This window comes from Vibrio sp. R10-SF1-ISO8, from assembly GCF_059833805.1.
Genome location: NZ_JCBDHL010000010.1, coordinates 634,017 through 749,359 on the forward strand (window position 1 = coordinate 634,017; position 115,343 = coordinate 749,359).

Consider the following 115,343-nt stretch of genomic DNA (forward strand, 5'->3'; position numbering starts at 1 on the left):
TCAGATCTTTTTGATAGCCTTCAACTAATCCACGCATAGCTTGACTCTGTTTGGGTAGATAATTGTTGCTTGTCGGCTTCTCTGTAGTCTCAATACCACCGTCAAAGTGATGAGTTGTAATGATCTGTTGCTGATCTTGGATGGCGCGCAGGGCGGCTCTAGTAAGGGTGTGTTCAAGCTCTCGGACATTCCCCGGCCACGCTTGACGCTCAAGTAGGTTGAGGCTTTTAGGGTGCAAATGCAGGTTAGGGATGTTGAACTGGCTGCGGACTTTTTCTAGCAAGTATCCCGCGAGTACCGGGAGATCACCTTCGCGCTTTCTTAGCGGCGGCACTGAAATAGGGAAGACATTTAAACGGTGGTATAAATCGGCTCTGAACTGTCCATTTTCAACTTCTTGAGCCAGAGAGCGATTTGTTGCGGCGATAATGCGCACATTAACCAATAAGTGTTGGTCACTGCCGACTCTTTGCAGCTCTCCTTGTTGAATCACACGCAGCAATTTTGCTTGCAGCACTAGCGGTAATTCACCCAACTCGTCTAGGAAAATAGTGCCGCCATCGGCAAGTTCAAATTTACCTGCTCTGGAACTATTTGCTCCTGTAAATGCTCCTTTAACATGACCAAATAACTCACTTTCAGCCAGTCCTTCAGGCAGTGCGGCGCAGTTTACGTAGATCATCGGCTTGTTGGCGCGATGACTTTGAGCGTGCACACTGTGCGCAACGAGCTCTTTTCCCACCCCAGTTTCCCCTGTGATCAATACGGCGTAGTCAGACTGCGCGACCGTTGCTATATTGGTGCGTAGCTTTTCTATCTGCGGACTAACGCCAACCATTTCTCCTTGCTTGGAACGAGCTTGCTGAATCAAGGTTTCCGTGACGTGTTTTTGCTTTTTGTTTTGCGCTTTAAGGGCTTTCACTTGAGCAATATTGCGTAAGGTTGCGGCAGCAAGCGCAGCGAAGGTTTCGATTGTCACGGGGTCGATGCTATCAAATGCTCCCTCTGTTAGAGAATCTAGCGTCAGCACTCCAACTAACTGCCCACCGACATACAAGCTACAGCCCATACAGTCATGGACATCAAGCTCCGCTTCTTCACTTAGCAGGATGCCACTAAATGGGTCGGGCAGTTCACAGTCGGCACCAAAACGTACGGGTTGTTTGCTCTCCATGATGGCTTGTAGACGAGGGTGAGTTTTAGGGAAGAATCGCCGTGCTAGGATGCTACTCGATATGCCTTTAACCGCGACAGGAGTAAGAAAGCCATCTTGATCGAGGATAAATAACGCGCTCGCATCGCAAGGAAACACCTGATCAATACCATCAATAAGATGCTGATATTGGGTTTCACTATTTTGGTTGGAACTTAAATTGAGCGCGATATCCAACAGGACTTTATTCAAGTTAGCTTTCATGATTTGGCGATCCCTTTTTGAAGAGTCGCCATGCTAACAAGGTGATGTGTTTTTCACATCGCCATTATGGGTATAAACGCCGTACGGTTGATGTGAGTCAAAAACGACAGCAGAGCTAGGCTAAATCCCCAAATTGCTTACGATATTGCTGCGGGGAGACGCCGACCAAACGCCGGAAGTGATGGCGTAAAGTCGTGGCACTCTCGAAGCCTGCCATACTGGCTAAGCGCTCTATCGAGTGAGACTCGATTTCGAGTAGACCTTTTGCGCGCTCAATACGTTGCTGAATTAGCCATTCTTTAGGAGACAAGTTGAAACTGGCGCGAAATTTTCGGTCAAATGTTCGACGTGACATACTGGCTTTTTCGGCAAGAAGATCAACGCTAATACTCCTGTCTAAATGGCTGTTGGCCCAGTCGAGTGCCGATGCAAAATTGTTGGGAACCTCTAGCATCGGAGTCTCAACAAACTGTGCTTGACCGCCAAGTCGATGGGCGGAAATCACCAATCTTTTCGCCACTTGATTGGCAAAGCTATAACCAAAATCATGACGAATAACGGCTAAGCCAAGGTCGAGTGCAGCGGCACTACCAGCAGAGCAACCGATATTGCCATCGAAAACGTAAAGGACATCAGATTGATAATTCACGTTTGGAAACTGAGAGCGAAAGCTTTGCTCGTACATCCAATGAGTAGTAGCCGTTTTGCCATCGAGTAGCCCTAGCTTAGCCAATAAAAATGCACCTGAACACAAAGTGAGCACTTGCTTACCTTGTTTGGAAAATTGACTAACTTCCGCTTCTATTTTCTCAGGAATCGCATAGTCCCAAGTCGGCCATCCGGGAATAATCAGAGTGTCGTAATCTTCAAGGCTGTCGACCTTTTGCGCGCTAAGGGTGATGTTTCCTGTGGTGTGGAATTCAGCGCTCTCTAACGTCACCACGTCGGTCTCATACCAAGACTCAAACTCTGGTCTAGGCAGGGCGAATAGTTCAATAGCACAAGACATTTCAAACAGCGCGGCATGGCTGTGGGCGAGTATCGCGACGCGTTTCATTTCTCTTCCTTGAAGATTAATTTCAGTTTCTGAACTTGGCTTATTATTAACGATGATTGGCTTTTAAGCCAGTTTAATACATCGAGAATTGGTTGCACTATGGACACGAGCAATAACAAAACAAGGACAAGTTATGACCAGTGCAGTATCTCGTGTTAAAGCCGCAGCAAGTGAACAAGCTCTAGCGCACTTTGAACAACTACTCAGATTCGAAACCGATTGCTGGGATGTGCATCATGCTCTTAGCAATGGTCTGCAAGATTTCATTTTGGTTGACGTCAGAGGTGAAAGCTTGTTTGAACAAGGGCATATTGACGGTGCCATTAACATTCCCCACCCTAGACTCAATGAAAAGCGCTTAGCTGAGTTTCCGCTCGATACCTTGTTTGTGGTGTATTGCGCTGGGCCACATTGTAATGGCACAGAGAAAGCGGCGATTCGTTTAGCAAAGCTCGGCCGACCAATGAAAAAGATGATTGGTGGTATCACAGGTTGGTTAGATGAAGGATTTGAACTGATAACAGAGGAGGAAGCACAATGCAGCTAATCGTTGGAACGGGCTCAACATGGTCACTGCGTGTTTGGTTATGCGCAACAATGGCGAACTTAGAGTTGGATGCTCAAGTCATTGAACTCTCAAATCCAGCGTCAAAACAGCAACTGGCTCAATTGTCGCCTTCTGCTTTGGTGCCTGTGTTAAGAGATGGCAACTTAGCGGTACATGATTCGTTGGCCATCGTTGAATACCTCAATGAGCAATCAGGAGGGGCGCTGTACCCGCAAGATCAAAGTCAAAGGGCGATAGCGCGTTCGCTTTGTAATGAAATGCACTCAGGCTTTTTTACCCTGCGTTCTCAGTGCAGTTTCACCTTAGATTCTGTGCCGCCAGCGGATATGTCAAACCAAGCACTACGACTTGAGATTGAACGAGTTACCGCTATTTTCTCCCAGGCCGAACTTCCCTTTATGTTTGCTCGACCAGGTGCCGTTGATGCGTTCTATGCCGTGCTTGCTTACCGCCTCAACAGTTATGGTATTCGATTAGAAGGTAAGGCTGGGCAATATCAGGCTAGTCTATTGGATTGGGCGTTAATGCAATCCGGGATAGAGCAAATGAGACAGTGGGAGAGGAATGCTGAGTGAAGGTCGAGGCATAGCCACTAAGACTATGCATACTATGCATAATATCTTTGTCTAAATGTCATTTGAGTCATTGCGCGAGGAGCTCTAAACTTCGCGCTCTTTTTTAACCCATGCTGAGATAATGAATCATGTTTTCTCAATCACTTTTTGCTCAGCTAGTGCGAATGATCCTGCTGTTAGCCCTGTCTTTGGTGGCGGTCCACAACTCACCAAAGTTGTTGGAGCTACTGGCGCAGCAGGCGATCAATAGCGGTTGTCATCAGACAACAGGCGACGGTCACGACCATTCCCACCACCATCATCATTAAGGCTTTGCGATGAGCATTTTCCGATTTCCACCAATAGTTTGGCTTGGGATAGCCATTCTGATTATCTGTCTAGGGATTAGGCAATCTTTCGGTATCTTTATGATGCCTATCTCGGAGCATTTTCAGACAGGACGAGAGTTTTTTAGTTTTTCTATCGCACTGCAAAACTTGTTGTTTGGCGTTTTCCAGCCATTTGTCGGTATGGCAGCGGATCGTTTTGGCGCGAAAAGAATCATCATCATGGGCGCGATTGCTTATGGCGCGGGTTTGTACTTAACTTCGATCGCTGTGGAGCCGAGCTTACTTTACCTCTCTTTAGGTGTGTTGGTTGGCTTAGGTCTGAGTGCGACTAGTTATGTAATTGTACTTGGCGCAGTGGCTAAAGTTGTTCCCGCGCAGCACGCAGCGAAAGCTTTTGGCTTAACAACGGCGGCCGGTTCGTTTGGTATGTTTGCAATGATCCCTGGCGCTCAAACTTTACTCAGTGACTTTGGTTGGCAAGGTGCGCTTCAAGGCTTCGCAATCTTGTCCAGCCTAATGATTGCGTTTGCTCTGTTTATGAAAAATGGCCGTGCAACAACAAGTCAATCGTCAGCCAATCAGGAAGATGACAACCAAACGCTTAAGCAGGCGTTAAAGGAAGCTTTCGCACACAAAGGGTATTGGTTAATTCACCTTGGGTTCTTTGTGTGTGGCTTTCACGTGATGTTTATTGCGACGCACTTGCCAAGTTATCTGGCTGATAAGCATTTACCGGCTTCAACTGCCGCGATGGCTCTGGCTTATGTGGGTATCTTTAACATCTTTGGTTCCTATTTCTGGGGCGTAATGGGTGACAGATTCAACAAGCGTCATGTGATGTCCGCACTGTATCTAGTGAGAACCGTTGTGATTGGTGCCTTTGTGACTCTGCCTGTTACAGAGCACACTGCAGCAATCTTTGGTGGGGCGATCGGCTTTTGCTGGCTTGGCACCGTACCGCTGACATCTGGACTGGTTCGCCAAATATTCGGAGCCAAGTATCTGTCGACGCTATATGGTCTGGTGTTCTTTACCCACCAAGTCGGTAGTTTTCTAGGGGCTTGGGCTGGTGGACGAATCTACGATTACTACGGATCTTATGACCCAATTTGGTGGTCAACAGTGGTTCTCGCGTTTGCAGCTGCATTGATTCATCTGCCAATCAATGATCAACCAGTTAGACGTTTGGCGACCGCGTAATTCTGTAATGGATTGATTCTTCAGCTCTTCTTTTTCGTATATGGGTTTGACGATTTAATTGCGTTCGAAACTGCATAAAGTAAAAGAGGAGCTGATGTTGTCTAAAACCGCTGGACTATACTGGTATACCAATGATTTAAGAGTGGCAGACAACTGTCTGCTTGCTAGAGCTGTTGACCAAGTCGATACTTTGCATTATGTATTCTGTAATCCTTCCCTTACTTCCTTTTTGAAACACTATTCGCGAGAAGAGCACTTCGGTTGTGCAAAACAAGTCTTTCTCAAACAGTCTATAGATGCGCTTTCCAGTGCTCTCACGCAGCATAATCTGACCCTTCAAATCGAATCAAAACCTGCGCTAGTTTTTCTCACTGACCTTATTGAAAAGTTGGAAATCACTCACCTTTTTTGTAATCAGAGTGCGGGAAGTGACGAGCAGAAGACACTCGTTCAATTGAGGCAGAAGTTTCCAGCTATCCAGGTTGTGCAGCAGCCCGTCAATACTTTGTTCAATCTACAACAACTGCCTTTCGATGTATCAGAGATTCCAGTTACTTTTACCAAGTTTAGAAAGCAGGTTGAATCTTTATCTATAGAACCTGTCGTTGGTATTAACAGCGAACACGATAATTGCCCATTTCAGAAAGTGGCTGGCGAATATGAACTGGTTTTTTGTGGAGGAGAAAGCTGTGGGCAAGAACATATTGAGGATTACTTCGCAACTTCATTGGCTAGCGAATACAAGAAGACACGTAATGGTTTGGATGGAATGCTGTTCTCAACCAAATTCTCACCTTGGCTTGCATTGGGGTGCATTTCGCCTCGACTGATAGTGAGCAAGCTACGTAATTACGAGCGAAGGCATGGCGCAAACGACTCGACGTATTGGATTTATTTTGAACTGCTGTGGAGAGAATACTTCTATTGGCATGGAAGAAAGCAGGGCAAGCAGTTGTTTTTCGATGGCAAGAAAGCGGGTGATACTCGAATGTCGAGTGGAGATATAGAAGCTTTTGAGTCATGGAAGCAGGGGACGACAGGTTACCCGATTGTGGATGCTTGTATGAATCAACTTAGACTGTCGGGGTACATGTCAAACCGAGGGAGGCAGCTAGCTGCAAGTTGTCTGATTTACGAGCTAGGTTTGGATTGGCGTATGGGGGCGGCCTATTTTGAAACCCAACTGATTGACTATGATGTGAACTCTAACTGGGGTAACTGGCAATATATTGCGGGTATAGGTGCGGCTCCAAATACCACCAGACAATTTGACCTTGAATATCAAACACAGTTGTACGATCCGAACGGTGACTTTATCGCCAAGTGGATTGGACTTAGTTGCAAAGGAGGCAACAGTGAAGTTTGATACCGTGAGACTTATCTTAGGCGATCAGTTAAACAGTCAACACTCTTGGTTCCAACATGTTGATGATTCAGTGCTCTATATCGTAGCTGAGTTGTACCAAGAAGCAGAGTACACGCGACACCACATTCAAAAGGTATGTGCTTTCTTCGCTGCGATGGAGACGTTTGCCCATGAGTTGAAAGAAGAAGGGCATCATGTATTGCACTTAACTTTGGATGATACAGCTCATTTTGATGACCTCTGCCATTTACTCAACAGTTATGTAGAGGATACTCAAGCTAAGTGTTTTCAATACCAACGTCCTGATGAGTATCGGTTGACTCAGATGCTGGAGAGCCTAGTGATCAAAGAATGTGAAGTCGAAATGGTTGAAAGTGAACATTTCTTGCTGCCTTTCGATGAGTTTAGCCATTACTTTGCCGTTGGGAAGCACGTAATGATGGAACACTTTTATCGTAAAATGAGGAAGCGATTTAACATTCTAATGGAAGATGGGAAACCGTTCGGAGGAAAGTGGAATTACGATGCGAATAACCGCAATAAGCTCAAACCGATAGATATCGAGCAATTGCCATTGCCTTTGATGTTCGAAAACCAGATTAATCCTATTTTGGATCGGTTGAAGCGACATCGTATCAAAACGATAGGACATACTGTTGAACGCTTGTTGTGGCCAATTAACCGCAATCAAAGTTTGTCCCTGTTAGCCTATTTCTGCCAAGTCTGTTTACCTAACTTTGGTCGATTTCAAGATGCGATGACTTCTCAGCACAGCTCGAAATGGAGCTTGTACCACAGTCGCCTGTCATTCTCTATAAACGCTAAAATGCTCCAACCTATGGAGGTTATCAATGCCGCTTTGTCTGCATATTCTGCAAATCCAGCGATCGATATCTCACAGGTTGAAGGCTTTATCCGTCAAATTTTAGGGTGGCGCGAATACATTCGTGCGGTCTATTGGGTCAATATGCCGACCTATTCACAACTGAATCATCTCAATGCAGAGAATGCGTTGCCGGAATTCTTTTGGACAGGTAAAACGAAAATGATGTGCATGAAAAATGCGATTGAACAGTCTCTAGATTACGCTTATGCACATCACATCCAACGGTTAATGGTGACAGGTAACTTTTGCTTGATTAGTGAAGTACATCCAAACCAGGTTGATGATTGGTACCTAGGTATTTATGTTGACGCGATCGAGTGGGTTGAGATGCCGAATACCAGAGGTATGGCGCTGTTTGCTGATGGTGGAATTGTGGGTACTAAGCCTTACGCCGCTAGTGGTGCTTACATCAATAGGATGAGCGATTACTGTAAAGAGTGTCATTATAACGTGAAATTAAAAAGCGGAGAGAAGGCTTGTCCCATAAATAGCTTGTATTGGCACTTTATGGTTAAAAATCGTGAATTGTTGACCAAGAATCCTAGAGTTGGAGTCATTTACCGTTCTTGGGATAACCTTGAACCAAATCAGCAACAAGAGGTACTTGAAAGCGCTGAGCAATATCTTGGTCAATTAGATCGACTTTAACCGTTTTTTCAGGGCCTTAGAAGGCATAAAATTCAATGGTAAATCATTGGATTAAGAGTAGTATGGGAGGTACTTCTTTAGTCAATTGTCTGGATAATATGTTCGCTGAATGGATGACGCCTGAGGCATTAATTGCCGCGTTTTTAATATTTCTTGGTTCGTTTGTTCAAACAGCGATCGGCTTTGGTTTGGCGATTGTCGCCGCGCCTTTATTGTTTCTTGTTTCTCCCGATTATGTGCCTGCGCCAATCTGTTTAGTCGCTCTGTTTATTTCAATCCTCAATGCGCTAAAGCATCGAGACAGTGTCGAAATTGGTGGCCTTAAAATGGCACTGATTGGGCGTGTCCCAGGTTCGATAGCAGGTGGCGTGTTATTGGTTATGGTTTCGACCGACCTGCTGGCATTGTGGTTAGGTGCTTTAGTGCTGTTCGCCGTTGTGGTGAGCTTACTCCCTTTTCGCATTGAGCCAACACCAATGCGAATGGGCGTCGCGGGTTTCTTTTCTGGCTTTTTTGGTACCAGCTCTGCAATCGGCGGGCCTCCAATGGCACTGCTCCTTCAGCACCAAGAAGCTAATCAACTGCGTGGCAATTTGTCTGCCTTTTTTGTCTTTAGCTCTATCATCTCGCTTGTGATTCAAATGCCAGCAGGCTTTTTAACCTTACACCACCTTTGGATAAGTATTCCGCTTATTCCAGCCGCGTGGGTGGGCTATAAGCTCGCCATGATGACCACTCAATCATTGCCGAAAGAGAAAATTCGCACTGGCGCTCTTTTACTTTGCTCGATCAGCGGCGCAACGGCCGTTTGGCAAGGTTTGAGCTAGCAGCCCTTTTGTTCATCTTACGTTAAGGAAAAACCATGATACTGGAAGTCGCAATCTTAGATGTTAAGCCAAGCTTAGAGAAAGAGTTTGAACAAAACTTTGGTAAAGCACAGGCTATAATTTCGTCTATGAAGGGTTACGTTTCGCATCAGTTGCAGCGTTGTATAGAAAAACCAAATCGCTATATCTTGTTAGTGAATTGGCAAACATTAGAAGACCATGAACAGGGCTTTAGACAGTCTGCTGAATATCAGGAATGGAAGGCTCTTTTACACCATTTTTATGACCCGTTCCCAACCGTAGAACATTACGAATCAGTATACGGATAGGTTTTCTATAAGGAGAGACAAAGTGCTTAGAATTCTTGGTAATATCATCTGGTTCCTGTGTGGTGGCGTTATCATGGGACTGCTATGGTGGTTCTTCGGACTGCTTGCGTTTATTAGTATTGTGGGGATTCCATGGGGACGAGCTTGTTTCGTCATGGGTAACTTTTCTTTCTTCCCGTTTGGTCACGAAGCTATCGCTCGCGATGAGCTGACCAACGAAATGGATATAGGTACTAGCCCACTAGGTATGGTCGGCAATATCATTTGGTTTTTACTAGCGGGTATCTGGCTAGCGATTGGTCATATTATGTCGGCAGTGGCCTGCTTTGTGACCATCATAGGTATTCCATTTGCGCTTCAGCACCTTAAGTTGGCCTATATATCACTCGCCCCTATAGGTAAGACTGTTGTGCCTAAAGAACAGGCCGCAATGGCAAGGTATTCGAAGTAAAGAAAATCACTAAGCCCCGAAAGGGGCTTTTTACTATCAAGGACTTAGTTATAAAGTGATTGTGCAACAGGTTAGACCAATCGCCAATTGATCCTGTCAATAAGTGGTTTATAGTAGGCAGCCAATTGCTGCCTATTTTTATAAACATAAAGAACAATAATATGACTCGTCAGATTGGTAAGTTGGGCAATCTAGCGATTGGGTGGATAGCGCTCCTTTGGGGGACTTCTAGCCTCGCTGAGCCGATACAATTGGATCTGTATACCCAAGAGTTTCCACCGCTACAGGTCCAAGTTGATCAACAAGCGGAAGGGTATGTGGTGAAGTTCGTTGAAGCGGTCGTTGAACACGCTTCGCAATCGCTCCCTATGGAAGTGGCGAAGGTGCATTTTGCACCATGGAAACGCGCGATTCGAAACACTCAAGAAAATGAAAACACGTTGTTCTTCTCACTTTCTCGTACGCCTAGCCGTGAGCTTAAATATCAGTGGATAGGGCCTGTATCGCCCTACGAGGTTGCGATCTATCGTCATTTTGATGGCCCTAATGTTTCCCCCAACTCTTTTCTAGATCTAAAAAATTTCAGTTTCGCGGCTCAAACTGCGAGCAACTTTGAAGAGGTAGCGAGAGAAGAGGGCTTTGCCAATATTATTCCCGTTAACTATGGCAAAGTGGCGATTAAGTTGCTGCGCGCTCACCGAGTAGATTTTGCCCCTTTGGTCACGTCGAGTTTCCACTATCGCATGGAGCAGTATGGGTATGATCCTAAAGAGTTTGTCGAGGTGGTGAAAGTCGATAAGCTATGCAAAGAGCTCTGGTTAGTGACTGGGAATAAGACATCAGAGCAAGTGGTTGAAGCGTTGCGCAATAGTTTTGATGAGCTTAAAAATCAGGGCAAGCTTGCCGATCTAATACAACAGTATCAACCGGATAGCGAGATTATGGTTCGGTATCGTAATGCGATGAAATAGAAAGTAAAAGAGGCTCGTTTGAGCCTCTTTTAAATTGCGTTAAAGCTCTTCTCCGTAGATATCGAAGGAGAAGTATTTGGCTGCAATTTTGTCATAAGTTCCATTGTCGCGAATCGTTTTAATCGCCTGGTTAAACTTCTCGGCTAATGCTTTGTCATTTTTACGTAACGCCAAAGCGGTGCCCTCACCTATATAGGCTTTGTCTGTTACTGGCTTACCTACGAACTGGAAACCTTGACCAATTTCTTTGTCCAAGAACGCCAGAGCTAATTGGTCTGAGTTGCCAAATGTCAGGTCTAAGCGACCATTTTTCATATCAATGTAGACTTCATCTTGACCAGAGTAGCGTTTGATTTCTGCAACATCACCAAACTTGTCGGTGACATATCGGTCATGGATAGTGCCACTCTGGACACCGATGACCGCACCTTTTAAGCCTTGAGGAGTGAGCTCAATTTTGCTCTTTTCGTTTGCTACAAATCGCGCTGGGGTTTGGTAGTACTTATTCGTGAAGAGGATACGCTTTTTACGCTCTTCAGTGATACGCATTGAAGCCATAATAACATCTGATTTTCTTGCCAGTAGGCTTGGAATTAGCGAATCCCACCCTTGCGATACCCAAGTGCATTTGAGTTTGGCTTCAGTACACAAGGCATCGGCAATCTCGATGTCAAAGCCGACCGGCTTTCCACTTGCATCCATGTAATTGAATGGTGGATAGGTAAAGTCAGAGGCTAGACGGACTTCTTTAGCCATGAGAGGGGCAGATAGTAGAGCTGCGGCGCAAGCAAAGGCACTAAGCATTTTGTTCATGAGTAATATCCCTATTTTTATTGGATGGTGTCAGGGCGCCAGAAAAGTTGCAAATGATTTTACTGACTTCCTGCATACTGGTTTCTGAGCCGATGGTGATTCGTACGCAGTGCTTAAGACTAGGCTCATGACTTTGATTGCGAGTAACGACGCCTTGCTTAAGCAGGTATTCAAACAGCTCAATACCAGGTTGAGTTCGAATCAAGACAAAATTGGTTGAAGATGGGTAGATGGTCTCTATCCAACTAAGGTTCTGTATTTGCTGAACAAAGTTATCGCGTATACGAATCAATGCTTGTGTATTGTCATGCACATGAGTAAGTCCTTTAGGGCTCAGCGCTTTGAGCACAATCTCAGCGGAGCTGTCTGGCATTGGATAAGGAGGAACCAGTTTAGAAATAAACGCCATAACGCTTGAAGAAGCGATGATGAATCCACATCGTACTGCTGCAAGTCCGAAGGCTTTGGATAAAGTACGAATGATGATCAGATTCGGGTATTGTTCGATCAGGTCGACAACACTCTCATTGAGTTCAAATTCAATATAGGCCTCATCTACGACGACAAGCGATTTATCTTGAGTGCTTTCAAGTATTGCGACAATGTCATTTCTTTTAAGCAGCTGGCCAGTTGGGTTGTTTGGTGAACACAGAAACACTAGGTTAGCGCTATCTGCTGCCTTAATTACGTTTTCAACATCCAGTGAGAAGTCAGGGGCTAACAAAGGGCAGTCGATAACATTGACTGAAAATGACTCTGCACAAAATTCGTACATCGCGTAGGTAGGGGTACAAATCGCAATGCTATCTTGCATAGGCTGGCAGAACGTTCTTACTAACAGATCGACCGCCTCATCGGCCCCGCGCACTGCTATGGTTGGTTGCGTGGTTTTGCAATACGCTTGGTATGCTGCAGCGATATCGTGTGGCAAAAAGTCAGGATAACGATGAAGTGCTGGTTGGTGCTCAGTAAAGAGAAGAGGTTGTTCTAGCTCATTGGCATTCAACCACAGCCTACCAGAGCCGCCGATTCGTCTTGCTGATTGATATGGTATTAATTTTTTTATGTTCTCTGGCGCAAGTTTTTCCGCGAGTGACGTCATCTCATATACCTTCACTGAATATTTAGTCAATCAAAAGGGTTTTTATTAGGTACTTTCTCCTAGTGAGTAGTAATTTAGTCAATATGCTCTTTGTGTAGAATCGAAATAAAGGCATACTAGCTATGCAAAAAAGTCATGGATGATAATGATGAATACAAGATTGCCTTCGACGAAAAACTTCCAAGCTTTTCTTTCTACGGCGTATTACCTTAACTTTACCCATGCTGCTGAAGCCTTGAATATGACCCAAGGTGCCATCAGTCGGCAGATTCAAACCCTTGAAGAGATCATGGGAGTTCAGCTTTTTTACCGTCAGGCGAGGGGGCTGTCTTTAACACCGGAAGGCGATAAGTTTGTTCCGTTGGCGGAAGATATTATTAAGCGGCTACAGATGTCGATTCGCGAGGTTGCTGACAGCGCGAATCGAATCAAACTCAACGCCCCGAGTTGTATTACCTCATGGCTGTTGTCTCGTATCGCCAATTTTCAGCAGGCATACCCTGACGTGAACGTTGAGCTAACTTCGACAACCAAACACGAAGCTGTACCGAATTTTGATAGCTTCGATCTGATCATTACCTACGGTAAGCCGACTCGAAGCAAAGTGGTCAATCAGACACTACTGTTTGAAGAGTTTTTAGCGCCAGTTTGTGCCCCAGAACTATGGCAGCAAATCGTGGAAAATGGTGATAAGGACGTGCTCAATCAGTTCACTTGGCTGCATGCCAATCAAGAGCAATCAGACTGGAAGCTATGGCTGGAAAGTCATGGCAATACGCGATTAAAAGGCAAGGGAAACCAAACCTTTGCAACCTTAGATCAAGCGATGAATGCTGCTCAGCAGGGTTTCGGGGTGGCGATTGGTGATCTGACTTTGGCTGCGCAAGATTTAAAACTTAAAAGGTTAATACAACCCTTTGACCTTAGTGTGACCACTGGGAATGGCTATCACCTGTTACACCTTCGAGAGCAAGGCAATGAGATGGTCAGCAAATTGATTGAGTGGCTGACAGAGCGCAATCAATAGCCATCTATCTTTGGCAGCTTATTAGTAAGCCTTGATTCCGAAGGCTTTGAGCTTAGCTGGTAAAACGTCATCGAGTTTGTCGATGTCTGCTGGGAATACCTCTATCAGAGCAAAGTTATGCTGCTGATACAATTCGCGGATAGATTGCTGTTCTTTGTCTGAGGTGTTGCCAGCGTCGCTTCCCCAATACTGCAAATAGACCTTTCCAGTCGGTAAATAGAAGTCACTCAAGACGTCTTGTTCTATCGGTAATTGACGATCGTAGGCGTGAACCACTCCATTCATATAGAGCCAGTTGTCGATAATGAGTTCACCTTTAGAACGCACATAGTGACCGTCTAGAGTGCGATGTTTCGCTTCAAATTTTTGTCTAAAGCTAGAAAGGGACTTGTCTGTGGCATGTGCCACGGCATCTTGCCCAGAAAACTCAATCACAGATTGCTTTAAGCGCTTGTTACGAACGATAGAGTCGTGCCAAACAACAAAACCATAGCCGCTTTCCCTATCTTCCCGTTGATAACCGCCAACTGTTAGTCCAGATTCCGTTACCGTCCAGCCTTTCTCTGTCCTTTCAATCCAACCTAGCTCTTGCAAAAGTTGATTCACTTTTTTGGCATTGAGAGATAAGCGTTCTCCAATTTGAGTTGCACTCATCGTTTTACCACTGGTCGCTACACTGTCTATGAGTAGGTTTTCTGGCCAGACAATGAACTTACCAAACTTCGCATGTTCGACGTATTCGCCACCGAACTTGGCGCCGATCTCGGTCAAAACCCAGCTTTCCTCAGCACGATTAATGTAACCCGCAGATTTCAGTTCGTTGAACAATTGCTTAGGTTCCAGTTCACGTAATTTGGCTAATGCAGTTGTAGAGATTTTGTCGGACATTGGCTTTCCCTCATTGATACGTCATTGTTAGAGTAATCTGCCAATGAATCAAGTTGTTGTGCGCATATATTGGAGCGGCGTAGTCCCTGTTTGTTGCTTAAAGAAGGTGATGAAAGCGCTATCACTTGAAAAGTCTAATTGGTAAGCGACATCGTTGACCTGTTTTCCTTGGGAGAGAAGCTCTATTGATTTCAATAGTCTCCATTGCTGTCGCCATGACTGGTATGGCATCCCTGCTTGGTTGGAAAATATGCGACTTATTGTTTTGCTGCTAGCGCCAATCTGTTTGGCTAAGTTGTTCAAATTTGGCACGTTAGAGTCCGGTTGTTGAAGTGATTCAAGCCAATGATTGAGTCTAGGATCGTTAGGAAAAGGTAGCGTCAGTTGATATTCGGATGCAGATTGGAGCTCTTCCAGAAACAGTTGGAGCGTCGCGTGCATTTCTCGCTTAGGCTTGTCCCATTGCCAAAAAGACATTCTCTCGATCAGAGCCTTAAACAGTGAGTTTACAGAGATGACTTTCACTTCGTTGAACGACGCAACCAGAGTTTCTTCGAAGTAGAGTGAACGATATTCAACGACGTTGTTCATGGTCGCACAGTGGCGCACCCCTGCAGGTATCCAAGCAGCACGGGTGGGGGGCAAGACACTTTTTTTATCGTCTAACTGTATACTGATACACCCTTCAGGAGCATAGAGAAGTTGAGCTTTACTGTGAATATGCATCCCTGAATCATGCTTGCCGATTCGAGCCGCGATTCCGATGACTGAGTTATCTAGTGTATCGACGTCAAATTCAGACTTGTCATTAATTAGCGCCATTTGTTCTTATATTGAAGTTTATTGTTCCAATGTCGTTATTAGGACTTTAACACTCTTGTCTAAACTACGCCCACTTTTTATAGTTGGGATATTGTAATGAATAAGACTCCTTCCGTTGGGGTAATGCTAGCTCTGATGATGTTTCCGCAAATTGTCGAGACTATCTACAGCCCTGCCTTACCCCACATCGCACTCGCTTTTAATGTTGCGAGTAATACTGCTGCACAAACGCTATCGATTTACTTTAGTGCCTTCGCACTAGGTGTCGTGTTTTGGGGAGTGGCTGCTGATTGCTTAGGGCGAAGATGTTCAATGTTATTAGGGCTAGTGGTTTACGGCGTAGCAGCTGTTGGTGCTATGCAGTGCTCGCAGTATGAAACACTTCTATTCATGCGTGCTCTTAGCGCATTTGGGGCAGCGGTTGGTTCAGTGGTTACCCAGACTATGCTACGAGATAGTTATGATGGTGCACGGTTAGCCAAAGTATTTGGTTTGATGGGGATCGGTATATCACTGAGTCCGGTTATTGGGCTAATGTTTGGCGGAGTACTCGCTGATACTGGAGGTCACAAAGCCGTGTTTCTCTCTTTATCAATTATGGCGATAGCTTTGTTCCTACTTTGCTTAGTAAGTTTACCGGAAACCAAGCTTTCTATGAAAGGCAACATCCACATAGTTCCACTTGCCAAGCAAATGCTAGCAAACAGAAACATCTGGATAGATGGGATAATGGTGGCTTGTTTTAATGTTTTATTGTTCAGCTACTATTTGCTTGGTCCATTTATCTTTGATGCTATGGGATATACCAGCAAACAATTTGGATATAGCGGGATTATTTTAGCAGTAGGAACTTTCTCAGGTAGTTGGCTAAACAAGGGGCTTCTTGCCCGAGGTTATGAGTCAAAACTCTTGGTTCAACTGTCGGCATGGGGCGCTATATTCGGGGCGATTATGGTGTGGTTGTTTCAAGACGGAGTTGCCCTGCTAGCCCCAATGCTATTGGTAGTTGCTTCATTTGGTGTAGGGATTCCAAATATATTGAGCCGAGCCCTAATAGAGTATAAATCACAGACTGGTAGCGCTGGTGCACTGTTTGGCTTGCTCTATTATTTGCTGATCGGTTTTGGTTTATCCGCTGTTGGTTTAATGCAAAACTTAGGGGCAGCCCTTCTTATGAGCGGTTTGCTGCTAGTGATAGCAAGTTTGCTTCGTAAGAATTAGGAGGTGAGTACCTCCTAATTCTTAATATAGCTGACCATCGACGAGTACCGCTTGGCTGCGGTAGTTGTCATCTAAAACGGTGGCCGCTGCGCGGAAATTAGGTTTGAGTTTTCCTAGATTATCGCATGATAAGGCGTTGGCAGGATAGGTAGACGCCATTTTCAGCGCTTCTTCCTCTGTAATTCCCCACTGAATCACATTGGCAACGGATTCATCCATGCCGATGTGCGCACCAGCTAAACTTCCTCGACTGTTGACCAGTTTGTTGTCGATAACTCGAATTGTTTCGCCATCGAGCTCAAACTGATTGGTTTTACTTCCGAGAGTCGCCATGGCGTCGGTAACAATCAGTAGCTTGCCTTGAGGTTTTGCCTTGTGCGCAAGAAGGAAGCTTTGTGGGTGGACATGAATACCGTCAGTGATGATCGAGCACCACGCGTGATCATTGTTTAAAGCTGTTCCCACCACGCCTGGCTCGCGACCTTCAAAAGGCGACATCGCATTAAACAGGTGAGTAAAGCCATCCACTAACGAAAGTTTATCTTCAGTTAATTGCTCCGCTTTGGCATTACTATGACCACAGGATAGGGTGATCCTCTTATCTTTCATCCACTGTAGAGCAGATGGCTCGATGTTTTCTACCGCAGCGGTAACCAGTACGCTACCCTGCGTTGGCCACTCAAACTGCTCTAATTGGCTGACTGTTGGCGCGTAAAAAAGATTGGCATCGTGCGCGCCCCTCTTCTCTTTGTTAAGCCAAGGTCCTTCCAAATGTACCCCAAGCAATCCGGAGATCTTGGCGTTGAGGCCTTTCTCGGTGGCAGATAATGCTTGTTGGATATTGTTTGGTGTTGCGCTGATCAAGGTCGGCAATAAATAGGCTGTGCCATGAGTTCTATGGGCGTGGCAAATGGTCTCGATGCCTTGTGGAGTAATGTCGTTGTTGAACATTACATCGCCACCACCATTGACCTGAATATCGATAAATCCAGGTGCAATCAGCGCCCCTTCGAAATGCTGGTGGTCGATACCTTGCGGTAGATTGTCGATAGCCACAATGGATTCGATCTGTTCATCCTTCCAGACTAACGCGGCATGATTGTGGTATTGCTCACCGTCGAAAATACGTGGTGCAGAAATGGCTTTGAGTGCCATGGATTACTCCTTAAACTGAAACGCAGCGCCTAACAGGCAGGCGTCGTAATTTCCTTTTATCATAGCTATCTACTTGCTCTGAAAATCCATTATTGCTCAATTTTAAATGGTTGTCTTTAATCAAAGGTATTTAACACAACTTGGTTTCTCCCGAGCCCTTTGGCTTGATAGAGTGCCTTATCAGCGCGACCTATGGTCATGTTTTGGTTTCCTTTCATTGACGTGATCCCGATACTGATTGAGTACTTAACAGGGACATCATCAAACACGACTTTAGATTGTTCTACCATGTAACGTAAAAGCTCACATTGTTCATAGGCATCGTTCTCATCGTTGGCTCTAAATAGAAGGGAGAACTCTTCTCCGCTGTATCGGGCAAGGCTGAGAGCATTAGGTTTGGGGAAACATTTTTTCATCAGCTCTGCGGTTTGTATGATTACTTGGTCTCCACACAAATGTCCGTGCTGGTCATTGATACGTTTGAAATGGTCGATATCTAGCATGGCCATATAAATATGCTCACCGTTGATATGTGATTCCATTTGTTCGCGAAGAGTGAGCTTATTGTCAAGGTGTGTCATGACATCTTTACTGTGCAGTCTTCTATGAATCAAGAGGTTAGATAACGCGACTTCAGAGTAGTCTCGGATCATCCTTAACACACTATGAACGCCAGGAAAGGTCGCTTTGATATAGATGACACTAATTAAGTTTTCTCGATCAAATAGCGGCAGAGTGTAGTGGCGTGAGTTGATTTGTAAACGTTTGGCTAAAGGATCAACGTAGCGGCGACCTTTGTAGCTCATCGAGCTCGGAGTGAAACGCTTGGCGAGTTCACTATCGTGCAAAACAATATGGCTATTTCCATGATAATCAATCGTCGTAAAGTGCTCATAGTCAGCATCATAGAAACAAATCTGAATGCCTTTGTTGTGGCAAAATCGATTCAAAATATCGCGTAAGCAGTGTTTGAAATCTGCCAACTCAATCTTAGTATTGAGCTCAGCAAGGTGGCTATTAAGCTGATAAATCAGATAATTAACGATAACGGCGAGGAGCAGAAGTGAAATGATAACGACGGCAGTTAACGTGAACTGGTGCGTCGCGGCGAGGACATCGGAGCGATTTGTTCCCGAAATGAACACCCAGTTGTAAGGGTTGTTGCCGTCGAACACAGATAGCTTTAAATGCCCTTTGTAAAAGTATTCGTGCTTGCCAAAGAGGTGTCCGCTATTAATCTTCTCATCAATCCCAGCTCGATAGCTGATCGATTTTGTGCCGATGCGGTGAGGTGAGGGGTGAAACACTAATCGTCCGTTGGTGTTGTCAACCACAAACAGATAGCCGCAGTCTAACGTGCGAAGACCTAACAAACTTTGCGTTGTAGATTTGAGGTCAAATTCTATCCAGATCTCATTGCTATTTTGCTGGATGAACTTAACCGCAAAGACCCACTTTCTCGGTTGCTTCTCGTAGATAGAGGAGACATAAACATGCGGGGATACTTGGTCTAGTGGGTGCCAAACGAGGTGTGCCGTTCGTTCTGAAGGTGTGGCTGCGAGTATACTAGATCGATACTGACCAGTTTCACTGTTGACGGAAATGATGTCTATGTATGAGAGAGTATGCTCCAGAATGCGTCTTGCTGTGGTATCGAATTCACTGACGGAGGTGGCATCATCCAATATATAGAGTTTACTGACGGCAGCCTCAACTTGAGAAGAAATCAGACTCGAAGCCGTTTTGACGTTTGCAAATGATTGAGAATACGCATTTTTGTCAGATTTCTGAAATTGATGATAAGCCGCGTAGATGATCCCTACAACTAAGAGAATTACGTACGGTCTGAGCGTTCGAAGGAGAAATTTTGGTAACGCCATGATGTGCCAACTGATAATAATGGGGAAGGTACAATTATTTTGCGGCGTATATTAAATGGATTTCACAGGCACATCAATGAATATAAGTCTAGGTTATATCTAAATGATGAGTTAAAAATGAGCAGCATGTCACTATACTGCTCATTATTGTGAAGTTAGCTGTGGGCAAAAAAGATCGCAATTGATCGGGGCGCGACTAAGACTTGTTTGTGATCAATGGTTTGATGTAATTCGTGGGAGTCTGTATTACAGATCATAGTCCACTCAGCTTTGTCATTTTCAGGCATGGTAAAGCGAGCAGGAGCGTTGGTTTGGTTAATGCAATAGAACAGTTCATCTCCGCTTTCACCTATTCCTAAATGCAAAGCAACGGAGCTAAGGCGATTCCAATCGTCGTGCTCCATAAAGCTTCCATCAAGTCGTCGCCAGTATATACGGTTGTCATTGCGCTTTTCACCACTGAATGCGCGAATAAATGGCACCATATATTTTTGTCTTGCCGCGACCATATCTGCTAGCCAAGACTTAAATTTTGTTTTGCTTTCCGAAGGCTGCCAGTTTAGCCAGCTTGTTTCATTGTCTTGGCAATACGCATTGTTGTTGCCTTTTTGGGTGTGAGAGAGCACATCTGCGGTAAGAATATGAGGAATACCGAACGCAAACAATAAACTCGCCATAAAGTTACGTTTTTGCTTTTCTCGTAGCTCAATGATGGCTGGATTTTCTGTTTCGCCTTCTATGCCGTAGTTGTCTGAACGGTTGTCACCGTGCCCATCTCGGTTCTGCTCGCCGTTGGCTTCATTATGCTTATGCTTGTATGACACAAGATCCTGCATACAAAAACCATCGTGATAGGTAATGTAGTTAACGGTGAGCTTGTAAGGCCAATTGGCTGCACTATAGAGGTCACGTGAGCCCATAATGCGTGTGGCAAACTCTTTTAAGAAACCTTGGTCACCACGCCAGAAGCTGCGGGTAATATCACGCAGTCGATCATTACATTCATTCCACCCAAACGGGAAGTTTCCAACTTGGTAGCCATTTGGGCCGATGTCCCATGGCTCTGCGATCAGTTTGACTTCACGAAGGATTGGATCTTGGGCTACCGCTTTGAAAAATGCTGAATCTGGGCTGAAGTGCTCGCCATGACGACCAAGCGTGGCGGCTAAGTCAAAGCGGAATCCATCGACTTGGAACTCATTTGCCCAGTACCTCAGCGTGTCCATGACGAGGTTCATAGCAGGTTGATAGGAGAGGTCAACCGTGTTGCCGCAACCGGTAAAGTTGGCGTATTGATCGCCATGCTTGAAATAATAACGCTCGTCGAGAGCCTTCAGGTTAAAGACAGGACCTTCAGCTCCCCCTTCAGCCGTATGGTTGTATACCACATCAAGAATGACTTCGATTCCATTGCGATGCAATTCTCGTATTGCCGTCTTTAACTCTGTTACAGCGTCTTCGGTTGCATAACGCGGATCAGGAACCATAAATAGATATGGGTTGTAGCCCCAGTAGTTTACCTTATCCATCTTCAACAGATGAGGCTCGTGCATACATGCGGCGACAGGCAGTAGTTGGAGCGTATTGATATTCTGCTGCTTGTAGAAACTGAGCATGGCTTCACTCACCAAACCAAGATAGCCACCACGTTGTTCAACAGGGACTGCAGAATTCAGCTTACTTACGCCTTTCACATGGGTTTCAAATAGCACCATCTCTTCACGAGGACGGTTAGGTTTAGCGATGCCTTGCCAGTCAAATGTATCTTCAACCACAACGCACTTAGCCAGTTGAAAACTCTTTTCAGAATTAAAAGGTGTGCAATAGTGGAGCGGCTTTTCTATCGCTTTGGCGTATGGATCTGAAATCAAATGCGGTTTATCACCTTGCTTAACTATGTATCCGTATTTTTGCCCAACTGAGATATTTTCAATATAGGTAAACTTAATTCCAGCGTATTCGTTGGTTAATGGGTAGGTTTTAAACTCACCGTTGTCATTAAATAACGCCAACTGGATATCGTCTGCATAAGGAGAATATATAGAAAAGTTACACCCTTTATTACCTGGTGTTGCGCCTAAAGGGTATGGACGGGAGCACGTCATGATCACTACTTTACTGTATTTATTTATTGTTGAATCTTAAGTAAATAGTTTTGAAGGAGATTGGTCAAGCGCCTTACGACAAAATTATAAATGTAATTTTATTTCAGAATTATGATGATTAAGCGTTAAATAGTGAGCTAGGTTACGTTTTGATCTAGCTAATTTTCTAACAACATTATTTCTCAGCCCAATTTTTGTGACTCAATACATAAAAATATTGTGCGGTATGATTTCTCATCCTTTCTCATCCCCCCTAACTATTTCTCATCTGGATGAGTCGATTTTTCTCCTCCCTAGGTAACCTTGCTGCAGTTGAAGCAAATGGGGTTAAGTCTCGGGGGGCTTGCCCATCTTACCTCTCTTTTTAATGACTTCTGTTTCTGCCTTTACGGAAAAACTTAATCAGAGCGGAACAAGAATAATAAACCCTAAATGGAGTTAAAAATGAAAAAAGTAAGTGTATTGGCTGCCGCAGTCGCAACTACTCTAGCAGCTGGTTCTGCTTTCGCAGTGGACTTTAATGGTTATATGCGTGCTGGTACTGGTATCAGCGGTAACTCAGGTAGTGATGTATCAGTAAATAAAAACGGTATCGGTCGTCTAGGTAACGAAAACGACAACTACTCTGAGTTTGGATTCGCAGAGGATTTAAAGACGGGTGAGCAAACTTGGCGTATTGAGTCAATGATCGCAGCTGGTCGTGATGGCAAACAAGGTTGGGAAGATGGCGACGTAAACATTGCTCAATTTGCTGTAAAAGCAAAAGGTCTGATTGCTTCAGACAAAGAAGCGACTATGTGGGCGGGTAAAACGTACTACCAACGTAAAGATATTCACATCACGGACTTCTACTTCCTAAACACTTCTGGTACGGGTGGTGGTATTGAGAATATTTCTGTAGGTAATCAGAAACTATCTGTTGCATTACTTCAAGATACTGAAAATGATGATGCTGCAAACTTTACTGCTGACGTTCGTTTAGCGAATATTGGTCTTTGGGAAGACGCATCTTTAGAACTTGCTTTGGCTTACAACTTTGCCAATGAGAAAAAAGATAAGACAGAAGAAGCGGATGACGGTGTATTAGTTTCTGCTATTCTTCACCAAGGCATGAGCAACGGCTTTAACCAAACTGTTTTCCAGCTGGGTACAAACAGCTACGGTGACCAAATGTCTGGTTTCGGTTCAGGTGGCTACTATGACCGTTCTGGCGCACACAACGATGCTACTGGTTTCCGTTTAATCAACTGGGGTGTGATGAACCTAGGTGAAAACTGGGAAATGGGTCATCAGCTAGCGTATATGAATGGTTCTGATATCGGTGGTAAAGACAGTAAAGGCAACGTTACTGGTAAAAAATTCGATACTGATCAGTATTCATTAGTAGTTCGTCCAATGTACAAGTGGAACGAAACAATGCGTACAATCTTTGAAGCGGGTTATAATGCAGGTGAGAAGATCAACTCAGATGGTCTTGCTGTAGAAGATTTTGGTAACACTAAGCTAACTATCGCTCAAGGCTGGGCTATGGGTGACAGTTTCTGGGCTCGCCCTGAACTACGCGTTTACGGTTCTTACATTACCGATAAAGAAAATGATGATGCATTTGGTACTGGTGAAGATTCTGAATACGTTGTAGGTGTTCAAGTTGAAGCTTGGTGGTAATAGGCTAACTACTGTCCGTATAGTTTAGTCCCAATATAGCCGACTTAAGTCGGCTATTTTTCTAAGCGCTTTTAAGTATGGGTTCGCTATTGTATAAGTACGAGTAGTAAGCTCTTAGAAAAATAACAAAAGGATACACTATGTATTTACGTGCCCTCATCTTAAGCGGCTGTGTCGCTCTTGCAGGCTGCCAGACGGCCCCGACTCCAGAATATGTTCAATCTGCGCAAGCTGACAAAGTAAGCTCGTTGGCAGACTTACAGTCTGCTGCAATGAAGCTTCCTAGTTCAGCTGTAATCGATATCAATGCGAGTTCCCAATACTTAGATTTCAAGGAAATTGATAGTCATGTTGCGGTGTTCGAGCTTCCTGCTAATCGTGGTGAGTTTTCCATTGAGATTACTAGCTTTATCTCAGATACGGCGTTTGTACCACGCGCGATGGTTGTCGATAAAACAGGTAAAGTGCTAGAAAGTTATGAACGAGATGAGTTTGTTTACACTAAGCCTAGATTGAATTTAGGCAACCGTTTAGTTGCTGACAAAGACTTTTTCCCGCCAGTAGGATTGGATTCAGTTTATCTTATCGTGTACACGGATAAGTCTGAGTTAAACGGTTATACCAATGTTATTCACCCCGCTCGCCTTGATGCTGAAGGTAGAGGTAACTACTTACCTGAAGTGAAAGACATCAAAGTCCCAAACTCTGATACAGGTAGAATAGAAGTATCGATTGACCGAGTGAGCTTATTCTCGATTGGACGTCCGACAACAGATGATATGCCGCTAAAACCATCACAAGCTGCGGTGGTTGAGGTCGTACAGCCTGAAACACAAGCATACTACCACAACGCGATTCAAAGCGCGGTGAAGTCAAACAATTTAGACAAAGCACTAAGCCTACTTGATGAAGCCAAAGCGCTAAATGTTGAAGGGGCGCAAGAGGTCTTTATTAAGGCGGTAAACGCTAAATAACCTCTCTGCTTTTGTTATAAAGCCCTAGATATTGAAATGCCCCCATTAATTGGTTAAACCATTACTGGGGGCATTTTATATTTGGAGTTAATCTTCTTCGACTATACTCACGTCATCTGAATAATCTTCAACGCTACTCGCATCAGGCTTAGTACGTCCGTTCAGTGTGTGGAAGCGCTTACGACCACGAGCCAACTGCACATACTTTAACCACACTCGCTCTAGCTTAGACTTTGCTTTGCCTGGATGTACCAATACTTTAACGAAGTGTTTCTCTTCGGGGTTTTCTGGTTGCAGATCTCCAGACTCAAGACCAAGCATGGTATCGCCATAAAGCGTTAGGATTTCTTCTTCTGCGAGCGTAAAATCCCCAGACTTAGCGAAACCGCGCGGAAACTTAGTGTTGTCGTAAAAACGTTTTTTGCCATGACGAAATTGAGTGTCTGACATTTTGGTAGCCTCTATAAAAACCTACATGGGTGAACTAGAGCGAAAAGTAGGCGTAAAATTCATAAAAGAAAAACAAAACATTTTTATCTTAACTATCGAATAGTTTTATTAAATTTAGATAACACTTTAGTGACTTGAAGATTATAAAAAATTACCGTTCTTGCTAGGGTCTGTTGACCTTTCACGGTTAAATTTTGTTCGAGATAAAAGCGTTTTAATCGCGGCGAGAGGTTTGTCGCCTAGTCATTCTAAGCAAAACACCTCTCAACAAAGAGTAGAACGCTTTTAACCGAACCCTTCGGGCAGCGTTTGTGGCTCCTTTCTGCTGTGTTATCGGCTTATCAGGTAGAGCAACTACAATTCAAAGCCTCTGCCTTGCAGAAAGAACCCACAAACTGCTGCAAAAATCAGCTCAAAAGGTCAACAGACCCTAACTTTCAAGATTGTCGGTAGAGGAAATCCCATGGACGTAAAAGTCTTTAGAACGTTTTTAGAACTGGCGCAAGTAAGGCATTTTGGTAAAGCGGCAGAAAACCTGTACATCACCCAAGCTGCAGTGAGCGCGCGAATCAAGCAGCTAGAAAGCTATTTTGATACCCAGCTGTTTATTCGTGATCGTAACAACATCAAACTTACCTCGGCGGGTGAAAGACTGATTGGTTACGCTGAGGTTATGGTCAGCACCTTACAGCAAGCGAAACTAGAGTTGTCGTTGGAAAGTGGCAAGGCGCTACAATTAACTTTAGGTGGTACACCTAGCGTTTGGGATGCGTATCTTCAAAACTGTTTGAGCTTGGTTACCGACGAGTTCGAGGGCTATGGATTTATGGCTGAAATCATGGGGCGCGAAGTGCTTTCTCGTTGTTTGCAAGAGCGTACCCTAGATATGGCGTTTGCTTTTGACCAAATCAAAGCGGACGAACTCAACTGCAAAAAAGTCGCTGATGTAGTCCTAATTTTAGTATCCACACAACAAGACTCGCTTGAGTCGGTATTCGAAGACAAATATGTCTACGTGGATTGGGGAACGAAATTCGCCTCAGAGCACGCTGAGCGCCACCCGAAGATCCCGGCTCCGTACTTACGCACATCGACTGCTCGTATTGCATTGGACTTTATTCTTGAAAAGGGTGGCAGTGCCTACTTACCTGCGTCGTTAGTTGAACCTTTCCTTGCTTCTGGTCAGCTACATAAGGTTGAAGAGGTAGAAGATTGGTATCGCCCAATTTATTTGAGCTATCGTAAAGCGAGCACTTCTATTGAAGCGATTAAGCAAGTGGAAGAGCTAGTCCAAACTATCGATCCAGTAACAGCATACAGCCTCCAACAAATGGCAGATTTGCCTTTTGACGACGAATAGCATTCAGCCTACTCGAGATGTAAAAACGCCTCGCTTTTAGCGAGGCGTTAGATCAAAAGTCTCTTAAACCAAGCTGACAAGTTGCTTTAGTGCATCTTCACGTGCTACTTGAGCGGTCTCTTCACCCATGTTGAGCGCCTCAGCATAGACAAACTCAACGTCTGTAATACCAATAAAACCAAGCATAGTGGTGACGTAGCTTTCAATTGAGTTACGCGGAGAGTCTTTATGCAAACCACCACGCGTGGTGACAACAATTGCTTTCTTATTTTCGATTAAACCCACAGGGCCATTTTCGGCATAAGTGAAAGTCACTCCTGCACGGGCGATAATATCGAACCAGTTTTTTAGCTGAGTCGGGACCATAAAGTTGTACATCGGCGCTGCGATAACCAGTTGGTCTGCTGCTTTTAACTCTTCAATCAACTGATCTGAAAGAGTAAGTGCCGCTTGTTGCTCGTCCGAAAGATCGTCGCCGCCGCGCAATGCAGTAGCCACACTCATATCCAGCACTGGGACTGGGTTTGCAGCCAAATCACGCTCAACAATGCCAGTTTTTCCTTCAAGTGCGTGATCAATCAGTTGGTTTGATTGAGAGTGAGGGCCCAAAATGCTGGATTTCAGTACAAGTGTCTTGGTCATAATAGTGTCTCTTATCTATAGAGGTTCGAATTGTTCAAACCTTGTTGTCTCTTTATGAAAAGAGTATAGAGAGGCGCTGACTTTCGAGGAACCACTTATATTTGAGCGTAATATTCAAAATTTTTGAACGAGTCGAAGTAGAGGAAAGCTGAGTACATCTACAGTCGCTTTCCCGCATAACTTTTTTTGGACTAGGTGGCGAACCAACCGCTAAACCACCTAGTCAATATGGGTCTACATACTCATTAAACTTTCAATCGATTCTTCGATACTAAGTTCGTGATAGCTCTGAATGGATTGACCATCATGAGCATCAATGAGGATGCGGTGGATATTGGTAGGGCCGTGTTGATCGATGATGCCGAGAGTTTGTTCGACATTGTCACACGTCATGGTGAGCTCGTCATTGAGCACAATAGTGCAAGAGTGCAGGTTCATAGCCAACTTCCTTATTATTTTCTAGTCTGCATTAATAACTTTAGAAGAAGAAAAACAGTTGGCAAATTCGATACAGTTCCGAAAATGGCTAGTATTTATTGTGTGAAGATTTAGACTTTGGATAACAGTTTGAACAATATCGGAAAAGCACATGGACAGTGGCCTTGTCACCCTGACACAAAAAGATTGTCACAACGCTAGAATCGCCCGTGATAGCCGCTTTGATGGGCGATTTTACGTGGCCGTTAAAACGACGGGTATCTTCTGCCGACCTATTTGCCCAGCGAACTTGCCTAAGGAAGAAAACGTTGAGTATTACTTTGATAAGGCGCAAGCACTGCAGGCCGGTTATCGTCCCTGTTTGCGTTGCAGGCCAGACAGCGCACCAAGCTCTTGGGCGTGGAAAGGGGTGGAAGTCACCTTTCAGCGAGCGGTGAAACTGATAGAGCATGGTGCACTCAATCATGCCTCATTGGTTGAACTGTCGGAGCGATTAGGAATTAGTGATCGTTATCTGCGCAAGCTTTTCAATCAATACCTTGGTATGTCACCGAAGCAGTATGCACTCTACTATCAACTCATGTTTGCTAAGCAATTGCTTCATACTAGTCATTTGTCGATCACTGATGTTGCTCTAGCGAGTGGTTTTAATAGTGTGCGGCGCTTTAATGATGCGTTTAAACAAGTCATGAAGTTACCACCATCTCAATTGAGAAAGCGAAGCTCGATCCAAACAGAGTCAAATCATGTCGACCTGGCTTTCCGTGGCCCACTGGATTGGCAACATATGTTGAACTTCTACCGATTGAGAGCGATTTCAGGGTTAGAAACAGTGACTGATACTAGCTATCAAAGGCACGTTGAGTTAGAGGGGCAAACAGGCTGGTTCTCAATCTCCAACCCTAAGACCGGTATTATGCGCGTCGAGTTTAAACTCGATGATATGTCGCTGTTAAGAAACTTGGTTAATCAATTGAGGCGTATGTTTGATCTCGACAGTGACATATTACAGATCGAGCAGCACCTATCCGATATAGAACCTCAATTAGTTAAATGCTCTGGTATTCGTATTCCTGGAGTATGGAGTACATGGGAGGCGGGCGTTCGAGCCATTCTTGGTCAGCAAGTTTCGATTAAAGCGGCGATTGGTCAGTTGAACTTATTAGTGAACACACTGCAAGCTGGCTGTGTGACGCATTTTCCTACGCCTTTGGAAGTTGCTGCGGCTGACCTAAGCTTCCTACGTATGCCGCAAAGCCGTAAAGATTCGCTGTCACGCTTTGCACACTATATGATTGATGAGTTTGATGCTCCATTAGAGCATTGGCTAAAGCTGAAGGGAGTAGGACCTTGGACGGTCAGCTACGCACGTTTGCGAGGGGCGTCTGAACCAAACTGTTTTCTGGAGGGGGATTTAGTGGTGAGAAAAGCCCTTAATCTTTTCCCTAAGTTATCTGCTGCGACGGCTTCTCCATGGGGGAGTTACGCAACATTCCATTGCTGGAGTCATGCATGAACAACCGCTACACCACCTATATTTCACCATTGGGCACAATAACGCTACAAGCCAACGAGAACGGCTTGCGTGGCGTTTGGTTTGAGATCCAGACAACACAACCTGAAGAGTTAGGTCAATTGTCGGAAAATGATCCTATACTTGTTAAAGCAATCAAGCAGTTAGAAGAGTATTTTTCAGGCGATAGAACTGAGTTTGATTTGCCAATTGCAGCCGTTGGGACAGAGTTTCAACAGCGAGTTTGGCAAGCGCTGACTACAATTCCTTATGGAGAAACTTGGAGCTATCAAGATTTGGCCAATGCTATCGGTAACCCCAAAGCAGTAAGGGCTGTCGGGCTAGCAAACGGAAAGAATCCTGTTTCGGTGATTGTGCCCTGCCATAGAGTCATCGGCAAAAATGGCAAGCTCACTGGGTACGCAGGTGGCGTAGAAAGAAAATCTAAGCTTTTGAAACTAGAACGAATGGAGTAACGCCATGGTTAAGCAGCAATCAGTTATAGCGATATTACTTTCTAGCGTAATGTCATTAACTCTGTTTGGTTGCTCGGAAGAAAAAGCAGAGCGCATGCTTAATAAAGAAACCTACTCTTTTACAGGGGTGTTTGAGAATCAATTTAATGGTGATTTGCTTGAATTTAAAGATGCGAAAGTGACATATATTAACTCTAAAGGGCTTGATTTTACTAAGCCCTTTGAGGTTGATGATGACCATTTAACGATTCAAATGCGCAACAGTTCGAAGGAAAAACGTGAAGATATTGTGATGCGTATCCATGGTCAGAGTGAGCTTCTGACTTGCAATGTCTGTGCGAAGTATGACATTGCAAGTATCTGGTTAAAGAAAGATTTTGTGCCCTCTACGGCGCCGTTAAGTGAATAAGCTTCCATTGAGCATCATATGAACAGCAATACTTGCAGCGTAACCAATTGCAATCACGGGCATCCATTTTAGGTGACCAAAGAAGGTGTACTTACCGTGTGCCGCTCCCATCAAAGCCACACCTGCCGCAGAACCAATAGAAAGTAAACTACCACCCACGCCAGCGGTTAAAGTTACCAGTAGCCAGTTGCCCATATCCATCGCAGGTTCCATGGTGAGTACAGCAAACATAACTGGAATGTTGTCGACGATGGCTGAAAGAATCCCGACCATGACATTGGCCCAAATAGGGTCCCATTGGGTGTACATTACTTCTGAGATCATTCCTAGATAACCAAGTAAGCTCAAGCCGCCGACACACATAACGACGCCGTAGAAGAAGAGTAGAGTGTCCCACTCGGCATGGGAGACACGTCGAAATACATCAAACGGCACCACAGATCCTAAGCGCTTTAACGCATTATCATCCCGGTTTTCTATCGCAATCAAAGATTTCTTATGTAGAGAGGCTTTGAGCGTTCTGCGCAGGAAGAAGCCAAAGAATTGTAAGTATGCTAAGCCCATCATCATGCCAATTACGGGCGGAAAGTGCAGCGCAGCATGGAATGCCACCGCGGTTGCGATAGTGAGGATAAACAGGGCAACGATTCGTCTTGCACCACGTTTGAGTTCGACATGCTGGTGGACAACATTTGGGCTCGCGTCCGGCACAAACATCGACATGATAATCGCGGGCAAAACATAGTTAACGACTGACGGAACAAACAGCGGCATAAACTCAGCAAACGAGACGTGGCCTGCTTGCCAAACCATTAAGGTCGTAATATCACCGAACGGGCTAAATGCACCGCCGGCATTTGCTGCAATGACAATGTTGATACACGCAAGGTTAATGAACTTAGTGTTATCACCTGCCACTTTCATCACCACAGCGCACATGAGTAGCGCGGTGGTTAGGTTATCGGCAATCGGTGAAATGAAAAATGCCAATATACCGGTTAGCCAGAATAGGGTTTTAAAGTTAAATCCTTTACCCACCATCCAAGCTTGTAAGGCATCAAACAGCCTGCGTTCTTCCATCGCACTGATGTAGGTCATGGCGACGAGCAAGAACAGTAGCAGTTCGGCATACTCGAGCAAGTTGTGTTCAAGCGCTGCTTTAGCAACTTCGATTTGATCGTGTTGAGAATACACATAACCGATCATCGCCCAAATAATACCGGCTGCAAGTAGAACAGGTTTTGATTTTCTAAGTTGCAGGTATTCTTCCAGCATGACAAGTGTATAGGCTATGCCGAAAATGATCAGCGCAGCGTAGCCTATGGTTGATTGGGTAAGAGGTAATATTTGATCAGAAGATGATGCGGCGAATGTTGAAAAGGGCAGAAAAAAAAGGGTGACAAAAATGGACCACTGCAATTTCATACTTTCACTCCTTTGAAAGCGGATTGTTGTTTTATGTTTTGTGACACCATTTTAAAGATGAATGCGTTTTACGTATGTGAAGTAGGTTTGATCTGCTTGAATTGTCAGCGATTAATTAACAAGTTATGAATCATTATGATGTGCAATGTTGATTTATTGGTGTGGTTTGATGTGCTAATTATGCGAGTAATCACAAAATATGATCGTGATTGAAAGCGAAAACATAAGTCGTAGCACTACTTGATACGGATCATCATACTGCCCGGTGCTTTACTTCATGATTCTATGTGTTCTGTTCCACATATGAATACATAGGTGAATTATGTCTAATCCAACTCAAAAAGAGCGAAAGGTAACATGGGGCTGCTACGCTGCCTTGGCCTTCGCAGTGGTGTTTTTCTCTGGCTTGATGAAGTCGAACGAATGGTATGGGGTGCTTGACTTTACGACCTTGAATGGCTCGTTTGGTTCTGTCGCTTATGATGTAAAAGAGACTGCCGAAGGCGTTGAAGCCGCGACTACTTCTTTACGTGGTAAAGGGGGCAGTGGTGCGCGCGATGGATTTATCTTTGCTCTAACCCTAATCCCAACGGTTATGTTTGCACTTGGTGTGATCAACGTACTTGAGCACTACGGTGCGCTTGACGCTGCTCGTAAACTTCTATCTCCTCTACTACGTCCTTTGATGGGTATTCCGGGTAGCTCAGGTCTTGCCTTGATTGCGTCCCTGCAAAGTACCGATGCTGGCGCAGCCATGACTCGTCAACTTAAGGACGAAGGGCGACTCACCAAGCGTGAAACGGATGTTTTCACCATGTTCCAGTTCACTGCGGGTGCGACCATTGTTAACTTCTTCTCATCGGGCGCAGTGCTCTTCACTTTAACCATGGTTGATGGTTCTCTAGCGGTGACTTCGTCTATTGGTCTTGCCGTAGCGATTATGTTCATCTTCAAGTTTATCGGCGCGAATCTATTCCGCATTTATCTCAACATCACAGAAGGTAAAGAAGGAAAGCAAGACAAAGATAATGCACAAAATCTAAAAGAGGAGACAGCACAATGAGTGAAGTACAAGCGAAAAAGCCAATGGTAACCGACATCTTCGTTGAGGGTGCTAAGAAAGGCTGGGTGATTGCGACAACCTCGACTGTTCCTAACGTATTGATGGCGTTTGTGATCATCAAAGCGCTGCAAATTACCGGTGCACTGGATTTAATGGGTACAATCTTCTCTCCAATTATGGCGGTATTTGGCCTGCCGGGAGAGGCAGCCGCAGTACTGATTGGTGCTTGGATGTCGATGGGTGGCGCGGTAGGTGTGGTTATCACGCTGTTTGACCAAGGCATTCTTAATGGTGCACATATCGCGATTCTTGCCCCTGCCATTTATCTGATGGGCTCTCAGGTTCAATACATGGGGCGCATCATGGGCCCTATCGGCACTGAAGGTCGCTACATTCCTGTGATGATCGCTATCTCAGTACTTAACGCATTCGGTGCAATGCTTGTCATGAACTTGTTTGTGTAGGGGTTAACGATGAATTTCTCTTTAAATGAGTATTTAGAAGAACTGCGTCCTTTAATCGATGTGGACTGCGGCACTTACACACTTGATGGCATCGAATTTATCGCTTCTGAGTTTGAAGCTAAGTTCCAAGCGCTATCGGGATGGAGTACTCAGCGTGTAGATTGCGGTAAAGCAGGTGTTGGCCTAGAGATTCGCAATAAGCCTCAAGCTGAGCAGATTGATGTAATGCTGGTGGGTCACATGGATACTGTATTCCCGGTAGGGACAGCGGAAATCAGACCCATGTCCCTTGACCAAGATAAAGCCAATGGTCCGGGTGTGTCAGATATGAAGTCTGGCTTACTCAATATCGTTTATGCAATGCGTAACCTTGACCAATCAGTGCTAGATAAGCTTTCTATCTGTGTTTGTATGAACCCAGATGAAGAAACTGGATCATTAGATTCTGTCGAGTGGATTCAATCCGTCGCTAAGCAAGCAAAAAACGTTTTGGTTGCTGAAGCGGCACGTGCTGATGGTGGTTTGGTTAAAGCTCGCAAGGGGATGGCACGTTATAAGCTGAACTTTAATGGCGTTGCCGCGCATGCTGGGAATGAGCCTGAAAAGGGTCGTAGCGCTATCACTGAAATGGCAAACTGGATCTTAGCCATTAATGGTATGACTAACTTTGAATCGGGCACGACACTTAATGTTGGGATTGTTTCAGGTGGTGCTGGCGCCAACATTGTACCTGAGCAAGCAGAGGCGATTGTTGATATCCGTTTCTGGAGCAATGCGGAATACGATGAGGTCGATACAAAGCTCAACGGAATGGCGAAAACGCCATTTGTTGAAGGTGTGAAGATTGAGCTTGAGCGTGAAGCCTACAAGCCCTCTATGGTGCCGAGCGCTGAAACTGAATCTTTGATGGCTTTGGTTGAACAATCTGCGCAAGAGCTATCGATTGATATCAACTGGAAGGAAGTCGGTGGTGGTTCCGATGCGAACAACACGGCGATTTTAGGTGTGCCAACACTAGATGGCCTTGGCCCAATCGGTGCGGGCTTCCACAGTGACCAAGAGTACTTGTTACTAGAATCCATCGAGCCACGTATCAATCTTTTAATGCGCGTGATTGAAAAGTTAGCGCACTAATCTCTTGCCTACATAGTTAATAAAAACAACCCCCGATATTGATATCGGGGCTTTCTATTTTCAGCTTTCAAAGTAAGACTTAAGCTTCTCTCTTAACCATTGATTAGCGGGGCTATATTTCATCCGATTATGCGTCATCATTCGGTACTTAACCGGAAGGTTAGTAAATGGAGCATCCAGTACTTGTAAATCTAATTTGTCGGCAAATTGATCAGCAATGCTTCTTACCATGGCTGCTAGGCAGTTGCTGTTGGAAATCATGGTCATCTGTGACACGAGTGAGTCACACTCTGCGGCGACATTTCGCTCTGCAATTACTTCTTCAGTAAAATAATCGGCGAGATAGGCATCTTCCCGCCTCAGCTTTAGCGTCACATGCTTTTCGCTATAAAACTGCTCTAAACTCAGTCCCCCTTTTATTCGAGGATGATCCTTGCGGGCAATCACACACAGTTCATCGGTATAAAAATATTCGGAAAAAAAAGAGGGCGCGGAATAGTTGGCAAAATCAATGGCCAAATCTGCTTTTTGCTGGCTTAGGTTGTGGAGTAGTTTCTCTTCGTTCGATTGCGTTGGGTGAAGTTCAATTTGCACCTTACCCAGTGTTGGGTCTGCTTCGATTTTTGGCAGCAGCATTAACATCATTGGCTCGGATGTATAAACGACAAAGCGACGAGAACTAGCAGTGCTGAATGACTCCATTCCTTCTATTGCGTTAGTAATCTGATTCAGTGCAGGCTCAATTTGACGAGCGAGCTCGTGGGCTTGATGGGTTGGTGCGATACCTCGACCTGAACGTATAAAAAGCTGAACGCCTAGTTGCTGCTGCAAACGCTTAAGCACACCGCTCACACCGGGTTGAGTCAAGCCCATCACCTCTGCAGCGATGGTAATTGAGCGATGCTCGTAGACAGAGATAAACACTTTCAACAAATTCAGATCGATACTGCTTTCTTGCATTTAAGGAGCTCCAATACATCGTGATTTGTGATGTTTTAAATAAACATTGATGTATATATTGTGATGTGTCAACCGAATAAAGTAGCCATGTACCCACAATAAGACCTAACGAGGCTCACTATGACTACCCGTTTTGCACCATCTGCTATTTCACTAGCGCTTATCGTTTCATTTTCAGCGGCCGCGGATTATGCCAGCTTAGATACCTATCAAGGAAAGCCCGCTACAGAGCACACAAAGCAAGCCAATGAAGCACTAGCAAAGCAGTTACCTTGGCAAGACGTGACCGCATTTGAACGTACACAAAGGGGCCTGATTGCAGAATTTGGCACTCATGAAGCGGGTGAATTAAAGAATCGTTTTGAGTATATGTCTGATATGAGTGTGGATCAGTTACCTGCTTCGGTGAACCCTTCGATTTGGCGTCAAGGTATGCTCAATTACGCCGCGGGAGGCTTGTATCAAGTGACTGATGGCGTGTACCAAATTCGAGGAGCCGATCTTTCGAATATGACAATTTATCGTACTGACAATGGCTATGTGATTCATGACCCGTTGTTATCCAAGCAAGCTGCTGCGGCCTCTTGGGAGTTTGCCAAAATGCATCTGCCAAAAATAAATGGAGAGCATAAGATTACCGGTATGATTTACTCACACATGCATGCGGACCATTTTGGCGGTTCACGAGGCATTATAGAGTCAGGCGATTTTGTTAAAGGCGCACCAATTTATGCGCCTAATGATTTTATCAAAGAGCTAGCTGATGAAAATGTAATAGCAGGTACAGCTATGAGCCGTCGTGCCAACTACCAATATGGCACAACTTTAGATAACAATACCCAAGGCATTGTTGATAACGCGTTGGGCCTAGGCACTTCACGTGGCGAAGTCACTCTGGTTGCACCGACAGTAGAAATAGAAGAGCGAGAAAAGGTCGTCACTATTGATGGTCTGGATTTCCACGCGATAAACATGCCGGGCGCGGAAGCGCCAGCCGAAATCGTGCTTTATGTTCCGGAGTATCGTTCACTGAATACTGCAGAACTTACTTACGATGGGATGCACAATATCTATACCTTCCGCGGAGCAAAAGTGCGTGATGCGCTAATTTGGACAAAATACCTCACAGAACTCAAACTGCGTTATGTCGATAGTGGCTTGGTCGATAATATTCACGCCGCTCACTCTGCGCCTGTATGGAATGATCTAGAGACTAAGCAAAACGAAATCTCAGACTACATGACGCTACAGCGTGACAACTACGGTTTCATCCACAACCAAGCCATGCGCTTAGCGAACCATGGTGTGACGATTAACGATGTAGGGCGTGAAATCGAAAAGATTGTTCCGCAGTCGCAAATTGATACTTGGCATACCAACGGCTATCACGGTTCATACAGTCACAATGCTCGTGCCGTGGTCAACCTTTACCTTGGCTATCATGATATGAACCCAGTAAATACCAACCCACTCCAAACGACAGAAAAATCTTGTGTCTATGTTGAAGCGGCGGGGGCGGATGTACTGTTTAGTGCAGGGCAGAAACATTTCGAACAAGGGCAATATCAGCAAGCATCTCAGCTATTTAATGATCTAGTCCAATGTGACCCAAGCAATATCGAGTATCGTTTTGCTTTGGCAGACAGTTTTGAACAGCAAGGCTACCAGTCTGAAACCATGGCGTGGCGCAACTCGTACTTGCAAGGTGCGGTAGAGCTGAGAACAGGGGAAATCAAGCCTTCTATCAAACTGGCTTCTCCGGATGTGATTGCCAATACACCAACAGGTATGTTCCTAGATTTCCTAGCGGTAAGGCTCAATGCAGAGAAAGCTGAACAGGCAGAGTTGGACTTTAGCTTTGGTATTCATCATCCTGATTTGAATGAATACTATTTTGGCGAAGTGTCAAACTCGAACATGGCAAATATCCAAGTTGAAACCTTGCCAGAAACGGACGTAATGCTAGACATCAGCAAAACAGATATGACGGATATGGTGCTTGGAAAGGTAACTCTAAAAGAGCTTACTCAATCTGGAAAAGCGAAGCTTAAAGGGGATATTGCCTTAGTTGAAAAGCTAACCAGCAGCTTGGACGACTTTGACGGTATGTTTGAAATTTTGCCAATGCCTAATAAGTAACGATTAACGTCAACAAAAGCGCCTCGGTCATTACAGCCGAGGCGCTGTTGTATAGGGTTATGATACTCTACAGATATTAATTCTCATTTACATTTCTGATACTATCCCTGATTCATCAAGAGGCAAAGAGTGGGAATCCAATGGACAACAGTATCGAGCGATTTTCAAATGGGTTTAATCGAGTCAGCAAACTGCTGTCTTACATCCATTCTCACTTACACTTGCCACTAGGTTTGGATGAGCTCGCCCAACAAAGCTGCTGGTCTCGTTGGCAACTGCAACGCGTTTTTCAAGCTGAAACAGGTCTCTCCGTTGCTAGCTATGTGCGAGAGTTAAAGCTGAGCAGTGCTGCTGAACTTCTATTGGATACCTCAGAGCGTGTGATCGATATTGGTTTATCGCTTGGTTTTAGTTCAGAGATCAGTTTTAGCCGCTCGTTTAAACAGAAATTCGGCATGAGCCCGAGAGCCTATCGAAAGTTAGGACTAAGAACAGGGCTGCGTAAGCCGATAGAAAACCCAGCAGAGAGAAACTGCGCGCTAGTCGCGAGCTTTGTTGAAGTAAGAGTTGAGTCGAAGAGTGGCTTTTTGCTCAAAGGTATTCATGATGAGATTCATGGCTTGTTTTCGATTACCCCTGACTTTCAACAAAAAGTCCCTCAGTTATGGCGCAAGCTGGAAGAGGCTGTAGCTAGCAGTACCTCAGAACGTTTACCCGCTATGGGTGTGATTGATGTTACCCACAGCCACTTTGATGGCAGTAATATCCACTATTGGGCTGGCGTTGAACTGGGTGAAATGCCACTTTATCCTCAGTTACCTTCATTGATATCAGACCAACTTGATACCCTCTCTGTCCCTAGCCAAACCTATGCCGTTATCAAACATAAGGGGCCAGTGGCTAACTTACCTAAAACCTTGGAGTGGTTTGTTCTTCATTGGCTGCCTAACTCAGGCTATAGAGGCGTCGATGGCTTTGAGCTGGAATGTTACCCAGCAGAATATGACCATTTATCTGACGAGGCAGAAATGGAGTATTGGGTACCTATTGCTGTTTCCATCTAGACTAGTCCGTTCATTGTTGATAGTTAAATTAGTTATTCTGGTAAAGATGCACCAAATTGTTAACTTTCTTATTGTTAGATTCGTACAATGCAAATGATATTTATTCTTAATTAGAAGAAGCATTGGTATTTGAGGGAATCATGACAACTCCAACCTATTTTAAGCGCTCAACCCTTTCATTGGCGCTGCTGACCACCTTTTCACATCCAGTTTTAGCAGCGGACGAGACAAATCAAGACACGACCCAACTCGAAACCATTACGGTAATGGGCAAAGCTTATCGTAATACTGCAACGAAAACGGCCTTAGAGCCTGAGGAAACCCCACAGGGTATCACGGTTATTGAGGGTGAGTTGCTCGAACAACGTGGTGTTAAATCGGTCTCTCAAGCTTTGCGTTACGCACCGGGTGTGGTCACTGAACAAAAAGGTGCGGCAGTCACCATGTATGACAACTTCTCTATCCGAGGTTTCAATACAAACAACGTGAGTTACTACGATGGTCTGGTATTACCTTACTTACCTGGTTGGAACCTACAGCCTCAAATTGATCCAATTGCTATTCAGCAAATCGAAGTGTTTAAAGGGCCGACATCTGTTCTTTACGGTTCAATGCCACCAGGTGGGATGGTGAATATCATTGCCAAAAACCCACAAGTGGAAGATCGCACTTCAGTAGGCGTAGCGACAGGCTCGCGTAATCTAGTTGAAGCTTCTATCGACTCAGCAGGTCAGATTGCTGATAGCGATTTCTCATACCGATTGGTTGCTTTAGCGCGTAAGCAAGATAGCCAAGTTAATGGCGCTGAAGAGGAGCGTTATGTCTTTGCGCCATCACTAGATTGGCAAGTCACTGACCGTACATTGATTAATTTCAACATGTATTACCAGAAAGATCCTGCCATGGGGATTAACTCATCCATGCCATTGGAAGTGCTGAAAGCGCAATCTCCATCCGTGTCAATGGGCGATGAGAACTGGAGCAAGTTTGAGCGTGACGTGTTTATGCTTGGCTACAAAATTAACCATGAGTTTAGCAATGGTTGGTCGTTCTTACAGAATGCACGTTATATGGATGCCTCTCTCTACCAAGAGAATACTTATCATCGAGGCACAGGGTTTAATGCATCAACTGGTCAGTTGACAAGAAGTATCTATTCTACAAATGAAAGTTCGAAAAGCTATGTGATTGACAACCAACTTTCTGGTTTAGTTGTTACCGGTGACTGGGAACATAACTTACTTCTCGGAATTGATTATCAAGATCTGACTGGTGACTCTTTGTATAAAGAGTACTCTGCAAACGCAGGTTTTTATGGCTTCAATGCCTATAAACCTAATAACAATCTCTTAGATCGCAGCCAGATTAAAGAAGTCTACAAAGAAAACCATGATATTTCATACTCTCAGACAGGTTTCTATTTCCAAGATCAAATGCGCTATGACAACTTAGTACTGCTCGCTGGAGGTCGTTATGACTTGTTTAAGTCTAGTGATAAGAAAGTGAGTTCTAATCCTCCAGGTGATGGGACCGATAAATCTGACCACAATCAGTTCTCGTACCGAGTTGGTGCCCTGTATGAGTTAGCTAATGGCGTTTCACCATTCGCAAGCTTTGCGACTAGCTTTGAGCCTGCCGCAGGGACAGATTCCAAAGGCAATTCGTTTAAACCGCAAACGGGAGAACAGTTTGAAGTGGGTATTAAGTACATGTCACCAGATATGTCGAAAAGCCTCACCGCTTCTTACTTCAATATTACGAAGAATGACAGTATCGTTGCCGATCCAGCTGACCCAACATATAGAGATAAAATCCAAGTTGGAAAAGTGCGTTCGCAAGGTTTAGAGCTAGAAGGACGTGCAGACTTAACGGAAAACTGGGATGTTCAGGCGTCATACACTTACATAGATATGAAAGTGAAAGAGGCGCTTGACCAAAGCTTAGTCGGAACAACGCCGATTTATGTTCCTGAGCATAGTGCGACTCTGTGGACTAACTACTACGTCTATTCAGGCGCATTGTCGGGAATGAGACTTGGTGGTGGTGCTCGCTACATGGGTGAAATGCAGATGGATGCATCAAACACACAGGGCAAAGTGCCATCTTACACAGTGGTTGATCTGTCATTGGGCTATGAACTTGGCAGCATCAGTGAGGCTCTTTCTGGCGCACACGCAAACCTAGTTGTGAATAACGTATTTGATAAAGAGTACTACACCTGTTTCGATAAAACGAACTGTTGGTTTGGTGCCGAGCAAAGTGTAGAGTTGAACGTTAAATACGACTTCTAATTGCACGCATAACTTAGCTGTGTTGCCTAGCAAACATTGAATTTCCCTCAATAGTTGGATAACCAATTATTGGGGGATTTTGATTTTTTGGGAAAAGTTCCGTATGAATTTATAAAAGTGTGAACTTGATCGGGTAAATGATTATCACCTTATATATTCATTTAATTAATTGGCATTACAAATACTTACATCTAATTGATAATTTTCAGTGTTACGTTGTGACAATTTTTATTTGTTCATAAGTGCTTAGTTGCACTTCATTTTTGAGTTTTACCTACTACGTTTTAGGTGTTCGCGCAGTTTTTAGTCTTTGAGCACTAATTCGGACAAGGTTAAACCCAATACGGACATACGTTATGAACATTAAATTATTAGCCGTCTCTATCGCGGCAGCAGCATGTGGTACTAACGCTTTCGCAGCAGAAATTTACAACAGCGAAGGTTCAACTCTTTCTCTCGGTGGTTATGTTGATGTAGGCATCGGTGAATATGGCTCCGATGACGATGTGGAGGTTCATCAAATATCACCTCGGATAAATGTTGGCGGAACTCAAGACCTGGGGAATGGAGTCATAGTTGATGCAAAAGGAGAGTGGGCTTTAAATTATTTAGGTGGAGGTGACACCTCATTTACTACTCGCTTGGGCTACATTGGAGCTACTCATGAAAACATGGGTAGGTTCGTCGTCGGAACTCAGTGGTCCCCTTATTATGACGTGGCCGGTGTTGCAGATATGCCGATCGCTTTTGCCAATGACTTTTTGTACAAAAATCACGGAACGTTAGGTTCTGCACGTGCAGACCAAATGGTCAGTTATCGTAAAGGATTTAGTCTGGCTGAAAGCAGTAGTATTAACTTTGGTCTAGGATGGCAAGGTGAAGATACTGACACGTCTGTGGATGCTCGAGTTCAAGGTGCAGTTAGTCTCGATATAATGGGAGTCGGGCTTGGCTATGTTTATTCCGGTGGAGAGATTACGGTTAGTGGTAAAAAGGAAGATGCCACTTCACATGTGGTTTCTCTGAATTATGGTTCATATGGTGATGGAATATATATCGCTGCTGTTTATGGTGTAAATGAGTATTTCTTTAACAATACTAAAAATGCTGGTGTTGGTTCAAACTTAAAAGATACGGATCAGTCTGAATTTCTACTCGCTTATGGTATGTCGAATGGATTGAACATAAGTGTCAATTACGAAAATGTAGAAGATGATGTGCTGAAGACGCTTTACAGTCAAACTGCTTTTCAAGCTGAGTACAGTATCACGCCTAGCTTTGTAACTTTTGCTGCTTATCAAGTTGATTTAGGTGATGATGACAATACTACCAAAGATGATGATAAGTGGACTATCGGTGCACGTTACTTCCTATAATTAAGAATCTACTGCCTTAACACATCTATCGTGTTGACGCCTATTCGGGATTGGATAGGCGTTTTTCTATTTTGATAAGTGATACCTCAGTAATATTGGGTATGAGCTCTTAATTTTGAAACCAAATCGTTTTTTTATTAGCCACTTAGCTTAGAATATTAGCTTCTTAAATTAGGTCAGGGATGGTGGCATGAGTTCAGTAAAACTTGGAGAGGCTTTGGTTGAGCCAAGCAAGATTCTATGTGTTGGTCGTAACTATTTAGAACATATCCAAGAGCTGAATAATTCTGTTCCTGAGCAAATGGTGGTGTTTTCCAAACCGCCATCCTCTATTGCCTCTAATCTAAGTTCCTTTCATCAAGAAAGACTCCACTATGAAGGTGAAATCTGTTTTATCGTTAATCAGAGCGAATTGTCTGCGGTGGGAGTCGGGCTCGATCTGACCAAGCGTGACCTACAGTCTCAACTAAAAGAAAAAGGTTTACCTTGGGAGCGCGCAAAAGCCTTTGATGGTTCTGCGGTGTTTAGTCGTTTTGTCCCTTTAGCTGGTTTAGAGATAGAGTCGTTAGAAATTGAGCTTTTTATTAATTGTGTCCGTGTTCAAAAAGGCTCGGTGAAACAAATGATCTATTCGCCAGCAGTGATTGTTGAAGAGCTCAAGAGTTACACCACCTTGTGCGATGGTGACATCATTATGACGGGTACCCCACAAGGTGTAGGTGAAGTGCATGCCGACGATGTGTTCTTAGCTCGATTAAAGTCCGCTGACAAAACGCTGATAGAGATTGAGTGGGTTGCTCAATAATTAACGCTTTACTCTCCCCCTAGGTCAAGGATTAACCTCCAATTGAGAGTTCAATTGGAGGTTTTTATTATGGGTTGTTGTAATCAAGCGCCTAAAGGTGGAAGCACCAATGTCGGTCTGCTTCTCAAGTGCGTGGCGATAATGGCGGTTGTTTTGCTCCTACTCGCAGCCTTGTTTGGCTAGAGCAGTTTTAGGCACAGAAACACCACCATGCTGACCAAGGTTGTTAAGAGAACATTCTTGGTTTTCCAAGCTAAAAACGCCGCAATGAGTGCGCCAATCAAATAAGGGTTACCTGCCGAGAGCCAAAGCTGTTTTTCTGGCATAAAGACAATTGGTGCCCAAATTGCGGTCAACACGGCAGGGCTAGAGTATTTCAGTAGTCGCTGAGCCTGAGGGTTGAGCCTTAAAGGTAAGCGCGGTTCTAAGAAAAGATATCGACTCGCAAAAACCAACACAGTCATCGCTAGAATAGACAGTATAATCATCGATTATCTCCTTTTAGCGATTCGGCAAAGTAGCCAGCAAGCATACCTGCAACGCTGGCGATCATCAGCCCTGACTCGATTCCTTGGGCATAACAAATGACTGACGTGACTAATGAAACGACGACCGCTAGAAGTACCGGAGAAGATTTCACGTTGGGAACGACAATGGCGATAAACGTCGCTGCGACAGCAAACTCTAATCCTAATTCATTTAAAGCTGGGATATAGCTCCCTGCAACAATGCCTGCAAGCGTGGCGAGATTCCAACACAAATAAAAGCTCAGTCCTGCTCCCAACGCGTACCAACGATTAAACTGCTTTTCAGATTGCAGACCGCAAATGGCAAACAGTTCATCTGTTAAAAGGAACCCGAGTCCGAGCCTCCACCTGAGTGGAAGTGGGCTTACTTTATCTCGCATTGAGACGCTATAGAGTAGGTGCCTAGAAGTGATAAAAAATATCGCGAGCAGCATGGTGGCGAGTGTTGCGCCAGCTTTAAACATCCCAGTGGCAACGAGCTGAGCGGAACCAGCAAAGAGGATGGCTGATAAAGCTTGGCTCTCTACAACGGTCAATCCAGATTCTATGGCAAATGAACCTGCAAGCAGCCCCCAAGGGATAACGGCAATACTGAGTGGTACCATTGCAAGGGTACCTTGCCAAAAGAGTTGAGAGCGGCTGAGTTGTCTGTCTTGTTCGAAGGTCATGGTATTCATAATTATTGTTTTTAGTGTGATGGATAATGGCCGTATTAACTCACACGGATGTACTAACGGCTTGTACAAAATTGCGGGTTTGTCGCTCTATGGCTTGCCGATAAACTGTTTGGGTGTGACACCTAAAGCACGCTTGAAATGCCTATGGAAGTGGCTTTGGTCGTGAAAGCCCGTTTCCTGAGCAACGTCTGAAATCTTAAGTCCTTGACGGAGAAGCTGTTTTGCTACCCTGAGCCGGGCTTGGATCTGATAGGCGTGTGGTGGTAAGCCGAACTCTTTTTGAAAACTACGCGTAAGATAATAAGGGCTGAGTCCCGCCAGCTTGGATAAATCCTCAAGGCTGACATCTGCTTGTGGGAAATCGTCCAAAAATTCTTTAACTAACAACAACTGGCGCTGGCTGCGAGTCTTCGGCTCCCAATCGAGTTTCGACTTGCTGTGACGCGAAACGAGTTTGACTAAGGTGCCATAGATCAATGTTTCCCTAAGCAGCTTATTGTCTGATTGGGCTAAAGTGTCAAACACTAAGCGTAATTGTTGTGCGAGCTCTGGATCATAAACGACGGGATCAGGAAAGTAAGGGATGGATGAGCCAGATGAGAGTCCTTCTGTAAGCTGCGCAAACTGCTCAGGTAACGGATACATGGCCTTGTACTCCCAGCCCCCTTCAGTCGCCGTTTGGCCGTTATGGACCTCATCTGCATTGACTAAAATGATGCTGTCTTGTGGGGCAATGTGATTACCTCCAGTGCGATAAAAGCGTTGTGCCCCTTTCTCAATCACACCTATGGTATAGCCCTCGTGGCTATGACGAGAGAAATTCTGATGCGTATATTTCGCATCTAACAATTCAAGCCCACCTAGCTCACCGGCTAAATGAAAACTGGCTGATTCTTTACTGCCTTTCGCCATAAGCTTTCCTTGCGCTCTAATGTCTATTTACGGATCTCACAGTCTAGCTTATAGGCCTTAGTTATTTTTGTACAAAATTGCTCAAATTGATATTCAGTTCATTAACAAATGTAAAAGTCATTTAATCTATTTTTGTGATTATCTATTTATTGTTTGTGGTGGATAAATTGATTTTGTTGGATTAAAATGCCGCCGTTTTTGCTTTTCTAAAATTATAACTATGATTGATATTTCTGTGCTGCCGGTTTACTTGACCGCTGTTGTTGCACTTTTATTGTTGCCTGGTCCGGATATGTTGCTTATCGCCAGTTCAAGTATGAGCTACGGTCGTAAAGTGGGTATCTTTGCTAGCTTAGGCAACGCCACTTCAGGGATTATCCTAACTCTGCTTGCTGCACTCGGTGTTTCTGCACTGATTGCCATGAGCCCGATTGCGTTAAAAGCGTTGCACTTATTAGGTGGTGCTTACTTGCTAAAAATGGGCTGGGACTGTATTCGTGCAAGTGCCGCTGATGCGCCGCAAATGGATGGCTCAAACAAGGTCGCGACCACCTTTTACCAAAGAGCTTTGGTAAGCAACCTACTCAACCCTAAAGCCCTCGTGTTTTTTGTGATGTTCTTGCCTCAATTTGTATCTAGTAACATTACCGCAAGTTCAGGCGAACAAATGTTAGCACTGGGCTTGCTACTCAATGTATTAGGTCTCTTGTTCAACCTACTGTTGGTGGCGTTAGTGGGAACATTAGGTAAGCCGCTACTCGAAAACGCAAAATTTAGAACATATCAGCATAAGTTTATGGGGCTGATATTTGTCGTGTTAGCGATTTGGATGTTAAGCTCATTTGCGAGCTAACCGCATTTAATACCAACCTAAATAAGTATCTGGACATTCTTGCTAGTTAAAATCGCTGATAGCTGCGTTATAGCTATGTTTTCAAAGAATGGTGTAGGTAGGTCAACTAGCTAGCTGCAATCTATGCCTTGCTCTAAGCGATTTTTCCTGCGCAATTATCTAACCACCTACTTATCCAGATTGGTATAAAAGGTCAGCGTTTGCTGGCCTTTTTGATCTATATGGAAACAAGGAAGGATCGCCTATGAATGTTCAGTTTGTACTTAACCCGCCAAAGAACATTAAAGATGTTATCTACAATGGCTTGAAAGCATTCAACATGCAGCACTTCCCGGATGAGGACATTCAGAGTCTCGCTTGCTACATAGAAGATGATGAGGGTAATTTCGCTGGTGGCCTAACGGGCGAAATATTTACCAATACGCTGTTTGTCGAGTTTCTTTGGGTGGATGAGCGTGAAAGAAAGTCTGGCATTGGTTCACTGCTCATGGAGCGCATCGAGTCTGAAGCAAGCGCTTTAGGCGTTACAGATTTATATCTTGATACCTACAGCTTTCAAGCTCCGGGTTTTTATGCCAAATTAGGATTTAAAGAAGTTGGACGTTATACAGGGTTCCCAACCGCGGGCGTTGATAAGATTTTCTTACAAAAGAAAATTGTCTAAGAGACTTCTCACATTAAACTAACAATGTTGGCGTTTGGGGTTGTCATAATCTCCGGCTTAAAATCGTGAGTAACTCGCACAGTATGTTTAAAAACTTTGCTACGACACAATCTGCAAAAATCACTCTAGCCCTAATTGGCTGGGTGTTTGCTATTTGTCTTACGCAAAATTCAGGCATGCTAACGGTGTGTGAGTACAAGTATGCTTCTCTTGCAGATAGCACTCATGTAACCGATCAATCGACGGACATTAGCAAGCAGTGTGATTTAACGGAGAAGCTTTTAGGCAGTGCCAAGGTTAATCTTGATCACGTCGTGGTTTCTTTCTTTGTCGCGCTGTTGGTGATTGTCGCTTGGCTTATCTCAACCAGACAAGCTTCTCCTCAGTTTACTGAACCTATAGTCCCCAAATCCCGTCTTCATCTCACTTTTTGTGTGTTCCGAGAGTAAACAAATTCGTTACTGGCTTGAGTTTTAGCCAGAGATAGCTCGTATTTGTTATTCCCCCATTGAGGGGCATATACCAACCAAAATAGATATCTGAGTATCTATTTATTAGATTGGTTTCAATTGGACACAACAATGATAAAACAAACTCGATTTGCACCTTTTAGTCTGCTGAGCTTTTTCCTTATGCTGAGCAGTGTGCTTTTCTCGACCTTAGCATTTGCACAGGTTGAGACGGGGTGGATGGTTAATCCGGATCATCCTCCTGCAAAAACTCGCTTTGTCGTGACAGGGCAAGTAAATCCTACAGATAAAACTGTCGAAGGTTTTCTCGAAGTTGCTTTAGAAGGTGACTGGAAAACCTACTGGCGCTCGCCCGGTGAAGGAGGCATCGCGCCAAGTATTTCATGGCAGGGCTCTTCTAATCTGGAATCCGTTGACTGGCATTGGCCTTACCCACAGCAGTTCAATTTACTTGGTATCAACACCCTTGGTTACAAAGGGGATACTTTGATTCCAATGACACTGCATGTCGAAGACTTTAACAAGCCAGTGAGTCTCGATGCTAAGCTGACGTTATCTTCATGTACCACCATCTGTGTATTGACCGATTATCCATTTAGCTTGGACTTTATACCGAGTGAGTTGGTCGTCTCAGAGCAGGCTATGTACCAACATGCTCAAGCGATCAGTCAGGTGCCTAAAGCATCCCCTTTGATTTCAGAGCAAAGTGCAGTTTGGGATAGTTCGACTAATCAGCTTCAAGTGACTTTGATAAAACCATTAGGCTGGGATGCACCCGAACTTATTGTAGATAGTCGAGTAGAGGCGATCAGTGATTACAGTTATGCGCTCAACCATCTTAAAGTTGAGGGCGAAAAACTTGTCGCAGTGTTTGATGTATCGACATGGCTTGGTGACATCAATCTAAGCGAACAGTTCGTCGATGTGACCATTAAGGATACGGATTTTATCGCTGAACAAGCCGCGCAAGTGACAAAAGGTCTTGTGTCTGCACCAATACCAAGCTTCTCTTTGGTTGAGATGATTGGTTTTGCTTTACTGGGCGGACTGATACTCAACGTGATGCCATGTGTACTCCCTGTGTTGGGGATGAAGTTGAGCGGCGTTATTAGCGCCCAAGGTATAGAGCGTCGTAAAGTGCGATTGCAGTTTCTTGCTTCTTCAGCAGGCATTTTGACTTCGTTCTGGCTGTTGGCGGCATTTCTACTGATTTTGAAGTTCTCCGGTAGTGCCATTGGCTGGGGTATTCAGTTCCAGAGCCCTTGGTTTATCGGCTTTATGGTGGCGGTTACGGCCCTGTTTGGTGCCAATATGCTTGGTTTGTTTGAAATTAGGCTATCGTCGAACACCAATACATGGCTTGCCTCAAAAGGGGATGACTCTTATGCAGGGCACTATCTGCAAGGTATGTTTGCCACGCTACTTGCCACGCCATGCTCTGCGCCTTTCTTAGGGACGGCTGTAGCCTTTGCATTAGCAGCTAGCACCATAGATATGCTAGTTATCTTTACTGCTCTTGCGCTAGGCATGGCTTTACCTTGGATAGTGGTGGCATTGTTCCCTGGACTTGCCTCTTACCTGCCTAAGCCGGGTGCTTGGATGAATAAGGTGAAGCTGCTATTTGGTGTGATGATGCTGCTCACCAGCGTTTGGCTGCTTTACTTGCTCGCCAACCACCTTCCAGTGTTCTGGGTCATTGTTCTAGCAGCTACCGCGTTGGTCGCCGTGCTTATGCGTATCAAAAAGGTTTATGGCGATAAAGCGTTTGTCATCTCTGGTGGCGCATCTTTAGTGCTGCTTGCTGGCGGGCTAGTGATTGGAAGTATGACGTCGGATCATTGGTCAACGCCTTTACCTGAAGATTTGCCGTGGGTAAGGCTGTCGAATGAAGCCATTACTGAGTCAGTAGCTAATGGCAATACCGTGTTTGTTAACGTGACCGCTGACTGGTGTGTGACCTGTAAAGCGAACAAGATTGGCGTGATCTTACAAGATCCCGTTTACTCGGCGCTTCAGCATCCGAATGTCACACCTATCCAAGGTGATTGGACTCACCCTGATGGCCTAGTAACGGATTATCTTCGAGCCAATGGCAGATTTGGTGTGCCGTTTAATATTGTCTATGGACCTAATGCGCCTCGAGGCATTCCACTGCCTGTGATATTAACCGATGAATCGGTCATACAAGCCCTTAAGCAAGCGAGTGGGGAGGCGGGTTAATGAAGATAAGACCGCTTCACTGGCTCAAAGAAATATCAAAGTTTTTGCTATTCGCGATTGTGATCACCACTGCAATTGATCTCTATCGTGCCCAAGATGTACCGACTGAAATGGCGCCGGACTTAGTCACAGTGGATGAAAAGGGAAACCCAGTTGATGTGATCGAGATGAGCTACCAAACCCCGGTCGTTATCTATTTTTGGGCAACTTGGTGTCCGGTATGTAAGTTTGTCAGTCCTACCGTTGATTGGGTGAGTCAATACTACCCTGTGGTCGCGGTCTCAGGAGCCTCTGGAACAGACTTGCGTGTTGAGGCATTCAAGCAAAAACACGATTATCAATTTACCAACGTCAACGACGAGAACTCTCAGCTGTTTAAGCAGTGGGGCATCTCAGTGACACCAACCATATTCATTGTCAGAGACGGCAAAATCGAATCAATCACGACTGGCATTACGACTCCGCCAGGCTTACTTGCACGTCTTTGGTTAAACAATTAGGAATTTACTATGCTCAATAAACTTACGTTAGCGCTGGCTACAAGCGTTCTTTTTACTGCTCCAGCATTGGCAGCACCTCAAGATCAAAAGATTGCTGAGATTGTAGAGATGCTTGAGGCAAACCCGCAGGTTGTCGATGGATTACATGAAAGCCTAGGAATGTATATCAAGCAGCAACAGCAGTTTACTCACCTACTAGAGAGTAGCCAAAACTACCTTAACGATCCTAACCACTCATTTATGGGGGCAGAAAACGGCGAGTTCACGATCATCAACGTGACAGACTACAGCTGCCCATTTTGTAAGAAATTGGACGTGGAGCTAGATAAGCTCGTGAAAGATTACCCGCAAATCAAAGTGGTGAATCTCTATGTACCGCTTAAAGAAGGCAGCTCTTCGGTGAACTCGGCCGCTTACGCGCTTAACGTTTGGCAAAAAGATCGTGATAAATATCAGCAAGTCCACGATTTATTGGTGTCAAAACCGGGCACACATAATGCCGCATCCTTAATGAAGATTGCGCAAAAAACCGGAACGACGGAGCATCTAAATGTCAGTGATGAGGTGAAGGCGCAGTTAGAAAACAACTATGCCATGTTTACTGGTTTAGGTTTAAGGGGTACGCCAGCACTTATCATGGGTGAACAAGTGATCCCAGGTTATGTCCCTTATCAGCAACTTGAGGAAGTGGTTAAAGAGCAACTGTAAGCTTCTGGACCAAGAAAAAAGCCCCATACCAATAGGTGTGGGGTTTTATCTGTAGAGCTCTTTAATGTATTAAAGCAAACAATAGATTTTTCTATCTTTGTTAATAATCACACTGTTGTCAAAGCGGTTACTTTGTTTTGAGGGTTAGGATGTCTAGTCCGAAAACGCCCTTTTCATTGATGGCACATTCTGGCATTTGGGTGTTGCTGTATCAGTGTTGGCTTTCAAGATTAACGCTTGTCGAACAAAAATGACTCTGTTAGTGTGGAGTTATGAACTTAGTATCATTAACACACAGCTCATCTAAAATTGTCACTGAAATGATGATGAACATGCCTTCTCAGCGAATGCTGGGAGGGATGGGCTGCGTGTACTGATTTTTTCTTTTTTCGCACCACCATTCCTTAACAAAGTGTTGGAAAGGTGATGCGAATAAGCATTTAGAGAGATCTCTTTTCGACCTTTGTTTGGGAATTAGAGGAGATTTATCTATGAGCTTCAAATCGCTATTCCACAGTTCTTCCGATTCGCGTCACTCTGAGCAATGCTTTGTCACTACGCCAATATTTTATGCCAATGGTGAGCCCCATTTAGGCCATGCTTATACAGGAGTTGTCGCGGATATTCTCCATCGCTTTAATTCTCTCTCCGGAGTGAAGAGTCACTTAATTACCGGGACTGATGAGCACGGTCAGAAAATTGCCAATACTGCGCAAGCGAATCAACAATCCCCTGAGCAATTTGTTGAGAAAACGTCTCAAAGCTTTCGCAATCTTTGGCCACAGCTCGACATTAACCCAGACGTTTTTATCCGTACCACGGCGGATCAGCATAAGGCCAATATTGAGAGAGTGTGGCGGACGTTGGAGCAGAAAGGTGATATCTACTTAGGGCACTATTCCGGTGACTACTGTGTAGCATGCGAACAGTTCTATCCAGAGAGAGAGCTGCTCGATGGCTTATTGTGTCCGGTTCACAAACAACCAATCAATCGTGTAGAAGAGAAAACGTATTTGTTTCAGCTTGAGAAATATCGATTGGCCCTGCTAGAGTATTATCAGAATAATCCCGGTGTAGTCGTTCCTCAGCATTATCAAAACACTTTAATCGAGCAACTTGCTTCAGAGCCATTGGAAGACTTATCAATTTCAAGAATTAACAACCAATGGGGTATAAAGGTACCGAGCAATCAGGAGCATACGGTATACGTATGGATTGATGCTCTGTTTAGTTACATCACCGCGATTGCAGAAAAAGACGCCGATGTATCAGCAATTGAGCGAACAGAACACGTCATAGGCAAGGATATTTTGCTGTTCCACGCAGTGTATTGGCCAGCTTTTTTATTAGCATTGGAACTGCCGCTTCCTAAAAAGTTGATTGTTCATGGCTGGTGGACCATCGGTGGTGAAAAGATCTCTAAATCGAATCCTCTGACGACTGTGAATCCTTCGTCATTTGCGCAGCGTTTATCAACTGATGGAATTCGCTATGCTTTAGTTCGTCAAAAGCCGCTATATAGAGATGGTAACGTTGAGCTAGAGGAGTTTACTGGGCTAATAAATGGAGATTTACTTAATAATTTTGCCAACCTTGTAAAACGTAACCACACCATAGTTGTGAAGGAGTTTTCTGGCTCATTAACGCTTGAATCAGCTGGGAGGTTAGATTTTGACTGTCGAACTCATGTTAGCGAGTTTTCCTGCGATCTTGAGCGAATCGTTAGTGCGTATCATGAAAGAGATCTTTATCGAGTGACTAAAGAGTGCAATGCGCTTTTATCAAAGCTAAATGCTTTTTTCCATCACCGAGCACCGTGGTTGATTCGAAAAGGGCAGCCAGTCCAAGAGTCACAACAAACTTGCTTGATCGTCTGCAATTTCGTTCGAGAGTTGGCGTGGTTGCTATCGCCAATTGTTCCTGAGCTATGCCAGCATATTATTACTGAGCTTTCTGAACAACCTAGCTCTCACTTAAATGCTAGTGGAGGAGTTCTAAAATCGGTAGAGGTTGTTTCTGCAAAAAGCCACTTAAGGCGATTGAGTTGTTAATATGATGGGCACCCCTTAAGCTGCTGTGAAGTAACTTAAGGGGGAGATTTTTTCAGAGCTTAAAGTAAGCTGTGCTGATGTTCTGAAATCAGCATTCCCATAGACTCTGACGCCTTATCAAGTACGTGTTCAAAGCTATCAGAATCTGCAAACTTCTCGATCACTTCGTAGTAACACTTCAATTTCGGTTCTGTTCCTGAAGGACGAACGATCACTCGAGCACCACATGATAGGTGATAGATAAGTACGTCACTTGCTGGCAGGTCGATGGATTGAGTTGAACCATCAGCAAAGTGCTTGGTGAGTGACTTAAGATCTTCTGTCACTTCCACTTTACTACCCGCAATCATAGTCGGAGGATTAGCCCTGAGCTTATCACCTACAGGTGGTGCCTTCGGATCAAGCGCAATACTGCGTTGCGAGTTCAGATACATACCGTGCTGACGATAGATGGCTTCTAATTGATCCCAAATGGTTTTTCCTTGGCTTTTTAGCTCAGCGGTCAATTGTGCGAAGGCAACCAATGCAGATAGGCCATCTTTATCCCAGACTTTGTTACCTACCGTGTAACCTAAAGCCTCTTCATAAGCAAACAGAAACTGCTGATCATCACTTTGCTTTTGCATCGCTACATTGGTTAGCCATTTAAAGCCAGTCAGTGTTTGGAAGTAAGTTGCACCGTGCGCATTGGCTATCTTGTTTAACAAAGTGGATGAAACAATCGTATTGCCGACAAGTTGCTTACTCGCCTCCGTTTGTGACAAGAGGTAATGACCAAATAAAGTTCCCACTTGGTCGCCAGTTAGCATCTGATAGTCACCATCTGGCTTGCGCACAGCGACAGCAAATCGGTCTGCGTCTGGGTCATTGGCACATGCAATGTCGGCGTTGTGTTGTTTAGCTAATGCCATGACCATATCCATCGCCCCAGCTTCTTCTGGGTTCGGGAAGTTGACGGTAGGGAAAGTGCCGTCTGGTTCACTTTGCTCTGCAACACTGTAGAAGTGGTTAAAGCCCGCGTCGTTGAGCAGGGTTTGCGCCATATTTGCCCCAACGCCATGCATAGCGGTGTATGCGATAGCGACATCGTTAGGTGCAGTATGGTTAGTCAAGAGTGGATTGTTATTCATCGTCTGGCGGTAAGTTTCGTAGTAATCCTCTTTTAGCCAGACGAGTAAACCATGCTTCTCTGCATCATCTAAAGCCATTAGTGGTATTGGCTTAGTTGCAGCAACGTCAATCTCAGTTGCAATACCTGAATCATGTGGCGGGATGATTTGCGCGCCATTTTCCCAGTACACTTTAAAGCCATTGTATTCTGGTGGATTGTGGCTGGCTGTAACCACAACAGCCGCTGCTGCATCAAAGTGTTTTACCCCAAATGCAACAATTGGAGTTGCCGCTACTGCATGTGTTAGGAAAACCTTAATCCCAAGAGATGTAAGAACAGAAGCCGTATCGTGAGCAAACTGTTTAGAGTCCGTACGACCGTCATAACCAATCACAACACCGCGTGTTTTTGCATCTTTAACTTGTTGAACAAGATAGTGACCAAGACCCGTCGCGGTTTCTTGAATCACTAAACGGTTCATTCGGTTTGGACCACAACCCACTTTGCCTCGTAGGCCAGCAGTACCAAATTCCAAACGTTGGCTAAAGCGATCGTCTAGTTCATCAAATGCTTGTTCATCGATTAGGTGTTGAAGCTCTTCTCTTGTATGCGGGTCAGGATCTTTCTCTAACCAACGCGTCACTTGTTCCATCATGATGTTTTTACCTTCTTCATTTCCTAACTTAAGTCTATGTTATTTGCTGAATTTAGCTTGATTTTAATTGATATTGATTATCATTTGCGAGAGCGCAATCGCTAAACCTTTCTATGCTCTGCCTAGTCACCATTTCTAATAGGACTTTCTTGCACAATTTAGAAACGCCAACTAACGTTTATTAACATAAATATAACAAATTACATGAAATTTACTGGTTATAAGGAATTATCCAAGTCCAAAGGCTGATTGGTACTTTCTTGCAGGCTCAGGTGACATGCAGGAACAAGTACCAGCATCACGGTTGATGACTCTGGCAGAGGAGAGGTCTTTTGAAAAGTTTACAGTTGTTACTGTGGCGATTGAGTAGTGTTTTGTTAATTTGTGTCACTGCTTTTGCACACGCAGAAGAAAGTGCCTACAACATGACTCAGGGAGTCACTAATATCAGTGAGCAGGTTTATGACCTTCATATGCTGATATTTTACATCTGCTGCGCCATTGCTGTTGTGGTCTTTGGGGCGATGTTTTACTCCATGTATCATCACCGCAAGTCCAAAGGTGCGGTGGCGGCGCACTTCCATGAAAGTACTAAAGTGGAAGTGATTTGGACCGTAATTCCGATCATTATCCTCGTCTTAATGGCTATTCCCGCAACCAAAACCTTGGTCGCGATGGAAGATACTTCTCAATCTGATCTGACAATCAAAATCACGGGTTCGCAATGGAAGTGGCATTACAGCTATTTCGGTGAAGACGTCGAGTTCTTTAGTTTGCTCGCAACTAGCCAAAAAGCGATTGATGGCATCGAGGAAAAGGGCGCGCATTATCTATTGGAAGTGGATAACCCGTTGGTGCTACCGATTAACCGTAAAGTACGCTTTTTGATGACAGCTGATGACGTCATCCACTCTTGGTGGGTGCCGGACTTTGCGGTGAAGAAAGACACCATCCCAGGATTCATTAACGAGGCTTGGACTCGAATAGGCAAACCGGGTGTCTACCGTGGTCAATGTGCTGAATTATGTGGTCGAGCTCATGGCTTTATGCCCATTGTTGTTCATGCAATGGAAGAAGAGAAATACGACGCGTGGCTGCTTGCGAAGAAAGCCGAATTAGAGAAAGCGAAGCAAGAAGCTGCAGCATCACTTACCGCCTCTTTGTCTCTGGAAGAGCTAATGAGTATTGGAGGGAAAGTGTATCTCGATCGATGCGCGGTTTGTCACCAAGCAAACGGTGCTGGTATACCCGGAGCATTCCCAGCCATTACGGGCAGTAAAGTCGCAACGGGCGATGTCTCATCGCACATTGATATTGTGGTCAATGGTCGTTCGGGTACAGCAATGCAAGCATTCTCTAACCAGCTGACAGATAAAGAGATTGCGGCAGTAGTGACTTACCAAAGAAATGGTCTTGGTAACAGTGTGGGTGATTTAGTTCAAGCATCAGATGTTAACCAGCTTAAGGCGTCTAAGGAGGGACAATGAAAACGTCCAAACCTGATTCGATCGTAGAAGATAAAACCAAATCAGCACCAGCTACTGATGCCGATATCGGTCGCGCCAATAGCACGATTGCTGTTGAAGCTGATGACCATGACCACCATGGTCCAGCTAAGGGAATTACCCGTTGGCTCTACTCGACGAACCATAAAGACATCGGGACGCTTTACCTTTGGTTTAGCTTTAGCATGTTCTTAATCGGCGGTGCGATGGCAATGATCATTCGTGCGGAGCTTTTCCAGCCGGGTTTGCAATTGGTCGAGCCGCAGTTTTTCAATCAAATGACAACCGTTCATGGCTTAATCATGGTGTTTGGAGCAGTGATGCCGGCTTTCACTGGGCTAGCAAATTGGATGATCCCAATGATGATCGGCGCGCCAGATATGGCTCTGCCTAGAATGAACAACCTTAGCTTTTGGATTCTCCCTTTCGCTTTTGCCATTCTGATTGCTTCGCTATTTACGGAGGGCGGGGGGCCTGACTTTGGTTGGACTTTCTACGCGCCACTCTCGACGACCTATGGGCCGGACAGTACTGCGTTGTTTGTCTTCTCGGTACACATTATGGGGATCAGCTCGATCATGGGAGCAATTAACGTGATCGTTACCATCGTCAATATGCGTGCACCGGGAATGACATGGTTCAAAATGCCAATGTTTGTTTGGACTTGGCTTATCACGGCGTTTCTATTAATCGCCGTCATGCCCGTACTCGCAGGGGCTGTCACCATGGTGCTCACCGATAAGTACTTTGGAACCTCGTTCTTTGATGCCGCAGGGGGCGGTGATCCTGTAATGTTCCAGCATATCTTCTGGTTCTTTGGTCACCCCGAAGTGTACATCATGATTTTGCCCTCTTTTGGTATTGTCTCAGCGATTATTCCAGCCTTTAGTGGTAAGAAGTTGTTTGGTTATCACTCGATGGTCTACGCAACATGTAGTATCGCCCTATTGTCCTTCCTTGTTTGGGCGCACCACATGTTTACCACGGGTATGCCGGTTTTCGCCGAACTCTTCTTTATGTACTGCACCATGCTAATAGCGGTGCCGACAGGCGTTAAGGTGTTTAATTGGGTAGCAACTATGTGGCGAGGGGCGATGACCTTTGAAACACCGATGTTGTTCGCTATTGCGTTTATCATCTTGTTTACCATTGGCGGTTTCTCAGGGCTAATGCTCGCGATTGTTCCAGCTGATTTTCAGTATCACGATACCTATTTTGTGGTGGCTCATTTCCACTATGTGTTGGTCTCGGGGGCCGTGTTCTCGATTATGGCAGCGGCATACTATTGGTTGCCTAAATGGACGGGAAACATGTATGACCACAGGTTGAGCTTATGGCATTTCTGGTGCTCGGTCATTTCGGTCAATGTGCTTTTCTTCCCAATGCACTTTTTGGGCTTAGCAGGTATGCCAAGGCGTATCCCGGACTACGCGATTCAATTTGCAGATGTTAACCAAATAGTCTCAATTGGGGGCTTTGCCTTTGGTCTGTCACAGTTAATTTTCTTGTGGCTGGTGATCAAATGTATCAGAGGTGGTGAGAAGGTTTCGGCGAAACCTTGGGATCGTGCCGAAGGGCTGGAATGGACAGTCCCAAGTCCTGCGCCTCATCATACTTTCTCAACGCCACCGAAAGTGGACTAAGGGCTCTGTTATGGATGGGCAAGCGAAATCCAATAGAAAGCTTACGCTGAAGCTTTGCGCTGCGGTTGTTGCCATGTTTGGTTTTGGTTTTGCTCTTGTCCCTTTATACGACGTGATGTGTGAAGCTTTAGGAATCAACGGAAAAACCAATACAGAGTCTGCGCTACAACCACAAGGTATGGTTCCTGACACATCACGTCTTATTCGCGTAGAGTTTATGGCGCACAATAATCAAGGGATTCCTTGGTCTTTTGTCCCGGCACAAACTTCAATGGAAGTGCATCCCGGCGAAGTGATTCAAACCGCTTACTATGCTAAGAATTTGTCTTCCAAAGATATTGTTGGCCAAGCCGTGCCATCGGTCTCTCCGGGGTTAGGTGCTACCTATTTCAACAAGATCGAATGTTTCTGTTTCAATCAGCAGCCTTTGCAGGCCGATGGAAAAGCAGAAATGCCACTGATTTTCTATATCGAGCCTGATATTCCAGACTCTATTCATACTCTGACGTTGTCATACACCCTCTATGATATCACGGATAAAACGACCTCAACCGAGTTAGCTAACGTTTCATCTAAGGTAACCGATGAGACTTCGCAAGGAGCAACACAATGAGTTCAAAACATCAATCCTATTATGTGCCCGCACAAAGCAGCTGGCCAATTGTTGGCGCAGTTGCCCTATTTTTGATTGCTGTCGGTGCAGGCCTGACGGTACAGAACATGGCTGAAGGCGGGGATGGGAGTGTCTTTGGCAAGCTGATTTTGCTCGCGGGTTTTATCTTTCTGCTCTATATGTTCGCGGGTTGGTTTAGTAACGTGATTACAGAGTCTATGAGTGGCAAGAATTCTGCGCAGTTGTCTCGTTCTTATAGACAGGGGATGAGTTGGTTTATCTTCTCCGAAATCATGTTCTTCGGTGCTTTCTTCGGTGCACTTTTCTACGCACGTATGATTTCTGTGCCTTGGCTTGGCGGGGCAGGAAACAATGCGATGACCCATGAGGTTATCTGGCCGACATTTGAGGCTTTATGGCCATTAACGACTACTCCAGGTGGAGACACGACCAATGCTATGCCTTGGCAAGGGTTGCCATTAATCAACACCATTATCCTGCTCACTTCTTCGATTACGCTTCACTTAGCGCATGTCAGTTTAGAGCAGAACAAGCGTATGGCGCTGATTGTCTGGCTTGAAATCACCATCGTTTTGGCGTGTTTCTTCTTGTACTACCAAGGGGTTGAGTACGCACATGCCTATCAAGATTTAGGTTTGACGCTTCAATCGGGAATTTATGGCAATACCTTTTTCTTATTGACCGGATTCCATGGCATGCATGTTCTGTTAGGAACCACATTTTTGATCATACTGCTAGCTAGAGTGGCAAAAGATCATTTTACGCCCAAAGACCATTTTGCCTTTCAGGCTGGCAGTTGGTATTGGCACTTTGTTGATGTGGTGTGGTTGTGTCTGTTCGTCTTTGTTTACGTGCTTTAACGCTGTTAGTAAGGGCGTATATTGGGTTCAATTAGGCCGCTTAATAAGGCGGCCACCATTAACACAACAGCGAGTGCAGAAAGGAACACGCGGCGACCTAAATAAAAGCTCATGGGTTTGTCATCTGGGAGGGAATCTTGGTCAGAGTCGTCTTCCGATTCAGGACCTTTAACCATTTCAAACATCGCTCTACCGAGGTTAACAAGGATGAAGAGTAGCAGCAGTACTAGGACAAGTTTGAATATGAATACCATGAGTGGTTCCTTTTTTGCTCCGCTGAAAACCACAAGGTTTGTGGTTGTTTGTTTAATAACTGTGGTCGCCTTTTCGATATTGATCAACTTAGGTTTATGGCAATTATCTAGAGCAGAAGAGAAAAGCCAAATAGAGCAAAAGGTTACACAGAGAGCGAAAATGTCACCTATTGGTTTATCTGAACTGACTGAGGAACAAATCAGTAACCCAACCGGGGTAAAAGTCGTGCTTAGCGCGATCCCAGTAACGGATAGGTACTTGTTACTAGATAACCAAAGTGTTGATGGCAAGGTAGGTTACTTGGCGTTGCAGTTAGTGAAAACACAATCTGGACAACACCTGCTGCTTGAACGCGGTTTTGTTGAAGGGCCTGATTTACGCTCACAGCTGCCACAGGTTAATTGGTTGAATAGTGAGCTTGTGCTTGAAGGCAGGCTTTATCGCAAGTCGAGTAATCCGCTCAGCAAAGATTTGCATTTAGAGCAAGGCACGATGAGCCGAATTCAGAATCTTAATTTTGCTCAGTTAGAGCAGCATTGGCAGATCGAAATAGAACCTTTTGTTGTGCAGCCGTTGGTTGAGCCTTGGCCTTATATTCAGCCTTGGCAACCGGTCTCGATGAATCCAGATAAGCACTTAGGCTATGCAGTGCAGTGGTTTTCCATGGCAGCAGTACTTGCGCTGTTAAGTGTCGGCTTACTAGTCAAAGCTTTAAAGCAGGGAGTAAAAGATGAGTAACCCAGTTTTAAGAGGAAGGATCATTTTTGTCAGCTTAGTGGTGATGTTTGCTTTACCTGCCATTATTGCCAAAACAGTATTGAGCCAACACTGGTATCAATCGGGTGTGACCAACAAGGGCGAACTTATTGAACCGGTGGCGACATTAGAATCGTTAGGTATCGATAACCCTTACCAACAGAGCCAGTGGCAGCTTGGTTATGTGGTTCCAGATCAATGCGATGAGTTCTGTCAGCAACAAATCTATTTACTTGGTCAGAGCCACATCGCACTGGGTAAGTACCAACAACGTGTGCAACCTGTACTGATCTCTACGCCTAGCAGCGAGGTATTAGCAAATTCGGAGTATGCTCAGATAAAAGTAAATGATGGTTTTTCTCAGCTTGTTGATCAATTTGAATACGTGATTGTTGATCCGCTAGGGCAGTTGGTGATGCGTTATCCCAAAGTGAGCAAACAAGGTGAGTTAGTTGCACAAAGCAAAGGGCTACTTGCCGATTTACGTAAGTTGCTCAAGTTATCTCGCGTCGGCTAAATCGCTAGGAGTCACGATATGAAGTTGATAAACCTTGTCAGATTCAGTCTTATCCTCACCTTCATTGTCGTCATGCTCGGCGCATACACTCGACTTGCGGATGCAGGACTTGGTTGCCCTGATTGGCCGGGCTGCTATGGTCAACTAACCGTCCCTAATGAGCAGCATGAAATCGCTTTGGCTCAATCACTGTACCCATCTCTAACCGTTGAAGCCGACAAAGCTTGGCTAGAAATGATCCACCGCTACTTTGCGGGAACACTGGGCTCAGTGGTGTTTGCCATTACTTTTATTGGCATCAGAACAGGGCAAATACCGATGCCAATGGCTTCGGCAATTTCGGTCGTAGTGATTTTTCAAGCCTTGCTGGGAATGTGGACAGTGACCATGATGCTAATGCCAATCATAGTAATGGGTCACTTATTGGGAGGTTTTACCTTATTCAGTTTGCTCGCCTTAACTCACTGGGGGCTTCAAGCGAGGCAAACTCCATTGGTTAAGGAAGGCAATAAAACTAGGCAGAGATTGAAGTTATTAGCCGCTTCTACGCTTGTGGTCGTGGTAATGCAAATTGCGTTAGGCGGTTGGACATCTTCTAACTACGCTGCGCTTATGTGTACGACACTGCCGATATGTGAAGGAAACTGGACTTCCTATCTCGATTTCGGACGAGCTTTTGAGTTGATCCAACCTAAGCAAGAAAGCTATGAGTTTGGCACGTTAGATTACGGTGCTCGGATGACGATTCATGTAACGCATCGAGTGGGAGCGGTTGTCGTCACTCTGTTTGTTTCGGCACTCGTGTTTATGCTGCTCGCGGAGAAAAAACAAGCGTATACCAAAGTGGCGAAAGGGATATTGCTGATGCTCGCTATTCAAATTGCACTGGGCATCGGTAACGTATTATTGAGCTTACCTTTGGTTGTTGCGGTGGCACACAATTTAGGGGCTGCTTTGTTGCTCTTGATTGTATTACGAACCAACTATCTCATTTGGCAAACCAGTCATAAGTCTGCAATGGATTCTGCTGTGATTAATAAGGAGAGTGCGCATGAGTAAAACACTATCTGCTACTGCTCAAGAGAGAGCGCTATGGCGGAGCTATTTGGCTCTGACTAAGCCTAAAGTCGTTGCTCTGATGCTACTGACTGCGGTAGTCGGGATGTGTCTTGCGGTTCCTGGTGCGTTACTCGTTCAGGGCACTGTGCTTGGGCTGCTAGGTATTGGATTGATGGCAGGTTCAGCAGCAGCGTTTAATCATCTTATAGACCAGCGCATTGACGCCATTATGGCTCGAACTTACAAAAGACCACTGCCATCAGGAGAAATACACTCAAGCCATGTATTCGCATTCGCGGTTTCTATTGGAGCATTGGGATTTGCCGTTCTTTATATCGGCGTAAACGCTTTAACGGCATGGTTAACTTTTGCAAGTTTGCTTGGTTACGCAGTTGTGTACACTATGTACTTAAAGCGTGCGACACCGCAGAATATTGTTATCGCAGGAATAGCGGGTGCCATGCCACCACTATTAGGTTGGACAGCCGTGACGGGAGAGATGCACGCCAATGGCTGGCTGCTAGTGATGATTATCTTCATCTGGACACCGCCACATTTTTGGGCGCTAGCGATTCATCGCAAAGATGACTACGCAAAAGCGGATATTCCAATGCTGCCTGTAACCCACGGTGTTGAATACACCAAAACGTCTATCTTGCTCTATACCGTGCTACTTGCTTTAGTCTGTTTGCTGCCTGCTCTAGTCGGTATGGCGGGAACATTGTACTGGGTTGGTTCGACAATTCTGAGCTTAGGTTTTATTGGTCACGCTTGGAAACTCAAGTTTAACCCAGATGAAAAATCAGCAATTGAAACGTTTAAGTTTTCCATCTATCACCTAATGTTTTTGTTCTTGCTTCTGCTGGTGGATCATTATCTCCCTTAAAACAAAGCCCACCTCCTTGGTGGGCTTCAAAGATAAACTATGGCTTAGAGTTCATCGGCAAATTCTTCCGCAAAGTTTCTTACTTTTTTTGATTTGGCATGCTTTGCAATATATTCTAACTGCCCTTTGTACTTTGTGTTTCCCGAAAGACCTAGCGCTCGACAGATCCAAGCGTGAAAATCTTCACGTGTTGATGCTCTATAACTATTTATCAGTGATTTGTCTAATTCAGCACTCAGAGTTTCCAATAAGAGCTCATCTTGAGGATAGTCACGGTAGACGAATTTAGCAGCTCGTGTCTTAAGGTAAAGGTCTTGTGATCTGATCATGTTATACAATTGATGCTGCTTCCAGTCTGCGGTTACACTAACAGGCAGAGGTTTGTGGATAGCTTCTGATTTGAATGATTGAATCTCTAATACTTCCATTTGCTCATTGGCGTATTTTCGTAGTTCTGAAGTTGACGCGTCTTTGGCTACCTGTAAGAAGGTTTCTTTGTATTTAATTAGCCCTAGCTCTGCCAAAGTTTTGATTTGCTCTTTGAGTTCTTCTTCTGTGTCTTTATCAAGTGGTTGATCATAATGTGCTAGTATAGATTGGTTGACCAAATCAAATAACTTTGGCTGGTTTAACCATTTTCCTTGAATGTTATCGTAGCCATCTAAGCGCACTTTTCTATCTAGACTCGTTAACATGGTATAATACTTATCCGTAAGCGAGACTGGGATGTAACTCTCATCCACTTCTGGGATTGGTCTTTCTTGTAGAAGTAAGCCGAGGTAATGAGGCGTTAGTTCTTTGATGATTTCTTTTTCAGTCTTACCTTCTCTGACATAGGTTGAAGAGTGGGGAGTTTCATCTATCAGACTTCGAGCAATGATAGCCCCTATAGAAAGAGTGTAGCTCATGTCATTTTTGGTATTTGTTTTACTACTGAAGTCAAACAATTGAATACTATCTAGTCTAAGTTCATCAGTGGTAATTATTTTTTTAGCAGTCCCATCTACCTTAGTGTGTATGCTGTAATAAAAAAGGGGTTTGCCTAGTTTATCACTGGAAAAGCCAATTATAGGCCTATAATAGTCGAGTTTTAGAGTTACGGGAAAACCTCCCTCATCATCTCCTTCGTATAGCATTCCAGCGTTTTTTAGAATTGAATTGAATGTTTTTTGGATAACTTCTTTAGTTTGCTCTTTGTTGAGTATATGAGGAATTGATTGTGTCTGAACTAAGTCGAATTCAAACTCAGATAGCCTATACTTTGCGCCGATCGGTATTTCTGCCTTTGGTTCTACTTTTATCTGAGGTTCAGGTTTAGCAGAACAACCAGAAATAGCTACAAGGATTAACGAAATAAGGAAAATAGACAAACTGCGTATCTTGGGCATTTTATGCTCTCTTATATGATGTGATTTGCTACACAATAATGTGTGCAATATATGATTCAATGCCTCCATTTATAAATTAAGATAATGATCAAATAAATATCATGCATTTTTATTATGTATTTGTTGTGCCACATGTTTTGAGTGTTAACTACTGATTTTTGGTTCTTCAGTGGAAGTTGGTTTGGGAGGGATACTTCTAAGAGTGTCTCATTTCCAAGATAGACAGTATTCTTGGTGTCATCCTAAGTCTTAATAAGCTAGTCTACAGAGCGTTTTGATTTTGAATAGAGCGCACTATGTACCTAGCTACGAAGCTTTTTAGTAAAAGATTGATTGTTCTTTGTGGCCTAATGGCGCTTGGCGGTGGGGCCTCGATGGCAAAGTCGTTTGACTTTCATGGCGATTCAATAAGAGCGCTTGAAGTGCTACTGGGTGGGGCATGGGTGCTTCACGCAACGGTAGCCACCACACTCGGGTTTATCGCTGCGTGGTCAACACCAATCTCTTACTATCATTATCATCGTTTGATGCTGTCGCCATGGGTATTAGGCTTGCTGGCTATGGTCAGTTTGGACGAGTTTCTGCAAATGTTTAATACTCTACGCGAGTTTTCATTTCTCGATCTGAGTATCAACCTTGTATGCGTAGTAATAGGCGCCATGCTTTATGTGAGTTATTTGAAGCTAAAGTTTCCGTTATACCAATCAGAATAAATAACTGAGCACCTAGCGAGCCTAAATAGTCTGGCGGTAAGCTTTTAACTATCGCTGAAGGTGTTTCAAACTTCGCTGTTCTAGTCGTTTGAATAACAGTGATAGCGATAAGCAAATGAGAAGATAGCAAAGTCCAACTATTAACCAGATTTCAAAAATCAAACCTGAAGAGTTGGCGATTTCAGTGCCGACAAATGTCATCTCTTGGATTGAAATCAGCGACACGATGGATGTGTCTTTGACCAATGAGATTGCTTGTCCTGCTAATGCGGGTGTTATCGCCGCGAGAACTTGTGGTGCTATCACATAGCGGTATTTAGTCCATCCGCCGATACCTAACGAATCTGCCGCTTCCCACTGTCCTTTGGGGATGCCTGATAAGCCGGAGCGTACTACCTCAGCAACATATGCGGCTGACAGTAGACCAACACATAAGACGCCCGATAGTAGATTTTCCCAAAGACTGGCTGGGCCAAATAACGCGGATTGTAGCCAGTTTACCTCTCCCGAGTGCTCTCTTAGTAAACTATCTAAACCCAACAATGGAATCAGTTGGTTAGAGATGAAAAAGTAAAAGATGAAGACAAATACCAGAGGTGGGATATTTCGTATTAGTTGAACGAACATATTTGCCGGTACAGCAAATAGAGTGATTTTAGAGTGTCGAGCAACGCCGAGCGCTGTTCCTAAACTTAACGCTAGAACCATCCCCCAAATACTCAGGCGTACAGTAGACAATAAGCCCTGAAAAAAATAGGGCAGAGACCCATCTGCTCTTGGTGTAAAGAGCAAAGAGAAGGCCTCTTGCCAGCGCCAAGTGTAGTTAACGCCGACAGAAGAACGGTCGTATATCCAGTAGCTCAACCCTGCTAACATCAGTAAAAGAAGGACATCGAGCTTGTTAATCGAGCGCTTAAAGGCTGGTGGTGCGATTGAAGTAAGTGTGTTGCTTTTAGTCACGTGCTTGTTTATTCCACAAAAAGTGGCCCCAACTCATTTTGACAAGTTGGAGCCAATCCAGTTATTGACCAGATGCGATCTGATCTTGCCAGTCTAGCGTTGAGAACCAATACTCATAACGTTGTTCCAGCCACCCATCTTGAGTACGTGCTTGAATCCATTGATTAAAGAAGTCTTCTTTGTCAGCTTCGCCCAAACGAACAGCAAACGCTTCGTTGCCTTTAGACAAACGTTCTTTGAATGGGATAAAGAGTTTGTCGCTATTTTTAACCGCTTCATGCTCTGGTTTTGGGCTCGACGCGATGACGGCATGAGCATTGCCATTCAGCACTTCTTGGAAAGCTTGCGCATCGTCATCAAATTGAAGAATCTTAGCTTTAGGGAAGGTTTCACGAGCGACTTGCACTGTAAACGCTCCGCGACGGGCTGCAATTTTTACTCGGCGAGAGTTGAAGTCACTAAATTCAGAGAATCCTTCCGCGAGCTCTTTGTTCGCCGCCACTTGAACACCAGAATGAGAGTAGGGAGCAGAGAACAACACACTCTTTGAACGTTCTGGAGTAATACTCATGCCGCCAATGATGACATCAAATTTCTTCGCCAGAAGAGCTGGAATAATGCCATCCCAAGCAGTAGGAACAAATTCAACTTGCCAACCGGAATCTTTCGCCAAGCGTTTTGCTACATCAATTTCAAAACCAATCAACTCACCTTGCTTGTCCCGCATCGCCCAAGGAACGAAGGTCGACATGCCAACGCGTAATGTTCCGCGCTCATTAATTTTGTCTAAGTTAGGCGTTTCTGAAGCCAATGCTGGCAAACTAATCGCTAAACCTAGCAGAGCCGTAATTGCAGCCTTGAATCCATTCCTTGAAATGAGTTTTCGTCCTATGTTTTTCATAGAGTTGTCCTTTATTGTGTGCGCCAACTAGCGCCGAGTTTATGTTCTAGCCAAGCAGAAAGCCCTGACAGTGTCAGCGTCAAAGCGAGGTAGATAGCAGCCACAGTAAACCAGATTTCAAATGGCATAGCGGTTTCCGAGACGATATTGCGCCCCTCGGTAGTGAGATCGAAAATTGCCATCACACTGACAATGGATGAGTTCTTAATCAGAGACACCACCTCATTGGTTAATGGAGGAAGTGTACGTTGAATCAACTGAGGCAATATCACATCGTAGTAGGTGTAAAACGGGCTAAGCCCGAGAGATTTCGCTGCCTCAAATTGCCCTTTGGCAATGCTGTTTAAACCACCTCGGAAGATCTCAGCGGTATAGGCGCCTTGAAAGAGTGAAAGTGCCAAAACGGCCGTCGCAAATCGGTCTAATCCAATAGCAGGGCCAAAGACAAAGTAGAGCAAGTATATCTGCACGAGCAAAGGCGTATTGCGTACTGCCTCAATGTACACATTGGCGATACCTCGTCCTACCCACGAGTTAGACAGCTTAAGTAGCGCAGTTGTTAGTCCAATGAGCAGCGTAAATCCTAAGCTAATCGCAGAGATTTTGATGGTAATGAGCAATCCTTCGGTGAGCTCAGCTGGCCACCATTCGCCATCTTCATAGAAGGCTATGTAATCGGGTACGCGCTCCCACTGCCACTGGTACCCCATACTCTTAGCACCAGAATCAAGCAACCAAGTAAGGGCTAGGATGAGCAAGGTGATTTGGAGCAGGGCAGACGCAACGGGTTGGATTATTTTCTTCATTCTTAGTGGCTCAATATTTGTGCTAAGAACTGCTGCGTTCTTGGATGTGTCGGAGCAGAAAAAAGCTGCTCTGGTGTCGACATTTCAAGTACTTGCCCTTGGTCCATAAAGATCACTCTGTCTGCGACTTTTTTGGCAAATCCCATTTCATGGGTAACGCAAATCATAGTAATGCCATCTTGCGCTAAGTCGACCATGACATCTAACACTTCTTGAATGGTTTCTGGATCGAGGGCGGAAGTCGGCTCATCAAAGAGTAATATTTCTGGCTGCATACACAGTGAACGGGCGATGGCGACGCGTTGCTGTTGCCCTCCAGAGAGTTGCACTGGGTATTTGTTAGCCTGTTCTTCAATATTGACTCGCTTTAAAAACTGTAGTGCACGCTGAGTCGCCTCTTTTTTAGTCAGTCCAAGTGTACGTATTGGAGAAAGTGTTAAGTTTTCTAGCACAGTGAGGTGCGGAAAGAGGTTGAAGTGTTGAAACACCATTCCCACCTTGCCCGCAGCTAGGGTTGAATTGAGTTGGCCTAAAACCGTTATTTCACCTTGGTCTAGCGTTTCTAATCCGTTTATGGTTCGGATAAGGGTTGATTTACCGGATCCCGAAGGGCCACAAACGACTAAAATTTCGCCCTTTCGGACACTGAGATTAATTTCTTCGAGTGCTTGGAACTGACCATACCACTTGCTGACATTTGTAAATTCAATGGCGTTCATGCCTGATCTGCTGATTTTGTTATTGTATTAATACCTTAGCAATATCAGGCTGATAATGCATCTTGTGGTATAAAAAACGAGGGCGAAATTCTCCTCTAGCCCCCAATTTATAAAGGTGTAATTATAAATTTACACGCTATGTAAAATGTAAAAATAGTAGAAATATTGCCTTTTATTGAAAATAGTGGTTGCAACCTTGGTTTTTGATAGATAAGTTACACAGAACAGGAACAAGAAAGCGTGAACGTTTTTTCACCACTCAATTTCGGTGATGCGTTCAACCAAGAGTAATAGGAAGAAGTAGCAATGTTTCAAACAGATGATGTACGAATTAACAAATCCAAAGAGTTATTACCGCCAGTTGCAGTTTTAGAGAAGTTTCCTGCAACAGAATCTGCTTCTTCGACTACATTTCGTTCTCGTGAAGCCATTTCAAATATTTTAAAAGGTGAAGATGATCGTCTACTTGTGATCATCGGTCCTTGCTCTATTCACGATCCAGAAGCGGCGATTGAATACGGCAAGCGTCTAAAAGTACTGCGCGATGAGTTGGGTGATCGCCTAGAGGTCGTTATGCGTGTTTACTTCGAAAAACCACGTACAACGGTTGGTTGGAAAGGTCTTATCAATGACCCATACCTTAACGATACATTTAAGATCAATGACGGTCTGCGCATGGGTCGTAAACTGCTGCTAGACCTAACAGATATGGGTATGCCAACAGCAAGCGAATTCCTAGATATGATCACCCCACAGTATGTGGCAGATTTGATTAGTTGGGGTGCAATTGGCGCGCGTACGACCGAATCTCAGGTTCACCGTGAACTTGCCTCTGGTATTTCTTGCCCAGTTGGCTTTAAGAATGGTACCGACGGCAACATTAAGATTGCGTCAGATGCAATCCGCAGCGCAAGTGCTTCGCACCATTTCTTGTCTGTAACTAAATATGGGCACTCTGCAATCATTGAGACTGCGGGTAACCCTGACTGTCATATCATTCTTCGTGGTGGTAAAGAGCCAAACTACAGCGCTGACCATGTTGGTTCTATCAAGCAAGAGCTAGAAGCATCAGGTTTACCGCAAAAAGTAATGATCGATTTCAGTCACGCAAACAGCTCTAAGCAATACCAGCGTCAGATGGTTGTTGCAGAAGATGTTGCTGGTCAGGTTGCTGGTGGTGAGCAGGCTATCTTCGGTGTGATGATTGAGTCTCACCTAGTAGAAGGTCGTCAAGACTTAGTTGATGGTCAAGCTCCAACTTACGGTCAGTCAATCACTGATGCGTGTATTGGTTGGGATGATACTGAAAAAGTACTTCGTCAACTTGCCGATGCAGTGGAAGCACGTCGTAACAACAAGTAACTCGCTCGGCTTTTTAAATATTAACAAAAGCTCCTTTGGGAGCTTTTTTAGTTGCTGATAGATAGCGGAAAGCTATAATACAGAGGAATTTATAAACTTGGCCAAGATATGAAACTGAATAGATGTGTGCTGCTAGGTGCTGTATTGCTGTCAGCAACAAAGGTGGCGTCTGCCGCTGACGCACAAAAGGAATTGTTTCTGTTTTCGCTACCAGCCGCCGAAGAGTCGGATATGTTAGTGGTTCCTGAAGAAGGCAATATACCTTTGGTCGCTAGCCAGTCTTCACTGCCAGTTGAACTTGATTACAACGAGCCGTGTGATATCAAATGTGGTGTCAGTACTACTGGGCTAGTATTGCTACATATGATTGCCGAAGGTAAGGCTGACCAAGAATACCGCTACTCGTTGATGAACCCGAACTACGAGCCGTAGAATCAAAAGTTGAAATAAAAACGCCACTTACATTGATTGCAAGTGGCGTTTTTGTATTGTCCGAAGTTAAGAGGCTTTATCCAACTTTGGGGCTGGTGATATTTCCTCCTCTGAGCTGTCGGAGAATATTTCAGCCACCGCGCTTCGTTCTAACTCACCTTGTAAGTTACCGTCTTCATCGACAACGGGTAGTGAGTAATCACAAGACATGGTATCGACCAAGACTTCTTCAATTGCTGCATCAGGAGATACAGCAGGGACTTCTTCATAGAACTCTTGCTTAATTTCTTCAGCTGTTGCTGTGTCCTTAGCCGCATCAAGCAAGCCTTCTTTGGTTAATACGCCTTGATAGCCATCCTCGGTAACATGGTAAGCGTAGTCCTGTTTAAAGCCCTTCATTTGAGCAATTGCTTCTTGAATCGTATTTGCCGTAATTCGATAAGCTGGTGGATTCATGACGGTTTCAACGGTTAAGGCTCGAGCTCGGTTTACATCTTTAACGAAAGCTTCAACATAGTCATCAGCAGGGTGGAGCAAAATCTCATCGGGTGTGCCTTGCTGGACAAGTTCGCCATCTTTAAGAATGGCGATACGGTCACCAAGGCGAAGTGCTTCGTCTAAGTCGTGGGTAATGAAGATAATGGTTTTGTGTAGCTTCTCTTGCAGTTCGATTAACTGATCTTGCATCTCGCTGCGGATCAGCGGGTCGAGGGCAGAAAAAGCTTCGTCCATTAACAGAATTTCCGCATCGGTACAGAGCGCGCGTGCTAAACCGACACGCTGTTGTTGGCCACCGGAAAGTTGTGAAGGATATTGGTTTTCGTAACCTTTCAAACCTACTGTATCGAGCCATTGGTTGGCTTTTTGTAGCCGTTGAGGCTTTTCAATTCCCTGAATTTCAAGCCCGTAAGCCACGTTGTCGACTACGGTTCTATGGGGCAATAAACCAAAGCGTTGAAAGACCATCGACATTTTGTGACGGCGGAACTCTTCAAGTTCTTTTTGGCTTAGTTTCATGACATCTGTACCTTCAACCAAAATCTGTCCTTCTGTAGGGTCGATTAGGCGGTTGAAGTGGCGAATCAAGGTCGATTTACCCGAGCCAGAGAGCCCCATGATGACAAAGATCTCACCTTGATTAATCTGCAGGTTGATCTCCTTCAAACCAACGGTGTGCCCGGTTTCAGCTAAGACTTTATCTTTGCTGTCACCCTGTTTGACGCGCTCCATCACTGACTTAGGTTTTTGACCAAAAACCTTGTATAAGCCACTGATCTCAATAAGTGGTTTAGTCATGTTTTAGATCTCCTAAATGAGCCTGTGTGCGTTTCGCGTAAGCTTGAGAGGCTCTATCAAACAGTATCGCCAGTGCGACGATTGCGAAGCCGTTGAGCAAACCAAGTGTGAAGTACTGGTTAGTAATCGATTTGAGCACTGGTTGACCGAGTCCTTTAACACCAATCATTGAAGCGATAACTACCATAGATAGCGCCATCATAATGGTTTGGTTAATACCTGCCATTATGGTGGGCATGGCAAGCGGGAGTTGCACGCCAAACAGTCGTTGTTTGGCGCTGGCGCCAAATGCAGTTGAAGCTTCGAGTACTTCTTTATCAACCAAACGTATGCCTAGATTGGTTAGGCGAATGACAGGTGGAATGGCGTAAATGACAACCGCGATAAGACCTGGGATTTTACCAATACCAAGCAGCATTACGACAGGAATTAAGTAAACGAAGGCTGGCATGGTTTGCATCACATCGAGCATTGGCGTAACGACCGACTGAACACGATTAGATCGCGCCATCGCAATACCAATCGGAATACCCAACACAATCGAGAGCATGGTACAGACGGTGATAATGCTCAAAGTGCGCATTGTGTCTTCCCACATGCCAAAGTAGCCAATAAGAATCAAAGAAACGAAACAACCAACAGCCAACTTCCAAGATCGGCTAGCTGCGTAGACAAGGCCGGTACATACTGCTAATACAATCATCCAAGGTGTAGAAATCAAAAGTTTTTCAAACCAGATTAGGAAGGAGAGCAAGGGATCGAAGAAGGATTCAATAAGGTCGCCATATTCTCGTGAGAAATCTCGATATGCACCATCGAGGGTTTTGCGGATTGCTCTAAGATCAGAGCGTTCCATTTCGGGAAAGCTGTTGAACCAGCTGTCATTAGACATCAATAAGTTCCTTTTATTCTCCTTCGCTACCCTTGTAGCGAAGGAGTACATCTAAAGCATAGTGCCTAGCGGCTCTATAGGTTTCTTATAGGCTTAAAGCGCTTGTTTCACTTTGTTTGCTACATCTTGAGGTACCCATGCTTGCCAAATTTGTGGGTACTCTTCTAGGAAGTGGAACATCGCCTCTTCGCCATCCGCTTGGTTATCTTCCATCCAGGCAAGAAGTTGGTTCATGTCTGCGTTGCTAAACCCACGTTTAGTGAAATAGTCATAAGCTTGTGGTGCGCGGCTAGCAAACTCTTCAGTGGTAATTGTGTGTACAGGTGAAGGCGGGTACATAGTTGGTTTAGGCTCTTCACATTCAGCTTGTGTAGTACAGCCGACGAACTCTTTTTCATTGACGCCACTACCGAAGTCCACTTTGACCATTTCATACTTACCGAGAACAGCGGTTGGAGCCCAGTAATAGCCAAACCAAGCTTCTTCACGCTCATAGGCTTTTGCAATTGCACCGGATAGACCTGCACTTGAGCCTGGGTCAATAATTGTAAAACCAGAGCCTTCCAAGCCTAGAGCTTTAAACAGGTTACCTGCACTGATTTGGCAGTTCCAACCTGCTGGGCAGCTATAGAAGGCGGAATGATCCGGATCTTCAGGATGCTCGAATAACTTCGCGTGCTTTTTAACGCCCTCGATAGTTGCCATTTCAGGGTATTGCTTGACTAGATAGGCAGGAACCCAAAACCCTTCTTCGCCACCATCGACTAGTGACTTACCCGCGTAACGAAGACGTTTTTCTGCTACACCTTTGTCCAAAGCATCTTTAAGGCTATTGCTCCAGAGTTCAGGAGCAACGTCTGGTTGGCCTTTTTCAATCATTGAAGTGCCGGTCGGCATGGTATCACCAGGGATTAATTCAGCGTCACAGCCGTAGCCATGCTCAAGAATAAACTTATCTACGTTGGCAATCACTGTGGCAGAATTCCAGTTCATATCAGCGATTGTTACCTTGCCACACTCTTCAGCTTGGGCATGGAAAGCGGTTGCGCTTAGGGTTAGTAATGCAGCCGTTTTTAGTTTCATTGTAATTTCCTTTTTAATGAATACGTTATAAAAATAGCGAAATGATATTTAGAGTTCAAATTAATATGTTGACTCTGTGAACCAGTGTTGATGTTTTTTGTGACAAAAATAAAACATTTGTCAGTAAAAAACCGCACTGTTGTCACGGAAATTTATAGCCAGAAGGAGCTAAGGGAGGGTTTTATATTTTGAGCTCAAAGGATTAACGCTGTGCGATAAAAATCACACTAATCGGCAGACCAGACATTTTTGATATCAGGCCATCCCCAGTTGGTGAGTGCAACGTCTTTAAGCACTCCTTGAAAGCGCAATGTTTGTCTGTGGTGGAACAGGGGAGAAAGCCAAAACTGATTGATCAACGCGGAAGCAATAGGTTCGAGAGCATCAAGGTAATCCGGTAGTTCTGTCTCCGAACGCAGGTGATTTAGCCTATCTAGTAGCCACTTCTTCGACTGCTCACCAATACAGCGTTGGATAATCGGATTATGGTAAAGGCTGTTAAATGCGGAGGCGTGTCGATTGTCATCAAGGTTGATATTGGTAATGATGACAGACTCTTGAAGCTGACCAGATTCCGCCAGAGTCGTCAGCTGGCGATAGCTGTAGCTGCTAATCACCACTTCCACACCATATTGCTCCAACAGGTATTTCACCGCTAAAGCGCAGTTTCGCAACGAGCTGTAATCATAGATAGCGATAGTCAGCTGTTTAGGCAGGGGAGCTTCGGGCATCTCGGGTCGGGTGATCTTGTGCCACATCGGCAGTAGGTTTTGCGCAACTTCACAGCCGAAAAGTAGGTTATGTTGTTCTAGGTAATCGAACACCTTGCGCGGTGTTAAATAAGTAGACAGAAAACGACGTTGATTGTCATCTAATACCGTCTCCCCGCATTGGTTAAAGAGCACAAACATACAGCCATCTTCAGTGCGGCTTTGTTGAACATTGCGGTCTAAGTGCTTACTTACTGCGTGAGAAACGTAGTAATTACAGTCTGAACTGGATTGAGCTCCTGGCTGATTGGTCTGAATTTGCTTGTTTTGCAGTTCAGATTCGTCAAGATGCCATATCGTAACTTGGTCCGTTAATGCGCGGCAAGCGTAGTAGCGCTCAAAGGCTTGTAAGCAAAGCTTGCTCTCAGAGTGTTCGGTCACTTCAAATGGCCCACTGCCAACGACTTGTTTGATTGGTGCTTCACTGATTTGCGAGATGGGCTGAATGGAATACTTAACGCCAGAAATCAAGCCACCAAAGCCGAGGTCAGGTTTAGAGAGCTTAAAAACAATCTTGTTTGGCGAAGGTGTAAAGACGTCAATCAGATGGTGTAACTCATTCTGATAATCAGCCAAGGTTGCTAGCTTTTTAAACAGATTTACTATGGATTCACCACTGATCGCTTCACCATTGTGAAAGGTTAATCCTGGGCGTAGGTAAAAGCTCCACTCAAGATTAGATTCATCATAGCGCCAGTGATGAGCAAGCTGTGGCTCTAGGTTTCCATTGGCAGCACTCGATACTAAACAGCAGTAAATTTGCCTTAGCAGATAGCGCTCGCTGGAACGCTGAAGTTGATGTGGCACCAAGCGTTCAAAAGGACGTTTGTAGGTGAGCTGAATATGTAGCAGACCTTCACGTATTGTTGCGCCAGAGGTGCTTTGTAGCAATCGTCCAAACGCCACTTCGTCGTCATCCAGTATCGACAGCGCCTTTTCATATTTACCTTCTAGGATTCGTTTTGAAGCCAGCTGTGCTTTAAGTTCGTCTAGATGAAGGTGAAGGATCAACGTAGAGCGTTGATTGCGCCCAGCTTTTGGAATCCAAGATAACCAAGACAAATCAAGCATTTGATTCAGCAAGTTGCGTGCGTGACGGGAGGTGGTAAATAGCGAATCGGCAACGATTGGCAATGTTGTTTTATGCTCGACGCCAACACCAAGTGGGACTAAACGGCTGTAATAACGCAATAGATTTAAGTCAGACACAAAAAATACTCATCAAACCAGAAAGCTGTTTATTGATTTTGTTCCTAGTTTTGCCAGTTTACTACTCTTTTTTGCCATTTATCGGAAAATTGGCGTCTTTATGGGGAATGAAATTATCCTAGATTGACAGTTTTTCTGTTCCTCATAAAGTCGCAAAATAGGTGGCAACAGAGGAGGAAGTGATGAAAAGAGACAAACTGGAATCTCAACTCAGTGGTTACTACCGCTCTAAGCTTGAAGAGGGAGCTTCTTTCATCGAGCGACTGGCACTAGTCAGCCTTTTGCAACTGATGAATTGGTAAAACTAAGCAGCACCTGACAACATGCTCCTGACCCCCACGAACGGTTTTCTGGTGCTGCTTTTTTCTCTGGGCCACTTTCACAATCGGATAAGGCGACTTTGTCTGCGAAAATGACTAAGCTTAACCAAGAATTGAAGAAAAACTTGTTGGCTAATAGTATGGAAAAAGTGGTCGATCTTAATCGTTGGCAGAAGGAACACGTCAAAACAGAGCAAGACTTAAAGCACCTGTTTTCTGAAGTAAAAGCCAGCTATAGCAGTATGCCTTATCCGGAACTGGAGCAGCGCTTAGAGTTGCTTCGTACCCTCAAATATGAACTCTTAGAGCGCAAGCAAATGTTAGTCGATGCGCTGCACCAAGATTATGGATACCGAAGTGAGTTTGACAGTTTGATTTGTGATTTACTGCCTGCAATTGCCCATATTAACTACACCATCAAGCATCTTAAGAGGTGGCTCAAGCCCAGTAAAAGAAAGGCGGGTTTATTACTGTTCCCTTCCAAAGTCCGTGTTAATTATCAACCTTTAGGTGTTGTTGGGGTAATGGTGCCTTGGAACTTCCCTATCGTACTGAGTATTGCCCCTATTGTGACGGCGATTGCCGCGGGAAATCGGGTAATGGTGAAACTTAGTGAACATACGCCAAACACCAACCAGGTGCTGAGTGACCTATTTTCTGAAGTAGGGGAGCATGTGTATCCAGTTGAAGGAGAAGCAGAAATATCACAGTACTTTAGCGCGCTACCTTTTGATCACCTGATTTTTACTGGATCAACAAAGATAGGAAGGCTCGTTGCTGCTGAAGCGGCTAAAAACCTGACGCCAGTGACTTTAGAGCTTGGAGGAAAATCTCCGGTTATTGTGGGTAGCGATGCGGATATTGGCAAGGCGGTAGATGCAATTTTACTCGGCAAATCCATAAATGCAGGACAAATTTGTGTCGCACCTGATTATGTGTTGGTTCCTCAGGGCAAAGAGCTGCAGTTCATTGAGCGATATTTAGAACGTTTCTATCGCCTCTATGTAAAAGAAGGGAGTTTAGAGTCTTCAACATCGATCGTTAGTGAAGCTCAATACCAAAGATTACAACACTATTTGCACGACGCAAAAAGTCTAGGTGGGACAATTCACACCATCGATTTTTTGGAGCTAGAGACTAGACAAATGGCTCCGCAGTTAGTGACAGGTGTTTCTGATAAGATGCTTCTGATGCAAGAAGAAATTTTTGGCCCAATATTGCCAATTATCGGTTATCGCCATCTCAACGAAGTCTTTGCCTTTATTAACGCTAGACCAAGGCCATTGGCTTTGTACTTGATGTCAAACGACAAAATTTTGCAGCACCAAGCCATAGAACAAACTCATAGTGGTGGTGTAGTGGTCAATGACACCCTGCTGCATGTGGCAGCAGAGGATGCGCCATTCGGCGGAATAGGTGAGTCAGGGATCGGACAATATCACGGAGAAGAAGGCTTTCGTACTTTCTCTAAAGCCAAGACGGTCCTCTATTCCCCCACTTGGTTGCCGCGGAGTTATCTGCTGCTAAAATATCGTAAGTTAGCTTTAGCGTTACTTGGACGCTTGCTTCTGCGCTAAATTGACAGCGCATCAAATCGCTGCTTTACGAAATCTATAAAAACCCTCAAGCGTTTGGGTTGGTATCTGTCTCGATGATAAATAGCAGAGAAATCTACACTAGGGATAGACCAATCATCGAACACTTCGACTAGTTCTCTTTTCTCTAGCTCCGCTCGACAGTAAATGGCAGGGACTCGAATAATGCCTTGGTGATTCAATGCGCCTTTTACCAAAACACGTCCATTTTTACATTGCAAATGTCCATGAATGGCGATCTCAGTCTTGTCTCTGGTGGTTTTATGGTTGAATCCCCAACGTTTGACTGAACCGGTTAGGCATTGATGCTGAGTAAGCTCTTTGGGGTGCGAAGGTTGACCATGAACATCTAGATATTGTGGGCTTGCGAGCGTACTCATCTCTATAGTCATTAATTTTCGAGCAACAAAGCCAGAGTCATCCAAACGTCCCATACGAAAGGCGATGTCAAAATCTTCTTCCAATAAGTCGACTCTATGGCTGCTAAAGTCAAGATTAACCTGTGTATTTGGGTACTGCATCATGAAGTCGCAAGTGATCTGTGCAATCAGTTCTTCCCCTAGATAGCCGCCAACACAGTTAACCCGAATTTCACCTTGAACTTCCTCCACATCATCGACGGCGGCTAATATAGCTTGATCAATGCCCGCTAGGGCCCTCTCACACTGCAAATAGAATTGTTTTCCTGCGTCAGTGAGTTTTAAGCTGCGGGTAGTGCGGATTAGCAACGTTACCTTCATTTGCTTCTCTAGGTTGCTTATTTGGCGTGAAACGTGCGAACGCGACACATCTAGCGCCTCAGCTGCTTTGGTAAAATTGCCAAGCTGGGCAATTGAAACAAATGAGCGCACATCTGCGAGGTTAACGTGATTCAGCATCTTAGAGTTCATCAATTGGTTTGTCCTTATTGTTGCAATATAACAACAGTGTTTCAACTGAAGTGATATATATCAACAAAGTCTTTTTTCTTAATATACCTCCATCGCAGCAAAACACGCTGTATCTCAATCCAAATCAGAGGAATTATTAAGATGAAAAAACTTATTGTAATCACAGGTGCTAGTTCAGGTATTGGTGAAGCTATCGCGCGTCGTTTAAGCAACGAAGGTCATCCTCTACTTCTGTTAGCTCGTCGTGTTGAGCGCCTTGAGGCACTAGACCTTCCAAACACCATGTGTGAGCAAGTCGATGTAATAGATAAAGCGACTTTCGAAGCCGCAATTGCCAAAGCAGAAGCGAAGTTTGGCCCAGTTGATGGCTTGGTGAACAATGCGGGCGTGATGTTACTTGGTCAAATCGATACTCAAGATGCTAACGAATGGAAGCGTATGTTTGATGTGAATGTCATCGGCCTGTTAAACGGCATGCAGGCAGTGCTAGCTCCAATGATGTCGCGCAATAGCGGTACGATTATTAACATCAGCTCAATCGCTGGTAAGAAGACATTCCCTAATCATGCGGCTTACTGCGGTACCAAATTTGCGGTGCACGCGATTTCTGAAAACGTACGAGAAGAAGTTGCCGCTTCTAATGTTCGCGTGACGACCATCGCACCAGGAGCGGTAGAAACAGAGCTGCTATCGCATACAACTTCTCAAGAGATCAAAGATGGTTACGATGATTGGAAAGTCGATATGGGTGGTGTGCTAGCAGCTGATGATGTGGCTCGTGCAGTAGAGTTTGCCTACAACCAACCGCAAAATGTGTGTGTGCGTGAAATTGCTCTAGCGCCGACCAAGCAACAGCCATAATCAAATACGATATAAGAATCAGACTCTAGCACTTGCTAGGGTCTTTTTTTTGCTTTAAATACATACTGGTTGATATGTCCAGTATGAAATTAATGCCTTATTGTTAGTTTTCATATTTGATTTCTTATTTTATGACATGCATTTATGTTTCAGATTTGATTTATGTAGTAGGATAGCCGCGCGCGGATACGGTTGCATATATAAATTGTGCAGTTCTGATCTTTAAATTTTCGTATAAACAGCTATAACTCATATAAGCGATAATTTGCATAAGGTTCAATAATGGCGGAAGTCGTAGAAAAACAAAATCTAGAAGGCGATGAGAATCAGCCTTGCCAAACCTCACAGCAAACAGTTGATGTTCCCCAAGATAAACAGCAAGACACAGGGGAAATGTCGACATCTATTCGTTATGGTGAAGACGCTTTTCTTGAGGTGATGCCACTATGTGAAGTTGCGTGTATCGTTACGACTCCAACAGGCAAAATCCTAAAATGCAAAACGAAATACGTTGGTTTGCATTCGAATAATGTCCTTCTACTAGAAATGCCGACAATCTCCCCTAAAGAAAAGTCTCGATTTATGCAGCGAGGCTATTCGATTAAAGCATGTGTTATCTCTTCAAAAGGGGAAGGTGCGCGAGTTTACTTTAAAACCAACATCGAATACGTTCTGTCTGGTGGTAGTAATGACCTATTGTTAGTTACTTTGCCGAAGGCTACACAAGTTGTTGTCGGACTACGCGAAAGTGCACGTCTTGAGATCGGTTTGAAGGGCATTTTGGCTCCTTCAGATCAACAGTACCCTTGTCAAATCAGAGATATCTCTCAACATGGTTGTCTTATTGTTATCGAACGGGGTAACAGCAATTATCGAGTTGGATCACTCATTGCTCTTAAAATCACTGCTTACGATCAAGAGAAAGATGCAATAGATGAAACACTGCAAGCCGTGGTGAAAAATGTCAGTAAAACTGGTCGTTACATCAAGTATGGCGTTAAGTTTGAAGATGAGAGCTTAGATTATGTGAATACGTTGATCGAAGGTCTAAACTTCTGCTCTATCCAACAAAAGTTTACTTTGTAGTCGCTCTCTGATTGTCACATGAAGTCGGAATTCTTGAGTATACTTAACAAGAAGACATCATGATATTGAGAGGAATGCGCATATGGAATTACGTAATGAACGTGGTGAAGTCACTCAAGTCGCGGACAACCTCACCATTAAAGAAGTGTTAGAGATGGGCTACTCCATAGACCTTTGTGATGAAGCGTTTGACCCGAATGAACATTGGGTTGCGAGTGCAGAGCAAAAGAGGTGCGGAGAAGTTCCTGAGAGCTGATATTTAGCGAATAAAAAATCCGAGCTTAGCTCGGATTTTTAATATGGGCAAAGGAATTAGAAACCTTTGATGTTTTCTGCTTCAAGTTCAGTAAAGTATTTTACAGTCTTCACTTTTAACTCTTGAGTTGCTGGCTCGTCACATACGATTACTGACTTAGGATGTAGTTGCAGTGCAGATACCGTCCATAGGTGGTTTACGCTACCTTCCACTGCTGCTTCCAGTGCTAGTGCTTTGTTGTGACCTGTAACTAGGATCATGATCTCTTCAGCATCAAGAAGCGTACCTACACCAATTGTTAGCGCGTATTTTGGTACTTGGTTGATATCGCCATCGAAGAAACGAGAGTTAGCGATACGAGTATCTTCCGTTAGTGTTTTAATACGTGTGCGTGAAGATAAAGAAGACGCTGGTTCGTTGAAAGCGATGTGACCGTCGTTACCTACACCACCCATGAATAGGTTGATCTTGCCGTAAGACTTGATTTTGTCTTCGTAGCGCTGACATTCTTCTTCGTTATTTTGCGCATTGCCGTCAAGAAGGTTGATGTTTTCTTCTTGAATATCAATGTGATTGAAGAAGTTGTTGTACATGAAAGAGCGGTATGATTCAGGGTGATCCGCAGGGATGCCAATGTACTCATCCATGTTAAATGTTACTACGTGCTTAAAGCTAACTTCGCCAGCTTTATGCAGTTCGATAAGTGCCTTGTAAGTCGTTAAAGGTGTACCACCTGTAGGTAGACCTAGAACAAAAGGACGCTCTGCTGTAGGTTTGAAATCGTTAATACGTTTAACAATGTGTGCTGCTGCCCACTTACCTACTTGTGCTGCTTGATTTAACGGGATAAGTCTCATTTTTTGCCCCTAGTATTGGAATTTATGATGCTCTGAAACATTAATTCGCATTATAAAATAAGTTTACTGCAACTGCTATTGTTTTCGGTCAATTTTTCTCGATTTCTTGCTAGTGCCTTACAAGTTGGTTACGTGTATTCGATTGCGTTGACTAAAATAGTAGTAGTACTGGCAACTAATAGGTGTAAATTTTAACGACTAAAATAAGATGCCAGAGTAATCTAAGCAGGGATTAGCAGCGACGTTGTGAAGCAGATACCACCCTTATACTGATGGCGTAACGGCTGATCGCCTTTCTAGGTTAAGATGGAGCGCTCAACCATTTAGTTTATGTGCCGATACTACTGTTAGTGGCACCTAAAGGAAGTAAAAGAAGAACGAATGAATATAATGGGGATCGCCATTGGGGCGACAGGCTTGCTGCTTCTCTGCATGTTTATGTGGATGCTAGCTCTATCTTTGCGTAAGAAGCGTCTTGAACAAGAGCGCAAAGAACGTGAAATCGCTTATCGTAAAGCGATGGAAAAGAACCGTAAGCAGGAACAAGAAGAGCGAGTGATACAAGCGGAAGGGGGTCATGTTCCCACTATCTTGTATCTAGCAAAAGAAGCTGAAAGAACAAGACCACAGGAAGCGGTCTACTGGTATACCAAAGCTGCGAGACTTGATAACGTCACTGGAATGTACGGTGTGGTGCGGATTAGTAACAAGATGAAGCAGGATCTTGTGCTTAAGGAGCAAGCAAAGTTTTGGCAGGTTTGTATATCTGCTGTTGAAGGAAGCTTACCGCATCAATTCGAAATGGCAAAAGCTCTATTTACTGGGCGTGGTACAGAAATCAATTTGCCAAAAGCGCTCTCTATAATGGAGTCAGCGGCTGAGCAAAATCATTTAGACGCTTTGATCTTTCTAGGCGACTGGTATATTGCTGGTAATAATCCAGAGAAGAACCCACAAAAATCGACAGAGTGTTACCACCGTGCGGCTGAACTTAGAAGCAATGAAGGCCGGATGAAACTAGGCATCAACTATATTCAAGGCCGAGGGGTTGCCAGTAATTTTGAGCGTGGTGTCTATTGGCTAGAACGTGCCGCAGAAAAAGGCCACCTTGAAGCTATGTACAAGCTCGGTGAGACTTGGATGGAAAACAAGCCCAATGGTAATGCATTGGCTTACATCTGGTTGTTCTTGGCAGGGCAACTAGGACATGAACCAGCGAGACAGCTGCGTGATCAAGTGGCCTTAAACATAGGCGTGGATACTGTAGTTGGATTACAAAGTTTGGCTAAGCCAATGGTCAAGAAAATTCGTGATAATAAAGTAAGCAAGCACTCGATCATTAAGGCGTTGAATAAACTTTATAAGCGTTCCATTCCAACCGATGAGGTAAGTAATATTACCGCAGCTCCAGCGGCGAGCACTTCAGATACGATTTTGGAAGAAGCCTCTGAACCTGCAGAGCCTGAGGTGGTTGAAAATAAAGTTGACTACTCTCAATCCCCAATGGATAAGCAATAAAAAATGGCCTCGTTAATTACGAGGCCATTTTTCTTAATGCGTTCAAAAACTACTGTCTAGCTTGTTTTTGTTTCGCTTTACATACCGCGGCAGTAAACACTACGTCAGTCGAACTATTGAGCGCTGTTTCTGCTGAATCTTGTACAACACCAATAATGAAGCCAACAGCGACAACCTGCATAGCGATTTCATTTGGAATGCCAAATAGTCCACAAGCTAATGGAATCAAAAGTAGAGAGCCACCCGCGACACCTGATGCACCACATGCGGATACCGCGGCAACAATACTAAGCAGCAATGCGGTAAGCAGATCAACTTCAATACCCATAGTGTGGACAGCGGCAAGCGTCAGAGTTGTGATCGTAATTGCAGCACCTGCCATGTTAATGGTCGCACCTAGTGGAATAGAGACTGAGTAAGTATCTTCATCCAGCTTTAACTTCTCACATAGTGCCATGTTCACAGGGATGTTTGCAGCACTTGAACGTGTAAAGAATGCGGTTACACCACTTTCACGAATACACTGAAGAACAAGTGGGTATGGGTTTTCACCTGTTTTAATCAATACAATGATTGGGTTAACAACAAGTGCGATGATTGCCATTGAGCTTAAAAGAACAGCCAGTAGCTGAGCGTAACCAGCTAATGCTTCGAAACCCGTTGTTGCCAGTGTTGAAGCAACAAGACCAAAGATACCAAATGGTGCTAGGCGGATGATAAAGCGTACAATTTGAGAAACGCCATGGCTTAAATCTTCAAATACCGCTTTTGTCGTACCAGAAGCATGGTGCAGCGCTAAACCTAGACCGATAGCCCAAGCAAGAATACCAATGTAGTTAGCACTCATAAGTGCGTTGACTGGGTTGTCGACAAGCTTAAACAGTAGTGTGTTAAGTACTTCAGCAATACCTTGTGGAGGTGTTGCCCCTTCAGCACCAGAAACAAGTGTCAATGTGGTTGGGAATAAAAAGCTAAGTACGACTGCGGTTAGAGCCGCAGTAAAAGTACCGAAAAGGTAAAGAACCACAATTGGGCGCATGTAGGTATGCTGGTTTTTTTTCTGGTTGGCAATCGATGCTGCAACCAAAATGAAAACGAGAATAGGTGCTACTGCTTTTAGTGCCCCGACAAATAGGCTTCCAAGTAAACCGACACTTTGTGCGTGCTCTGGAGAGACTGTCGCTAAACCTACACCAAGAATGATGCCGGCTAGGATCTGCAAAACCAGATTGCCACGTGCAAAGCGTGCAATAAGAGAGTTGTGTTGCATAGTTATCCCTGCAATGAATAGTTTTATAAATTTATAGTAATTTCAGTTATTGCAAACTGAGACAGACATACTAGCGACTTGAAACATTGTGTCTAGAATTAATTGAAAATTAGCATTAAAAATTAACCATAATCGGTTTTTGTGAATTTTATGTTTTAAAGTTGTATTTTGTGGGTAACAAAAAAAAGGGGCGAGCGCCCCTTCTATTACTGAGTGAGAATGACTTTAATAGCCGTTACTGTGTTTCTGATTGCGGCTAGCATTTTGCACTTTTTTATAAAACTTGGTCTGCTTTTTAAAAGAGGCACGTTTTTCAGCGATGGTGGCACTGTTATGACGTTGCTCTCGCAGTAGTTTCAAATAGTTCTTAAGTCGTCTCTCTTCCAACTCCCCAGAGTCGATAGCCTCTCTTACTCGGCAGTTTGGTTCGTCCTGATGTTGGCAATCCGAAAATCGGCATTGCGCTGCCAAAGACTCTACGTCAGAGAAGGTTTCAGCCACTCCGTCTGCACAATCTATCAGTTGCAATTCACGCATTCCGGGTGTGTCGATCAAGACGGCTCCTGTAGGCATAAAGTGCATTGAACGGCTTGTCGTCGTATGGCGACCCTTGCTGTCATCTTCTCTGATCCCACCAGTGAGCTGAATTTGATCTCGTAGCAAGGTGTTAACCAACGTTGACTTGCCTACCCCTGACGAACCCATGAAAGCGACAGTTTTTCCTGTTTGACACCATGGCAAAAGCCTTTCGCAATGTGACGTATCAAGCGCATTAACACATTCGATCATCAACAATGAGTCTAGCTGCTGTACTTGTCTTTTCTTGTCATCAGCATCGCTAGCTAAGTCAGCTTTGGTCAGAACAATAACAGGCTCAACATCGGCTTCATGTGCAATGGCGAGGTAACGCTCAATTCGACTGAGATTAAAATCATCATTCAGTGAGCAAACAATAAACAAGGTAGTGACATTAGAAGCAATGAGCTGCTCGTTGACTTTGCTACCTGCCGCTTTGCGATGGAACAAGGATTGCCTGTCTAAAAGTCTAATAAAGTGCTGATTGCTGTCGATCAGAACCCAGTCACCAACCGTCATAGTGGGTAGTGATTTATGGATCTCTAATGGAAACTCACACAATTCGTTCAACAGCTTATAGCCACTGCGATGATGCTCGGTGACGCGAGCGGCGGTGAACTGTTGCTCTAAATCTTCTAGTGTTAACTGTTGTTGAAATAGGTTGTTCCAGCCAAGTGTCGTTAAAGACATTGGTTTTTGTGCTTTGGTATTCATAGTTGCCCCAAGCTTACAGATATCTGTATCTATAGAAATTCGCTAGGGTCTTTAGACCCCGGTTTAGGTAACACCGGGCAAAGGAAGGGGAGAAGCGGGTTGTTAAAGTGGCTTCACCAATTTTGCCGGGTGGGTTTTAAGTACAATCATCGTATCCTCCTATGGATGTAATTAGGTTTACGCAGGTTATCATAGCAAAAGAGGTGAACATTTGCCCACCTCTCATAGCTAAATTATTGCTTAGTGGTGGTGTTTCATCCCACTCATCACTTTCTTAATAGGTGCAGTGATAGTTTGTTGGTCACCATTAGCAAAGTTGAGTTGCACTTTGATGTTATCGCCTTCAGCAAAAGGTTTAGTGAGGTTGAATAGCATAATATGTAAGCTGCCAGGTTTCAGCACGGCAGTCCCATTTGCAGGGATGGTAATTTGCTCAACTTGGCGCATTTTCATCACATCGCCTTCTTTGATCACATCGTGAAGCTCGACTTTACCTGCCGCATCTGTGCTAGCGGAAACTAGGTAACGATCTTTATCGCTATGGTTCATAAACTCACCAAACACGGCACTGGTTGCGGCATTTGGTGGTGTAGCACGAGCGTATGTACCATGAGCCATTATATCCGAGTTTGCATAAGCCAAAGGGCTCAATGCCAATGAGGCTAAAAGGAGGGCTTTAAGTTTCATCCTGACTATCCTTCTGATGTAATAGTTTTAAAGGTTTCAACCAGCGGTGCTGGTGTGAGTGTATGTGGCACTTTTGTTATCAATGTGCCATCTGGTTTGAGGAAATAGAAATAGGAGCTGTGATCCAGCGTATATTTCAATTCAGAGTTTTCTAACTCGGTTTTACGGAAAATCACGCCATACTTATGGGCAAGAGGAGTTGTTACCTCTAAAGGCGCTGAAAGCCCTTCGATCATCGGGTGGAAGTATTGGGCATATTTGTAAGAGTCAGCAGCAGCATCGCGCTCCGGGTCAAGAGAGATAAACACTGGGCGGAAGTGGCTTTTCGTCTCTTCATCAATTTGGTTTAGTGCTCCGGCTAGCATGGCTAAAGAAGTAGGGCATACATCCGGACAACGAGTAAACCCAAAGTAAACGACCCTAATGCGCTTGTCCTGAGGATCGAACAGTGACACGGCTTTGTTATCTTCGCCAAACAGCGTAATGCTAGAAGTTTCTTGAGGTATAGGAGTATCGCTACTTTGATGATCGAGATAGCTCTTCAGTCCAAAGCCGATTACAAAGGCAGCGACTAAGATTAATGACCAGTTCCTACTCATTGTTCCATCCTTATTGATGTGTTGATCGATTGTTTGCCGTCTGTGATGGTGCCATACCAAGTCATAGAGTCTTCTGTACACACTGGTAGAATAACTTCACCAGTAAAGTTTCCTGAGTCAGATTTGTCGAACTTAAACACAGCGGTCCCCATCTCCATCTCATAACCTTTCAATGTCATTATAAGGCTGTCGCTGTTGGCGTTTTCCCAGTTAACCGTCACTAGTGTTGGGACGAGTGGGTGACTGATGTCTTTGTTAGCTTGAACAGAGATAGTATCTTGTTGGCACTGACTAGTCGTAACCAGGCAGTAGTCATCTAGAGATGCATGTTGGCTTGTGGATTGATACCACTTTACAATGTCACTGGCAAAGAAGCCGGCACCTAACGCCACGGCAGTGAGAAGAAACTTTGCATAGCTGGGCATAACATCTATCCCGAGAGTTAAAAACGAGCGCAATGCTAGCACATAGCGCTCTATATCTATGAGATAACGAGTAAAATTGTGCTCAGCGTCAAGTCGGCTTTAACGATTTCGATGAATGCCATAGATAGCATGGTCTAAAATGCGTTCACCGATTTTTTCTTGATTGGTGATAACGCCTTCCAGAGTCATCCCCACTCTTTCTGCCACATTACGGCTAGCTTGGTTTTCGACCGCTGCTGAAAGTTGGACCTTTTCAATATTCAACTCATTGAAAGCAAAGTCAATAAGATGCTTGACGACGCGAGTGATGATTCCTTTGCCTTGATGGTGTTTTGATAGCCAATAGCCTATTTCTAGGCATTGCCTGTCATAGTCAATATTAAAGCAGCTACAGTTTCCAACGATTTCTCCACGGTACACAATTGCGCATGTAATGGTCTTTCCTTCCGCGTACTCATGCAGCACTCGTTGTACAAACAGACGAAAATCTTGCTCAGTTGCACAATGGGGTGGCCATGCAAGCCATTGGGATAAATAGCCAATTTGGTCGGTTACTAAATCACTGTATTTGGCAGCAAAGGACTCTTGAACTAGTGCGATGGAAATATCGTCATCCACTTTCTTTGTAAACATAGTCTATTCCTTGCATATGTTGTTTAAACCAACCTAACAGACTATAAAGGTGATGGCTAGATTAATTAAATGCAAAAAGAGTTTGATTTCTAGCACGAAAAATACGCACTACGTTGCACGCTTCACAATTCTGTTAATAACCATTCATAATTTGTGGTTTATAGATGGCACTTTCGTTTACCCTGCCGTGCATAAAAATTATTTATAAATGACTAAAGCGTTAGTATGGAAGTGCCCCAAGACGATGTTAGTGTAGATCTACGTCGTGTGTTATTTGAAATTGCCTATGCTCTGGATGCCGTAGGTGTTGATGATATTTATCATGGACATAGAGTCGCTTACATAGCCTTTCGCTGTGCTCAGCGTTTAGGTTGGAATGAAGGTAGATGCCAAACCATCTTCTCACTTGGTCTGATTCATGACTGTGGTGTATCTGAAAGTGCTGAAGTGGGAGAGTTACTAACCGCACTTGCCCCAAGGAATACACGCAAACACTGCGTCAAAGGTTATGAGCTGCTGAAAGCTTGTCGCCCATTATCAGAGCTTGCAATGCCTATTTTGCTCCACCACACTTGGTGGCGGGAGCTAAAAAGCAATCATGCCGTTAGTGAAGAAATTAAGCAGTATGCTACCTTACTGTTCCTTGCTGATCGTCTCGATTACTTGCATGGAAACTATGGGCTAGATTCTTATGGCAATATTACCGAAGCCAGTAAAAAAAGTATTATCGGTGAGCTACAAGCTAACTCCGGCACCATGTTTGAGCCTACTCAAGTTTTCTACATGAGTGAGTTGATAGAGTGCGATGATTTCTGGTTCTCGATGGAAGCGAGATATATTGAAAGCTTGTCTTATACCTTCACGCCACTTTATCGTAATCCGATTGGCTTAGATGAATCGATTGAAGTAGCGGAGTTGTTTGCTCAGATTGTCGATGCGAAAAGCTCATTTACCTATCAGCACTCATTGCATGTTGCTCAGCTCGCCGAGTTTTTTGCTCGTAAGCTTGGTTATTCTGAACGAGCTCGAAAAATGCTCTATCTCTCAGGGTTGATCCACGATATTGGAAAGCTTAAAACACCGAGCGCAATACTGCATAAACCTGCTCAGCTATCGAATGAGGAGTATGCGTGTATTCGTCGTCATGCTACAGACTCACGTCACGCAATACAGCGAATGTTTACCAATCAGCAGATAGTTGAATGGGCTTCAAATCATCATGAGCGACTTGATGGTTCAGGTTATCCGTTGGGGTTAGCCGCTCCTCAATTAGATGAGCCAAGCCGATTAATTGCGGTAACCGATGTTTTTCAAGCGCTTACTCAGTCGCGTCCCTATCGAGAGGGGCTTCCGTTAGAGGAAGCGATTAAGATCATCGAAGACATGGTTAATCTCAATCAGCTCGATCGTAAAGTATTTGAATGTTTGGTAGAGAATGCAGACGAGTGTTACCGTATTTCGACAGGCCAAGAAAGCAAAAAGCCAGTACTTGCATAGTACTGGCCTCTAGAGTCGGCAGAGCCTAAAATTATTACTGGTTCACAAATGCTTTAAAGCGAGCTTGAGTTTCAGCATCTGCTTTGCCGTACCAGAAATGCAGCATTTCTTCTGCAGTGTTATCGCCAGCTTTTACAGGTTTACCGTTAACCTGTGCTGGTAAAGTAACTGGCACAACCGCCGCTGTTGAAACTGCTGCGACACCACCACGACGATTATACTCAGCCAATTCGATTTTGTGGTTACGACCGATTTGCATCCCGTCTTTAACCAACTTGTCTTGCTTCATCTCGATCGCTTGACCGTTTTCATCTTTTAAAGACCATTCTAAGTTACGAATCTTCTTTGAACCTTCGTGCTCATTGCGATACTTCGGTAAGTCAAATTCCAGTTCTTGGTCAGCCACATTGAACGTGCCGATGATCGGATCACTTTCGAGGATGATACGATCTTTACCTTGGTCGAAATACGGTTGGTAAGTGAACAGGACTTGGTTTTCTCCATTCGGTAGCGTAAGCGTTTTGGATGAAAAGAAGCTGCCTGATAGCTCAGGCTTTGCATCGTTCACCACTAAGACGTCGATAGTTTCTGGAATCGAGATAGTAACGTCAGCAGCGGCTAGACCACTGGTACCTAAAGCGATTGCAGCAAGTAATGTTGTTTTTATTTTCATTTTTGGTTCCTAATAAACAGGCACTTAAACTGCAAAGAGAGTGCCTAGCTCGCCGCATGATTTCAAGATGCGAATGTAAGAAGTTTGAAAAATTCATCAAATCTTAATTAGTGCTCACGTTAATGTGGCACGCCAGTTTATAAATTTGAGCTATCTTTCACGGTAATCTGGATAATAACTAGACTATATTAACTAGGTGTTCAATGAATCAGGAGGATAACGCTATGGCATATACCGATATGTTAGACAGCAGACTAGTGTTGTCGCCATGGTATAACGTTGATTACACCCTTTCCCTGCTCAACAAAGAAACGACTCTTCGTTAATGACCTTAAGGTGCTTTCAGCGCCTAAAAAATCTTAATCAAAATCAATATTACCCGCGATTAATTGCAGCGGGGGACGAGATCTATTTAAAGGACATTAATGATGAAACGTATTCCAGAACCTTTCCGTATCAAAATGGTTGAGCCGATCAAAATGACGACGTATGACGATCGAGTTGACGCGTTAAATGAAGCAGGATTAAACCCTTTCTTACTCAGAAGTGACGATGTGTACATTGATTTGTTGACCGATTCAGGTACCGGAGCGATGAGTGATAATCAGTGGGCTGGCTTAATGATGGGGGATGAGTCTTATGCAGGTAGCCGAAACTACTACAACCTATGCGCAGCGGTAGAACATTTCTTTGGTTATAAACTCACCGTGCCTGCGCACCAAGGACGTGGTGCTGAACAAATTCTATTTCCTGCACTCATTGAGCGAATGAAAGCCGTTCGCGGGGGAACAGAGCCAGTTTTCATTTCGAACTATCACTTTGACACTACGGCTGGTCACATTGAGCTCAACGGCGGGAAGGCTATCAACGTGGTGGACAAACACGCTTTTGATACGACAACACCTTACGATTGGAAGGGCAACTTTGATTTAGACAAATTGCAATCAACGATTGAGGCGCACGGCTCAGAAAACATCTGCGCTATTATCACCACCGTGACGTGTAATAGTTCTGGTGGTCAGCCAGTTTCAATGGAAAACATGCGTGCCGTGTATGAGATTGCAACCAAAAACGATATTCCGGTTGTGATTGATTCTGCGCGTTACTGCGAAAATGCCTATTTCATCAAACAGCGCGAAGCGGGCTATCAAGATAAATCTATCTTAGAAATTATTCGCGAGATGTACCAATATGGTGACATGCTCACCATGTCAGCGAAGAAAGACCCTATGGTCAACATCGGCGGTCTCTGTTGTATCCGCGATCATGAAGAACTGTTTCAAGCGGTTCAGACACGCTGCGTACCGATGGAGGGTTTTGTGACCTATGGAGGTATGGCGGGGCGCGATATGGAAGCGCTTGCTCGTGGTTTGTACGAAGGCGCGGATGAAGACTACTTGCATTACCGAATCAGTCAAGTGGAGTATCTCGGTGAGCGCTTAAGAGAAGGTGGGATCCCTATTCAATATCCAACAGGTGGACACGCAGTGTTTGTTGATGCGGCAAAAATTCTACCTCATATCCCTGCTGACGAATTCCCTGCCCAGGTGCTGTGTAATGCGTTGTATCTAGAAGCGGGTATTCGAGCAGTAGAGATAGGCTCACTGCTTCTGGGTAGAGACCCTGAAACAGGTAAACAGAAAGCATCGGAGCTAGAACTGATGCGGCTCACCATACCAAGACGTGTCTATACTAATGATCACATGGACTATATTGCCGATGCAATCATCGCTTTAAAAGAGCGTGCGCACGAGCTAAAAGGGCTGACATTTGATTACGAGCCGCCGGTACTTCGTCATTTCACGGCGCGTTTTAAGTCCAAATAACCTGCTTTTACCGATATAAAAAACGTTAATGAAACTGCCACATCTTAATCGAGCTGTGGCAGTTTTCTATATTGCTTATCATTGAATTTATAGCACTGATGTCTGTAAATAGTTGATTGATATGTCATTTGTACTAATGCGAATTGAATTTATAAATTTTGGCTCGATATCCACTTTAGAATGTAACAACTTAGCAACAACAAAATGATTTCTTATCGTCACTCGAAAATAGTCTTTATTTTTTTCTCCTAAAAAAAAGTCTCTTAAATACTTGAATGTGATGTTCTTTGATCCGTTGAAGAACAGATTTGACTCTGACTTTAGAGTGAACATACAAGGAATGAGAGAAATAGGTATGAATCGTATTACATTGTGCGCGGCGGGTATCGCATTAGCGATCTCAGGCACGACAATAGCGGCACCAACGGCTCCAAGTGTTGATGTATATGGCTCCAATAATCTTCAGTTTTCTAAGATTCAGTTGGCGATGGAGACGACGTCTGGTTACAACCAGATGGTCAAGTATTTCGATGAGGCGGATATTACCGTTAAGTTTAATCAGTGGAGTGGCACGACGGGTGACACATACAAGGTTTACTTTGATGGTGTGCAAGTTGCAACAGGCCCAATTGCGGGCAGTCAAACTACAGCAAGCTTCAAATATGGTAAAGGCGGCCTTTATCAGATGACCATTGAAGCATGTGATGCAACGGGATGTAGCGTTAGCGCACCTGTTGAGGTGACTGTCGCTGATACCGATGGCTCACATTTGAAGCCATTAGCGATGAACATCGACCCAAACAATAAATCTTACAACACAGATCCAAACACAGTTGTTGGTACCTACTTTGTAGAGTGGGGGATCTATGGCCGTGACTATACAGTCGATAATCTACCAGCCGACAACCTGACTCATATACTTTATGGCTTTATACCAATTTGTGGACCGAATGAATCGGTTAAGTCGGTAGGCGGCAATAGTTACAATGCTTTGATGACAGCTTGTCAGGGAGTGCCTGATTATGAAGTTGTTATTCATGACCCTTGGGCAGCGTACCAGAAGAGCTTCCCTCAGGCTGGGCATGAATATAGCTCTCCTATCAAGGGCAACTACGCTATGTTGATGGCGCTTAAGCAGCGTAACCCAGATCTAAAAATCATCCCGTCAATCGGGGGGTGGACGCTTTCTGACCCATTTTTTGATTTTACCACTAAAGCCAACCGCGACACCTTTGTTGCTTCTGTTAAACGTTTCCTAAACACATGGAAATTTTACGATGGTGTCGACATTGACTGGGAATTCCCTGGCGGCGGCGGTGCGGCGGCTAATTTGGGTGATCCAGTCAATGATGGCCCAGCCTATATTGCATTGATGCAAGAGCTAAGAGCAATGCTCGATGAACTTGAAGCATCGACAGGCAGAACTTATGAACTCACCTCTGCCATTGGTGTGGGTTACGACAAGATTGAAGATGTGAACTATGCTGAAGCGGTTCAATATATGGACTACATTTTCGCTATGACTTACGACTTCTACGGAGGTTGGAACAACGTTGTAGGTCATCAAACGGCGCTTTACTGTGGTAGCTTCATGCGTCCAGGTCAGTGTGATGGCACGGGGGTAGACGAAAATGGAGAACCGTATAAAGGTCCAGCTTACACGTCTGACAATGGTATTCAGCTTCTATTGGCACAAGGTGTACCTGCGAGCAAGCTAGTACTAGGCGCAGCAATGTATGGTCGAGGCTGGGAAGGCGTGACACCAGACACCTTATCGGATCCAACTGATCCAATGACAGGTGTCGGGAACGGTAAACTTAAAGGTTCAACCGCTCAAGGCGTGTGGGAAGACGGTGTAATCGACTACAAAGGTGTGAAGTCTTTCATGCTTGGTGCTGATAATACAGGTATTAACGGCTTTGAGTATGGATATGATGCACAAGCTGAAGCCGCTTGGGTGTGGAACCGTACCACAGGGCAGTTAATTACTTTCGATGATGACCGCTCTGTAAAAGCCAAAGGGGCATATGTTCGTAATCTAGGTCTTGCAGGTTTGTTCTCATGGGAGATCGATGCAGATAACGGCGATATCCTTAATGCAATGCATGAAGGTTTAGCTGGTGGTCCACCAGTAAACCGTGCGCCTCAAGCAAGTGCTGGTGCGGATGTGACTGTCGTTGGCCCTGCAAGCGTCACTCTAGATGGTAGTGCATCAACGGACTCAGACGGTACGATTGCGAGCTATCAATGGACACAAGTCTCAGGAACGCCTGTGACACTTACAGGAGCTGATAGCGCGAGTGCAAGCTTCGCTGTGGCTGAAGTCGCGCAGACAGAAACGCTTAGCTTCAAGCTTACTGTAACAGATAACGATGGCGCGTCAGCTTCAGATACGGTTGTGGTTACCGTGAACTCGAAAGACATTCCGCCAGTGAATCAAGCGCCGGTAGCGGCAGTAACAGCGCCAGCAAATGTTAATGCGGGTGATGTTGCTGTGGTTGATGCCTCTGCTTCAACGGATGCTGACAACGATCCACTTACATACACTTGGGATGTACCAGCAGGTCTTAATGCAACAGTAAACGGTTCTAGTGTGACATTTACTGCGGCAGAATACACTGCGGACACATCACTTGCCTTTACTGTGACGGTTAGTGATGGAAAAGCAACGTCAACGGCTTCAGCGACCGTCGTCGTGGCTAAGAAGTCCTCAGGTGGAGAGTTGTGTAGCAACCTTTGGGTTGATACTGCGGTATACAACGGCGGTGACCAAGTTTCTTGGGCAGGTAAAGTTTGGGAAGCGAAATGGTGGACTCAAGGTGATAATCCATCACAGTCAGGCCAATGGGGCGTGTGGAAAGAAGTAGGTGCAGCGAATTGCCCTACTAACTAATACCATTCATTACTATGTAAAACTCTAACAAAAAGCCATTCGGGTTATCCGAATGGCTTTTTCCTATTGGTTTGAACTGAGTAACTAATTAACAGCTCTAACCTTGCCTTGTTTGAGGTTGGTTAGAACTTCAGACTTAGGACCATCGGCAATTACACATCCTTTTTCCATAACAATGACACGGTCTACTACATCAAGCATCGAGGTTTTATGGGTAATTAAAATCAGTGTTTCACTCGACTTCAACTGCGAGAGTTGCTGTTTAATGTGCATTTCGGAGCGGTTATCCATTGCACTGGTAGGTTCATCCATAAGTAAGACTGGCGGACGACCCAGTAAAGAACGAGCAATAGCTACCGCCTGACGTTGACCACCAGAGAGTAACATACCACCTTCCCCCACTTGGCGTTCAAGTCCGGCAGGATCTTGCTGAGTAAACACTGTAACACCTGCTCGGTTAGCGGCGTCAAGTACATCTCTGTCATCGGCAAGAGGACGGCCTAAAGTGATGTTGTCACGTATACTGCCGTAAAAAAGTTGGCTATCTTGTGGCACACAACCAATATTTCTTCGGATATCAATATGGTGCAATTGGTCGATATCGGTATCATCGATACGAACATGACCTTCTGTTGGTTTATACAAGCCCATAATCAGACGTTCAAGGGTTGTTTTACCAGAGCCAATACGACCGATAATAGCCACTTTTTCACCGGGGTTGATCGTCAGGCTTAAATCTCGAATGGATGCGATAGGAGAGTCAGGATAGTGGAACGTGACCTTATCCAATTCAATCTTACCGTGAACAATTGGGCGGTGAATATAGCGCTTGCCTTCTTCTTGTTCGTCCGGCATCGACATCACTTGCTCAATGATGGTCATTGACGACTTAGCTTGGTTATAGCGAGTAGAAAGTAAAGAGAGCTGAACCATAGGGCCGATTGCACGACCGCTGAGCATGGTCGCGGCGATAAGCCCACCCATGGTGAGTTCCCCTTCAGAGATCAAATATACACCAAGAATAATCATACCTACGTTGGAAGCTTGCTGAACAAATCCCGCGGTGTTTTGGATGCCATCGGTGATACGTCGGCTTTTAATATTCCAGTTCGCCATGTGAGCGACCGCTTCTTCCCAGCGAAATTGGAACTGACTTTGTGCGCCAAAAAGTTTGACCGTTTCAAGGCCAGAGAGGCTTTCGATAAGGTTGGCGTATTTCTGGGAGGCTAAGCGCGAGCCCTCTTCGATGGTATGTCTCAGTGGTCCCTGAATTAAGGCTGAGTAAATCATCAAAATGAGCACGCCGACTATAGGTACTATGACCAAATTCCCAGCCATTAACCAAATCAGGACTAAGAAGAGAATCGCAAAAGGCAAATCGATCAGTGAGCCGATGGTTGCTGAGGTGAAAAACTCGCGGATAGATTCAAACTCTTGAAGGTGACGAGCAAAAGCACCAACCGAAGCTGGTCGAGCCTCCATACGAATTCCCATGACTTTGCTAAACAGCTTAGATGAAATCAGTATGTCTGACTTTTTGCCCGCCACATCAATAAAGTAGCTACGCAATAGCTTAAGGGTTAGGTCAAAGAGGAAGATTACAAAAATACCGCTTGCTAGTACCCACAGCGTTTCAAATGCTAAATTAGGCACAACCTTGTCATACACTAAGCGCGTAAACATAGGCGCCGCGACGGCGAATAGATTGATTAAGATGGACGCGATTAGAACATCGCGGTAGATTTTTTTCGATTGCCAAATGGTGCCCCAAAACCAGTGTCCTTCACGAGTCTTAAGAACCTCTGGGGAGCGCTCATCGTAGCGAAATTGCTTTTTTACCAGGAAATAGCGACCAATATACAGCTGCTCGAGTTCATCGAGTGGTATTGAGATTGGGACCAATCCTGACTCACCAGTTACAATTTCAGCTTCCGTCTTGTCGTCGTTGATGCTGTTAAGAACACAAGCATCACCGCTTTTAAGAATGAGTACTACTGGCAAGACAAGTTGAGAAATCTCTCTAATTGCAGCACGGTTTTCCTTTGCCACCAAACCCGCGCGCTCGGCGGAGCGAGGGAAAAGGAAAGGAGTAAGCTTACCATCAGATAAGGGTAAGCCATTAATTAGTGCCTCTGGTGAGTTTGCTAATCCATAGTATCGACTGACGTAGATAAGTGAATTTAATAGCGGATCCTGCATGCTATACCTTTTGTTATTTATTTATCTACGATGAAGCCTTGAAAGACTTCAATAAAGTGCTCAGAAAGGAAATCTAGCTGAGTCTGAGTCTCTACACGTGAAGCAATGGTCTTAATGCCCAAGTTATGCGCTGTTCGGGATATAGAGGTTAGCGTAAATTTCTGTTTCTCATCATCTAGATGGTGAGTATATAGATAATCTAATTTCACATACGCAGGACGGAACTCGTTGATGTAATCCAAAGATTGGAAGTTACGGCCATAATTGTCGACACCAAAGTCCGCTCCTGCACCACGAACGGCATTACAGAATAAAGCAGTATGGTGCGGTGAATTGATAAAGCAATTTTCAGGAATCTCAAAATGCAACAGCGAGGCAATCGATGAATGCTTATTGAGCAATTGTGTCACCCAGCGGATAAAGCTTGGTTGAGAAATACTGCTTTGCGCAATGTTGATGGCAACAGGTTCACTAAATTCGCCTGCTTCTAATCGATCAACAATCGCTTTGATCACATATTCATCAAATAGGTGGCTGGCATTGAGCTGCTCTAAAGCAAATAGGTATTGATTGGCACTGTATCGTTCGCCATCTTTCTCAATTGCAGAGAACACTTCACGGTGATAGGGCTGACCCCAGCTATTATTTGCCGCCTGGAAGCGGAAGCTAAACCAATCATTACTGATCGCTTCGTCCACCAATGTTTTCCACTGCTGTTTACCCATTAGGTTATCAGTATCTTCTCCGGTCACATAACCATAGTTGAGCTCAGGGTTAGATTTAGCATTAGCCAAAGCGTTATCAAGCATGGTGAGCAGCTCTGTAGAGCTTGTCGATGCTTTGTTGTAAACCACACCTAACGATAGGTTTGCGGTAGCCATACCTGTTGGATCGGCGTTGATATCTTGCACGTATGTGACGATACTTTCGGCAATCAATTTGAGCTCAGAATCATCAACATTCGGTAAGATAAAGCCAAATTCCTCAGTTGAGATACGTGCGAGAGTGACATCTGGAGATGACATTGACACCTTCAAATGATCGGCCAGTTCTCGAACCATGCCGTCACCCGCTTCATAGCCTTTATCATCATAAAGCTCACGGATAAAGCTAGCTTCGAGTATTGCTACACCGCCAATGCCACCTTCACCAATCCAAGAATTCAACTGGCTCATGTAGTACGCACGGTTACCAAGTTGAGATACTGGGTCAATGTAGGCGCGTTCACGAAGTTGCTGAGCTTCTTTTGCTTGTGCTTTGAATGACTTCTCAAGTTGGGCGGACATACTGTTGATGCCATCTACAACGTAAATTAAGTCTTGAGTTGCAGGCCTTGGCAATGGTTCGCCAAACTGATTGTTTGCGACTTGCTCCATTTTGCTTACGATGAGCTGCAAAGGGCGAAGTGCGCGTCGAAGGATAAATGAGATCGAGAATAAACCAATGAGCATGATCAGGCAGAATGCGATGACTAAACGTTCAAATGCAAGCCATAGCTGGGTGTAGGCATCCCCAGGGTGGCTGACAATTTCAACTTCAGCTAACTGCATCCATCCACTGGTCACAACTCGTCGGTCATGTATCTTGTCGAACAGATTAAGGCGAGTGAACCATTTAGGTACGTTGTTTGGCTTAACCGGATATGAGCGCAGAATCTCGTCTCCGGTATCTAGGAAGATCAATCGTACGACCGAATAGCTACTGCCATCAAACAAGGCATTAATGACCGATTCAACGGCAACCTGATCCTTGTTCTCCAAATACGGCGCGAGTGCTAGACCAACCGTATTGATGGTGTTGTTAACCTCGGAGCGCTGTTGTTGAATGAGGTTGTTTCGAGTGGTGTTAAATTCGATGACAAACACCGAAATTAACAGCATCAAAATGACCGCAATCATACCCGCGACAAGTTGTTTATATAAAGTCATATTGCCTACTCATCATAATTGACTACTGGTTTGTTTAGTTTGAGCGATCTCTCGCGTGCACGGAGGTCATTCCATAAGCTTAGCCTTGAAGACTTCCCTGCAAGTTGTCCTTGTTTCGACTTCATTAGCCACAGGTTTTTACCGTTAAAACTGTAGATCGGTAATAAATCTCGGCGTTTAGAGGCCCGTTTAATTTGTGGGTTAATGTTGTCGAGCAGAATCGGTTCTGCACTTGGCTTTGAGTAATAGGCTAAAACCATATGAAATTGATTTAATTCAATGGCTTTAACATACACCAAGCGGAGTTTTTTATCTGATACACCCAGTTCAAGAAGGGAAAAATACTTAGCGATTGTGAAGTCTTCACAGTCACCAGCATTGCTGCCAAGAAACTCCAAAGGAGTCGCCCAGTAGTCGTTTTTCCCCCACAGGTTAATATCGTTGACGAAATTAAGTTGATTAAAGAAGTTGTTTACTTTAGTCAGCTTATCTCGCTCTGGGATCGACTTATATTGCGCCATCTCTTTGCGCCATGTCTCTACACGCCGGCCTGCACGGTCACCGTAGGTTTTTCGTACAGCATCAACCCACCGTTGCTCTTGAGTGTTAAGAGCAAATGACGTGGTTGCGGCTAACAGCAGTACAGCGAAAGCAATCAGGCCGTTGGCAAACAAGCGAACCTTCAAATTGTGTTCTCTGGCTGTTTGTTAATCATACAATCTATTCCTTTAGAGCATTGTTTTGTGCGCTAAGAATTGGCTTAAGCAGGTACTCTAAAATGGTCCGCTTGCCAGTGATAATATCGACCGATGCGGTCATCCCAGGAATAATCGGGAGTGAGTTGTCTTTATCGAGACTTGTCTCTTTTGTCCGTACACGCACTAGATAGTAGCTATTGCCCTCTTCATCCGTTGTTGTATCGGCACTAATATGTTCTAGCGTGCCTTCTAAGCCGCCATATTTAGTAAAGTCGTAAGCACTAAACTTAACGATAGTGTGAAGATCTGGACGCAGAAACGCGATATCTTGCGGTGCGATTTTGGCTTCAACGAGTAGAGTGTCTTCACTTGGTACTATTTCAACAATATCCATACCGGGTTGGATAACCCCACCAACCGTGTTGACGTTGAGGGTTTTGACCGTACCTGTGACGGGAGAAGTGACTACTGTACGATTGACACGGTCTTCTAGTCCCACGGTCGATTCTGTAAGGGAAGAGAGTTTGTCTTGTGCTTGGTTGAGCTTCTCTTGCTGCTCTGAGCGAAACTTCTGCGCTGCATCAATACGGCTTAGCATGGCTTCGCGAATTGCAGATCGAAGGACAGGAACCTTGAGCTCGCTGGAAGTCATCTCGCGTCGAGTGTCGTTGACCTGACGTTGAAGCTTGAGTAATTCAATTCGTGGTACAACACCTTCTTCAGCAAGTGGCTTGGTAATTTCTAGCTCTTTGTTTGCAAAGCGGTAGCTCTCGCGTAAGTTTCTCACTCGCGCCTGGATTTCGACTAAATCTTGCTGTTTCTGTTTTACTTGCTGATCAAGAAGTGAGATCTGGTTACGAAGATTATTCAAATCTTGACGATACTCTGCGCGTTGGCGAGCAACTAGATTGGGTTGAGTTTCTTCGAGAACCGGTGGGAAGGCCAACTTGTTAAAGTTGAGTATCACGCTTTTCTGCCAATTGTTTTCATCAAAATCTTCATTGAGCTCCACACTAGTAATGGAAGCGGAAAGCTGTAAAACACTCGCGGTTAAGTTGGCGACCTGCTGCTCACGTTCTCGGTAATCGGAACGGAAACGCGTATCGTCAATAAGCAATAGCTGCTGGCCTTTTTCAACCTTTTGACCTTCACGGACAAGGATCTCTTTGACGAGACCACCTTCTAAGTTCTGCACAACCTGAATTTGAGAAGAAGGAACGACTTTACCCTGACCGACAGTGACTTTATCGATTTCTGCCCAAGAAGCCCAAATAGCGGCAAGCACAAAAAAGAGCACCATGACCCACAGCATCACACGAGCACTATTGGGTGTGTTTAGTAGGAGTGCCGCTGTTTTGTCGTCGACATAGTCCAGTTCGTTAGGAGTAAGCTTGTCATAACCGCTCTTACTCATGGGTAGTCCTTATTATATGGAGTTATTCTATTGATTTTATTACTCATGACTCAAAATGTTAAGGATTTGCTGTCAGATTTGTCCTAGTAAAATAGTTAACTTAGATTTAATCGATGGTTTTTATAGAGTGTAGCGTTATCCGTTGCCTTGGGCTTGAGTTCTTATCATTAAGAGCGCACAATCGACAAAAAAATTTCGCCGAGGAGAAAAGATGGAACTTGATGATATTCGCCGCGAATACACAAAAGGTGGTTTGCGTAGAAAAGATTTGTTGTCAGACCCAGTTGCTCAGTTCAATTTGTGGTTGAAGCAAGCGATTGACGCCAAGCTCACAGATCCAACTGCAATGACTGTGGCAACTGTTGATGAGACAGGTCAGCCTTTCCAGCGAATCGTATTATTAAAAAACGTCGATGAGCAAGGGTTTATTTTTTATACGAACTTAGGTAGTCGTAAGGCGCAACAGATTGAGCACAATGCTAAAGTGAGCCTTCATTTCCCTTGGCACCCGCTTGAGCGACAGGTCCATATTACGGGAGTTGCCGAAAAACTGAGTGCTGTCGAAAACATGAAGTACTTTTCTTCAAGGCCTAAGTCAAGCCAACTTGCTGCTATCGCAAGTAAGCAAAGCAGTCGCATTACAGCACGTGGGGTATTGGAAGGTAAGTTCTTAGAGCTGAAAAAGAAATTTGAAGCGGGTGAAATCCCAGTACCAAGTTTCTGGGGAGGCTACCGCATTAAGCCAGAAAGCATTGAGTTCTGGCAAGGAGGGGAACATAGACTTCATGACCGCTTCTTGTTCTCTAAAGACCACGAAACGTGGCATATTGATCGCCTAGCTCCATAGTCAAAACGCCGCTTTATTAAGTGGCGTTTTCTGCATTAAGAGCTACGGATATTTGAGTTTTTAACAAGGTTTCTGGTATGTAGGAGCCGTAGCCCTGCTCAAGTGCCAGATCGATAAGGTGAGCCTTAGAGTGCGCGCCAAATTTGTGCCGAAGCCTCACGACATAGCTTTCTAATGTTTTGATCGATATTTTCATTATTTTGGCGATGTAACTTGGCTTTTTACCATACAGCAATAGAAACAGTGCTTCAGACTCCCTTGAGGTCAGTTTATTGCTCAAGGTGTTTGTTGGTGGAGTGTCACCTGCTAAGGTTTCATTCGATGTGAGCCCAGTTGCGCGACATATCCAGTGGCTCACTTCTAAAATGGCGGTATTCGACAGCTCTTGGCCATAAAATATCGTGCCTTGTACCTGTCCATTGTCGTCTAGCCACGGGGTCTTAGTAAATATATGGGCACGCCAGCTACCATCAGGGTAAGGGTGAATATCTAAGATCTTAAGCTGCGCTTTATTCTCGATAACGTATCGGTCTTGCTTCACAAAGTCAGCAGCACAACGGGATGTTGGGCTAGGCATTTGGCTGTCAGATAAGCCAGTACACTGGCTAGATTGCGTGAAACCGATAAGTTTGGCGTAGGCTTCGTTAGCGTAAACAAAAACAGAATTCAGGTCTTTACAGCCCCAATAGCCGGGGAGTTGATTGAATAGAGAGGCTTGTTGTTCGTTCACTTATCAATATAAAACTTATAAAACAGGACGAATATCATATCAGATTTAAATATTCTGTACGATAAAAAATGCCAGGCATCTTACGATGACTGGCAAACACAAGAAATAATCTTGTCGACGTTTAGAAGAGGTTCTATGAACTCAGTGGTTCACTGAGTATAGACGTATCAATAGATACTGAGTTAGGTAATACAACCTGACTCGTTAGTTATCATATCTCTTTGATAGTAATAAAAAAGGGGGGAAATCCCCCCTCTAGATTGATCAGTTGATGTCTCTGACTACGCGGAAGCCAAGATAATTTGCAGCTTCAAACGTTGACAAGTAGAGTTGCTTATCTGATGCCGCCATGTCTGGCGAGAAATTCCAAGCGCCACCTTTAGCAATGCCTTTAGGGCTACTCGTCCATTGCCAAACGTTACCCACTACATCGTAAAGACCTAATTGGTTCGGTTTAAAGGCACTGACTGGTGATGTGCTCGTGTTAGACCAAGGAGTACCACTCCAACCGGTATTGGCTTCACCAGAGATGAATGCGTCTCCCCACCAATATTTATCTTGGCTACCAGCACGAGCAGCGACTTCCCATTCTTCTTCAGTAGGTAGACGATAAGCTGCTCCTGTCTGCTTACGTAGCCAATTAGCATACGACTTAGCATCGTTTTGGCTGACACAAACCACAGGGGAGTTAGGGTACTGCTTAAAGCCAGGATCACGCCAGCTTGCTTTAGATACGGGAGTGACTTCACCATTCACAAGTGCAGTACAGGTGTTTTTAAGCTCTGCATCCGTTTGGTAATTGGTGTGCTCAACAAAGGTCGCAAATTGACTCACTGTGACCGGAGTCGCGCCAATACCGAAAGCATGATCAAGGAATACTTGTTTCGAGGCATTTTCACCCGTGAAGTATTTTCCTTGTAAAACAGCAATCATTTCAGGTGCTTGACCATCATTTGCCATACCGTCAGCAAATTTACTGCCTGCTCGAAGTGGGTTGGACTTTTCTTTTAGAACCGCTCGAATTGCAGTGTCAGACTTGACCGAGACTTGCTGGGTAAATGCTTTGTAGCCCTCTTTTTGTACAGTAACGTCGTGAAGGCCGATAGGCAGCATAATTTCAACAGGTGTACTACCGTAGGAAACGCCATCGATATAAACACTGTCGTTGAACTGATTAGAGCGTACCGCAAGTGTTACCCATGCCATTTCTTGGTCGGCTTGTAGCTCTCGTGACGTGCCAGGTGCGAAACAGTATTGAGTGCCCACGTGCAACAAGTCACATGCAGCTTTCGCTTTAGGGCGAGCTTCTAGTTCTACGTCCATGATAGTGCGATAACGGACACCATCGTAGAAACCGGCCTGCTTAGTCGCGTGTTTAATCACATGGATATTAAGAGATGTGTCATTGATATTGCGCTTAACCAGAGCACTTTCGCTTGTATGTTCCGCTATTTCAGCTCTAAACTGTTTGACTGCTTTTTGCAGAGCAAGCTCTTTAGTTTGCTGGTCACATTGCGAAAGGGTAAGCGATGGTTGGCATCGGTTAGTAAAGCTAACGGAAATCTGCTGCGGTTGTTTCAGCTCAGCCCTAAGCTGTTCAACTCGAGCCCGAATTTTATCTTCGTCTAAACCAGCGATCTTCTGTTCTATAGCTTCAAGCTCAGCTTGGCGAGTTGCAAATACATTACGTATTTCTACCAGCTCTTGCTCTGTTGACAAGCGTGCCTTTTGGTTCTGTTTAACCGCCGACCACGCATCTTGGTAGGATTTTTGTGATGCAGCAAGATCAATGTTTGGATCGTCAATCATACGTTGGTAAGCATTCTCTAGCTTACTTTTAGCATTAGAGAACGTTTCATCCAAAGACTTGGCCTTTTGCTCAAGAGAGTCCAATTCTAATTTCTTGCTATCTAGCAGCGCTTGCTGCTGTTCTTTCGCTTGTAGCGCAGCTTTTAACTCATCGTGTGTTGTGAACAATTGGTCATCAATCTGGACCAATGTCTTCGGTGCTTCTTCTGCTTTGACAGGAGATAGAAGCAAACACGGAGATAATGCTAACAAAAGGGCTGGTAAACCTGGGCGCATTGTCTTTCTTCTACATCTAATTATTGATTAATTGGCTTATTTTAAACGAAAACGCCACTTTGTCTTAAGTTATCCGTTGATAACTTAGGATCAAAATGGCGTTTTTAGCTCAATCTTGTGAATTCAGTATGAATTTCAAGCGTTATCCACTCGGGCGCAACTTAACCCAAACTGTATCATTTGCGTTTACGCTAATCTCGCGATTGTAAGTCTCGAAACCATTCTTTGATACAGTAACTTGGTGTTTACCACGTGGCAGCACTACTTCAACGGGCGTACTGCCGTAGTTGATACCGTTGATAACAACCGCATCATCGTACTGATCAGAACGAACGGTCACGTTGACCCAGTTCTTATCGTTCTTTTTGGTTTTTGCAGCTTGGTCGCCTTTTAAACAGTAGCGAGAAGATACATTAAGCAGCTTACATGCTGCTGAAGCTTCTGGACGAGCTTGAAGCTGAGACTGCATTTGTGTGAAGTAGCTATTGTTACCTTCAAAACCAGAACGGATGATTTGGCTCTCCTGAACATGGACGTTGAGCTGAACACCTTTTGCATTCTGCTTAGCTAAGTTCGATTCAGTTAGACGATCCATTAACTTAGCTTTAAAGGCTTTAACCGCTTTTTGCTTAGTTAGATATTGGCCTTGGCTAGTACACTCGCCCAATGTCATTGTTGAAGAACAGGTAGTTTTGTAGCTTGTTTCAAGTACATCGCTTTCACGAAGTTCAGCAGCAATACGTTTAACACGCGCTTCAACTTTTTGCTCTTGGAGATAAGAAAGCTCCGAGTTGACGCGTGCTTGTTTCTGCTTGATTTGCGAAAGGCGCATCTCACTTTCAGTGATTGCTTGCTGGTTTTCAAGTAGTGAAGATTGGTTCTCTTTCACCTCAGACCAAGCATCTTGGTAAGCTTTTTGGAATGAAACTAAGTCGATATCTGGATCATCTAAGAGGCGGTTATACTGTTTGTCCAGTGCCGACTTGGTGCGATTACGCTTAGCGTTGAGTTCCTGCTCACTACGCTTAAGCTTACTTTTATCATTCTGAAGTTGTTGGAGACGTTCAGCTTCAGAGTCGAACTCTGCAGCCATTGTACCCATTTCCGCTTCTTTATTTTCTAATTTACTCTCGATTTCTGCAACAGGATCGCCCTGTACATTTTCTTCTGCAAAAATCGAAGTCGAAACCCAAAGAGGGCTTAGCGCAAGCAAAAGCGCTGGGATGCGACGTGTGATCATAAGTCCCTGCAACAATTAACGTTTAAATTACCAAAGTAAAATATTTAAACCCAGTGCATATATCTAAAGACATGCACTTTAAAATAGGAAAAAGACAAACTTTTGACAGTCCATTGTTAAGATGCCTTGAAAAGGTCGATTTCTTCCATTTTTTCATCTCTATTTCTAGAGAGTGTTACCTAAGCTTATCATAAATCGAGATAAACTTATCTAATACATAATCCATTTTGGGCGCATTGGAGAAATATGCAAGTAAAGATTCTTGATCGGTAAGCGGTAAAATGGATAGAAGTGACATAAGCCGTAATTTATGTGCACTTGATCATTCTTCCAGTAGCTGGATTGGTGGTTTTTTCAACAACAAGAAATGGCTCCGGAGACGAGTCTTACTGAGCAAAATGCAACCTATTTGATAAATTATCAATAGGAATTTCGAGTTGAATCACTTTTGGTATACCATGAACATTCCGCCACCAAATACACTAGTGTACAGCTATGTCTTCAACCTTTAAGTCAGAAAACAAACCATCAGCTGCCAAAGATTTGTCACCCTTGCCTGCGCAATTGGTCACTTTGCCGTCTTACATGGAGTGCCATGACCATAGTTACACTCAAGTGGTCATTGGATTGAAAGGAAAAGCAGAATTCGAAGTCAGTGGTTATGGTAACTTGGTGGGACCGGGTCAAGGCTGTGTGGTGACTTCTGGTACAGGTCATGCCTTTGGTGGAGTACTGGAGCAATCAGATATCTTAGTGCTTAACATGCCTTTGCCTAAAGATGACGATCCTTTGTTGCTACAAAGACTGAATGACCTTAATCAAAAGGATACCTACTTTCAGCTGGATAGCCAGATTCAAAAATTGATTCAAATGCTAGTAGCAGAAATGCAGTCTAGCCCGGATGACCTTCTACTAAGCAGAGCCTGTAACGATACGGTTGTTGCGCTATTGCAACGCCACATGTCTGCATTTGCTAATTCACGGCGCGATTCTCGTTTTGATTTAGAGGCAATCGACCGTTACATCGAGCAGCACCTAAGTCAAAAAATCTCCGTTACCCAGCTTGCTGGCAGTGTGTTCCTTGGAGAAAGCCAGTTTCACTCGCTATTTAAAGAGCAAATGGGTATTACTCCCCACCAATATGTATTAGGCAAACGCATTGATATGGCTAAACAGCTCATAGAGCAAGGTCATCTCACTTTAGGTCAAGTGGCCGAATTTACCGGATTCTCTGGCCAAAGTGCCTTCACACATACTTTTTCTCGCCTTCAAGGCATGTCACCGTCTCTGTACAAGAAACAATTTGGTTAAATAAGATAACTTTAACCATATATTATTTTGCTTATTTGCATGTGACTCTGTATTTGTTTTGTTAATAATCAGAGTTTTTAGCAAAAAACTCGGAGTTTTTGACAAGTAATCTTCTCGGGCTCAAAATACACTGCAAGCCATTGTAGGAAACCTGAACTAATTTCAGGTCTGAGATTGAGGAAAACGCATGTTTACAGCGACTGACGTGTTAAATGCTGAGTTTGTTGAGCAACCGCTTAACAAGCTTTGGTCGTTGATCTCTCCACTATACATGGTGGATGAATCACAATGGCTTAATCAATTGCTGCCATTAGCAGTGCCAACCGATGGCGAAAAAGAGCAAATTGCTGCAAAGACGACCGAGCTGATTGAAGCGATACGAGCGAATAAAAAGTCGATTCAGATGATCGATGCGCTATTGCTTGAATACAGCCTTGATACGCAAGAAGGTATCTTGCTGATGTGTTTGGCAGAAGCGCTGATGCGTATCCCAGATTCAGCAACGGCTGATGCACTGATTCGAGACAAATTGACTGTAGCGGATTGGAAATCTCATCTTAAGAATTCAGACTCGGTGTTTGTTAACGCCTCGACTTGGGGATTAATGTTGACTGGCAAGGTCGTGGGCCTTTCTGAAAACGAATCTCAGAGCCCGGTGAGTGCGGTTAACCGCCTAGTAAACAAAATGTCCGAGCCTGTAATCCGTAAAGCGATGCACCAAGCGATGAAAGTGATGGGGCACCAATTTGTACTTGGACGCAGCATTGCTGAAGCGCAAAAAAATGGTCGCCCAATGCGCGACAAAGGCTTCACCTATTCTTATGACATGTTAGGTGAGGCAGCACTAACAACCGCTGACGCTAACAAGTATTTCAAAGATTACCTCATGGCGATTGAAGCCGTAGGACGTGACAATTATGGATTGGATACCAGTCCAGCACCCTCGGTTTCGATCAAGCTATCTGCACTTCATCCACGTTACGAAGTTGCCAATGAACAGCGAGTGCTGACTGAGCTATATGACACGCTCCAACAGTTACTTCGCCGTGCGGTTGAGCTTGATGTTGCGATTACCATTGATGCAGAAGAAGCAGACCGTCTTGAGCTTTCTCTAAAACTGTTTGAGAAAGTGTATCGCAGCGAACTTGTTAAAGGTTGGGGTAAGTTTGGCCTGGTAATTCAAGCCTACTCGAAACGTGCTTTGCCTGTTCTAGTTTGGATCAATGGTCTAGCAAAAGAACAGGGGGACTTAATTCCACTTCGCCTTGTGAAAGGTGCTTACTGGGACAGTGAAATCAAGTGGTCACAACAAGCGGGTTACACTAACTATCCAGTGTATACTCGCAAAGAAGCGACAGATGTAGCTTATCTTGCCTGTGCGCGCTTCCTACTGAGCGACAATGTCCGCGGCAATATTTTCCCGCAGTTCGCTAGCCATAACGCGCAAACGGTGACATCGATTGCGGTCATGGCAGAGCATAAAGATTTCGAATTCCAGCGCCTTCATGGTATGGGAGATTCTCTTTACAACCACGCGATGGAAGCTTACCAACAGTCAGTTCGTATTTATGCGCCCGTTGGTAGCCATAAAGACCTGCTTCCTTATTTGGTACGTCGATTACTAGAAAACGGCGCTAATAGCTCTTTCGTACATCGATTGGTCGATGCACGCTGTCCTGTAGAAACATTGACCCAGCATCCAGTTGACATGCTAAATGCGTTTGAAACGCTAAATAACGCCAGTATCCCACTGCCAACTGACGTGTTCCCTGAGCGCAAGAACTCACTTGGCGTCAACGTTGATATTGAAAGTGAAGCAAAGCCGTTTGAGCATGAGGTAGAAAGCTTCTTGAGCAAAAACTGGATGGCAGGACCAATCATTAATGGTGAGTTCCTTGCCGAAAGCATGATCAAGGAAAACATCAACACTGAATCGGTGACGGCACCTTACGACAGACGTATCCATGTTGGTCAGGTCGCTTTTGCTACCCTTGATCATGTTTCCGCTGCTATTGAAGGTGCAGAGCAAGCATTTAGTGCATGGCAATCAAGTCCGAAATCTCAACGTGCGGAAAAACTGGATACCTTAGCCGACCTACTTGAAGAGCACTTGGCAGAGCTCGTAGCCATCTGTCATCAAGAGGCAGGTAAGACGATTCACGACAGCATTGATGAAGTTCGTGAAGCGGTTGATTTCTGTCGTTACTACGCCAAACAAGTCGACGCACTTGGCGAGTTGGCGGTGAAAGGCTTTGATGGGCAAAGTCGCGTTGTCACTCGTCAAGGACGTGGTGTCTTTGTTTGTATCAGCCCATGGAACTTCCCGTTGGCGATTTTCCTTGGACAAATAACCGCAGCCCTTGTTTCTGGAAACACGGTTGTTGCTAAGCCTGCGGAGCAAACTAGCCTAATCGCAGCTCGCGCTGTAGAACTTATGTTAGATGCGGGTTTCCCTGCAGGTACTATCCAATTACTACCTGGCCGCGGCGCAGAAATTGGTTCGGCGCTGACCTCGCACTCTGCAATTGCAGGTGTCGCGTTTACTGGCTCAACCGCCACAGCGCAGCGAATCAACCAAACTTTGGCAGAGCGCGATGCAGCGCCAGTACCATTTATTGCTGAAACTGGTGGTCAAAACGCGATGATCGTCGATAGTACTGCGCTTCCAGAGCAAGTGGTTCGTGACGTAATTCGTTCTGCATTTGCTTCTGCGGGTCAGCGCTGTAGTGCACTGCGTGTTCTCTATGTTCAGGAAGATATCGCTGATCGTATCGTCGCCCTAATCCAAGGTGCGATGGAGGAATTGAGCGTAGGTAAGCCTTACCTTCATTCTACTGACGTTGGCCCAGTTATCGATCAGACGGCTAAAACGAAACTGCTACAGCACATTGAGCGAATGAGCAGCAGTGAAAAGAAAGTCGCTCAACTTGCGTTGTCTGAAGAGCATGAGCACGGTGATTTTGTTGCCCCTACGGCCTTCGAGATTGCTGACATTTCTTGTCTCAAAGAAGAGCAGTTTGGGCCTATCTTGCACATCGTTCGTTTCAAAGCGAGTGAGTTGCACCAAATTGTTGACCAGATAAATACCACTGGATTTGGTTTAACTATGGGCATTCACAGCCGCAATGAAACCACCTATCGCTGGATTGAAAAGCATGCTCGCGTAGGTAACTGCTACATCAACCGAGACCAAGTAGGTGCGGTGGTAGGTGTTCAACCGTTTGGTGGTCAAGGTTTGTCTGGCACCGGTCCAAAAGCCGGTGGTCCACACTACCTGTATCGTTTTACCCAAACACAATTTTCTTAATTGAGTGAGTAAGGAGAATAATCATGGTTCATCAAGTAACTCGTTTTTCTGATGCTTTCTCAGCTTGGGAAAACTGGAATTTAACTAATTTTGACTCTAAGAGTGAGTGTTTGCTCGCTTTTAAACAGGCTCTACAACACGTACAGCCTGAGTTGGCTTCTGTTGTTTCCTACCATATTGAACAGGCTTCAGCTCTGCTTGCTGAGACACATCAATTGGTTGGCCCAACAGGTGAAACCAACGAATTGTACACTGCAGGTCGTGGTGTAGCTCTCGTGATTCAGGACGATACACGAGAGCAGGCTAAGCTAGCGGTAGTGGCGCAAATCAGCGCGGCACTTATCGCAGGTAATAGTGTCATCTTGTGCAGTGATGATGCTGAGCTATGCCAATCTTTAGAAGCTGCTTATCAGCAGTCTTCGTTGCCGACTAACCTAGTACAGTTTGCTGCGCTTGATGCTTACCATCAACTGCTGGAATCGGATGTACGTAGTATTGGTTACGTCGGTAATACTGAGGTTGAAAGGACAATCAACCGTCAACTCGCCAAACGTTCAGGTGCCATTGTAAGCCTGACGTCTGAAACGGATTTTGTGAATCTATCTGTGGCTCACGATCCCCATCTAGCGCTTCGTTTTATTACAGAGCGTACTAGAACAATAAATATAACAGCAGTGGGTGGTAACGCGACTTTGCTCGAGCTAGGAAGCGAAACCCACTAATCTTCATTGATTTGCCCTCGAATATCGGGGGCATTCAGGGAAGGCGATCTTTTAAAAGAGGACAAATCACATGGAAAATAGCTTTGCTATTACAACCACGTTTATTGCGTATCTGATACTAATGCTGGCCATTGGTGTTATCGCTTATCAGCGCACAAAAAGCTCAAGCGATTACTTCTTGGGTGGCCGCTCACTCGGCCCTTGGCCTGCGGCATTGTCAGCAGGTGCTTCAGATATGAGTGGTTGGCTTCTACTTGGTCTGCCAGGCTATGCTTATGCAGCAGGTATCGAAGCGTTCTGGCTAGCAGGTGGTCTACTTGTAGGTACTTGGTTGAACTGGCTAATTAACGCAAAACGTCTACGTACGTACAGTATTACGACCGATGCGCTAACACTACCAGAATTCCTATCTCGTCGTTTCAACGATAATTCTAAACTGATTCAGGTAATTTCTGCTTTCTTCATTCTTTTATTCTTCCTTTTCTACACAAGCTCAGGCTTGGTAGCTGGCGGTAAATTGTTTGAGACAGTATTTGGTTTAGATTACACAACGGCAGTTATCATCGGCACAGTCTGTGTTGTTTCTTACACGCTATTTGGTGGTTTCCTAGCGGTATCTTGGACTGACTTGGTTCAAGGTTTACTGATGGCAGCGGCACTATTAATTGTACCAATTGCAGCGATGGAAGGTGGTTTTGGTCAACTAGGTAGTGACTTAGCAGCGATCAACCCTGAACTGCTGACATTGTGGGATGATTCAAAAGGTGAGCCACTCTCAGCGATTGCGATTATCTCGCTTGTAGCTTGGGGTTTAGGTTACTTTGGTCAGCCACATATCCTTGCACGTTTCAAAGCATCTCGTTCTAACAAGGATCTAACGACTGCGCGCCGTATTGCTGTAATTTGGACTGCGCTATCTATGGTCGGTGCGATGTTAGTTGGTCTAGTTGGCCTTGTGTATGTCACTAACTCTGGTGTGAGCGTTGACGACGGCGAGAAAATCTTCATGTTGCTGGTTAACTCGCTATTCCACCCTGTGATTGCCGGTATCTTGCTTGCTGCGATTCTAGCGGCTGTAATGAGTACTGCGGATTCACAACTATTGGTTTCGTCGTCTGCTCTAGCGGAAGACTTCTACAAGCAAGTGTTTAAGAAAGATGCGAGCTCAGAAGAGATCGTCATGGTAGGCCGCGTCGCCGTTATCGGTATCTCGATTGTGGCACTAGTTCTTGCTATGACACCTGACAGCTCTGTACTTGGTCTTGTTTCTTACGCTTGGGCTGGTTTTGGTGCTGCGTTTGGTCCTGCTCTTGTACTTAGCTTGTACTGGGAACGCATGAATCGCAATGGTGCTCTAGCTGGTATTCTTGTTGGTGGTATTACCATCGTTGTGTGGAAACAGCTATCAGGTGGTTGGTTCGATGTGTATGAAATCGTACCGGGAATCATCTTCTCTGCTATCGCGATTATCGGTATTAGCCTAATGACAGGTGAACCAGAAGAGTCGGTGAAAGCACAGCATGCTAAATTTAAGAAGCAGCTGACTGAACTTGACTAGTTCGTGCCTCTTTTGACAATAAGCCCCGAAGTTCGGGGCTTTTTTCGTATATAAGCAGTTAATTTGGCTATTTATTGAACTTACCTCACGTTTTCTAAACTAATGTTTGAATTGAGTGAACTCTCCCTTCCAAAATGTGTCGATTATCAATAGCACGAACTTTTAAGGAGAGAAGAAAATGCCACAAATGCACTGCCACTGCTGCGGAAAAAGCACAGCACATAAGATTGTTATGAAACGTTGCGAAGTTCAGCATGACTCGGTAGCAAAAAGTATGGCGTGTTTCTTTTCGACCCTTTTTCAAGGAGCGCACTATGTCAAAATGGAAAAGCAGGCTTTTTGTCGAGTTTGTAACACTCAATCTGAAGTGATTTCTACGCAAGACACTTTTTCAGATGTGAAAATCGCATAACTTCACAAAATCTCTATACCACTTTCGCATAAGTGTAAGTGCGTTAACGCTTTTGACTTAAAATGGCGTTACGTTTTTGTCACTTACTATGAGCGATAGATGGATTTAGATCGAATCGACCGAGAAATACTTCGCGCTTTGAACCTCAAAGGTCGACTACCTATTGTTGAACTTGCTAAGCAAGTGAATCTCACTACCTCTCCTTGCTCTGACCGTGTAAAACGTTTAGAAAAAGAAGGATATATCACCGGCTATCACGCCGAATTAAACCCAGAAAAACTGGGCTTGGATGTTCAGGTTTTTATTCACATCAGACTGGATCAAACCAGCTTCTCTATATTTGAAAAGTTCGCTCAAGCTGTGGCTGATATGCCCGAGATTGAAGAGTGTTACTCTCTATCTGGTGACTTTGATACCATGATCAAGGTTCGAGTCAAGGATATGAAGGCCTATCAAAACTTTATGTCGACTAAGTTAGGCACTTTGCCTGGTGTGATTCAAACACGCAGCGAAGTGGTGATTGAAGAGCATAAGACCAGTTTTGGGGTTAATGCTGACCTGATTTCCAAACTATAAAAAAGGGAAGCGACGCTTCCCTTTTAGAACCTAACTGTGTTTTACGCGACAAATGATGACGCCACACCAATCAGTCCACCAAAAACACCACCCCATACAACCAGCCAGCCTAAGTGTTGTTTGATCATCTTTTGCACCATCTCTTTGACGAGTTTAGGCGTTAACTCGCTTAGGCGTTGATCGATAATGTTTTCGACGTTGGTTCGTATTTCGTCCATCATTGCCGGCGCTTCAAACTGCTCCTTCAGCGCCTCTTTGATAGTGTCACTTTGGCTCATATCGACAATGGCTTCTTTCATCTTATCGACAAATGGCTGTTTCATTGGCTGAAGGGCTTCTGTTCCTCCAAACATCGCTAACATGCCGCCAAACTGAGAGTTCGCAATTACGTCAACAAGTGAGTCGAATGTCGGGTTAAAGTCGATCTTCTCGATCACTGGCTCAAGGTTAAGCGATTTACCCCCTGCTATCTCTTTACTCAAAAACTTATCAATGTTCTCCTGAGTAAAGAACTGTTCCATCATTAGGTTCTTAATCGCTGCTTTAAACTCTTCGAAACGGGCTGGAATCACGCCAGAACCGTATAACCCAGGAACTTTCTCGAACAACATGTGAATGGCTAACCAGTTGGTGATTGCGCCGGAGAAAGCGAATAAACCGGCGTAAAAGGCGATTTGATTCCCTGTCTGGTGGCCTCCCGCTAACAGAGCGAGTGCGATAATGTTAGTAAGTAAACTTTTGTTCATGAAGAAAATTGGGTGATTAACTGACAATGGAGCGCAGTATATAACATCTTGATCTTGTAGTGACACTCCTTTGCCAATATAAACGACTCGCATATAACGGTGTTATTTCTCTTCTGTGGAAATAATCGCTTGCTTGATGTGCTCTGGTATCGTTGCTTTGGTTTGGTTCTTGAAATCAAACATGACACAAGTGGCAGTTCCAACAGTGGTGACTTTGCCGACTTTTTTACTAACGACAAGATACTCCATTGTAAAGCGGTCATCCTTAAGCTCCGATACTCTAGAACCAATAAGCAAGGTGTCAGGGTAGGTGACAGGTATTTTATAGCGACAGTCTGTGTGCCCCAGTACAGGGCCAATGTGGTGCGTTTTGAGATCGACCAGTAACTCTATTTTTTTAAAATAATCGAGTCGAGCTGTTTCGAAGTAGCGGAAATAGACCGCATTATTGACGTGCTGAAGGGCATCCATTTCACCCCACGCAACAGGGACTTCAGTGACGATAGGGTAGTCGGCAAGTAGCTCTTCCATGTTCATTCTCCATTGATATCGAGCAAATAGTCTAAATCGAACGGAGGATAATGTGTTTTTGATGTTATAAAATTGTGATCAAAAGAGATTCTGCACCCAATAGGCTTGAGTTATATAAGCCAATGAGGAAACTCTCCAGTTATCCAGTTATCCAGTTATCCAGTTATCCAGTTATCCAGTTATCCAGTTATCCAGTTATCCAGTTATCTAGCTCCCCTAATTCTCTAGTTATCATACGGCACATCATCAAGTCGCCACATTTTTAGGGTATGACTGACATCTAGGCATTTTCCGAGCAGAATCTGGTATTTAGGATCATATGGTTCTCCGATATAGGTTGTGCGTATCAGCTCACCTGTCTTCATGTCGACCTGTGTGACGGTTCTTCCCTTAAAGTTTTGCAATAGGATAAATTGCTCGCTTTCATAGACTAGCTGTTCTTTATAGAACCAAAAGGTATCTTCTGTATGCAGGAGCTTACATTTTAGCGGAAGTGATGCAGAGTGTTGTGCTGAGCTTGGATTGGTCAACAACAGCACATACAGTAGTAGAGTGCTCATTTCGTCGTCCTTAATCCCACCGAAAAGTTAAATTAAGTATAGGTAAGGGAGTCGACTTTGGCTGAGAGTTTTATTGAGACAAAAATAAAGGGCCCTTAAGCCCTTTATTTTACATAAAAGCGATTATTGAGTTCGATAGCTTTTCAAAATGTCAGCGAGCGAAACCGAAGCCTGCGTTAGGTCGGCGACACCAGCAGATGATTGCTCTGCCACGTTGCGGATGGTGTTAGATTGAGTGCGAATGTCACTCAGTTCTGTTGCAATATCGTTGGCTACTGCGCTTTGCTCTTCAGCAGACGTTGAGATTTGGATGCTCATATCCATCAGTGATCGTGCTGATTCTGAAATAGATTGTACGTCATTGCCAATATCCGCGACTAAGTCACTGCTGGTCTGCGCTTGGCTAACGGTTTGTTCAGTAATCGATGCAATGCTGTGAGTCTCGGACTGTAGCTTTTCAATCATTGACTGGATTTCAACTGTCGCAGACTGTGTGCGGCTTGCTAAGGTTCGAACTTCGTCAGCAACAACTGCAAAGCCGCGACCTTGCTCACCCGCACGTGCCGCTTCGATCGCTGCGTTAAGTGCTAGAAGGTTAGTCTGCTCAGAAATAGCGTTAATTGTGGTAATTACTTCATTGATCTGAGTGGTGTTTTCAGTAAGGCTTGCCACTGATTCTGACGCTTTACCAATATAGTCTGATAGTCGAGAAATTTCACTGATAGCTGACTGAACGCGAGTGTAACTTTGTTCGATATGCTGAGCATCGTTTTCCGTTTGCGAAGTGGCTTGCTGAGATATGTTGGAGACTTCTTTCGCAGAAGCCGTCATCTCTTCCATTGCAGTGGCAACTGAATCCAACGACGCATACTGCTGGCTAATTTGGGTTTCGCTCAGTTTCATTTCTTGTTCAAATGAGGATGAGGTTCCACTCAAAGTTGTCGCACTTTCTTTCACGGTAACGACCAGATCGGTCAGAGTGTCCATCGCTTTATCAAGAGCACAACCTATAGTACCGAATTCG

At 44.5% G+C, this 115,343-nt stretch carries 108 protein-coding genes (2 of these 108 cut by a window edge); 60 read left to right on the plus strand and 48 right to left on the minus strand.

The annotated features are described in order from the left end of the window. Nucleotides 1-1,417, minus strand: the 5' portion of a protein-coding gene (gene norR / locus AC6R00_RS08520) for a nitric oxide reductase transcriptional regulator NorR (protein ID WP_500640053.1). 113 nt of this gene lie to the left of the window's left edge; 1,417 of the gene's 1,530 nt are visible here — the first part of the coding sequence; it begins with the start codon at nt 1,415-1,417; its stop codon lies beyond the left edge, outside the window. A 115-nt stretch (nt 1,418-1,532) separates the two neighbouring features. Next, on the minus strand, nt 1,533-2,474 hold the full coding sequence (locus AC6R00_RS08525; RefSeq protein WP_500640054.1) for a helix-turn-helix domain-containing protein: 942 nt from the start codon (nt 2,472-2,474) through the stop codon (nt 1,533-1,535). A gap of 133 nt (nt 2,475-2,607) precedes the next feature. On the opposite strand from AC6R00_RS08525, the gene AC6R00_RS08530 reads away from it, so the two are divergent. The 10 genes from AC6R00_RS08530 (at nt 2,608) to AC6R00_RS08575 (ending at nt 10,624) form a co-directional block, all read left to right on the plus strand. After that, a complete protein-coding gene (locus AC6R00_RS08530) occupies nt 2,608-3,021 on the plus strand; it encodes a rhodanese-like domain-containing protein (RefSeq protein WP_500640055.1) in 414 nt (137 codons plus the stop codon). Continuing rightward, nucleotides 3,012-3,617 (plus strand): glutathione S-transferase N-terminal domain-containing protein, encoded by a 606-nt coding sequence (locus tag AC6R00_RS08535; protein ID WP_500640056.1) that lies wholly within the window; start codon nt 3,012-3,014, stop codon nt 3,615-3,617. The genes AC6R00_RS08530 and AC6R00_RS08535 overlap by 10 nt, the downstream gene beginning before the upstream one ends. Nucleotides 3,618-3,745: 128 nt before the next feature. Next, nucleotides 3,746-3,925: a hypothetical protein gene (locus tag AC6R00_RS08540; RefSeq protein ID WP_371717512.1), complete on the plus strand. Its 180-nt coding sequence runs from the start codon at nt 3,746-3,748 to the stop codon at nt 3,923-3,925. 9 nt (nt 3,926-3,934) lie between these two features. Further along, complete coding sequence (locus tag AC6R00_RS08545; protein WP_500640057.1) at nt 3,935-5,146, plus strand: MFS transporter; 1,212 nt, start codon at nt 3,935-3,937, stop codon at nt 5,144-5,146. Between the two features lie 94 nt (nt 5,147-5,240). Next, a complete protein-coding gene (locus AC6R00_RS08550; protein ID WP_500640058.1) occupies nt 5,241-6,512 on the plus strand; it encodes a DASH family cryptochrome in 1,272 nt (423 codons plus the stop codon). Further along, complete coding sequence (locus tag AC6R00_RS08555; RefSeq protein ID WP_500640059.1) at nt 6,502-8,046, plus strand: cryptochrome/photolyase family protein; 1,545 nt, start codon at nt 6,502-6,504, stop codon at nt 8,044-8,046. Before AC6R00_RS08550 ends, AC6R00_RS08555 begins: the two co-directional genes overlap by 11 nt. A 98-nt stretch (nt 8,047-8,144) precedes the next feature. Beyond that, nucleotides 8,145-8,873, plus strand: coding sequence for a sulfite exporter TauE/SafE family protein (locus AC6R00_RS08560; protein WP_367937181.1), 729 nt, complete (start codon nt 8,145-8,147; stop codon nt 8,871-8,873). 35 nt (nt 8,874-8,908) lie between these two features. Continuing rightward, entirely contained in the window at nt 8,909-9,202 is a 294-nt protein-coding gene (locus AC6R00_RS08565) for an antibiotic biosynthesis monooxygenase family protein (protein ID WP_239824915.1), read from the plus strand. Between the two features lie 22 nt (nt 9,203-9,224). Next, entirely contained in the window at nt 9,225-9,653 is a 429-nt protein-coding gene (locus tag AC6R00_RS08570; RefSeq protein WP_494504250.1) for a YccF domain-containing protein, read from the plus strand. 161 nt (nt 9,654-9,814) lie between these two features. Beyond that, complete coding sequence (locus AC6R00_RS08575) at nt 9,815-10,624, plus strand: substrate-binding periplasmic protein (RefSeq protein ID WP_500640060.1); 810 nt, start codon at nt 9,815-9,817, stop codon at nt 10,622-10,624. Nucleotides 10,625-10,663: 39 nt separating this feature from the next. On the opposite strand, the gene AC6R00_RS08580 is transcribed toward AC6R00_RS08575, so the two are convergent. Then, nucleotides 10,664-11,437, minus strand: coding sequence for an ABC transporter substrate-binding protein (locus AC6R00_RS08580; protein WP_500640061.1), 774 nt, complete (start codon nt 11,435-11,437; stop codon nt 10,664-10,666). Next, nucleotides 11,421-12,539 carry a histidinol-phosphate transaminase gene (gene hisC, locus AC6R00_RS08585; protein WP_500640062.1) on the minus strand — a complete coding sequence of 373 codons (1,119 nt, stop codon included), beginning with the start codon at nt 12,537-12,539 and terminating at the stop codon, nt 11,421-11,423. Before hisC ends, AC6R00_RS08580 begins: the two co-directional genes overlap by 17 nt. Before the next feature lie 148 nt (nt 12,540-12,687). On the opposite strand from hisC, the gene AC6R00_RS08590 reads away from it, so the two are divergent. Continuing rightward, on the plus strand, nt 12,688-13,566 hold the full coding sequence (locus AC6R00_RS08590; protein WP_500640178.1) for a LysR substrate-binding domain-containing protein: 879 nt from the start codon (nt 12,688-12,690) through the stop codon (nt 13,564-13,566). A 21-nt stretch (nt 13,567-13,587) separates the two neighbouring features. Here the strand turns inward: AC6R00_RS08590 and AC6R00_RS08595 are convergent, their stop codons facing one another. Then, nucleotides 13,588-14,454: a glycerol kinase gene (locus tag AC6R00_RS08595; protein ID WP_500640063.1), complete on the minus strand. Its 867-nt coding sequence runs from the start codon at nt 14,452-14,454 to the stop codon at nt 13,588-13,590. 48 nt (nt 14,455-14,502) lie between these two features. Then, nucleotides 14,503-15,276 (minus strand): AraC family transcriptional regulator, encoded by a 774-nt coding sequence (locus AC6R00_RS08600; RefSeq protein ID WP_500640064.1) that lies wholly within the window; start codon nt 15,274-15,276, stop codon nt 14,503-14,505. A 96-nt stretch (nt 15,277-15,372) separates the two neighbouring features. Here AC6R00_RS08600 and AC6R00_RS08605 point away from each other — a divergent pair, with 96 nt between their 5' ends. After that, nucleotides 15,373-16,497: a multidrug effflux MFS transporter gene (locus AC6R00_RS08605; protein WP_500640065.1), complete on the plus strand. Its 1,125-nt coding sequence runs from the start codon at nt 15,373-15,375 to the stop codon at nt 16,495-16,497. A 21-nt stretch (nt 16,498-16,518) separates the two neighbouring features. Here AC6R00_RS08605 and nagA read toward each other — a convergent pair whose 3' ends face one another. The 3 genes from nagA to glgX form a co-directional block, all read right to left on the minus strand. Beyond that, nucleotides 16,519-17,652 carry an N-acetylglucosamine-6-phosphate deacetylase gene (nagA, locus tag AC6R00_RS08610; RefSeq protein WP_500640066.1) on the minus strand — a complete coding sequence of 378 codons (1,134 nt, stop codon included), beginning with the start codon at nt 17,650-17,652 and terminating at the stop codon, nt 16,519-16,521. Nucleotides 17,653-17,768: 116 nt separating this feature from the next. Then, on the minus strand, nt 17,769-19,532 hold the full coding sequence (locus AC6R00_RS08615) for a GGDEF domain-containing protein (protein WP_500640067.1): 1,764 nt from the start codon (nt 19,530-19,532) through the stop codon (nt 17,769-17,771). Between the two features lie 155 nt (nt 19,533-19,687). Further along, complete coding sequence (glgX, locus tag AC6R00_RS08620) at nt 19,688-21,637, minus strand: glycogen debranching protein GlgX (protein ID WP_500640068.1); 1,950 nt, start codon at nt 21,635-21,637, stop codon at nt 19,688-19,690. A gap of 444 nt (nt 21,638-22,081) precedes the next feature. Here glgX and lamB point away from each other — a divergent pair, with 444 nt between their 5' ends. Both lamB and AC6R00_RS08630 read left to right on the plus strand, forming a co-directional pair. Then, nucleotides 22,082-23,302 carry a maltoporin LamB gene (lamB, locus tag AC6R00_RS08625; protein ID WP_500640069.1) on the plus strand — a complete coding sequence of 407 codons (1,221 nt, stop codon included), beginning with the start codon at nt 22,082-22,084 and terminating at the stop codon, nt 23,300-23,302. Between the two features lie 140 nt (nt 23,303-23,442). Next, entirely contained in the window at nt 23,443-24,276 is an 834-nt protein-coding gene (locus AC6R00_RS08630; protein WP_500640070.1) for a MalM family protein, read from the plus strand. 87 nt (nt 24,277-24,363) lie between these two features. Here AC6R00_RS08630 and AC6R00_RS08635 read toward each other — a convergent pair whose 3' ends face one another. Continuing rightward, entirely contained in the window at nt 24,364-24,726 is a 363-nt protein-coding gene (locus tag AC6R00_RS08635) for a MaoP family protein (protein WP_500640071.1), read from the minus strand. A 463-nt stretch (nt 24,727-25,189) separates the two neighbouring features. Here AC6R00_RS08635 and AC6R00_RS08640 point away from each other — a divergent pair, with 463 nt between their 5' ends. After that, entirely contained in the window at nt 25,190-26,086 is an 897-nt protein-coding gene (locus AC6R00_RS08640) for a LysR family transcriptional regulator (RefSeq protein ID WP_500640072.1), read from the plus strand. A 63-nt stretch (nt 26,087-26,149) separates the two neighbouring features. On the opposite strand, the gene AC6R00_RS08645 is transcribed toward AC6R00_RS08640, so the two are convergent. Beyond that, the gene (locus AC6R00_RS08645) at nt 26,150-26,728 is read right to left on the minus strand and encodes an FMN-dependent NADH-azoreductase (RefSeq protein WP_500640073.1); all 579 of its coding nucleotides are present in this window, start codon (nt 26,726-26,728) and stop codon (nt 26,150-26,152) included. 234 nt (nt 26,729-26,962) lie between these two features. Continuing rightward, a complete protein-coding gene (locus AC6R00_RS08650; protein WP_004745713.1) occupies nt 26,963-27,166 on the minus strand; it encodes a hypothetical protein in 204 nt (67 codons plus the stop codon). Nucleotides 27,167-27,317: 151 nt separating this feature from the next. Here AC6R00_RS08650 and AC6R00_RS08655 point away from each other — a divergent pair, with 151 nt between their 5' ends. Genes AC6R00_RS08655 through AC6R00_RS08665 form a run of 3 tightly spaced genes read left to right on the plus strand, consistent with a single transcriptional unit; the run spans nt 27,318 to nt 29,564 of the window. Further along, nucleotides 27,318-28,682: a DNA-3-methyladenine glycosylase 2 family protein gene (locus AC6R00_RS08655; protein WP_500640074.1), complete on the plus strand. Its 1,365-nt coding sequence runs from the start codon at nt 27,318-27,320 to the stop codon at nt 28,680-28,682. Next, entirely contained in the window at nt 28,679-29,155 is a 477-nt protein-coding gene (locus tag AC6R00_RS08660) for a methylated-DNA--[protein]-cysteine S-methyltransferase (protein WP_500640075.1), read from the plus strand. Before AC6R00_RS08655 ends, AC6R00_RS08660 begins: the two co-directional genes overlap by 4 nt. Nucleotides 29,156-29,159: 4 nt before the next feature. Next, nucleotides 29,160-29,564 carry a hypothetical protein gene (locus AC6R00_RS08665; protein ID WP_500640076.1) on the plus strand — a complete coding sequence of 135 codons (405 nt, stop codon included), beginning with the start codon at nt 29,160-29,162 and terminating at the stop codon, nt 29,562-29,564. On the opposite strand, the gene nhaD is transcribed toward AC6R00_RS08665, so the two are convergent. Further along, entirely contained in the window at nt 29,553-30,989 is a 1,437-nt protein-coding gene (nhaD, locus tag AC6R00_RS08670) for a sodium:proton antiporter NhaD (RefSeq protein ID WP_500640077.1), read from the minus strand. The two genes, AC6R00_RS08665 and nhaD, sit on opposite strands and share 12 nt — an antisense overlap. Nucleotides 30,990-31,311: 322 nt before the next feature. Between nhaD and AC6R00_RS08675 the strand changes: the two genes are divergently transcribed. The 3 genes from AC6R00_RS08675 to AC6R00_RS08685 are packed head-to-tail and all read left to right on the plus strand — an operon-like array spanning nt 31,312 to nt 33,650. Continuing rightward, nucleotides 31,312-32,052 (plus strand): nucleoside recognition domain-containing protein, encoded by a 741-nt coding sequence (locus AC6R00_RS08675; RefSeq protein ID WP_500640078.1) that lies wholly within the window; start codon nt 31,312-31,314, stop codon nt 32,050-32,052. Next, nucleotides 32,049-32,516, plus strand: coding sequence for a YjiG family protein (locus AC6R00_RS08680; protein WP_069668508.1), 468 nt, complete (start codon nt 32,049-32,051; stop codon nt 32,514-32,516). Before AC6R00_RS08675 ends, AC6R00_RS08680 begins: the two co-directional genes overlap by 4 nt. A gap of 9 nt (nt 32,517-32,525) precedes the next feature. Beyond that, on the plus strand, nt 32,526-33,650 hold the full coding sequence (locus AC6R00_RS08685) for a M20 family metallopeptidase (RefSeq protein ID WP_500640079.1): 1,125 nt from the start codon (nt 32,526-32,528) through the stop codon (nt 33,648-33,650). A 60-nt stretch (nt 33,651-33,710) separates the two neighbouring features. Here the strand turns inward: AC6R00_RS08685 and AC6R00_RS08690 are convergent, their stop codons facing one another. Beyond that, nucleotides 33,711-34,610, minus strand: a complete 900-nt coding sequence (locus AC6R00_RS08690) for a LysR family transcriptional regulator (protein ID WP_500640080.1) — start codon at nt 34,608-34,610, stop codon at nt 33,711-33,713. Nucleotides 34,611-34,730: 120 nt separating this feature from the next. On the opposite strand from AC6R00_RS08690, the gene AC6R00_RS08695 reads away from it, so the two are divergent. The 5 genes from AC6R00_RS08695 (at nt 34,731) to AC6R00_RS08715 (ending at nt 42,285) form a co-directional block, all read left to right on the plus strand. Further along, nucleotides 34,731-36,749 (plus strand): alkyl/aryl-sulfatase, encoded by a 2,019-nt coding sequence (locus AC6R00_RS08695; protein ID WP_500640081.1) that lies wholly within the window; start codon nt 34,731-34,733, stop codon nt 36,747-36,749. Between the two features lie 140 nt (nt 36,750-36,889). Next, nucleotides 36,890-37,813, plus strand: coding sequence for an AraC family transcriptional regulator (locus AC6R00_RS08700; RefSeq protein ID WP_239824889.1), 924 nt, complete (start codon nt 36,890-36,892; stop codon nt 37,811-37,813). Nucleotides 37,814-37,953: 140 nt separating this feature from the next. Continuing rightward, on the plus strand, nt 37,954-40,104 hold the full coding sequence (locus tag AC6R00_RS08705; RefSeq protein ID WP_500640082.1) for a TonB-dependent siderophore receptor: 2,151 nt from the start codon (nt 37,954-37,956) through the stop codon (nt 40,102-40,104). A 356-nt stretch (nt 40,105-40,460) separates the two neighbouring features. Beyond that, a complete protein-coding gene (locus tag AC6R00_RS08710) occupies nt 40,461-41,480 on the plus strand; it encodes a porin (RefSeq protein WP_500640083.1) in 1,020 nt (339 codons plus the stop codon). A 190-nt stretch (nt 41,481-41,670) separates the two neighbouring features. Continuing rightward, entirely contained in the window at nt 41,671-42,285 is a 615-nt protein-coding gene (locus AC6R00_RS08715; RefSeq protein WP_500640084.1) for a fumarylacetoacetate hydrolase family protein, read from the plus strand. A gap of 179 nt (nt 42,286-42,464) precedes the next feature. On the opposite strand, the gene AC6R00_RS08720 is transcribed toward AC6R00_RS08715, so the two are convergent. The 3 genes from AC6R00_RS08720 to AC6R00_RS08730 form a co-directional block, all read right to left on the minus strand. Continuing rightward, on the minus strand, nt 42,465-42,773 hold the full coding sequence (locus AC6R00_RS08720) for an AzlD domain-containing protein (RefSeq protein WP_500640085.1): 309 nt from the start codon (nt 42,771-42,773) through the stop codon (nt 42,465-42,467). After that, entirely contained in the window at nt 42,770-43,489 is a 720-nt protein-coding gene (locus tag AC6R00_RS08725) for an AzlC family ABC transporter permease (RefSeq protein ID WP_500640086.1), read from the minus strand. Before AC6R00_RS08725 ends, AC6R00_RS08720 begins: the two co-directional genes overlap by 4 nt. Nucleotides 43,490-43,576: 87 nt before the next feature. Beyond that, entirely contained in the window at nt 43,577-44,401 is an 825-nt protein-coding gene (locus AC6R00_RS08730; protein ID WP_500640087.1) for an AraC family transcriptional regulator, read from the minus strand. A 220-nt stretch (nt 44,402-44,621) separates the two neighbouring features. Here AC6R00_RS08730 and AC6R00_RS08735 point away from each other — a divergent pair, with 220 nt between their 5' ends. The 7 genes from AC6R00_RS08735 (at nt 44,622) to metG (ending at nt 51,867) form a co-directional block, all read left to right on the plus strand. Next, the gene (locus AC6R00_RS08735) at nt 44,622-45,254 is read left to right on the plus strand and encodes a LysE family translocator (protein ID WP_004749145.1); all 633 of its coding nucleotides are present in this window, start codon (nt 44,622-44,624) and stop codon (nt 45,252-45,254) included. A 244-nt stretch (nt 45,255-45,498) separates the two neighbouring features. Then, complete coding sequence (locus AC6R00_RS08740; RefSeq protein WP_500640088.1) at nt 45,499-45,918, plus strand: GNAT family N-acetyltransferase; 420 nt, start codon at nt 45,499-45,501, stop codon at nt 45,916-45,918. Nucleotides 45,919-46,001: 83 nt separating this feature from the next. Then, nucleotides 46,002-46,367: a hypothetical protein gene (locus tag AC6R00_RS08745; RefSeq protein WP_500640089.1), complete on the plus strand. Its 366-nt coding sequence runs from the start codon at nt 46,002-46,004 to the stop codon at nt 46,365-46,367. A 132-nt stretch (nt 46,368-46,499) separates the two neighbouring features. After that, on the plus strand, nt 46,500-48,608 hold the full coding sequence (locus AC6R00_RS08750; protein WP_500640090.1) for a protein-disulfide reductase DsbD family protein: 2,109 nt from the start codon (nt 46,500-46,502) through the stop codon (nt 48,606-48,608). Further along, nucleotides 48,608-49,108 (plus strand): protein disulfide oxidoreductase, encoded by a 501-nt coding sequence (locus AC6R00_RS08755; protein ID WP_367938810.1) that lies wholly within the window; start codon nt 48,608-48,610, stop codon nt 49,106-49,108. The genes AC6R00_RS08750 and AC6R00_RS08755 overlap by 1 nt, the downstream gene beginning before the upstream one ends. A gap of 9 nt (nt 49,109-49,117) precedes the next feature. After that, nucleotides 49,118-49,816: a DsbA family protein gene (locus AC6R00_RS08760; protein WP_500640091.1), complete on the plus strand. Its 699-nt coding sequence runs from the start codon at nt 49,118-49,120 to the stop codon at nt 49,814-49,816. A 491-nt stretch (nt 49,817-50,307) separates the two neighbouring features. Continuing rightward, nucleotides 50,308-51,867 (plus strand): methionine--tRNA ligase, encoded by a 1,560-nt coding sequence (gene metG, locus AC6R00_RS08765; RefSeq protein WP_500640092.1) that lies wholly within the window; start codon nt 50,308-50,310, stop codon nt 51,865-51,867. A 59-nt stretch (nt 51,868-51,926) separates the two neighbouring features. Here the strand turns inward: metG and AC6R00_RS08770 are convergent, their stop codons facing one another. Next, a complete protein-coding gene (locus AC6R00_RS08770) occupies nt 51,927-53,633 on the minus strand; it encodes a phospho-sugar mutase (protein WP_500640093.1) in 1,707 nt (568 codons plus the stop codon). A 362-nt stretch (nt 53,634-53,995) separates the two neighbouring features. On the opposite strand from AC6R00_RS08770, the gene coxB reads away from it, so the two are divergent. From coxB to AC6R00_RS08790, 4 genes are read left to right on the plus strand one after another with little or no spacing between them, the layout of a single operon-like run. After that, complete coding sequence (gene coxB / locus AC6R00_RS08775; protein ID WP_500640179.1) at nt 53,996-55,120, plus strand: cytochrome c oxidase subunit II; 1,125 nt, start codon at nt 53,996-53,998, stop codon at nt 55,118-55,120. Beyond that, nucleotides 55,117-56,781, plus strand: a complete 1,665-nt coding sequence (gene ctaD / locus AC6R00_RS08780) for a cytochrome c oxidase subunit I (protein ID WP_500640094.1) — start codon at nt 55,117-55,119, stop codon at nt 56,779-56,781. Before coxB ends, ctaD begins: the two co-directional genes overlap by 4 nt. A gap of 10 nt (nt 56,782-56,791) precedes the next feature. Then, nucleotides 56,792-57,394, plus strand: coding sequence for a cytochrome c oxidase assembly protein (locus AC6R00_RS08785; protein ID WP_500640095.1), 603 nt, complete (start codon nt 56,792-56,794; stop codon nt 57,392-57,394). Then, nucleotides 57,391-58,275, plus strand: coding sequence for a cytochrome c oxidase subunit 3 (locus AC6R00_RS08790; RefSeq protein WP_486788737.1), 885 nt, complete (start codon nt 57,391-57,393; stop codon nt 58,273-58,275). Before AC6R00_RS08785 ends, AC6R00_RS08790 begins: the two co-directional genes overlap by 4 nt. 5 nt (nt 58,276-58,280) lie before the next feature. Here AC6R00_RS08790 and AC6R00_RS08795 read toward each other — a convergent pair whose 3' ends face one another. After that, complete coding sequence (locus AC6R00_RS08795) at nt 58,281-58,529, minus strand: DUF2909 family protein (RefSeq protein ID WP_004745743.1); 249 nt, start codon at nt 58,527-58,529, stop codon at nt 58,281-58,283. Between AC6R00_RS08795 and AC6R00_RS08800 the strand changes: the two genes are divergently transcribed. The 4 genes from AC6R00_RS08800 to cyoE are packed head-to-tail and all read left to right on the plus strand — an operon-like array spanning nt 58,528 to nt 61,748. Continuing rightward, a complete protein-coding gene (locus AC6R00_RS08800) occupies nt 58,528-59,268 on the plus strand; it encodes an SURF1 family protein (protein WP_500640096.1) in 741 nt (246 codons plus the stop codon). The two genes, AC6R00_RS08795 and AC6R00_RS08800, sit on opposite strands and share 2 nt — an antisense overlap. Continuing rightward, entirely contained in the window at nt 59,261-59,803 is a 543-nt protein-coding gene (locus AC6R00_RS08805) for a redox-active disulfide-containing membrane protein (protein WP_239854608.1), read from the plus strand. Before AC6R00_RS08800 ends, AC6R00_RS08805 begins: the two co-directional genes overlap by 8 nt. A gap of 18 nt (nt 59,804-59,821) precedes the next feature. Further along, nucleotides 59,822-60,862 (plus strand): COX15/CtaA family protein, encoded by a 1,041-nt coding sequence (locus AC6R00_RS08810; protein WP_500640097.1) that lies wholly within the window; start codon nt 59,822-59,824, stop codon nt 60,860-60,862. After that, entirely contained in the window at nt 60,855-61,748 is an 894-nt protein-coding gene (gene cyoE, locus AC6R00_RS08815) for a heme o synthase (RefSeq protein WP_500640098.1), read from the plus strand. The genes AC6R00_RS08810 and cyoE overlap by 8 nt, the downstream gene beginning before the upstream one ends. A gap of 44 nt (nt 61,749-61,792) precedes the next feature. On the opposite strand, the gene AC6R00_RS08820 is transcribed toward cyoE, so the two are convergent. Then, entirely contained in the window at nt 61,793-63,136 is a 1,344-nt protein-coding gene (locus AC6R00_RS08820) for a hypothetical protein (protein ID WP_500640099.1), read from the minus strand. 296 nt (nt 63,137-63,432) lie between these two features. Between AC6R00_RS08820 and AC6R00_RS08825 the strand changes: the two genes are divergently transcribed. Beyond that, the gene (locus AC6R00_RS08825) at nt 63,433-63,849 is read left to right on the plus strand and encodes a VanZ family protein (RefSeq protein WP_500640100.1); all 417 of its coding nucleotides are present in this window, start codon (nt 63,433-63,435) and stop codon (nt 63,847-63,849) included. Between the two features lie 48 nt (nt 63,850-63,897). Here AC6R00_RS08825 and AC6R00_RS08830 read toward each other — a convergent pair whose 3' ends face one another. The 4 genes from AC6R00_RS08830 to AC6R00_RS08845 all read right to left on the minus strand — a co-directional run bounded on the left by AC6R00_RS08830 (nt 63,898) and on the right by AC6R00_RS08845 (nt 67,235). Further along, nucleotides 63,898-64,809: an amino acid ABC transporter permease gene (locus AC6R00_RS08830; protein WP_500640101.1), complete on the minus strand. Its 912-nt coding sequence runs from the start codon at nt 64,807-64,809 to the stop codon at nt 63,898-63,900. Between the two features lie 61 nt (nt 64,810-64,870). Continuing rightward, nucleotides 64,871-65,710 (minus strand): transporter substrate-binding domain-containing protein, encoded by an 840-nt coding sequence (locus AC6R00_RS08835; RefSeq protein WP_500640102.1) that lies wholly within the window; start codon nt 65,708-65,710, stop codon nt 64,871-64,873. Nucleotides 65,711-65,721: 11 nt separating this feature from the next. Beyond that, the gene (locus AC6R00_RS08840; protein ID WP_500640103.1) at nt 65,722-66,516 is read right to left on the minus strand and encodes an amino acid ABC transporter permease; all 795 of its coding nucleotides are present in this window, start codon (nt 66,514-66,516) and stop codon (nt 65,722-65,724) included. A gap of 2 nt (nt 66,517-66,518) precedes the next feature. Further along, nucleotides 66,519-67,235 carry an amino acid ABC transporter ATP-binding protein gene (locus AC6R00_RS08845; protein ID WP_500640104.1) on the minus strand — a complete coding sequence of 239 codons (717 nt, stop codon included), beginning with the start codon at nt 67,233-67,235 and terminating at the stop codon, nt 66,519-66,521. A 306-nt stretch (nt 67,236-67,541) separates the two neighbouring features. Between AC6R00_RS08845 and aroG the strand changes: the two genes are divergently transcribed. Both aroG and AC6R00_RS08855 read left to right on the plus strand, forming a co-directional pair. Continuing rightward, nucleotides 67,542-68,597 (plus strand): 3-deoxy-7-phosphoheptulonate synthase AroG, encoded by a 1,056-nt coding sequence (gene aroG / locus AC6R00_RS08850; RefSeq protein WP_500640105.1) that lies wholly within the window; start codon nt 67,542-67,544, stop codon nt 68,595-68,597. Between the two features lie 108 nt (nt 68,598-68,705). After that, complete coding sequence (locus AC6R00_RS08855; RefSeq protein WP_500640106.1) at nt 68,706-69,029, plus strand: hypothetical protein; 324 nt, start codon at nt 68,706-68,708, stop codon at nt 69,027-69,029. Between the two features lie 66 nt (nt 69,030-69,095). On the opposite strand, the gene AC6R00_RS08860 is transcribed toward AC6R00_RS08855, so the two are convergent. The 4 genes from AC6R00_RS08860 to AC6R00_RS08875 all read right to left on the minus strand — a co-directional run bounded on the left by AC6R00_RS08860 (nt 69,096) and on the right by AC6R00_RS08875 (nt 74,279). Then, nucleotides 69,096-70,325, minus strand: a complete 1,230-nt coding sequence (locus AC6R00_RS08860) for a quaternary amine ABC transporter ATP-binding protein (protein WP_500640107.1) — start codon at nt 70,323-70,325, stop codon at nt 69,096-69,098. Beyond that, on the minus strand, nt 70,318-71,217 hold the full coding sequence (locus tag AC6R00_RS08865; protein WP_004745756.1) for an ABC transporter permease: 900 nt from the start codon (nt 71,215-71,217) through the stop codon (nt 70,318-70,320). The genes AC6R00_RS08860 and AC6R00_RS08865 overlap by 8 nt, the downstream gene beginning before the upstream one ends. 93 nt (nt 71,218-71,310) lie before the next feature. Further along, nucleotides 71,311-72,300: an ABC transporter substrate-binding protein gene (locus tag AC6R00_RS08870; protein WP_500640108.1), complete on the minus strand. Its 990-nt coding sequence runs from the start codon at nt 72,298-72,300 to the stop codon at nt 71,311-71,313. Between the two features lie 227 nt (nt 72,301-72,527). After that, nucleotides 72,528-74,279 (minus strand): SgrR family transcriptional regulator, encoded by a 1,752-nt coding sequence (locus AC6R00_RS08875; RefSeq protein WP_500640109.1) that lies wholly within the window; start codon nt 74,277-74,279, stop codon nt 72,528-72,530. 460 nt (nt 74,280-74,739) lie between these two features. Between AC6R00_RS08875 and AC6R00_RS08880 the strand changes: the two genes are divergently transcribed. Beyond that, nucleotides 74,740-76,176 carry a coniferyl aldehyde dehydrogenase gene (locus AC6R00_RS08880; protein ID WP_500640110.1) on the plus strand — a complete coding sequence of 479 codons (1,437 nt, stop codon included), beginning with the start codon at nt 74,740-74,742 and terminating at the stop codon, nt 76,174-76,176. Here the strand turns inward: AC6R00_RS08880 and AC6R00_RS08885 are convergent. Next, on the minus strand, nt 76,173-77,072 hold the full coding sequence (locus tag AC6R00_RS08885) for a LysR family transcriptional regulator (protein ID WP_500640180.1): 900 nt from the start codon (nt 77,070-77,072) through the stop codon (nt 76,173-76,175). The two genes, AC6R00_RS08880 and AC6R00_RS08885, sit on opposite strands and share 4 nt — an antisense overlap. A gap of 153 nt (nt 77,073-77,225) precedes the next feature. On the opposite strand from AC6R00_RS08885, the gene AC6R00_RS08890 reads away from it, so the two are divergent. The 3 genes from AC6R00_RS08890 (at nt 77,226) to AC6R00_RS08900 (ending at nt 79,287) form a co-directional block, all read left to right on the plus strand. Next, complete coding sequence (locus AC6R00_RS08890; RefSeq protein ID WP_500640111.1) at nt 77,226-77,945, plus strand: SDR family oxidoreductase; 720 nt, start codon at nt 77,226-77,228, stop codon at nt 77,943-77,945. A gap of 282 nt (nt 77,946-78,227) precedes the next feature. Continuing rightward, the gene (locus AC6R00_RS08895; RefSeq protein ID WP_500640112.1) at nt 78,228-79,031 is read left to right on the plus strand and encodes a PilZ domain-containing protein; all 804 of its coding nucleotides are present in this window, start codon (nt 78,228-78,230) and stop codon (nt 79,029-79,031) included. Between the two features lie 82 nt (nt 79,032-79,113). Further along, nucleotides 79,114-79,287: a hypothetical protein gene (locus AC6R00_RS08900; RefSeq protein WP_500640113.1), complete on the plus strand. Its 174-nt coding sequence runs from the start codon at nt 79,114-79,116 to the stop codon at nt 79,285-79,287. Nucleotides 79,288-79,343: 56 nt separating this feature from the next. Here the strand turns inward: AC6R00_RS08900 and nagB are convergent, their stop codons facing one another. Beyond that, entirely contained in the window at nt 79,344-80,144 is an 801-nt protein-coding gene (gene nagB, locus AC6R00_RS08905) for a glucosamine-6-phosphate deaminase (RefSeq protein ID WP_500640114.1), read from the minus strand. 381 nt (nt 80,145-80,525) lie between these two features. Between nagB and AC6R00_RS08910 the strand changes: the two genes are divergently transcribed. Then, nucleotides 80,526-81,662, plus strand: coding sequence for a tetratricopeptide repeat protein (locus AC6R00_RS08910; protein WP_500640115.1), 1,137 nt, complete (start codon nt 80,526-80,528; stop codon nt 81,660-81,662). A 49-nt stretch (nt 81,663-81,711) separates the two neighbouring features. Here AC6R00_RS08910 and sstT read toward each other — a convergent pair whose 3' ends face one another. The 6 genes from sstT to AC6R00_RS08940 form a co-directional block, all read right to left on the minus strand. Beyond that, a complete protein-coding gene (gene sstT / locus AC6R00_RS08915; protein WP_500640116.1) occupies nt 81,712-82,932 on the minus strand; it encodes a serine/threonine transporter SstT in 1,221 nt (406 codons plus the stop codon). Between the two features lie 225 nt (nt 82,933-83,157). Continuing rightward, nucleotides 83,158-84,222, minus strand: a complete 1,065-nt coding sequence (gene rsgA, locus AC6R00_RS08920; protein ID WP_500640117.1) for a ribosome small subunit-dependent GTPase A — start codon at nt 84,220-84,222, stop codon at nt 83,158-83,160. 240 nt (nt 84,223-84,462) lie between these two features. After that, nucleotides 84,463-84,909: a copper chaperone PCu(A)C gene (locus AC6R00_RS08925; RefSeq protein ID WP_500640118.1), complete on the minus strand. Its 447-nt coding sequence runs from the start codon at nt 84,907-84,909 to the stop codon at nt 84,463-84,465. A 5-nt stretch (nt 84,910-84,914) separates the two neighbouring features. After that, the gene (locus tag AC6R00_RS08930; protein ID WP_500640119.1) at nt 84,915-85,508 is read right to left on the minus strand and encodes an SCO family protein; all 594 of its coding nucleotides are present in this window, start codon (nt 85,506-85,508) and stop codon (nt 84,915-84,917) included. After that, nucleotides 85,505-85,933: a hypothetical protein gene (locus AC6R00_RS08935; RefSeq protein WP_500640120.1), complete on the minus strand. Its 429-nt coding sequence runs from the start codon at nt 85,931-85,933 to the stop codon at nt 85,505-85,507. The genes AC6R00_RS08930 and AC6R00_RS08935 overlap by 4 nt, the downstream gene beginning before the upstream one ends. Before the next feature lie 99 nt (nt 85,934-86,032). Further along, nucleotides 86,033-86,566 carry a GNAT family N-acetyltransferase gene (locus AC6R00_RS08940; RefSeq protein WP_500640121.1) on the minus strand — a complete coding sequence of 178 codons (534 nt, stop codon included), beginning with the start codon at nt 86,564-86,566 and terminating at the stop codon, nt 86,033-86,035. A 225-nt stretch (nt 86,567-86,791) separates the two neighbouring features. Between AC6R00_RS08940 and AC6R00_RS08945 the strand changes: the two genes are divergently transcribed. Then, entirely contained in the window at nt 86,792-88,063 is a 1,272-nt protein-coding gene (locus AC6R00_RS08945) for an HD-GYP domain-containing protein (protein ID WP_500640122.1), read from the plus strand. A 34-nt stretch (nt 88,064-88,097) separates the two neighbouring features. On the opposite strand, the gene AC6R00_RS08950 is transcribed toward AC6R00_RS08945, so the two are convergent. Further along, nucleotides 88,098-88,736, minus strand: coding sequence for a DUF2057 family protein (locus AC6R00_RS08950; protein WP_500640123.1), 639 nt, complete (start codon nt 88,734-88,736; stop codon nt 88,098-88,100). Nucleotides 88,737-88,939: 203 nt separating this feature from the next. Here AC6R00_RS08950 and AC6R00_RS08955 point away from each other — a divergent pair, with 203 nt between their 5' ends. The 3 genes from AC6R00_RS08955 to AC6R00_RS08965 all read left to right on the plus strand — a co-directional run bounded on the left by AC6R00_RS08955 (nt 88,940) and on the right by AC6R00_RS08965 (nt 93,455). After that, on the plus strand, nt 88,940-89,062 hold the full coding sequence (locus tag AC6R00_RS08955; RefSeq protein WP_500640124.1) for a hypothetical protein: 123 nt from the start codon (nt 88,940-88,942) through the stop codon (nt 89,060-89,062). 102 nt (nt 89,063-89,164) lie between these two features. Further along, nucleotides 89,165-90,562 carry a tryptophanase gene (locus AC6R00_RS08960; protein WP_500640181.1) on the plus strand — a complete coding sequence of 466 codons (1,398 nt, stop codon included), beginning with the start codon at nt 89,165-89,167 and terminating at the stop codon, nt 90,560-90,562. Between the two features lie 355 nt (nt 90,563-90,917). Beyond that, nucleotides 90,918-93,455: a glycosyl hydrolase family 18 protein gene (locus AC6R00_RS08965; RefSeq protein ID WP_500640125.1), complete on the plus strand. Its 2,538-nt coding sequence runs from the start codon at nt 90,918-90,920 to the stop codon at nt 93,453-93,455. 84 nt (nt 93,456-93,539) lie between these two features. Here AC6R00_RS08965 and AC6R00_RS08970 read toward each other — a convergent pair whose 3' ends face one another. The 4 genes from AC6R00_RS08970 to AC6R00_RS08985 form a co-directional block, all read right to left on the minus strand. Further along, entirely contained in the window at nt 93,540-95,654 is a 2,115-nt protein-coding gene (locus AC6R00_RS08970) for a type I secretion system permease/ATPase (protein ID WP_500640126.1), read from the minus strand. Nucleotides 95,655-95,671: 17 nt separating this feature from the next. Further along, the gene (locus AC6R00_RS08975) at nt 95,672-97,582 is read right to left on the minus strand and encodes a bifunctional diguanylate cyclase/phosphodiesterase (protein ID WP_500640127.1); all 1,911 of its coding nucleotides are present in this window, start codon (nt 97,580-97,582) and stop codon (nt 95,672-95,674) included. 5 nt (nt 97,583-97,587) lie between these two features. Further along, nucleotides 97,588-98,241: a transglutaminase-like cysteine peptidase gene (locus tag AC6R00_RS08980; protein ID WP_500640182.1), complete on the minus strand. Its 654-nt coding sequence runs from the start codon at nt 98,239-98,241 to the stop codon at nt 97,588-97,590. A 61-nt stretch (nt 98,242-98,302) separates the two neighbouring features. Beyond that, nucleotides 98,303-99,694 (minus strand): HlyD family type I secretion periplasmic adaptor subunit, encoded by a 1,392-nt coding sequence (locus AC6R00_RS08985; RefSeq protein ID WP_500640128.1) that lies wholly within the window; start codon nt 99,692-99,694, stop codon nt 98,303-98,305. A gap of 211 nt (nt 99,695-99,905) precedes the next feature. On the opposite strand from AC6R00_RS08985, the gene pdxH reads away from it, so the two are divergent. Beyond that, complete coding sequence (gene pdxH, locus AC6R00_RS08990; protein ID WP_500640129.1) at nt 99,906-100,541, plus strand: pyridoxamine 5'-phosphate oxidase; 636 nt, start codon at nt 99,906-99,908, stop codon at nt 100,539-100,541. A 16-nt stretch (nt 100,542-100,557) separates the two neighbouring features. On the opposite strand, the gene AC6R00_RS08995 is transcribed toward pdxH, so the two are convergent. The 3 genes from AC6R00_RS08995 to AC6R00_RS09005 form a co-directional block, all read right to left on the minus strand. Beyond that, nucleotides 100,558-101,271, minus strand: coding sequence for a helix-turn-helix transcriptional regulator (locus AC6R00_RS08995; RefSeq protein ID WP_500640130.1), 714 nt, complete (start codon nt 101,269-101,271; stop codon nt 100,558-100,560). Nucleotides 101,272-101,535: 264 nt separating this feature from the next. After that, on the minus strand, nt 101,536-103,356 hold the full coding sequence (locus AC6R00_RS09000; protein ID WP_500640131.1) for an SUMF1/EgtB/PvdO family nonheme iron enzyme: 1,821 nt from the start codon (nt 103,354-103,356) through the stop codon (nt 101,536-101,538). A gap of 142 nt (nt 103,357-103,498) precedes the next feature. Further along, nucleotides 103,499-104,596 (minus strand): PEGA domain-containing protein, encoded by a 1,098-nt coding sequence (locus AC6R00_RS09005; protein WP_500640132.1) that lies wholly within the window; start codon nt 104,594-104,596, stop codon nt 103,499-103,501. A gap of 495 nt (nt 104,597-105,091) precedes the next feature. On the opposite strand from AC6R00_RS09005, the gene AC6R00_RS09010 reads away from it, so the two are divergent. The 6 genes from AC6R00_RS09010 (at nt 105,092) to AC6R00_RS09035 (ending at nt 112,482) form a co-directional block, all read left to right on the plus strand. Then, nucleotides 105,092-105,907: an AraC family transcriptional regulator gene (locus AC6R00_RS09010; RefSeq protein WP_500640133.1), complete on the plus strand. Its 816-nt coding sequence runs from the start codon at nt 105,092-105,094 to the stop codon at nt 105,905-105,907. A 187-nt stretch (nt 105,908-106,094) separates the two neighbouring features. Further along, on the plus strand, nt 106,095-109,214 hold the full coding sequence (gene putA / locus AC6R00_RS09015; protein WP_500640134.1) for a bifunctional proline dehydrogenase/L-glutamate gamma-semialdehyde dehydrogenase PutA: 3,120 nt from the start codon (nt 106,095-106,097) through the stop codon (nt 109,212-109,214). A 23-nt stretch (nt 109,215-109,237) separates the two neighbouring features. Further along, a complete protein-coding gene (locus tag AC6R00_RS09020) occupies nt 109,238-109,936 on the plus strand; it encodes a 1-pyrroline-5-carboxylate dehydrogenase (protein WP_500640135.1) in 699 nt (232 codons plus the stop codon). Nucleotides 109,937-110,006: 70 nt separating this feature from the next. Further along, the gene (gene putP, locus AC6R00_RS09025; protein ID WP_500640136.1) at nt 110,007-111,494 is read left to right on the plus strand and encodes a sodium/proline symporter PutP; all 1,488 of its coding nucleotides are present in this window, start codon (nt 110,007-110,009) and stop codon (nt 111,492-111,494) included. Between the two features lie 178 nt (nt 111,495-111,672). After that, nucleotides 111,673-111,906, plus strand: a complete 234-nt coding sequence (locus tag AC6R00_RS09030) for a hypothetical protein (RefSeq protein WP_500640137.1) — start codon at nt 111,673-111,675, stop codon at nt 111,904-111,906. 99 nt (nt 111,907-112,005) lie between these two features. Then, nucleotides 112,006-112,482, plus strand: coding sequence for an Lrp/AsnC family transcriptional regulator (locus AC6R00_RS09035; protein WP_004744557.1), 477 nt, complete (start codon nt 112,006-112,008; stop codon nt 112,480-112,482). A gap of 41 nt (nt 112,483-112,523) precedes the next feature. On the opposite strand, the gene AC6R00_RS09040 is transcribed toward AC6R00_RS09035, so the two are convergent. The 4 genes from AC6R00_RS09040 to AC6R00_RS09055 form a co-directional block, all read right to left on the minus strand. Then, entirely contained in the window at nt 112,524-113,228 is a 705-nt protein-coding gene (locus AC6R00_RS09040; protein ID WP_500640138.1) for a DUF445 domain-containing protein, read from the minus strand. Between the two features lie 102 nt (nt 113,229-113,330). After that, on the minus strand, nt 113,331-113,759 hold the full coding sequence (locus AC6R00_RS09045) for an acyl-CoA thioesterase (protein WP_500640139.1): 429 nt from the start codon (nt 113,757-113,759) through the stop codon (nt 113,331-113,333). A gap of 224 nt (nt 113,760-113,983) precedes the next feature. Then, on the minus strand, nt 113,984-114,319 hold the full coding sequence (locus AC6R00_RS09050; RefSeq protein WP_500640140.1) for a hypothetical protein: 336 nt from the start codon (nt 114,317-114,319) through the stop codon (nt 113,984-113,986). A 123-nt stretch (nt 114,320-114,442) separates the two neighbouring features. After that, nucleotides 114,443-115,343, minus strand: partial view of a methyl-accepting chemotaxis protein gene (locus AC6R00_RS09055; protein WP_500640141.1) — the 3' portion only. 533 nt of this gene lie beyond the right edge of the window; only the last 901 of its 1,434 coding nucleotides appear in the window; its start codon lies beyond the right edge, outside the window — the gene reads right to left on this strand; its stop codon occupies nt 114,443-114,445.

Bases quoted from the DNA above. Each gene is read 5' to 3' on its own strand.
- AC6R00_RS08840 (WP_500640103.1), bottom strand. From the start codon at position 66,516: ATGAAGAAAATAATCCAACCCGTTGCGTCTGCCCTGCTCCAAATCACC.
- AC6R00_RS08645 (WP_500640073.1), bottom strand. From the start codon at position 26,728: ATGACCAAGACACTTGTACTGAAATCCAGCATTTTGGGCCCTCACTCT.
- AC6R00_RS08740 (WP_500640088.1), top strand. From the start codon at position 45,499: ATGAATGTTCAGTTTGTACTTAACCCGCCAAAGAACATTAAAGATGTT.
- AC6R00_RS08730 (WP_500640087.1), bottom strand. From the start codon at position 44,401: ATGGCGAAAGGCAGTAAAGAATCAGCCAGTTTTCATTTAGCCGGTGAG.
- AC6R00_RS08735 (WP_004749145.1), top strand. From the start codon at position 44,622: ATGATTGATATTTCTGTGCTGCCGGTTTACTTGACCGCTGTTGTTGCA.
- AC6R00_RS08540 (WP_371717512.1), top strand. From the start codon at position 3,746: ATGTTTTCTCAATCACTTTTTGCTCAGCTAGTGCGAATGATCCTGCTG.
- AC6R00_RS08720 (WP_500640085.1), bottom strand. From the start codon at position 42,773: ATGATTATACTGTCTATTCTAGCGATGACTGTGTTGGTTTTTGCGAGT.
- metG (WP_500640092.1), top strand. From the start codon at position 50,308: ATGAGCTTCAAATCGCTATTCCACAGTTCTTCCGATTCGCGTCACTCT.
- AC6R00_RS08965 (WP_500640125.1), top strand. From the start codon at position 90,918: ATGAATCGTATTACATTGTGCGCGGCGGGTATCGCATTAGCGATCTCA.
- ctaD (WP_500640094.1), top strand. From the start codon at position 55,117: ATGAAAACGTCCAAACCTGATTCGATCGTAGAAGATAAAACCAAATCA.
- AC6R00_RS08580 (WP_500640061.1), bottom strand. From the start codon at position 11,437: ATGAACAAAATGCTTAGTGCCTTTGCTTGCGCCGCAGCTCTACTATCT.
- AC6R00_RS08745 (WP_500640089.1), top strand. From the start codon at position 46,002: ATGTTTAAAAACTTTGCTACGACACAATCTGCAAAAATCACTCTAGCC.
- cyoE (WP_500640098.1), top strand. From the start codon at position 60,855: ATGAGTAAAACACTATCTGCTACTGCTCAAGAGAGAGCGCTATGGCGG.
- AC6R00_RS09010 (WP_500640133.1), top strand. From the start codon at position 105,092: ATGTCTTCAACCTTTAAGTCAGAAAACAAACCATCAGCTGCCAAAGAT.
- AC6R00_RS08750 (WP_500640090.1), top strand. From the start codon at position 46,500: ATGATAAAACAAACTCGATTTGCACCTTTTAGTCTGCTGAGCTTTTTC.
- putP (WP_500640136.1), top strand. From the start codon at position 110,007: ATGGAAAATAGCTTTGCTATTACAACCACGTTTATTGCGTATCTGATA.
- AC6R00_RS09000 (WP_500640131.1), bottom strand. From the start codon at position 103,356: ATGCGCCCAGGTTTACCAGCCCTTTTGTTAGCATTATCTCCGTGTTTG.
- AC6R00_RS08605 (WP_500640065.1), top strand. From the start codon at position 15,373: ATGAATAAGACTCCTTCCGTTGGGGTAATGCTAGCTCTGATGATGTTT.
- aroG (WP_500640105.1), top strand. From the start codon at position 67,542: ATGTTTCAAACAGATGATGTACGAATTAACAAATCCAAAGAGTTATTA.
- AC6R00_RS08615 (WP_500640067.1), bottom strand. From the start codon at position 19,532: ATGGCGTTACCAAAATTTCTCCTTCGAACGCTCAGACCGTACGTAATT.
- AC6R00_RS08680 (WP_069668508.1), top strand. From the start codon at position 32,049: ATGAGTGAAGTACAAGCGAAAAAGCCAATGGTAACCGACATCTTCGTT.
- AC6R00_RS08575 (WP_500640060.1), top strand. From the start codon at position 9,815: ATGACTCGTCAGATTGGTAAGTTGGGCAATCTAGCGATTGGGTGGATA.
- AC6R00_RS08700 (WP_239824889.1), top strand. From the start codon at position 36,890: ATGGACAACAGTATCGAGCGATTTTCAAATGGGTTTAATCGAGTCAGC.
- AC6R00_RS08805 (WP_239854608.1), top strand. From the start codon at position 59,261: ATGAGTAACCCAGTTTTAAGAGGAAGGATCATTTTTGTCAGCTTAGTG.
- AC6R00_RS09005 (WP_500640132.1), bottom strand. From the start codon at position 104,596: ATGATCACACGTCGCATCCCAGCGCTTTTGCTTGCGCTAAGCCCTCTT.
- AC6R00_RS08690 (WP_500640080.1), bottom strand. From the start codon at position 34,610: ATGCAAGAAAGCAGTATCGATCTGAATTTGTTGAAAGTGTTTATCTCT.
- AC6R00_RS09040 (WP_500640138.1), bottom strand. From the start codon at position 113,228: ATGAACAAAAGTTTACTTACTAACATTATCGCACTCGCTCTGTTAGCG.
- AC6R00_RS08640 (WP_500640072.1), top strand. From the start codon at position 25,190: ATGGACGTAAAAGTCTTTAGAACGTTTTTAGAACTGGCGCAAGTAAGG.
- AC6R00_RS08530 (WP_500640055.1), top strand. From the start codon at position 2,608: ATGACCAGTGCAGTATCTCGTGTTAAAGCCGCAGCAAGTGAACAAGCT.
- AC6R00_RS08880 (WP_500640110.1), top strand. From the start codon at position 74,740: ATGGAAAAAGTGGTCGATCTTAATCGTTGGCAGAAGGAACACGTCAAA.
- AC6R00_RS08955 (WP_500640124.1), top strand. From the start codon at position 88,940: ATGAATCAGGAGGATAACGCTATGGCATATACCGATATGTTAGACAGC.
- AC6R00_RS08600 (WP_500640064.1), bottom strand. From the start codon at position 15,276: ATGGCGCTAATTAATGACAAGTCTGAATTTGACGTCGATACACTAGAT.
- AC6R00_RS08970 (WP_500640126.1), bottom strand. From the start codon at position 95,654: ATGCAGGATCCGCTATTAAATTCACTTATCTACGTCAGTCGATACTAT.
- AC6R00_RS08665 (WP_500640076.1), top strand. From the start codon at position 29,160: ATGGTTAAGCAGCAATCAGTTATAGCGATATTACTTTCTAGCGTAATG.
- AC6R00_RS08695 (WP_500640081.1), top strand. From the start codon at position 34,731: ATGACTACCCGTTTTGCACCATCTGCTATTTCACTAGCGCTTATCGTT.
- nagB (WP_500640114.1), bottom strand. From the start codon at position 80,144: ATGAGACTTATCCCGTTAAATCAAGCAGCACAAGTAGGTAAGTGGGCA.
- AC6R00_RS08590 (WP_500640178.1), top strand. From the start codon at position 12,688: ATGAATACAAGATTGCCTTCGACGAAAAACTTCCAAGCTTTTCTTTCT.
- AC6R00_RS08635 (WP_500640071.1), bottom strand. From the start codon at position 24,726: ATGTCAGACACTCAATTTCGTCATGGCAAAAAACGTTTTTACGACAAC.
- AC6R00_RS08825 (WP_500640100.1), top strand. From the start codon at position 63,433: ATGTACCTAGCTACGAAGCTTTTTAGTAAAAGATTGATTGTTCTTTGT.
- AC6R00_RS08725 (WP_500640086.1), bottom strand. From the start codon at position 43,489: ATGAATACCATGACCTTCGAACAAGACAGACAACTCAGCCGCTCTCAA.
- AC6R00_RS08960 (WP_500640181.1), top strand. From the start codon at position 89,165: ATGAAACGTATTCCAGAACCTTTCCGTATCAAAATGGTTGAGCCGATC.
- AC6R00_RS08795 (WP_004745743.1), bottom strand. From the start codon at position 58,529: ATGGTATTCATATTCAAACTTGTCCTAGTACTGCTGCTACTCTTCATC.
- AC6R00_RS08835 (WP_500640102.1), bottom strand. From the start codon at position 65,710: ATGAAAAACATAGGACGAAAACTCATTTCAAGGAATGGATTCAAGGCT.
- AC6R00_RS08890 (WP_500640111.1), top strand. From the start codon at position 77,226: ATGAAAAAACTTATTGTAATCACAGGTGCTAGTTCAGGTATTGGTGAA.
- AC6R00_RS08685 (WP_500640079.1), top strand. From the start codon at position 32,526: ATGAATTTCTCTTTAAATGAGTATTTAGAAGAACTGCGTCCTTTAATC.
- AC6R00_RS08930 (WP_500640119.1), bottom strand. From the start codon at position 85,508: ATGAGTAGGAACTGGTCATTAATCTTAGTCGCTGCCTTTGTAATCGGC.
- AC6R00_RS08865 (WP_004745756.1), bottom strand. From the start codon at position 71,217: ATGTCTAATGACAGCTGGTTCAACAGCTTTCCCGAAATGGAACGCTCT.
- AC6R00_RS08810 (WP_500640097.1), top strand. From the start codon at position 59,822: ATGAAGTTGATAAACCTTGTCAGATTCAGTCTTATCCTCACCTTCATT.
- AC6R00_RS09020 (WP_500640135.1), top strand. From the start codon at position 109,238: ATGGTTCATCAAGTAACTCGTTTTTCTGATGCTTTCTCAGCTTGGGAA.
- AC6R00_RS08655 (WP_500640074.1), top strand. From the start codon at position 27,318: ATGGACAGTGGCCTTGTCACCCTGACACAAAAAGATTGTCACAACGCT.
- putA (WP_500640134.1), top strand. From the start codon at position 106,095: ATGTTTACAGCGACTGACGTGTTAAATGCTGAGTTTGTTGAGCAACCG.
- AC6R00_RS08885 (WP_500640180.1), bottom strand. From the start codon at position 77,072: ATGCTGAATCACGTTAACCTCGCAGATGTGCGCTCATTTGTTTCAATT.
- AC6R00_RS09035 (WP_004744557.1), top strand. From the start codon at position 112,006: ATGGATTTAGATCGAATCGACCGAGAAATACTTCGCGCTTTGAACCTC.
- AC6R00_RS08595 (WP_500640063.1), bottom strand. From the start codon at position 14,454: ATGTCCGACAAAATCTCTACAACTGCATTAGCCAAATTACGTGAACTG.
- AC6R00_RS08820 (WP_500640099.1), bottom strand. From the start codon at position 63,136: ATGCCCAAGATACGCAGTTTGTCTATTTTCCTTATTTCGTTAATCCTT.
- AC6R00_RS08870 (WP_500640108.1), bottom strand. From the start codon at position 72,300: ATGAAACTAAAAACGGCTGCATTACTAACCCTAAGCGCAACCGCTTTC.
- AC6R00_RS08985 (WP_500640128.1), bottom strand. From the start codon at position 99,694: ATGAGTAAGAGCGGTTATGACAAGCTTACTCCTAACGAACTGGACTAT.
- AC6R00_RS08660 (WP_500640075.1), top strand. From the start codon at position 28,679: ATGAACAACCGCTACACCACCTATATTTCACCATTGGGCACAATAACG.
- AC6R00_RS08565 (WP_239824915.1), top strand. From the start codon at position 8,909: ATGATACTGGAAGTCGCAATCTTAGATGTTAAGCCAAGCTTAGAGAAA.
- AC6R00_RS08935 (WP_500640120.1), bottom strand. From the start codon at position 85,933: ATGCCCAGCTATGCAAAGTTTCTTCTCACTGCCGTGGCGTTAGGTGCC.
- AC6R00_RS08860 (WP_500640107.1), bottom strand. From the start codon at position 70,325: ATGACTAAACCACTTATTGAGATCAGTGGCTTATACAAGGTTTTTGGT.
- AC6R00_RS08545 (WP_500640057.1), top strand. From the start codon at position 3,935: ATGAGCATTTTCCGATTTCCACCAATAGTTTGGCTTGGGATAGCCATT.
- AC6R00_RS08650 (WP_004745713.1), bottom strand. From the start codon at position 27,166: ATGAACCTGCACTCTTGCACTATTGTGCTCAATGACGAGCTCACCATG.
- AC6R00_RS08675 (WP_500640078.1), top strand. From the start codon at position 31,312: ATGTCTAATCCAACTCAAAAAGAGCGAAAGGTAACATGGGGCTGCTAC.
- AC6R00_RS08910 (WP_500640115.1), top strand. From the start codon at position 80,526: ATGAATATAATGGGGATCGCCATTGGGGCGACAGGCTTGCTGCTTCTC.
- lamB (WP_500640069.1), top strand. From the start codon at position 22,082: ATGAAAAAAGTAAGTGTATTGGCTGCCGCAGTCGCAACTACTCTAGCA.
- rsgA (WP_500640117.1), bottom strand. From the start codon at position 84,222: ATGAATACCAAAGCACAAAAACCAATGTCTTTAACGACACTTGGCTGG.
- glgX (WP_500640068.1), bottom strand. From the start codon at position 21,637: ATGACGTGCTCCCGTCCATACCCTTTAGGCGCAACACCAGGTAATAAA.
- AC6R00_RS08975 (WP_500640127.1), bottom strand. From the start codon at position 97,582: ATGACTTTATATAAACAACTTGTCGCGGGTATGATTGCGGTCATTTTG.
- AC6R00_RS08950 (WP_500640123.1), bottom strand. From the start codon at position 88,736: ATGAAAATAAAAACAACATTACTTGCTGCAATCGCTTTAGGTACCAGT.
- AC6R00_RS08525 (WP_500640054.1), bottom strand. From the start codon at position 2,474: ATGAAACGCGTCGCGATACTCGCCCACAGCCATGCCGCGCTGTTTGAA.
- AC6R00_RS08800 (WP_500640096.1), top strand. From the start codon at position 58,528: ATGAGTGGTTCCTTTTTTGCTCCGCTGAAAACCACAAGGTTTGTGGTT.
- AC6R00_RS08705 (WP_500640082.1), top strand. From the start codon at position 37,954: ATGACAACTCCAACCTATTTTAAGCGCTCAACCCTTTCATTGGCGCTG.
- AC6R00_RS08715 (WP_500640084.1), top strand. From the start codon at position 41,671: ATGAGTTCAGTAAAACTTGGAGAGGCTTTGGTTGAGCCAAGCAAGATT.
- AC6R00_RS08630 (WP_500640070.1), top strand. From the start codon at position 23,443: ATGTATTTACGTGCCCTCATCTTAAGCGGCTGTGTCGCTCTTGCAGGC.
- AC6R00_RS08550 (WP_500640058.1), top strand. From the start codon at position 5,241: ATGTTGTCTAAAACCGCTGGACTATACTGGTATACCAATGATTTAAGA.
- AC6R00_RS09050 (WP_500640140.1), bottom strand. From the start codon at position 114,319: ATGAGCACTCTACTACTGTATGTGCTGTTGTTGACCAATCCAAGCTCA.
- AC6R00_RS08535 (WP_500640056.1), top strand. From the start codon at position 3,012: ATGCAGCTAATCGTTGGAACGGGCTCAACATGGTCACTGCGTGTTTGG.
- AC6R00_RS08945 (WP_500640122.1), top strand. From the start codon at position 86,792: ATGGAAGTGCCCCAAGACGATGTTAGTGTAGATCTACGTCGTGTGTTA.
- AC6R00_RS08940 (WP_500640121.1), bottom strand. From the start codon at position 86,566: ATGTTTACAAAGAAAGTGGATGACGATATTTCCATCGCACTAGTTCAA.
- AC6R00_RS08790 (WP_486788737.1), top strand. From the start codon at position 57,391: ATGAGTTCAAAACATCAATCCTATTATGTGCCCGCACAAAGCAGCTGG.
- AC6R00_RS08925 (WP_500640118.1), bottom strand. From the start codon at position 84,909: ATGAAACTTAAAGCCCTCCTTTTAGCCTCATTGGCATTGAGCCCTTTG.
- AC6R00_RS08560 (WP_367937181.1), top strand. From the start codon at position 8,145: ATGTTCGCTGAATGGATGACGCCTGAGGCATTAATTGCCGCGTTTTTA.
- AC6R00_RS08900 (WP_500640113.1), top strand. From the start codon at position 79,114: ATGGAATTACGTAATGAACGTGGTGAAGTCACTCAAGTCGCGGACAAC.
- nhaD (WP_500640077.1), bottom strand. From the start codon at position 30,989: ATGAAATTGCAGTGGTCCATTTTTGTCACCCTTTTTTTTCTGCCCTTT.
- pdxH (WP_500640129.1), top strand. From the start codon at position 99,906: ATGGAACTTGATGATATTCGCCGCGAATACACAAAAGGTGGTTTGCGT.
- AC6R00_RS08845 (WP_500640104.1), bottom strand. From the start codon at position 67,235: ATGAACGCCATTGAATTTACAAATGTCAGCAAGTGGTATGGTCAGTTC.
- sstT (WP_500640116.1), bottom strand. From the start codon at position 82,932: ATGCAACACAACTCTCTTATTGCACGCTTTGCACGTGGCAATCTGGTT.
- AC6R00_RS08760 (WP_500640091.1), top strand. From the start codon at position 49,118: ATGCTCAATAAACTTACGTTAGCGCTGGCTACAAGCGTTCTTTTTACT.
- AC6R00_RS09030 (WP_500640137.1), top strand. From the start codon at position 111,673: ATGCCACAAATGCACTGCCACTGCTGCGGAAAAAGCACAGCACATAAG.
- AC6R00_RS08785 (WP_500640095.1), top strand. From the start codon at position 56,792: ATGGATGGGCAAGCGAAATCCAATAGAAAGCTTACGCTGAAGCTTTGC.
- nagA (WP_500640066.1), bottom strand. From the start codon at position 17,652: ATGGCACTCAAAGCCATTTCTGCACCACGTATTTTCGACGGTGAGCAA.
- AC6R00_RS09045 (WP_500640139.1), bottom strand. From the start codon at position 113,759: ATGGAAGAGCTACTTGCCGACTACCCTATCGTCACTGAAGTCCCTGTT.
- AC6R00_RS08770 (WP_500640093.1), bottom strand. From the start codon at position 53,633: ATGATGGAACAAGTGACGCGTTGGTTAGAGAAAGATCCTGACCCGCAT.
- hisC (WP_500640062.1), bottom strand. From the start codon at position 12,539: ATGACGTCACTCGCGGAAAAACTTGCGCCAGAGAACATAAAAAAATTA.
- AC6R00_RS08855 (WP_500640106.1), top strand. From the start codon at position 68,706: ATGAAACTGAATAGATGTGTGCTGCTAGGTGCTGTATTGCTGTCAGCA.
- AC6R00_RS08755 (WP_367938810.1), top strand. From the start codon at position 48,608: ATGAAGATAAGACCGCTTCACTGGCTCAAAGAAATATCAAAGTTTTTG.
- AC6R00_RS08710 (WP_500640083.1), top strand. From the start codon at position 40,461: ATGAACATTAAATTATTAGCCGTCTCTATCGCGGCAGCAGCATGTGGT.
- AC6R00_RS08895 (WP_500640112.1), top strand. From the start codon at position 78,228: ATGGCGGAAGTCGTAGAAAAACAAAATCTAGAAGGCGATGAGAATCAG.